The following is a 115,343-nucleotide window of genomic DNA, read 5'->3' as shown; positions in this document are numbered from 1 at the left end:
TTTCAAAACCCAGAACAGAAACTCCCACCGTAGCCTTTTTTCCTGACGTAATAGAACTGATTTTCTGTTCCAGCGATGACTTCTGGGCTACCGCCAGGGATGAGATCAGAAGAAAGAAAAGTGCTGCTTTTTTCATAATATGATACTTAAAAAGAAATCCCTTTCAGTTACTAAAAGGGATTTGCAATTTAAGATATTTATCAGTGTATTTCAAAATAATTCAGGTTTGGACTGCCATTTTCAAAGTAAAGCCTGATGGCATTGGTCCCTTTTTGTAACGGAATATTTTTAACAGTAGCTGTTTTCCAGTTTTCATCCCCTCCGGTGGAAGGAAGTGAAACCACGGAAAGCTGTTTTCCTGAGGCATCCGTCAGCCTGATGGAAGAATCACTCTGGCCTGCATATCGTATGCTGAATGTGTAATTTTTAGCGGATTTTGCATCAATGGTGTACTGAAGCCATTCTCCTGCCTCCGTTTTTCCTACATAATATTGATTGGTGATCTTATCATGGCACCGGTAAATGTCCACACCGTCGTTTCTCATCTGTTGTCCGGAATTCCATTCAGATCTTTTTTGAGGATCACTTACCCAGAGATTAATAAAATCTTTATCCAGATAAGCGGAACCCATTCTCCCCAGATCATATTCAGATGCAAATACTCTTCCCGGAGCCTGATGTTTTTTGAAAGGCTTTGCCGAACCGTCATTCACCTGCCTGAACATGGCATCAATCACATCATTTTTAATTTCAACATTATTGAATTTATAATTCTCCGCAATCTGCATCAGTGCTTTTGTCGCAAAATCCTTAGAAGGTTTCTCGCCTCCGTTTTTCCAGTATTGAAGGAGCTTTTCATATTCAGGGGTAATTTTCACATTGGTAATGCCTGCAATATTGTCGATCTTTTTCATTGGCCAGAACGCGTATCCGATATTGTGTTTATCAAGAAGCTGGATCAGTTCTGTAAACCAGACATTAGAATTTTCCCCGGTTTCCCCAAGCCAGATCGGAATATTATGTTTTTTTCTGAGATCAAGAATAGACTGGATAGTTTCATCATTATTATAATTCCAGTATTTATGGAAACTGAAAGCCAGATTATTGTCCCATAGCGGAATCAGCCCGTTGTAATTATTCCCCCAGCCGTTACCTTCAAGAAATATGATATGTTTTTTATCCGTCTCCCGGATGGCGGCAGTAATATCTTTCTGCAGCTGCCAGAGTGGAGCATTCGACATTTCATCGGTACCGTTCGGGTTCTTTCCCGTGAAATTGATATTCGGTTCATTAATCAGGTCGTAGCCACCGATCCAGGGCTCATCTTTGTAACGTTCCGCAAGCTTTTTCCATAAAGCGATGGTTTTTTTCTGGTTTTCGGTACTTTCCCAAAGAGAGGGTTTTGTTTTGTCGTTATCAGAAATATTAACGTCATTTCCCTGTCCTCCGGGAGCCGCATGAAGATCCAGGATGAGATATATTTTATTGGCTGCGCACCATTTCAGGAGATCATCGGTCATTTTAAAACCTTCTTCCAGCCAGGTATTCTGTCCTTTCACAGGCTCTTTTTCAATAGGAAGCGTGTACAGATCATAATGCATCGGCAGTCTTACGGAATTGAATCCGGCCTTTGCAAGAAAGTCGATGTCCTGCTTGGTAATACCATTCTTTAAATACGCTTTATAGAAGTTCTTCATTCCGTCTTCACCAATAAGCTCAGCTATTTTTTCTTTAATCTTGTGCTGTGGTCCTGCAAAGTCGGCGGTTTTCAGCATATAACCTTCCTGGAGCATCCATCCTCCGAGACCAAGACCCCGTAGCTGAATGTTTTCACCTTTATCATTGACGATCTTCTGACCGTCGGTTTTTAATAATTGTGATGTCCCAAATTGAGACAATAATAAAGCGGAGATTAGGATGACTCTTTTCATAATTGAATTATTTAATTAAGTTATTAGGAGAAGATGTAGAATAATTATTTTTAAGAAAGACAAATATATTTAAAAATTCCAGAATAAAAATTAAAATTTTGTAATGAAAACAGATTATTCTAAAGAATTAGAAAATATTGGGTTTTGTTTGTATTCCAATTGAAGAATTATAGGTGTAATGGCACAGTTGGGGAAAAATCTGCGTATTTCCACGTAAGTCTGATTTTGATACCGCATATGATTAAGAATGCAAAGAGAAAATTAATTTCATTGATTGGACTAAGCGAACGTTTAACAATTAAAAAATAAGATTTAAATCACTTTTTACAATGCCTCACTTTTACAATTAATGAAAGGCATAAGATAAAAACAGGCCGTCATCCTAATGACAGCCTGTTATTTTTATTTTGATCAGTCTTATTATGAAATAAGTTTTACAATTTCAAGGGCAACCTTCAAGGCTTCTGTTCCGTCTTCAAGGGAAACCTCTACATTTTTTCCGTCAGTAATAGCATCAGCAAAAGAATTCAGTTCATCCAGGATCGCATTATTTGGCTGGATATCCGGGTATTCAAACAAAATCTGATTCCTTTCTCCGTCTGCATTTTCAATGATCATATCAAATGGAGTAGGGTTTTCCGGAGCATCTTTCATTCTGATCACTTCAGCCTTTTTTTCCAGGAAATCTACTGAAATATAAGCGTCTTTCTGGAAGAAACGGCTTTTTCTCATGGCTTTCATGGAAATTCTGGAGGTGGTAAGGTTGGCCACACAGCCATTTTCAAATTCTATCCTCGCATTCGCGATATCCGGAGTCTTGCTGACCACACATACACCGCTTGCATGAATATGCTTAACCTTAGATTTCGCCATGCTGAGCAAAATATCCAGGTCGTGGATCATAAGGTCAAGGACTACCGAAACATCAGTTCCTCTCGGATTAAATTCCGCCAGTCTGTGGATTTCGATAAACATTGGATTTTTAATGTAATCCTTCGTGGCAATAAAAGCCGGATTATACCTTTCCACATGACCTACCTGTGCTTTAATTCCGTGTTCTCTGCATTTATAAAGAATTTCTTCTGCCTGTTCAAGGGTTTGGGTAACGGGCTTTTCAATGAAAAAGTGAAGTCCTTTTTCAATGGCTTTCAGTGCATAATCATAATGATAAACAGTAGGAGTTACAATATCCAGCATATCAATCTGATCAAGTAACTCATCAAAATTTTCAAAATATTTATATCCGGATTCTGCTTCTATTTTTTTTCCGTTTTCAACGTCTTTATCATGGAAACCCACCAGTTCGTACTTATCTGACTGGTTAAGAAGTCGTAAGTGGATTTTACCCAGATGTCCGGCTCCTACCAAACCTGCTTTTAACATAAATTTTTTAATTTTTGTAAAGATAAGAATTTTAGGTATCAGAATACAGGCCGCAGATTTTAGGTTGATAAATATTGAGAGTTTTTTTACTTTTGTACAAACTACTACCAGCAACCTAATACCTATTATCTTACCCATGATGCATGATTCGTTTGTACATAAAGGAAAAAGAAAGATCCTTGTTGATTATTTAAGACATAAGATCGGGATCTCAGATGAGAATGTACTTTCGGCAATGAGTGAAGTTCCGAGACACCTTTTTATTGAAAGTATTTTTGAAGATTTTGCCTACGAAGACCGGGCATTTCCCATTTTGTCTCACCAGACTATTTCCCATCCTTCTACCGTGGCCGAGCAGTCGGAGCTTTTGCAGGTGAAACAAGGGGAGAAAGTTCTAGAGATAGGAACCGGATGCGGATATCAGACCGCTGTGCTTCTGGCCATGAAAGCTGTGGTGTACACAGTAGAGAGACAGAAAGACCTTTTTGATTTTTCCAAGAAAAAATTCCGCGAGCTGCATTTAAATCCGAGGTTTCAGAGCTTTGGTGACGGTTTTGCAGGACTTCCTACCTTTGCTCCTTTTGATAAGATCATTGTAACTTGTGGCGCTTCAGTACTGCCTACTGAATTATTAAAACAGTTAAACGTGGGAGGAAAGATTGTTATCCCTATGGGACCTACGGATGAGCAGATTTTGTACAGATTTACAAAAACGTCTCCTACACAGTTTGAGAAGGAAGAATTCGGAGCTTATAAATTTGTTCCGATGCTGGGGAATACCAATCATTAGACTATCTGTAAAGAATCTCATAGCTCATTTTTATCTCCCGCAGATTGAACAGATCCCGCCGATTTATATGTCAGATAAAAAATCTCTGATTTTTTTAAGAAACTTAAGTGTCCTTTTTCGCAGCAGCAATTTCATCTTAATTAAACTAAAGTGTTAGAAGGCTTTTGTGACTTTTGTGGTTAATTTTTTATCTCCCGCAGATTGAACAGATCCTGTAGATTTATATGCCAGATAAAAAATCTCTGATTTTTTTAAGAAACTTAAGTGTCCTTTTCGCAGTAGCAATTTCATCTTAATTAAGCTAAAGTGTTAGAAGGCTTTTGTGAGTTTTGTGGTTAATTTTTTATCTCCCGCAGATTGAACAGATCCCGCAGATTTATATGCCAGTTAAAAAATCTTTGATTCTTTTAAGAAACTTAGGTGTACTTTTTCGCAGCATGCATTTCATCTTAACTAGACTTAAGTGTTAAAAAACTTTTGTGACTTTTGTGGTTAGATTTTTCAGGTTTCCGCATATGCTTACGTATAATTTTAATAAACTTTAAGACCGCTTCGGAACAGAAATTGGATTAACACAAGTACCTAATCACTTAAATTTTATTATTATGGACACGAATAGATTTAAATCCTCACACGATTTCAGTAATATTCAGAAAAATCTGCATAATAATCCAGGATACCACGCAGAAAGCTACAGCCAGCAGGTGAAGGATTATATGAATGATATGAAAAATAAGAATCAGGAAGCAACCAAACAGGGATTTATGGCACATGCACAGAAATCCGCAAAAGAAGTTTGGGAAGAGATCCAGGAAATGGCATCTGAAGCCTGGGACAAAAATCAGAATGAACCTCAATAATTTTTTTAATATTAAAGTTCAGGAACCTCACTTTTTAAACAGGAGTGAGGTTTTTATTTAAGTTGAAAACTAAATTAAAATATCTATGAAAGTATTTATCAATAAAAGAATTCCTGAAATTGGAATCCATATGCTGGAAGAAGCGGGAATGGAAGTTTTTATTCCCGACCACGAGAACCTGTCGCATGAAGAATGGCTGATCCATTGTCAGAATCATGATGCGGTCTTAAGTGTGGGAGGAGAATTCAGATATGACCGAGATTTTTTTGAACAGTGTCCTGATCTGAAAACAATTGCCCTGTATTCCGTAGGTTTTGACCATGTGGATACTAAGGAAGCAACCCGTAGAAATATCCCGGTTGGAAATACACCGGATGTGCTCAGCAAAGCTACCTCTGATGTGGCTTTCCTGCTGATGCAGTCTGTGGCCAGAAGGGCAAGCTATAATTTTCAGAAAGTGAAGGATGGCCATTGGGGAGACTTTGATCCGCTTCATGCTCTGGGACAGGAACTGTATGGAAAAACGCTGGGAATATTGGGTCTGGGAAGGATTGGTTTTGAAATGGCGAAAAAATCCCAAAAGGCTTTTGATATGAATATTATTTATCACAACCGCCATCATAATGAAGAGGCCGAAAATGAATTGGGAGCAGTTTATGTTTCTTTTGAGGAATTAATTACACAATCCGATGTTCTGAGCATCCATGCCAACTTCAGTCCTGAACAGAAAGATCTTTTCAATGCGTCTGTTTTTGAAAAAATGAAACCTGAATCTATTTTTATCAACACGGCACGGGGCGGTTTCCAGAATGAAAAAGATCTTTATGAAGCCCTTGTTTCCAAACAAATCTGGGGAGCCGGTTTAGACGTCACCCAGCCGGAACCTATGTCAAAAGAGAGCCCTCTGCTGGAGCTCTCCAATGTTTGTGTGCTTCCGCATATTGGTTCTGCAACCATTGAAGCCAGGACCGGAATGGCAAAAATTGCTGCTGAAAATATCATTGCTTTTTCCAGGGGTGAAAAAATTCCGTATTGTGTGAATCCTGAAGTATATCAATGATTTACAGATTTCTGTTGATCTTTTCAGTCCATCCGTCACTCCAGCTTATATTGACTGCCTGAAATTGATTGCCGGACTGGTTGATGAACCCTTCACTCCATATCTCATCTGGTTTAAGATTACAATAAGTCTATGAATAACAACAGCTATTTTTACAAGCCTGAGCTAAATGTAAAGAATAATTCTGTCAGGGAAAATCGGAAGGTTGGAATTATTTTTGTTCTGTATCTACAAACCCCAAATACAGAATATCATGATACCGGAAGACAATACCAATGAACAAAACAGAAAACTGGAACAGATGGATTACAATCCAAACGAAGATATTTTCAATAAGGAAGAGCATATTCCGTTGGATGGTGACGGAAATCCCATCTTTAATGAGGATGAAGACGATGACAAGATTGATAAAGGGCTTGACATACCCGGTACAGAAGAAGATGATGACATGGAAGAAATTGGCTCCGAAGATGAAGAAAATAACTACTGGAGCCTCAGTGATAATGATGATGACCATGAAGAGGAAAATGATGATGTATTAACTTAAAGATTAAATCGCCAACAAATAATAACCTTACTGATTTTCAGCGAGGTTTTTTATTTTTAGCTGTCCATTCGTTTTCCGGGAATAAATTCCCCTCCTGTGGAGGGGTGGACTCGACTGAAAGGAGAAGACAGTGTGGTTATAAATAAAAACGCAAACAATGAAATATCTGGAGTCATTGGGACTGTGTATTTTCAGAACAACTGATTTTGATATAAAAAATAATATCGCGGTGGTAATGAAAGATCTGGAAGATTTTATTATTCAGCATTTTGGAACCATCCTATCTTCCAGAATTCCCTGAATTTTGAAATCCAACCCTCCATCGGAAGGAATCCGCACTCATCATATAAATTCTGGCAACCTCTGTTTCTACTGCAGCAAATCAGCAAATCTGGCTTTTTGCTCTTTTGCCTTCCCACCCCTTGTCTATTTTTCCTAATTTGAATATCTTTAAAACTTCAAACATTCATTCTAAACATTGAATATTAAATAGCAGTATGACATTTCAAGAACAGATACAGCAGGGGATTCCCAATCAGCTGCCACAGCCTAAACCGTACGAAACCCAGATCAACCATGCACCGAAGCGTAAAGAAATATTAGGGGAAGAAGAGAAAAAGCTTGCCCTGAAAAATGCATTGCGTTATTTTGATCCTCAATTCCATGCAGAGTTGTTGCCTGAATTTAAGGGAGAGCTGGAGAAATATGGAAGGATTTATATGTACCGTTTCCGCCCGGATTATGAAATGAAGGCAAGAGGAATTGAAGAATATCCCGGAAAATCTGAGCAGGCTAAAGCAATTATGCTGATGATCCAGAATAACCTGGATTATGCGGTAGCACAGCATCCTCACGAGCTTATCACGTATGGAGGTAACGGAGCGGTTTTCTCGAACTGGGCCCAGTATCTGCTGACCATGAAATACCTGTCTGAAATGACGGACGAACAGACACTAACCATGTATTCAGGGCATCCGATGGGGTTATTTCCATCCCACAAAGATGCGCCGAGAGTGGTGGTAACTAACGGAATGATGATTCCCAATTATTCCAAACCGGATGACTGGGAAAAATTCAATGCATTAGGGGTTACCCAGTACGGGCAGATGACGGCGGGAAGTTATATGTATATAGGGCCGCAGGGAATTGTTCACGGAACAACAATCACCGTTCTGAATGCTTTCAGAAAGATCAATAAAGAACCAAAAGGCGGACTTTTTGTAACTTCAGGACTGGGTGGCATGAGCGGTGCTCAGCCAAAAGCCGGAAATATTGCAGGTTGTGTCACTGTCTGTGCAGAAGTGAACCCGAAGATCACGAAAATCCGTCATGATCAAAAGTGGGTAAATGAGATTCACGAAGATCTGGATCAATTGGTGGAAAGGGTGAAAACTGCCCAGGAAAACAAAGAAACGATTTCCTTGGCTTATTTCGGAAACATCGTTGAAGTTTGGGAAAAATTTGATCAGAGCAATTTAAAAATAGATATCGGATCAGATCAGACGTCGCTTCACAATCCGTGGGCGGGGGGATATTATCCGGCTGGACAGACTTTTGAGGAATCCAATGCCATGATGGCGGAAAACCCGGATTTATTCAAGGAAAAAGTTCAGGAAACTTTAAGAAGACACGCCGCAGCAATCAATAAACATACACAGAAAGGAACCTATTTCTTTGATTATGGGAATGCCTTTTTACTGGAAGCTTCAAGGGCGGGAGCGGATGTAATGGCAGAAAATCCAAGCTTGGGAAGAGAATTCAGGTATCCGAGCTATGTTCAGGATATTATGGGGCCTATGTGCTTCGATTATGGTTTCGGGCCGTTCCGTTGGGTATGTGCCAGCGGGAAACCGGAAGACCTGCAGAAAACGGATGATATCGCGTGTCGTGTATTAGAAGAAATGATTAAAAATTCTCCGGAAGAGATCCAGCAACAGATGAAAGACAATATCCAGTGGATCAAAGGGGCACAGGAGAACAAGCTGGTAGTAGGTTCACAGGCGAGAATCCTGTATGCAGATGCAGAAGGAAGAATGAAGATTGCAGAAGCGTTCAATAATGCCATTAAAAATGGTGAAATAGGACCTGTGGTTTTAGGAAGGGATCATCATGATGTTTCAGGAACGGATTCTCCTTACCGCGAAACTTCCAATATCTATGACGGTTCAAGATTTACGGCGGATATGGCCATCCACAACGTGATTGGCGACAGTTTCCGCGGTGCTACATGGGTTTCTATCCACAATGGCGGAGGAGTAGGCTGGGGCGAAGTAATTAACGGTGGTTTCGGAATGCTGCTTGACGGTAGCGCAGATGCCGACAGAAGATTAAAATCTATGCTGTTCTGGGATGTGAACAACGGAATTTCAAGAAGAAGCTGGGCCAGAAATGAAGGTGCTGTTTTTGCCATTAAAAGAGCCATGGAAGCAGAACCGAATCTGAAAGTGACGCTTCCGAATTTTGTGGATGAAAGTCTTTTTTAATTTGAAAATTTGAAAATGAATTAATTTGAGAATTATTCATTGTAGATATAATAAAACCTGCCGGGAGGCAGGTTTTTATTCCTTTTTCTATAAGATCCAGGGAAATTTTTAACGCTTCAATTCCGTTGGTAAGCAGGTTTTATATTTAGGATTTATTTAATTCAATATTTTTCGCTTGTAAACCTCTTGGTGAATTAAAAATATCAAAATTGATTAACGTACCAGGAATTATCTGATTTTGCGGAATATTTTTCAATTCAGTGTAATGAACAAATACATCGTCATCTGTATTATCACTTTGAATAAAGCCAAATCCTTTTGTAAAATTATAATATGTTATTTTACCACTCTTTTTCATTATGCCAATAGTTGGAATTAATTCTTCAGTAAATGCTCTAGTTAAGTGTGCCTGTCTACTTAATACTTTAGTGTTTTTTATAGAAATTTGTAATTTACTTTCAAGTTCTTTAAAAATTTTTAGCGCTTCTTCACGATTCCATAATGCTCGCATAATGATTCCACAATATTTTTCAATGTCTTTACCTCCATTAATATTTTTTGGAATTTTGGTACCAGCTATCTTTATTCTAAACATAAGTAATAAATGATATTTAAACTTTTTTGAAGTATAACTTAATTTATTTTCCCTAAAGAATTCGTCTAAAACGTTTAGAGCTAATCCACTAGTGTAATATGGATAAAGTGAATGATTTTCTTGAAATAATCTATTACTGTATGAATTAAGTAATTCCCCAAAATATCTTAAAGTACTTTGCGGCTCATTTAAAAACATAGCAATATATGAAGCTATTTGTGTAGAAAGCCCAATGATCCTTTCATTTTTAGCTTTAATTCCAAAATATTGGCGGGATCTTCTCTCATAATATAAGCGTTTATTATCTTCTTTTTCAAATGTTAAATAAAATTCTTCCAATTTTTTATGAAATGGTTTTAATATTTCGAAAGCTTCATTTTTAACTTCTGTTTGACTATTTGTTGCACGTATAATTTCATTTATAGTATCATCATGATCAGTCACAATTAGTTTTAAAGAAACATAAATATTTGAAGTAATTTTATCTTTTAAGTGATGTAATACATGTGATGTTTGGCAACCATTTACAATTTGAAACTCGGTTATTTTAAAAGCTGTTCCAACCTTATTTAAACTTCTAGCAACTATTGTAATTCCATTATTTAATAGCAAAAACTTATCGTTATCTTCTCGAATTTGAATCGTTTTTTTTATTTCACTATTAACTTTGTTAAAGCCTTGGAAATCTCTTACATTATCATAGAATATTGTTTTAATAATTTCATCATCTTCATCACAAATTATTTTGATAAGTTCTTCAATAGGTAAAATACCTAAATAAGATTCTTTTACATTTTCTATTTTAGGCAAAATAGTATGCTTTTCAAATATTATTTCTTTAGTAATTTTATTTTTTATTTCTCGATAAAGAGATTTCATTTTTTCTGCATCTACTGGTATAAATTTAATATCTGAAAATAGATCTAATTCTTTCAAATCTTTAATGCCGGAAGCTATAATTGTTTTTAAATTCTGGTCATCTAACCATTTGCCAGTTGTTGCATAATATAATTTAATAGATGGACTTTTATCCATCTTAATACTGTTTTTATAAATGTAATTTTTTAAATCTCTAAGGTTTAGTAGATCATCCTCAAAATTTAGTTCCCCATCTCTGAAAAATTCTTTTACTGATGCAATAAATGTAGCAATACCAGATAGTTCAAATGATTCTGATGTCTTTGCTTGTATGAAATTAAATTCTACTTCCAATAAATCAGCATCTTGAATGAAATAATCAACTTCTTCTTGTGATGTGACTAAATGATTATTTGTCATTATTGCTAAACCATCTATTCCTGGATTTCTTGTTCCTCCAACATTGATTTTTTCTAGTGATGATCTGTCAGGATAAATTTTCGAAATCAAAGCATAATTAACAAAATGTTCAAAAATTTTATCCTTGTGTAAAGCTTCATAGTTAAATTCTTCTTTAAAATTTTCAATGTAACTTTCAATAATTCTGTCCATGTTTATAGTTTTTATATTCTTAAATATATTAATATTATCAGAAAAATGTAATTTTATTTTAGGTCTTTAAATATAAAAAAATAAAATTACTCACACTTACGGGAATCCGTAATATAAAAACTTCTGTTTATAACCCAACCAGCTACTCTGAAGCTTTGCAGCAACATTAAAATAATCCTCTGCTGCCCTCCATTCATTTAAAACAAATCTGTTTTTAACCTCCGTACACTTCCGCAAGTCTCCCACAACTTGCAGGAGCCCTCCGTAGCCCTCCAGAGATTTATTTTAATCCTATTTGCTACATTACAACTTTTTTATATATTTAGTTTCTAAACCAAAAACACAAACAAATGAAAATTTCACTCACCAAGCTGAGTACCAGAGACCTTGCGACTCTGGCTCAGAGAACGATTTCTAATGCCCAATCGGGAAAATATCCTGTGATTTCCAACCATCCTCTTGTAGCTTCCTTGAAGGCTTCTTATACAGAGTATGATAAGGTGTATGCCAAACAGATCTATAGCGGAAAGGGAAAAGATGTGGCGGCTTTGGACCGGGAAAGGGATATTGCGTACAGCAGCCTGAAAGCTTTTCTGAACGGCTACAGGAAGCTGCCTACAGCGGCCAATTATCAGCTGGCAGTAGATCTTTACGAAATATTCAAGACTTTTGGGCTGGATCTGGACCGCTTAAGCTATTCCTCACAAACGGCACAAATGAAGAAGCTGGTAGAAACCCTGGAAATTTCGGATAACAGACAAAAAATAGCGAATCTCTCTCTGGATGTAGCCTATGAAGAAATGAAGGCAAAGCAGGAAGCTTTTGAAATGTTGTTTGCAGAGCAGGCTAAGGCCAATGGTGATCTGCGGCAGATGTCCAGCGCTTCAGCAATACGAAGGGATCTGGAAAAAGATCTTAAGTCTTACATCAATCTGGTGACGGCTATGAAGGATGTTCCGGAATGGGAGCTTTTGTATGCGGATAGCAATGAGGTAGTAAAGGCTGCCAAGAATTCTTCCATTGAAAAGAAAAATGATCAGGAAAAGATATAAGAAAGAACTCAGCAGCACGCTGAGTTTTTTTATATAGACCTGTTTTTTGTTGGTATACGCAATGGCGCAAGGTTTTTTAGGCTGTGTGAATATGTAAGGCGCAAGAAAATCGAAGATTTTCGGCAGGGGTGGGAGGTAAAGGTAGGTGATGAGATTGCTTCATCGCTTCGCTCTTCGCAATGACGGGCGATGTTTTCTGAATCTTTAAGAAAATTTAAGCTGTTAAGAATAGTAAGCATCCAGCTTTGCAAAAAACATCTTTGATGTTTCTTAACTTCCCTTAATCCCTTAAATTTCCTTAATGTTTCAAAAAAATAAAGCGTAGAAAATCTTTATTTCTTATATTTTTTGAGTTCTTCCTCCAGCCTTTGGTTTTCTTTTTTCAGAATTTCTATAAGCTCTCTTTGGCTTTCCAAAAGAAATTCAGGAACATTACAGTAATAATTACCATTGACATTCCCTACATCAATTGTATTGTTATTAAAATTATTGATGTTTTTAGCTTCCTCTTCTTCGTAAATTTCTTCCAAAGGAACTTCCAGAAAACCGGCAATTTTGTCCCATTCATCTTTGAAAATCTTTACATCCCCGGATTCTTTTCTGCTGTAGTTGGAAACATCTGTGGCAATAATATCTGCAATCTGCTGCTGCGTAATACCTTTTCTTTTTCTTACGCTGCGTAGTTTTTCTTTTTGCATAGCTGTATTTTGTACAAATATGCAAAATATAACTTTAAAAAAATAGAGGTTAGGATTTTTTATCAGCAATATTTAATCATTCTTTTTTGTTTAAATCAAAGAGTATTTTTTGATTTGTTGGAAATCGCAAAGACGCAAGGTTTTTTTATGCTGAGTGAATATTTAAGGCGCAAGAAAATCTAAGATTTTCAGCAAGGGATGGCGTGGTAATGGTGGATGAGATTGCTTCGTCGCTTCGTTCCTCGCAATGACGGTAGTGATTGTTAATTTTATCGAAGATAAAATCTTTACGCCTTAAAAGCCTGTTTGCTATATCATTTGCGTCTTTGCGATGTTCCAACATTCCAACAATATGATTATTTTAAAATGGTGATTCCAACCTTTTTAATAATTCCTTCATCTTTATAATAAAAGACCTCAATGAGAATTACCATACCCAAACCCTGTCACGAAAACTGGGAAACCATGAGCCCACAAGAAAAAGGAAGATTTTGTTCCGTCTGTTCAAAAACCGTCCGGGATTTTACCACAGCTTCTGATGATGAGATTATGAAATCCTTTTCTTATTCTTCAGAAGATATCTGTGGCAACTTTTATGAATCCCAACTGAACAGGAATCTGCAGTACTCTTACATCAATTCGGTTTTTATAAAATTTGCAGCAGGCTTTATACTTACCACCGGAGGTTTGGTTTCTGTTCACGCACAGCAGAATATACCAGCAGATACCTTACAGACAACAGAAATTAGCGAAATGGTACCGCCGGAATTAGTAGGTAAGAAAAGTCAAAAGACGATGCTTGGAAGCTATACCATAGTTCCCGGATCTTTGATGAATGCTAAAGAAAATAAGCCGGAAGCTCTCCCAAAAACTCAGGGAGTAAATGTTAGTCCTGTGCAGGCAGATAGTACTGGAAAGCCTGTAGCAGTGAGGATCGGAGGTGCAAAGGCAACTTTGAGAGAGGATCAGCAGCCTGTGGTTGTGGTGAATGGAAAGGTAAGTAGCCTGGAAGATCTGAGAAAGATTGATCCTGATATGATAGAAAGTATAAACATTGTAAAAAATGCAAATTCTACATTCAGTGGAAAAGCAAAAAATGGTGTAATTGTCGTTACAACTAAAAAGAAAATAAAAAAATAAAACCCCGGGCTCGGCGATCTTCGATCGCCCGAGCCCGGGGCCACATTATTCCAAAAGCAAAAGCTTATTTTTGCACCGCGGCAATTGCTGCTTCGTAGTTTGGTTCCTGTGAAATATCAGCGACCTGTTCTTCGTAAATGATTTTTCCGGAAGGATCAATCACCACAACAGCCCTGCTTAAAAGGCCTTTCATGGCAGAATCTGTGATTTCCACGCCATAGGTTTTTCCAAAATCAGAACGGAAATCTGAAAGCATCACTACATTTTTGATCCCTTCTGCACCGCAAAATCTTTTCTGCGCGAAAGGAAGATCTTTAGAGATGCAAAGAACTACCGTATTCGGGATATTTCCTGCATCTTCATTGAAATGATGGACGGAAGCCGAACAAACGCCGGTATCTACACTTGGGAAGATATTCAGGATCACATATTTTCCTTTGTAGGAATCAAGGGTTTGATCTTTCATGGCAACATCCGTAAGGGTAAATTTAGGTGCCGCTTTATTAACTGCCGGAAGTTTGGCGTAGGTATGTACAGGTTTTCCTCCCATCAACACGGTATTCTGGCCGAAAGCCAACACCGAGAAAAACAACATGGTACTGTAAATGATTTTTGATAGCATGAATTTTATTTTTAAACAAAATTATTCATTTTTTAAGTAGCTGAGATTAATTTTAATTAAAACACCCGTCAAATAGAACAAATCTATCAGCGACCTGTTTTTTTAACCATTCGTAAGCTCTACCTTTATTCTGTAATTGGTTAAGATTTACATTTAAATTATCAAAAAATATAAATTTATGGATTCAGTTAATAAGCCGGCAGTTCAGGATATCTTTAAAAGTGAAAATGAAATTCCCGAAGAATACAAAGTTCCGGAGATTCATCAGAAGGTTTATCTTCTCAACGGAGAGCTGGTAGAATGGGAAGGAGAGGTTCAGAATATTTATTCCCCGGTCTGCATTCCTACGGGAAACGGACTGGAAAGGAAACTATTGGGAAGCATTCCGAATATCGGCCCGGAAGAAGCGATGGAGGTTCTGGAAGCTTCCGTTAAAGCCTATGATAATGGTTTGGGCGAATGGCCCACGATGTCGGTAGAGGGCCGGATAAAGTGTATGCAAAAATTTGTATACCTCATGATCCAGGAACGTGATCTGGTAATCAGGCTGCTGATGTGGGAAATTGGAAAGACTTTAGCAGATTCTACCAAAGAATTCGACAGGACTGTAGATTATATCAACCAGACCATTGATGCCCTTAAGGATCTGGACAGGGAGTCTTCTCGTTTCCAGGAAGCTGAGGGAACCATTGCACAGATCAGAAGAGCACCGTTGGGGGTGGTTTTGAGCATGGGGCCATTCAATTACCCTTTGAATGAAATTTTCACCACTTTGATTCCTGCGCTGATTATGGGGAATACCATTTTATTTAAACTTCCAAAACATGGTGTTCTGGCACATTATCCTTTATTAAAGGCCTTTAAAGAAGCATTCCCGAAAGGAACGGTGAACACGCTATATGGTAAAGGTTCCGAGATTATTACCCCTATTATGGAAAGCGGAAAAGTAAATGTTCTGGCCTTCATCGGTTCCAGCAAAGTGGCAAACGGACTGAAGAAACTGCATCCTAAAGTGAACCGTCTCCGGGCTATTCTCAGTCTTGACGCTAAAAACGCAGCGATTGTCACTAAAAACGCCAACCTGGATGTGGCGGTCAGCGAATGTATTTTGGGAGCATTATCTTTTAACGGACAACGGTGTACAGCGTTGAAACTGATTTTTGTCCAGAAAGAGATTGCAGAAGTGTTCACCCAAAAACTAAGTGCCGCTGTTTCAGCTTTAAAACCAGGCCTTCCGTGGGAAAAAGATGTAAAAGTTACGCCGCTTCCGGAAGTGAACAAGCCGCCTTATCTTAAAGAATGTATTGATGATGCGCTTGCGAAAGGAGCTGAGGTTTTAAATCCAAACGGAGGATTTACAGAAGAGTCTTTTGTCTTTCCTGCGGTAGTTTATCCGGTAAACAGTGAGATGAAACTCTATCATGAAGAGCAGTTCGGTCCGGTAATTCCGGTGGTTCCGTTTGAAGATATAGAAGAACCGATTGATTATCAGGTGAATGCTTCGCATGGGATGCAGGTCAGTATTTTTAGTGAAGATCCGCAGGAAGTTTCCAGATTGATAGATCCTTTTGTGAATTTGGTAAGCCGGGTGAACATTAATTGCCAGGCTCAGCGCGGTCCGGATGTATTTCCGTTCACGGGCAGAAAAGACAGTGCAGAAGGTACGCTATCTGTTTTTGATGCCCTTCGCTCATTTTCTATCCGGTCCCTTGTTGCGGCCAAAATTACAGATTCTAATAAAAACCTATTAAATACCATCGTCAGAGAACATGATTCTAACTTTTTAAGTACAGATTATATTTTCTAAAGTCATTTTATTCATTTAACATAAAATATTAATCCTCAATAAATTTCTTTATTTTTTGAGGATTTTGTATTTTGTTGGCTGTGGAGTTTTTATTTTTGTGTTAAAAAAGTAGTATTTTAGCAAATTGCTGCTGTTCTAGTAGAGTTTGAAGCATGTCTTTAATGGAAAAAGAATTTTTAGAGAAAATTGAAAAACATAAAGGTGTTATTTTCAAGATCTCTAAAATGTATATGGACGATCGGGATGATCAGAATGATCTGTATCAGGAGATCATTTATCAGGCCTGGAAATCATACGGAGATTTCCAAAGAAGAAGTGACTTCTCAACATGGCTTTACCGGACTGCTCTGAATACAGCGATTGTATTTCTCCGGAGTGAAAAAAAACGTAGTTTTATACAAAATCATGGAATGGAAAATCTTGTGGTTCCCAATGAATCTTACAATGATGCAGATGACAGAAATATGAAACTGATGTATGAGGCCATTCACCAGCTCAGTCCTATAGACAAGGCACTTATTTTTTTCTTTTTGGAAGATTTTCCCGGCAGGGAAATCGCCCGGCAGCTAGGGATCACCGAGGTAAATGCCCGGGTAAAGATGAACCGGGCCAAGACAAAATTGAAGGAAATCATTGAAAAGCAAAAAAATAACAGGATTTAAAAACAAAACAAATGGAGCTAGAAAATTTTAAAGAACTTTGGGACAAGGATATCAGGCAGGACCTGCCTGAGATTTCTATAGAAAAACAGCGTGAAATTCATTCCCCGATGCAGATGCTGAAGATTAATATGCAGACCGAATTCTGGCTGATGGTTGTTACGCTGCCTACCATTATGATGGGCTTCCCTTTCGCATCAGGAAATACCAATATTGTGATTATTTCGGCATTTGTGGTCTTCCTAACGCTGTCTTTCATTGTGTATTTTTATTCCCGGTTTCTTAAGCTTTACAAAATGCTATTGAAAGGCAGTATCAATACAAATTATGATCTGTTTAACCTTAAAACACAACTGCTAATATCGAAAGAAATCTATATTTCCTATTACGTCTCCTATATTCCGCTTGCTTTTCTGCTGTCGCTCATCAAGATCAACTTTCACTTTGAGATGAAGTATAATCTGGCCATTTTTGCCATCAGTTTTTTAATTACGCTGATGCTGGTCTGGTTTGTGATAAAATATTGGATTTATTATATGTATGGACGTTACATCGAGGACGTAGTACACCTTGTTGATGAGCTGAACGGCCTTGAAGCAAAGCCGAAAAGGCGGCATAAAAATTCATGGTTTGTACGTACCCAAAAGTTTTTTATGAATAAATTCGGGCTTAAAGGGAATATCATCAATACCGTGATCTGGTTTGTTTCGGTATACATTTTTATCATTGTATTTTTAACATTGGTTCTTCTGCTTTTCATTATCATTGGAGCAAAACTCCATTTTATAGACATTCAGGTTCTTATCAAAGCATTGGACCGATTGAATTAGTTCTGATAACTGACAATTTTAAATACAACCCGGAAGAATTTTCTTCCGGGTTTTTTAATGAATTGAAATCTTGAAAAATCCTGTTGGACGGGATAAAGGAGAGAAAATATTGTTTTTATATAAATTTTTCCTTAAAAAGTGTAACATTATTGACTTTTTTTCTACTAACTGATAGAATATATTATGTTAGTGAGCGATTTGGCTTTAGACTAGTTCAAATTTTTAACTGACTGTTCATTTATCGGATAAGCTTATTTAAAAAGGTTATTCAATTAAAATTATTCGTACGAGCCTTGTTTTTTTTGAAACAAAGGTTGGGGTAGAACTTAAAAAAACACACAATGAGACCTGGCAGGAAATTATTTCTGTTGGGTTTTTTGTTTCTGCTATTTTAAAATTCACCTGATTATTCCCTCGTTTGCAGATAATTTATATTAAAAAGTAATTTTATTTAGATTTTTTGTAACATTTTCGTTTTTTTTCTACTAACGGGGAGATATAAAAAGAATTACTATGAAAAAAATTACTACTCTTGCCCGCGTTCTGACTTTTACTCTGGCTATCGGAATGGCTCCGGCCACTTTGGTACAGGCCCAAAACAAAGGAAGAACCGAAATTTCAGTGAAAGAACTTCCAAAGATTTCTATTTCATCCGTGATGGGAACTTTCAGCGCTGATTTTAGCCATGAAAATGTGTCTGCAGATGCCTTATTTAGTCATTTGGGTGAATGGCTAGGGACCGGGAATGACCATACGTACAAACTCCTTAAACAGAACAAAGATGAACTGGGGATTAAACATTTTGTCTATGAACATTATTATAAAGGGGTAAAAGTAATGGATGATATGGTGCTTGTTCATGAAAAAAACGGAAAAGTAACCTATGTAAATGGTGAGATTATTACAGATATTAATCTTTCACCGAACCAGCAGCCCACTTTAGGCAGGATAAGGTCTATTATTCTTTCTGATCTTAATGCTCAGGGAAAAGTAACGATTTCCACCGTAGAAGAAGTTATTTCAAAAGTAAATAACGGGCGGAAAGCAACAATGTACCATACTTCCAAAGTAGAAGCTTTGTCCATGAAACCTTTGAAAGCCTATACTTACTATATTGATAATATTTCAGGAAAGGTAGTAAAGAAAAATTCAAGAGTGCATGATGTGGACACCCCTTCTACAAGTGCAACCTATTATAAAGGAAACCAGTCTGTTACTGTTGATTCCTATAACGGACAGTTCCGCCTGAAAGACAATGCCAGAAATATACATACCATGAACGGGACCAATCTGGATGTAGATACCATAAATGGTGGAATTATTAATGTGGAAGAATATCTCAATCCCGTGGCTGATTATACCGCAGCAAATACAAAACCTCCGGTAGAAGTACATTGGGGAATGAAAAATGCCTATGATTATTATATAGCCCGCCATAACAGAAACAGCTATGATGGAAACGGTGCCAAGATAGACAATTATTACAATTTTAACTTTGGAGGACTTACCGGAGGAGCGAATGCTGCTGCCCTAGATACCCCCTTATATGGTGGAATCGTGTGTATGCTGTATGGTAACGGAACCATACTGGGAGGCTTGCTTACCCTTATGAATCCTGTGGTCGGCATTGATGTGGCAGGGCATGAATATTCCCACCTGATTATCGGAAGAAATGGTCTGGGCGGATTGAATTACGAAGCTGAATCCGGAGCGATTAATGAATCTATTGCAGATATGCTGGGAACGGCTATAGAATTTTATTCCGGAAGCAGTCCTAACTGGACCATTGGTGAAGGAATTCCTACCGCATCATTCCTGAACCCGAATCCATCCCCTTATATGAGAAGTATGTCTGATCCGAATAATGTAAACCCAGGGCCGCAGCCGGATACCTATAACGGAACCCACTGGGCAAGTACTGCCAATCCTACAGCTGATAATGACCACGGAGGGGTACATACCAATAGCGGGGTAGGAAACTATTGGTTTTATCTTCTGTCGCAGGGAGGCTCCGGAACCAATGACATAGGGAATCCTTATAATGTAACAGGAATTACGATTGAGAAAGCTGAGAAAATTATTTACAGAGCCTTAACCAATTATATGACTCCGAATACCACCTATATGGATGCCTACAATTTTACAATGCAGGCGGTAACCGATCTTTATGGTGCCACGAGTAATGAGCAGCTGCAGAATGTAAGAGCGTGGTATGCCGTAGGTATAGGAAACGGAGTATTGGCAACCAGTGAGGCTGTACGTGCACAGAATGAGTTCAGTGTATATCCAAACCCTGTAAAAGGCGGTATATTTACAATAGAAAATAATAAGAATGACAGCTCTGCGGAACTGTATGATATGACCGGAAGATTGGTTAAAGGTGCCCAGAAACTGAATAAAGGAACCAATAAGATCAATATCCAGGATGTTAAAAAAGGAGTATATCTTTTAAAAGTTTCCTCCGGCGGCGGTGCTGTTTCGTCTAAGAAAATTATCGTTGAGTAGATCTTTATATGTTTTAAATGCAGTCCGGCAGAAGTTTTTCTGCCGGATTTTTATTTTAAAAAACTTCTGTAACATTTTTTTACATTTAAAACTAACTCTATAGAGCCCAAAACTATGAAATCATTAGAGCAGGAATTTTTAGACAAGATTGAAAAGCATAAAGGAATCATCTTTAAGATTTCTAAAATGTACATGTCCGAGCAAGATGACCGCGATGATCTTTTTCAGGAAATAACGTACCAGATCTGGAAAGCCTATCCGGGCTTCAGAGGTCAGAGTGAGTTTTCAACCTGGCTGTATAGAATTGCCCTCAACACGGCTATTATTTTTCTGAAATCCGAGAAAAAAAGAAGTTTTATCTCTAATGAAGATTTTTCCGCTTACAAAATCATTCAGGAAGAATATGATCATGAAAAAGAAGAGAGATTAGCCCGGATGTACCATGCGGTGAACCAGCTGAATCCCATTGATAAAGCATTTATTTTTTATTATCTGGAAGATTTCTCAGGAAAAGAAATTGCAGACCAGATGGGGATCTCCGAAGGCAACGTACGGGTAAAAATGAACCGGGCCAAAAATAAACTGAAAGATATCTTAAACTCAAATAAATCATAATTTTAAAATCAAGACCAATGAATATAGATGAATTAAAAAATACGTGGAACGAAGACGTTTTCGAAGAAACACCCGGAATCAATATTGAACAGAGAAATAAAATCAGTCTTCCCCTGGAAAAAATACGCAAAAACATGCGTCTGGAATTTTGGTCTGTGATTGGAATTTTTGTCTTTGCATTTATTGTATGTGGATTCTGCCAGCCCTTTAAACTGCAGTTTTATATTACAGTTCTGATCGCATCCATGCTTTTCGTAACCATCTTCTTTTACAGCAAATTTTTCAGGCTTTACAAGGAGATCAGCAGTCCGGAGCTGAAAACCTTTGACTCGTTAAAAGATCTGGTGATGCAGTTTAACCTTAATAAGCAGTATTATCTTTCTTATTATCTGAGCTTTGTACCGTTCATCGTCTGCGAAATTATTATCGTAGTTGAATTTATTCCGTGGCCGCAGCCGTTCAGCGAAACGAAGATTGCTGTGATTCTGCTTAGTTCAGTAATACTGGGACTTTTTGCCTTGTATTTTCTTGGGAAATATTGGTTCTACAGGTATTACGGAAGATATATCGTCCATATAGAAGATCTTGTGAAAGAATTGAAAAAATGAGAATAAACTGTTTCGGCGGGCTTTCAGCCCGCCGAAACAGTTTATTCCTTTGCCTTCTCCCGCGCAATCTCCTGTTTCACCCATTCCAGCTGCGGATCTTTATGATCAATAATATCCTGCATTGTTTCTTTAATAGTGATATCCGGTGCCACTCCCTTTTTCGTATTCACAAAATCAATATTGGGCTGAACCAACAGCAGTCCTATCGGAAGGCTGATCTTCGAATGGGGAAGTTTCTGATAAGAATAGAATCCGGCCACTGTTCCGTCATTGGCACCACCGGTTTCCTCGCCTACCAGAATGGCACGTTTGTCATATTTCAGTTTGGCGGTGATAATCGAGGAGGCAGAAAAGCTTCCGCCGTTGATCAGCACGAATACTTTTCCCTGAAATGCATCCTTCTTAGGCTTTGTGGATTTATCCGCTTTCATTCTGTAATACACCTTCCCATCTTTTTTATACGTACTGAACGTTTGTGCAAAAAAATAAGTAGGATAGGCCAGGCTCTTAAAAGCATACTGGAATGCATTGCTTTTTCTGAAATAATTCGTCTTTAGCGGAGTAATTCTTGAAGTAAGCTGTGAAGGCTTGATCAGAACATAAGGTTCCGGTGCAAGATAAGAATACAGGTTATTGATCTCATGCAGGGACCCGCCGTAATTGTTCCGGACATCTATGATGAGATATTTAGCGCCGGCATTTTTTATTTTCTCAAAAGCATCTTTGTAAAACTTTTCCGAATAGTCCCTTGAAAAGCTTTTTACCTTGATATAAGCTGTGGTGCTGTCATTATCCAGGAACTTAAAATTCCGGTTATAGGAATTGCTGGAGGCTACATAGTCATTAATCTTCTTTTCTGCAGTGCGTTTTTCCTGTGCTTTATCTTTTTCAAGGTCATTTTTAGACTTATGCTCTCTATGTAAAGTATAAGATTTTTTTTCACCGTTATAAAGGGTTTCTATGTACGCAGTATCCTTAAATCCGTTTTCGGCAGTATAAAAATTAAAAAAAACATCCTTCAGGAAATAAGGTTGGAAAGTTGTATTATACCCGTCGCTGCTGATGAGTGCACGGTATCTTCGGATGTATCCGGAGACCGGAATATGGTTGATAGACAAAATCTCAGTTCCCGGTTTTATATGTTCTATAGAATCCTTGTTTTCAATAATGAATAACTGATCTTTTTTGATATAATACTCAAAACGGCTGAACATTCCTTTTTTGTGCTCAAGCGCTTTAATTTCCTTCTTTGTAAATTTTTTCCTTGGAATTCTGAGTGAAAGATGTCCTTCCCGGATGTCTGCTATAACAGGTTGTAATTTAAAATAAAACTGAAGCGGGGTTAACGGTTGGTCAAATGTTTTCTTAAGACTGTCAAATTTATGATCAAGCTCCTGTTTGGAAATATACCAGTAAAGTTTGGGATGCATCTGCTGAAGCTTTTGATAGGTATAATCTACATCTTCTCTAAGCTCATCCGGACCGATGCATGCAAATCTTTGCTCATTTTGTCTTTTAATAGACATGCATGAGGAAAGGGCTGCTGCCAGCAGTATGATCGAGTAATTTTTCAACGGATTTGAATTTTTTTTCAATCGGCTAAGTTAAAAAGTTTGAGAGAATTATAATTTAAATAACTGATAAATTATTCAGAAAGGTTTATAAATTAAGTTAAAAAACAGCCTTATTTTTCTGGTCACATTAAAAGTCAATACCTTTGCAGCTTATTTGTAATGCAGATGATCTATTTGGTTTTAACAGTCCTTTTTTTAGTTGCAGTGTATCTTTTTGTCATGAATCTTCCCGCTTTCGGAGCAGATCCCAAAGGAAAGAGGCTGGAGCGGATTAAACAGTCGAAACTGTATAAAAACAACAGATTTCAGAATATCAGCCACACGCCGCCTATTGCTGAAGGGTATAATACCTTTAAGGTCACTTACGATTTCATTTTAGGAAAGAAAGATCCGCTTCTCCGGCCATTGAAGGAGATTCCGGCCATTCATACGGATTTAAAAAGTATCCGGAGGGATAAAGACATTTTCATTTGGCTGGGTCACTCGTCGTACTATCTGCAGACGGATGGAGTTTCCTTTCTGGTAGATCCTGTTTTGAGCCTGTACGGTTCACCCTTTAAGTATTTTAACAGAGCATTTAAAGGTTCAGATCTGTTTAAGCCTGAAGATATTCCCGGGCTGGATTATCTGGTGATCACCCACGATCATTTTGACCATTTGGATTATCCTACCGTAAAGTCAATCAGAGACAGAACAGGAATGGCCATTGTACCGTTGGGAACAGGAGGGCACCTTGAAAGATGGGGATATGCAGAAGAACAACTGATTGAAGAAGAGTGGGGAACAGAAGTCCTTTTAAAAAATAACCTCAAAATTACCTTTACACCGGCAAGGCATTTTTCCGGGAGGAAAATCAGACAGAATAATACCCTTTGGACTTCCTATGTATTGGAAACGCCCACGAAAAAAATATTTTTAGGCGGTGACAGCGGTTATGATTTACATTTTAAAACAATCGGAGAACAATTTGGTCCTTTTGATTATGCTGTTCTTGAAAACGGACAATATGATGAGGCATGGCGCTATATTCATGCACTTCCTGAGGGTGTGATTAAAGCGGCAACGGACCTTGGAGCGAAAAAAATTATTCCCGTTCACTCTTCAAAATTTGCATTAGCCCTTCATCCATGGAATGAACCGCTTCAGAAAGTGACAGAATTAGGAAAAGAGGAAGGACTTTGCATCCTTACTCCGATGATAGGGGAAGAAGTGGATCTGAACAGCTCTGATCATCAGTTCAAAACCTGGTGGCAGGATTGATCAGGCATGCCATATATCTTTATATCTTGCCGGGTGATTTTCAAACTGCTGGCGTACAAAATCACATTCAGGCTCTACCAGAAGGTCTTTTTCTTCAGAATAACGAACCAGTTCGTCAAGCAGCATTTTTGCATAGCCATGGCCTTCACGTTCCTCAATAATTTTCGTATAATAAACGGTGAGCAGCCTGCCGTCAATTTTTATCGACATATAACCTGCCTTCTGGCCGTCAATTAATAACTGAAGCTCATCCTGATAAGGAGATATTTCAAACTTTATATTTTCCATAATATTTAAAATTGATCGGTTAAAAATCATTTGCTTCATTCAATAGATAAAGCAGTTTTAATGGTCTGGCAACATCACAATCCTTCAGGATTTACACTTATCACTCTTAAAATTACAAATTTATCCCATATAAAACATGTCTTTTCCGGAAACTTAACAAAATTTATAAATGCTTCAGGAGGAGTAGAGTGTTAGAGTAGTAGAGTTTTGGAGTTATAGCGTTTGAGAGTTATAGCGCGTGAGAGTACGTGTATTTTTATATCAATTATCACTCATCACTTATAACTCCTCACCATTCCTCGTCACCATAATCTTATCAATCCTGTTTCCGTCTTTGTCTACAATTTCCAAGGTCAGGTTTCCAAGGGATATCTGATCTCCGGTTTGGGGAACTGTATCTTTTCCGAAAATAAAAAGTCCCGAAATACTGACGAAATTCTTCTCAAGTTCCTCATCCAGATCGATCTGAAAATATTTTTTAAAATGATGAAGCGGACATTTTCCGTCAATCAGCCATGAGTTTTCGTTTCTTCTGATGATATCTTTTTCCTCGCCGCTGCCGTCAGGAATATTGCCCAAAAGGTCATCCAGAATATCATTCACGGTAATCACTCCTTTTGTACTTCCGTATTCATCGATCACGATGGCCAGATGTGACCTGTTGGCCTGAAAAGTTTCCATTAACGGGTAAATAAAAGAGTTTTCCGTCACAAAAACAGCCTTTCGCAGATGCTCGCGGAGGTTAAAGTTTTCATGGTCAAGGTCAAAAAGATCCCTCATTTTTACGATTCCCACAATGCGATCCGGATTATTGCTGTCCGTAACAGGGTAAGTGGAAAATGAATTATTCTTAGCTTTTTCTTTACCATTTCATAATTGTCATCCGCATCCAGGGTAATGATTTTAGAACGGTGTGTGGCCAGGGAACTTACCCTGCGGTCTCCAAGCTCAAAGGCATTTTTTAACACATCATGCTCTTTTTCTTCAATAATTCCCCCTTCCTTTCCTTCTTTGATAATAGATTTAATCTCCTCTTCAGTGATCACCTCTTTTTCATCATCCCTGATCCCGAAAAGTTTCAGAATCCCTTCATTGGTAACGGTAAGCAGCCACACAAACGGGGAAGCAAGAACCGACAGCCAGTACATGGGCTTTGCGATGATGATAGCGGTCTTTTCAGGATATTTTAATCCCAGTTTTTTAGGAATCAGTTCTCCAAAAACAATAGAAAGAAAGGTGATGACCGCCACAATGATAAACGCAGAAATTCCTCGTGCATACTCAGCAAAAATGTCAAATTTTGAAATATACCCGGTAAGGTCTGAGGTGAGTTTGTCTCCTGAAAAGATCCCCAAAAGGATACCTGTTAAAGTGATGCCTATCTGGACAGTTGAAAGGAACCTGCTGGGATTTTCTGCCAGTTTAAGAGCGGTTTTGGCCCGTGAACTGCCTTTTTTCTTCTCACTTTTAAGCCTGAAAATTTTGGAAGATACCAAAGCCATTTCCGACATTGAAAATATTCCATTCAGCAAAATAAGCAGTATGATAATGATGATCTCCATACAGGAACATGAATAATACCTTATAAATATAGAAAATATTTCAACGGCGGGCAGAGGTTTTAACAAAGATTGGGAACTCTTTTCCGATTTGGCATTTTAATTGACTATGCAAAAACAGTTTAACCAACCAACGGGAAAAGATGAAAAAAATAATAATAGCTTTTCTGCTTGCCGGGACTTTCAGCCTAAGCTATGCACAGTCCGATTATTATAATGATTACAGAAGAAGTATCACAGATATCAACTGGCAGAATGTAGCCGCAGACCTTATTCTTTCCGCAGCGCAGACCAATCAGCTGAATGCTTTGAATGACAGGTACCGCGATTACGATTCCTGGAACAGGGTCTATGTAAGCCATCCCGACCGCTGGAGAGAAGACCGCTACCATGAAATTGAAAGGATATTGGGAAGGGAAAAATATACTCAATTCAAAAAGAAATATTACAAAGGACAAAACCCTGTAGCTGTTTACAACCGCAACAAAAACAATTACAAAAAAGTAAAGGTTCAGAAAACCAAAGTTTACAAAATGGAGAAGAAAAACGGGCATCACCATTAATCATTTATTTCAGTTTATATATTCAGTTTTTAAGATGGATGGCAATTATGCTGTCCATTTTTTATTTTATTTGTTTGAATTTTATAACTTAGTGAAATGGAATCTAAAGAAACAATACAGGGATTTTATTTAAGAAATGGCAAAATGGAACGGCCGGATCCGGACGCCGGTTCCGGAGTAGGGCATTTTAATGTATTTTCCCGTGACAGCTGTTCACTGGTCACTCCATACAGCAGGAGGGATTACTATAAAATTTCGCTCATCATAGGAAAAGGAAAGCTTCATTATGCAGACAAATGGATCTATGTAGACCGCCCGGCGCTCTTATTTTCAAATCCGGTGGTTCCTTATTCGTGGGATGCGGAAAATGAAGATCAGACCGGATGGTTTTGCCTCTTTACCGATCAGTTTTTGCAGAATGGGACCCGCCTGGGAAATCTTTTGGACTCACAGCTTTTTAAAATTGGGGGAACTCCTGTTTTCTTTATTGATGAAATGCAGCAAAAAATAGTCTCAGACCTTTTTATTAAGATGATGAATGAGATTCAGACGGAGTATGTTCACAAATATGATATGCTTCGTGCCTGCCTTCATCTCCTGATCCACGAGACCATGAAAATGCAGCCTGCCGAAAATTTCGAACCTTACCAGAATGCCTCACACAGGGTTGCCTCACTGTTTATGGAACTGCTGGAAAGACAGTTTCCCATTGACAGTCCGGAAGCTTTTCTGAAGCTAAAAACACCGAATGACTATGCCCGTAGCCTTTCTATCCATGTGAATTCCCTGAACCGTTCCGTAAAGGAAATGACCGGAAAAACCACGAGCCAGCAGATCACCTCAAGGATCATCCAGGAAGCGAACGCTTTGCTGAAACATACTGACTGGAATATCTCTGAAATTGCGTATGGACTGGGCTTCGAAGAGCCTGCTTATTTTACCAACTTTTTCAAAAAACAGACCGGATTAGCGCCTAATGCAGTCAGAACGGCAGTTGTTTGAATTTTATAATTCTTGGTTTGAATTCTATAGAGGTTCCGCAGTTTTTCTGTTCTAATTTTGTCTTATCAATTTTAAATCACATAGCATTATGAAATTCAGAAAATTAGGAAACACAGGAGAGCAGCTGTCTGCAATAGGTCTGGGATGTATGGGAATGAGTTTTGCCTACGGTCCGGCTGATGAACAGGAAAGCATCAATACCTTACATAAAGCGCTGGATCTTGGAGTAAATTTCTGGGATACGGCAGATATGTATGCCGCAGGGGAAAATGAAAAACTGATCTCAAAAGTTCTGGTTCCCAACAGGGATAAAATCTTTATTGCCACCAAATTCGGATTCAGGTTTAAAGATGGAAAACCCAGCCACAGCGGAGCTCCGGGGACTTATTTCGATGGTTCACCGGAATGGATCAGACAGGCTGTGGATCTGAGTCTTCAGCGACTGAAAATAGACACCATTGATCTGTATTACGCCCACAGGGTAGACCCGAATATTCCGGTAGAAGAAACCGTAGGCGCTATGGCAGAACTGGTTAAAGAAGGAAAAGTAAAATACCTCGGACTGTCGGAAGCTTCTGCAGAATCTATCAGAAAAGCCAATAAAATACACCCAATTACCGCTTTACAGTCAGAATATTCTATCCTGACCAAAGATGTGGAAAAAGAGATTCTTCCCACCATCAGGGAGCTTGGAATTACATTGGTTCCTTATTCTCCGCTGGCAAGAGGGCTTTTTGCGAACATTAATGAAGTTCAGAATTTCGGGGATGAAGACTTCAGGAAATCACTACCTCGCTATCAGGCAGAATACCTGGAAAACAATAAGAATCTTGCCCGGGAAATCAATGAATTTGCAGAGTCAAAAGGAGTAAAAGGAACGCAGCTGGCTCTGGCATGGGTCCTGAATCAGGGCGGAGACATTATCCCGATTCCGGGAACCAAACGTATTAAATATCTTCAGGAGAATATTGAGGCAATAAATATAGACCTGTCGCCATCTGATATGGAAACTATCGACAATCTTCTGAAAAAATATCCTAACGTGGGTGAAAGGTACACGGAAGGATCAATGAAGCTGGTCAACAACTAAAATAATTATAATTCCGGTTTCGTGGAACACGAAACCGGAATATTTAAAAGCATCCTGATCATGAACAGAAGAGAACTCTTAAAAAACGGACTGATGGCCGGCGCACTGAGCTTCGTTCCGCTTTCCGGTGTTTTGGCATCTACGAAAGCACTTCCAAAATATTCTGAAGAAGATCTTTCAACATTTAAAAAAATAAAACTCGGCGGGCTGGATCTGTTTATCCTGACTGACGGATATATTCATGAAACCAATGTCAATACATTTTCTCCAAGAGCAGATGTGCCTCAGTTGAAAGCGTTGCTGAGGGATAATTTCCGTCCGGATACCTATGTGGATATGGCGATGAACCTGATGCTGGTCAGAACGAAAGACCGGTTGATTTTACTGGATTCCGGGATGGGGATATTTGCTGATGAAAGAACAGGTTTTTTACTCAAAAGTTTACAGAAAGCAGGATTTTCACCGAAAGATATTACTGATGTTTTTATTTCACACGCCCATCCGGATCATATTGGTGGAGTGGTGGACAAACAAAACAAATTGGTTTTCCCCAATGCGGATCTTTATATTTCAAAAATTGAACATGACTTCTGGCTTAAGGCTTCTATCAAAGATTTTAAAAACAGTTTCCTCAAAGAAGAGCCGGAATTTCTGAACCAGGTGATTCCGCCTATTCAGAATATCCTGAAAACCATCCGTCCGAAGCTTAAATTTTATGATTTTAATAAGCCTCTGTTTGAACATTTCAGTTTTCAGCTGGCTCCGGGACATACACCGGGACTGACCATGGTGACCATTTCGTCAGGCAATGAAAATCTGATATATATCGCTGATCTGATCCATTCCGATGTCATCCTTTTTCCACATCCGGAATGGGGATTCTCCGGAGATACGGATCTGGATATTGCTACAGAATCCCGTAAAAAGCTTGTCCGCCAACTGGCCGAAACTAAAACGAGGGCTTTTGCTTATCATCTTCCATGGCCGGGCTTGGGCTTTGCCAAAAAGAAAGATGCTGCTTATGAATGGATTCCGGAAAGCTTTATGAATTAACAGGAAAAATCAGATTCAACTTATATTTTCTACGACATATTTTAATAATAAATCCTCCCATTTCCGGAGGATTTATTTGTTAAAATATAGCTATTAATTAAACGCTTAAGAATAGATTTCAGTTATGCCTCTCCATAGATCAGCTCGGGAGCATATAGTTTCCTGAACATTACATACGTTACGGAAAGGACGGTAAATGCAATGATCGCATCAATCGTCGCAGCAGAGCCCAGTACTGCAATTTTTGAGAAGAAAGCGAAGATGATATCGAAAAACATTCCCGCAAACACCCATTCTTTCAATCTTAATAAACGGTTGGGAAGAAGAAGAACCGGAATGCCTGAAAGTTTAAAAACCCCGAGGATATATATAAAATGAGGCGGATATCCCAACTGTCGGGTTATATCCCAGACTACAGGATTTTTTGTGAGTTCAAAGAAGCCGCTTGCCCCGAACCATAATGACATAAAAATTACGCCTGACCAATAGATGATTTTTGTTGTTTTTGTTTTCATTGTTTTATTATTTTAAATTGTATGATGTTGAATAATATGTTGAAGTAATGAAATGACGCAAAGTTTTGTAATGCTTCTCTTGCGACTTTGCGTTTTCCAATAAACCTTATTGAATTAAAGTTTTAGAAGCTCCTGAAATCTTTCCGGTTTTAAGATTCTGGATAAACCCGACGATTTCCCATTTTTCAGCAGAGAAATTCTCAGGGATTTTGAAGTGGATGCTTCCTTCGGAAAGATCTTTCAGTGAGATCTGTTTCTGCTCATGAACGATCTGCCAGTGCTGCAGATGGTGTCCTTCATTTTCACCTCCGCCCACATGGGTGGAAGATTTCTTTTCAACCAAGCTGATCAGCAATGTGCTTTTAGGATCAGATTCAGAGGTTTTATACCCGACGGTAACTGTTTTCTGATCAATATTCGCAGAAAGATGTACGGAAGAATTTTTAGCATTAAATAATGCATTTTGAAGAGCGTTTTCTATGGAATTCCTGTCAGAGCCGACAAACTCCTGCTTTCCATTGATCACCAGTTGTGGTGTATACGTCTGGGATTGAAGAAGACGACTGTAGAATTGCTGGCGTTGCGAATTGGCCGCACTGCTGAACCGGTCTTTCCATCCCAGACGGTTCCAGTAGTCTACATGATAGGAAAGGATATAGACGGGGCGGTTCCGGTATTCTTTTTCGATCTGTCCCATCAGTTCATCGGCAGGAGGACAGCTTGAACAGCCTTCGGAAGTAAAAAGTTCCAGAACGGCAAGACCGTTATTTTCAGATGGAAAACCAGGGTCAGGTTTTTTTATTTCTTCTTTCAGAACAAATGCGGAAGCCGCGAACATTAAACTGGTAAAAGTTCCTACGGCTAACAAATTTTTTAGAATCATATCTTTTAATTTTGATCAAAAGTAGATTCCTTTTAAGTGCAAAAGAATATAAAAAAGGGTCAGCCGGACAAAATGGAAGGCGAACCCGGAAATATTCAGTGCTAAAAAATGGAGCTGTTAACGGTCTTCCAGCCAGGTAAAGAAACTATGTGTTTTCTCTTTGTTGATCAGGAGATTTTCAGGAGTTTCAATGACCAGTTTAACCAGGATTTTGCGCTGGAAATAATGTTCCATTTCTTTGATGGCCTTGAAATTGACCAGATACTGCCGGTTGATCCTGAAAAACTGTTTTCCGGAAACCTGCTCGGCAACCTGCCCAAGCGGCTGGGACAGCTGAAACTGTTCTTTGTCAAAAGTCACCAGATGAGTAATTTCATTATGGATATAAAAATAGGCAATATTTTCTGTAAGGATCGTAGTATATTTTTGATTCTTAAAAACAAGAAAACTGCTTTTCCCTGCCGGCTGATTGATTTTTTGTAAAAGAAATTCAATATCGGGAAGTTCATTTTTACTGAAGAATTTTTTCAGATCATCTACTTTTCTGAGGGCTTCGGCAATATCTTCCCGGGAGAAAGGCTTCAGGATGTAATCTACGCCTTTACTTTTAAAGGCATCAAGCATATACTGATCAAAAGCAGTACAGAAAATGACAGGACAGGTGATCTCCGCTGTTTTGAAGATTTCAAACGAAAGCCCGTCCGAAAGCTGGATATCCATAAAAATAAGGTCCGGCTTGATGGGGTTTGATAAAGCTTCAACACTGGTTTCGATACTGTCATAAACTCCCAGGATGTTAGACTCTGGTTTTAGGTCCAGAATAAGGTTCTGAAGGGATTTTGCAGCTCTGAATTCGTCTTCAATGATGATAATATTCATGGATCAAAGGTAGTTTTATTTGAAAGATTTTTTCGTCTGAATAAATTTCAATTTCCTGTTCCAGCAGATGGCTGAAACGCATTTTAATATTATCAAGGCCAACACCTAAAGATTCTTCAGTCGTTATTTTTCGCTGAATGGGGTTTTCAATAATGATCTTATCTTCAGAACTGTAAATTTTTATGTGAAGTGGCTTACTTTGCGATACAATATTGTGTTTGATACAGTTTTCCACCAGAAGCTGCAGCGTGAAAGGAGGAATAAGGGTTTTCAGATCTTCAGTTCTAAGTCCGTTTGTAAATGAAATTCCTTCTCCGAAACGCGCTTTTTGTAGAAAAAGATATGCTTCTATGATCTTCATTTCTTCCTGTACAGTGATGAGGTCCAGTTTTCGGCTTTCAAGGGTAAATCTGTAAAAATCGGAAAGTTTAATGATGAAATCCACCGTTTCTGAATCATTGGTTTCTGCCATTGATTTTAAGGTATTCAGGCTGTTGAACAGGAAATGGGGATTTACCTGCTGTTTCAGCAGTTCATACTGAGCACCCAGATTATCACTTTTCACCTTTTCCAGCTCCAGCTGTACCTGTTGGCCTGCGTAATTATTCTGAAGCAGAGTAAGGAACATATAGCAGACAAGATTGATCAGGATTCCCCTTACTTCTACCATCAGCATCACAGGACCAAAATTGATATGTGATAAAATAAGCTGCTGAATCCATGCCAGCCCGAACATAATGACCATTCCGAACGCCAAGATCATCAATAACCTCGAATAGGAAATATCCTGCTTCCTTTTCCCTGCATTGCGGTTAAACAGATAAATATTAAGATACCACATGATAATCGAAAACGCTGCGGTAATGGCTGAATTAACGGCTGCTTCCTTCCAGTTGAATTCATGGGAAGCCAGTTGGGGAACAGAGGATAAAATTCCCAGGAAAAGGGAACTGATCCAGATAACGGCCGGTGAAATGTTTATTTTTTGCTGCTGCATGGAAACCGTGGATTTTAAATGGTGAAATTAATGTTTTTTTGGATGAAAAGGATGATATGAATTGTCAATTGTGAATGCGCTTCGCTTGTAAACTTTATTTCGGGGGTAAAATTGACTATTGACTTTGCATTAGCAAAAATTGACCATTAATGGTGAATTGTCAATTGTGCATGCGCTTCGCTTGTGAACTTTATTTCGGTGATAAAATTGACTATTGACTTTGCATTAGCAAAAATTGACCATTGATGGTGAATTGTCAATGGTGAATGCGCTTCGCTTGTGAATTTTATTTCGGTGATAAAATTGACGATTGACTTTGCGTTAGCAAAAATTGACCATTGATGGTGAATTGTCAATGGTGAATCTGCTTCGCTTGTGAATTTTATTTCGGTGATAAAATTGACGATTGACTTTGCATTAGCAAAAATTGACCATTGATGGTGAATTGTCAATTGTGAATGCGCTTCGCTTGTGAATTTTATTTCGGTGGTAAAATTGACTATTGACTTTGCATTAGCAAAAATTGACCATTGATGGTGAATTGTCAATGGTGAATGCGCTTCGCTTGTGAATTTTATTTCGGTGATAAAATTGACTATTGACTTTGCATTAGCAAAAATTGACCATTGATGGTGAATTGTCAATGGTGAATGCGCTTCGCTTGTGAACTTTATTTCGGTGATAAAATTGACTATTGACTTTGCGTCAGCAAAAATTGACCATTCATCATTATCCTTTTCACAAAACCTCCTGAAACTGAAAATTCAGCTTCAGGAGATCTTTATGGCCTCATGACGGGTTTATAACTCATGATATACTGTATCCTTTCTTCTTGATTGGGCGGTAAGGGTTTCGTTGATGATGTACTCTGGACCTGATAAGAGATTTTTCCGGTATTATCTGCCTGAAGTGTTTCTATACTTAATAATTCCCCGGTGATGGTTCCTCCTATGTATTGAGGGTTGTCATGGTATTTCCAGGTGACCAGTTTGATCATACTGCCTTTTTTTAAGGAAGAGTGGGCAGCATACAGCGATTCAAGCGCTTCCTGGTTACCATACAATGCGGAGGATGTTTCCTTTTTTGTATTCAATGAAGTGGAGATAAATTTTAAATCTCCGGGATCGAAAACAATACGTTTTAAATCTTTATCCGGCTCATCTATTTTACAGGCGGTAAATAAACTGCAGATCGACAGGATGATGAATAGTACTTTTCTCATTATTTCTCAAGGTTTTTAATTAATCTTTCGGTGTTTACTTTCATAGGGACATCAAATAAGTAACCTGTTTTTTCGGCTAACTGACGGTGGCAGGCTATACAGGATTCTTTGGCAAATGAGGCTGTTTTTCCGGTAGGATGAAGATCGTTTCCTGAAAATTTTGCAAACCCCCAACCTTCGGTATCGGTATATTTCTTAGCATCTTTAACCATAAACTGGGCATTCACAAATGCTCCGGCCCGTACTTCTCCATCAGCAAGCTCTTCCTGTTTCCAGACTGATTTTACAATGATACTGCCATCCGGCCATGGGTGGAAATTTTCCGTTTCAACAGCTTTCACAGCAATGTCATTTCCGTAAATAACCCTGATGGAATGATCGAAGAGTGTGCTCATGCTGATCACTTTCCAGTTTTTAAAATCGTCCGTATATTTCACTCCATTAGACGAAACCGGAAATTGAACTGGAACAGGATTTTGAACAGTTTGACTATTCTGGTGAGTATCTTTTTCTTTTTTGGAGGCATTAAGGCTGGCCAAGGAAAGCGTATACTTCCTGATCGTTTCAATATCTTTCTGCGTGATTTTTGCTGACGGATGAAGTAAAGTATATTCATGGAGCGGCATTTTACCACTCTGCATCATATTCAGGATGGCGTACATTTTTCCCTGATGTTCTCCTGCAGAATAATTCCATTCTGAAAAATTCAAAACCTCTTTAGCTCTTTTCACATCCTTGTTTACAGCCCATGATATGGGAGCTATTTTGTCATACCAGCTCAGGTTCTGCTCATTGGAATGGCAGTTAAAACATGAGTTTTCCAGAATGGCAAGAACCTCTCGCGGAGCTTCTATTTTTTTTGCTACCGGTTTTCCTTCCAGAGAAGGATTGAAAAACTGTAAGGTAACCAGTACAGCCATTACTACCAAAAATATGATAGCTATTGGTTTTGCTGTTCTTTTTTTCTTTGATGAATCCATAACACTATTATTTTTTATGGTTCAAAAGTAGTTTGGTGAATGTCGTTTTGAAATGGAAAAGAAGGTGAAGCGGACAAAGTGAGGGGGGAAGAAGGAAAAAGGAAGGGGGAGGTTGCAGGTGTTAGGTAGCAGGGATTAGGGATTAGGGATTAGGGATTAGGGATTAGGGTGTGGTAGACGAAAGTAGAGGTGGAGGAGGTGTTCAATGGGTTTCTTCTCCACCTGCTGGGTTTTCATTTTTCTTCTAGATCTTATAAGCCGATTCCGCCGTCAATAATAATTTCAGTTCCGGTGATAAAACCTGAAGCAGCATCATCAGAAAGGTGAACCACCAGTTGGGCTACTTCTTCTGCAGTACCCATTTTCTTTAAAGGAATCTGGCTGATCAGATAATCATCAAGACCTTTTAAGGTTTCTTCATCAAGTCCGGCTTTACTCATGATGTTTGTTTTTATCGGACCCGGGCTTATCATATTGACCCTGATTTTCCGTGGTGCCAATTCTGCGGCTGCAGTTTTGGCAATAGAATTCAATGCTGCTTTGCTGGCCTGATATACTGAACTATTCGGTTTGTAAGTGGAAGCCACAATTGATGAAAGGAATACTACGGATGCACCGTCACTCAGGATCGGAATAAACTTATTCAGAGTAAAATAAGCGCCGCGGAAATTGATATTCATAACTTCATCAAAATTCTGGACACTCATATTTTCAATAGAGGTGAGACCGCCAGTAATACCGGCATTGATGAAAAGGATATCCACCTTTCCAAACTGCTTCTCCACTTCGTTTTTAAGAAGGTCAATATCATCAAGAACAGACTGATCCGCAATAAAAGGGATAGCTCTCAATTCTTCGGCGGCTTTTTCTACCGCTTCTTTTCTTCTTCCTGTAATAATAACCCTGGCTCCTTCTGCTATAAGTTTCTTTGCGGCTGCATATCCTATTCCGCTGTTTCCACCCGTTACGACGGCTAATTTGTTATTCAATTTATTCATTGCTTTAAATTTTTTGACAAAGTTATTTCAAAATGGTATACTTTTGTAATCAGTATAACAGAGTATACCAGTATCATCCATGATATCATTTAACTTTGCAGCTATGGAAAGAGATCAGACAGAAGAACTGAGAGCCTTGCAGGATACCCTCTATTTTATTGGAGGGAAATGGAGAATTCCTGTAATCAATTCAATCTGTAACGGACACAGACGATTCCGTGAAATTGAAAGGAGTATCCCTGGAATCACCACGAGAATGCTTTCAAAAGAACTGAAAGATATGGAACTGAATAAACTGGTGAAAAGAACCGTATACCCGGATACCCCGGTTTTAATAGAATATGAACCTACGGAATACTGCCGGACCTTTGGAAAAATCATTACGGAAATGATCAACTGGGGACGGGAGCACAGGAGAGTGATTGTAGAGGGGTAGGTGCAGGGATTAGGGATTAGGGATTAGGGATTAGGGATTAGGGATTAGGGCGTGCCGCTTTATATTTGATAAATCAATAGGGACGGGCTTTAGCCCGTCCGCATAAAAGAAATCATTCCATTGGCTTTAGCCGAAACCTAATACGATTAAATTTAGAAACAAAAAAGCCCCTTTTAAAAAGGAGCTTTTCATTTATATCATTCAGGAAAATTAAATTCCGTCAATAATTTCATTCAACACCGTGCTTGGTCTCATGGCTGCATACGTCTTATATGTATCCGTTTTGTAGTAACCGTCAATATCCTGAGGTTTTCCCTGAGCACTTATTAATTCCTGATTGATTACCGCTTCATTTTCCTGCATTGCAGCTGCTACCGGAGCAAATTGAGCTGCCAGTTCTGCATCAGCCGTCTGGTTCGCTAAAGCTTCTGCCCAGTACATGGCTAAATAGAAGTGAGAACCTCTGTTATCAATCTGGCCTACCTTTCTTGCCGGAGATTTGTCAGTAGCTAAGAATTTAGCATTAGCCTCATCTAAAGCATCTGCTAACACCTGAGATTTTGTATTCCCCTGCGTTTGAGCCAAGTGCTCTAAAGAAGCCTGAAGGGCCAGGAATTCACCTAAAGAATCCCATCTCAGATAACCTTCTTCAATGAATTGCTCCACGTGTTTCGGCGCAGAACCTCCGGCACCTGTTTCAAATAAACCACCACCATTCATTAATGGAACAATGGAAAGCATTTTAGCAGAAGTACCAAGCTCAAGAATTGGGAAAAGGTCAGTTAAATAATCTCTCAATACATTTCCTGAAACAGAAATAGTGTCTTTTCCTTCTCTTGCTCTTTTTAAAGTTTCAGTCATCGCATCTTTTACATCAAGAATTCTGATGTCAAGACCGTTGGTATCATGGTCAGCAAGATATTTTTCAACTTTTTTAATGATTTCTCTGTCGTGAGCTCTTCCTTTATCTAACCAGAAAATGGCAGGCGTATCAGATAATCTGGATCTGTTGACAGCCAGCTTTACCCAGTCCTGGATAGGCGCATCTTTCGTCTGGCACATTCTGAAGATGTCACCTTTTTCTACTTTTTGCGTAAGAAGAATATTTCCTGCTTCATCCTGAACTTCAATAGTTCCGTCTGCTGCTGCCTGGAAGGTTTTGTCATGAGAACCGTATTCTTCAGCTTTCTGAGCCATAAGACCCACGTTCGGAACAGAACCCATGGTCGTAGGATCAAGTTTTCCGTGTGCTTTCATATCATCGATTACAGACTGATAGAATCCTGCATAAGAACGGTCAGGAATAATACATACCGTATCTTCTTCGTTTCCGTCTTTGTTCCACATTTTACCGCCGCCTCTTACCAGGGCAGCCATAGAGGCATCAACAATGATATCTGAAGGAACGTGGAAATTCGTAATTCCTTTGTCTGAATTTACCATAGCCACTCTTGGTCCGTTCCCTAAAGCAGCTTCAATATCAGCTTTGATTTCAGCTTCCTGCGCATTTCCTTTGATTTTTTCAAAAAGATCGGCAAGACCGTTGTTTGGATTGATATCTAAAGACTTGAATGTTTCAGCATATTTTGTAAATACCTCCTTAAAGAAAGTTTCTACGATAGCCCCGAAAATAATAGGATCGGAGATTTTCATCATCGTAGCTTTAAGGTGGGCAGAAAGAAGTACGTTTCTGTTTTTAGCCTCATCAATAGCCTTCTGAACGAATACTTTCAATGAGTTCAAATTCATCACGGATGAATCAATTACTTCTCCGGCCTGAAGACCAGCGAAATCTTTCAGTAGAGTTTCAGCACCATCATTTCCTTTAAATGTAATTTTGAATTTCGTAGCATTTTCTACAGTGGTTGAAGTTTCAGTTCCGTAGAAATCTCCACCGTCCATATGAGCCACGTCTGTTTTGCTGTCAGAAGCCCAGTCACCCATTCTGTGAGGGTTTGCTTTTGCGTAGTTTTTAACAGCTTTCGGAGCACGTCTGTCAGAATTTCCTTCTCTTAATACAGGGTTTACAGCACTTCCCAAAACTTTGGCATATTTGGCTTTGATGGCTTTTTCCTCATCATTCTTTGGTTCTGCAGGATAATTAGGAACTGCGAAACCTTTAGACTGAAGTTCAGCGATCGCTTCATCCAGTTGGGGAGCAGATGCAGAAATATTCGGTAATTTAATAATGTTTGCGTCAGGTTGAGTGGCCAATTGACCCAATTCTGCCAATGCATCACCAATCTTCTGGTCATCTTTCAAAAACTCAGGAAAGTTGGCTAAAATTCTTCCCGCCAAAGAAATATCCGGAACCGCAATTTCAATGTTTGCTGATTTTGTAAAAGCTTTTACAATCGGTAAAAACGAGTGTGTTGCCAACATTGGAGCTTCATCCGTAAGGGTGTAATAGATTTTTGATTTGTCTGACATTATACTGTTATTTATTATTTGATTTTTTAAGACTCACAAATTTACTAAATATGATTGTTTTATGGAGGTATTTTGCATAAAAAAAGAGGCCTTTGCCTCTTTAATCTATATTTGTGTAATGGTGTAAGTTCCGGTAGCGTCAAAATTGATGTTAAACTCAATTTTAAAATTCTTGGGTGTAGTGGTGAGATTTGGAATCATAATGGCCGTACCGTCGATGTCAAAATTTCCATCACTCAGGTTGTCTCCTAAAACCTCATCCCCTGTAGCTCCTCCCGGAGAAAGGAGGATGGTGAATCCTGAAAAATTTGAGGAAGTGACACCGTTAAGGTTAAAAGAAAACTTGGCGGTTGCAGGATTGTAGCTTAACGAGGAAACTGCCGGAGCACCGGGATTTGTTGTATTTAAACTAACCTCAGGGCTGAAATTAATTGTTCTTACAGGGTTTCCGATAAAGTTCGTGATTTCGATCTTATAAAATCCATTCGAAGAAATATTGTAAGTACTTCCGTTAATGACAAGGTTTGTTTGGCCGTCAGAACCATAATTTTGAGCACTTGCATTCTGTGCCGTGATAAATTTGAGCTGTGAATTGGCCGGCAAATATTTGTATCCTATCCTGCTTCCGCTATTTCGCATTAAATCTGCAGAAGTGGCCGTGAAATTATTATAGGTTCCGTACATGTATAAGTTGGCTGGTAACTGGTTACCGGAACCTGATGCGGTTGGTAGATTCAACGTTCCTGAATCATTGACGCTTAATGTATAATTGGTTCCATTCGGAGAAACCAGCGTAATGCCCTGGCCTGCACCTGTGACAACTGTTTTACTCACCTGTGCATAAGGAACGCTCATCAGCTGGTTTACGCCAACATTTGTATAATTGGAACCGCCCTGAGGATCCATTTCCACTTTCACGAACTTCGTATTCGCTCCCCAGTTGATACCTCCAAAACTTCCGGAGGAAGGAGTTCCCTGGCCGATATTAAGATTTACCAATCCTTTGGCATTGGTTGTCTTTTGATGGGTTTCTGTATATAAAACAGGACCTGTAGCTGTATTTTCCAGAATACTGATCTTTAAAGATACGTTTCCGTTGGCAATAGGAGCTCCGGAAGCATTAAATGCAATAGTCTGATAAGTGAAAGCCTGTGGAACCTGAGCGCTTAAAAGTGTAGCCAGGAACAGGCCGATCGTTGTGTAAAGTTTTTTCATGATTCAATGTTTTTAAGGTTTTTTAATAATTTTAATAGGTTTAATGTCCGGATTTTTGAAAGAGATCATGTAAATTCCGGTGTTCAGGCTGCGCAGATCAAGCTTTCCACTCTCCAATTTAGTCTTTAAAACAAGTCTCCCGGCCTGGTCATACACTTCAGCCTCTTCAATTTTAGAATGAGAACTGATGGTGATTTGAACAAAATCGGTTGTGGGATTGGGATAAACCTTGATATGGTCTTTTTCAAGTTCTTGAACGCCTAAAACCTGTAGAACAGTTTGGAACAGCATTCCCACCGTTCCTGAATTGGCCTGATCAGGATCCGAAGGAATTACATAAATTTCGGCTACAGAGTGTACAAAATTGGTGTCAGAAACTGCTCCGGAATTGATATTTCCAATTACAGACTGGGCGAAACCCCAAAAAGGCACTCCAAAAAGCAGGAGGGTAATTTTTTTTCGCATAAGTTGTTTTTTTAGGATAGCGAATATAAATAATATTTCGTTAGAAAGATCATTGGGATGAATAAGTTTTTTTATGTCTGTTTTAAGAATTATTTAACCTTTATTTGTCTCCGGAAATTTTCTATTTTGAGTAAATTTGAAAAACTAAAAAAATAAAATATGTCGAATATTACACTAAAAGGAAACGCTGTAAATACAATAGGAACTTTACCGTCAGTAGGAACTACCGTAAGGGATTTTGCTTTGGTAGATTCAGGATTGAACGTAAAAACGCTTCAGAGTTTTGAAGGCAAGAAAAAAGTATTCAATATTTTCCCAAGTATTGATACCCCTACCTGTGCTTCTTCAGCAAGAAAATTCAATGAAGAGGCTTCAGCGCTGGATAACACCGTGGTAATTAATGTTTCTAAAGATTTACCTTTTGCGCTGGGAAGATTTTGCGCTGCCGAAGGACTGAATAATGTAGAAACACTTTCAGATTTCAGAAGCAGTTTCGGGGATGACTACGAAGTTGCTATTACAGATTCTCCAATGAAGGGACTGTTAAGCCGTGCTGTAATTGTAACGGATGCTGATAACAAAGTAGTATACACAGAGCAGGTGGCTGAAATTGCAGACGAACCCAATTATGAAGCCGCTCTTGCTGCATTAAAGTAAGATCTGAAAATAAAATTTTATAAAAAGCCTTGTGAAAATTTTGTTTTACAGGGCTTTTTTGACCCGTAATAATTTCTAAATCCCGTTAAAGATGATCAAAAGAATTGTAGCTAATATAAAGACAGAAGATCTGTCAAAAGCAGACCTTTTTTATCAGGATATTCTGGGGCTTGATATCCTGATGGATCACGGATGGATCAAAACGTTTGGAAATGACCAACAGGCAAAAGTCCAGGTCAGTTTTGCCACTCAGGGAGGAAATGACACGGAAGTTCCTCTATTGTCCATTGAAGTAAATAATGTGGATGAACTCTATGAAAAAATACAGCAGGCCGGCTTTGAGATCACTTACGGAATAACAGATGAAGACTGGGGAGTGCGGAGGTTTTTTGTAAAGGATCCGTTTGGAAATCTGGTTAATATACTTGAACATCGTTAATTTGTAAATAGGCGAAAGGGCAAAAGGGCAAATTTGCAAAAGAGCGAAAAGGCAGATTTGCCTTTTTATTTCAAATCAGAGTATTTTTAGAATTTTTTGGATTGATAAAATCTGAATTCTAGACTGATCATTTCTTTGCCTCTTTGCAAATTTGCCCTTTAGCTTTTTAACAAAAAAATATTATGAAAGCAGAAAAAATTATTCCTGTACTAAGGATTTTTGATTACAAGAAAACAGTTGAGTTTTATATTGACTGGCTGGGGTTTGAAATTGTCTGGGAACATCATTCCGATTATAACAACCCCGTGTATATGGAAATAAAGAAGAATAATATTGTTCTTCACCTGAGTGAGCATCATGGAGACGGAAGTCCGGGGAGCAGAGTCTTTATTCTGGGCGATGGTGTTGCAGAATACCATAAAGAACTCATCGGAAAAAGATATAAATACAATATCCCGGGTCTTGAAAAAACATTTTACGGCACCATAGCGGTTACCGTAGACGATCCTTTTGGGAATAAAATCATTTTCAATGAAGAATTTGATGAAGAAAAACATAAGGACCTGGAATTCTGTTCAATCCATTGACTCTTCAGCCCGTTCTCATAAAAAATCAATCCTCCTTTGGCTTTAGCCGAAACCTAAATGCCAAAACAGATGATCCCAATCATCAAAAAATAATCATACGATAACTACCTTTGCATAATGAAACGTTCAGGAACTGCAGATTTACCATTACACTACGGAAAAGTACCGCCCTGGCTGTATGAACGTATGTCTGCGCTCGGGCTTTCCATTATTGAAGTGATCCTGATGGATTACGGGAAAGATGAGGTGCTCCGCAGATTGGCAGATCCGTTCTGGTTCCAGAGTTTTGGAGCGGTAATGGGTATGGACTGGCATTCTTCCGGCATTACAACATCCGTAATGGGAGCTTTGAAACGTTCCATCAATCCCAATTCCCAGACATTAGGACTTTATATATGTGGTGGAAAAGGAAAGTTTTCGAGAGAAACGCCTGCAGAACTTATTCAGATTGCTGATAAAACCGGTCTGAACGGGCATGAACTGGTAAGAGCCAGTAAACTTTCTGCAAAAGTGGATAATACGGCTATTCAGGATGGTTACCAGCTGTATCTGCATAATTTTATTCTGTCAGACAATGGAAGCTGGAGCGTTGTACAGCAGGGAATGCATGAATCGGACGGAACGGCGAGGCGTTATCACTGGCATTCCGGAAATATCACATCATTTGTAGAAGAGCCACATACAGGAATTAACGGGATCTCCCGCGGAAGAATCGTTAACTTGACAGATGCAGATGCTTCAGAAAACAGAAAAGGGATTCTGGATATTTCGCACACAGATTCCATTAATGTGATGAAGGATTTTTCAAGATTAATTCTTCCTGCACACCATGATGTTCAGGCCTCGGATGTTGATCTGAAAAGGCTTGGAGCTTTGCTGTATGTCACACGCGAGCAGCAGCCTCAGAATTTTGAAGACCTTTTAATGCTTGAAGGGGTGGGGCCAAGGACCATGCAGTCGCTGGCGCTGGTGAGTGAGGTGATTCACGGAGCTCCATCAAGGTTTGCAGATCCGGCAAGATTTTCATTTGCACACGGCGGAAAAGACGGACATCCTTTTCCCGTTCCTACCAAAACTTTTGATGAAAGCATCAGTATCCTCAGAAAAGGAATTGAAAAATCCAAATTGGGAAATTCCGATAAACTGAATACTTTAAATAAACTGCACCAGATTGTAGCTGACACTGAAAAAGACTTCACTCCGGATTTCGATATCCAGCAGGTGATAGAGGAGGAACGCCAGAATTCATGGCGTTTCGGAGGAAAAACCGTTTTCGGGGATGCACAACCTCCCAAGAATCCAAAACCGATCCAGCTTTCTTTATTCTGACCATATACTGACCCGGTTCTTACGTTTGATTTTTAATCTTCATTCGTTTATATCATTTCAGATCATCTTCTTTAACATCCTGAATATTGTTAACGGGTTAAATTCAAAATCTGCTTAATCGGCCAGATCTGCGGGAATTTATTTGAGATGAACTTTATTTCTTAATGAAACTTAATTCCTCAATATCTTTAATCGTTCAAATTAAGATGTATTAATCCTGATCGTTTTCTCAATTTAAAGAGTTTAAAATAATGCCAGTGTTTAATTATTTAGAAAGAATAAAAACAATCATTAACCATACGTAAAATACTGCTTTTTAACGAGATTGAATAATTTGTTTAATTTTATTTATCTCAGATTCAATTAAAAATGATATTTTTAAAGCCTTAAAAAAACACCGACACAATGACTAGTAAAGCTTTAGAGATTTGTTATGATTTCCCGTTTTTCCTTGATGAAGAGCTTGCAGAAATATTCCATGCCCATGAAAAAGTATCGTTCCAGAAAGGAGATATCATTCTTGGGGAAGGAAAGACAGCCAATGAATACTACATTCTCGAAAAAGGACTTGCACGGTCATTTGTCAATGATTTTAACGGCAATGAGGTAACCACCCATTTTTTTGCCGATAACGAGATCATTATTGAAGTTTTGTCCCTTTTCCAGAGGATTCCTTCCCAGGAAAATATTGTCTGCATCACAGACTGTGAATGCTGGAGATTCGATTATGAAACGTTCCAGGAATTGTTCCATAAAATACCTAATCTCAGAGAATGGGGTAGGTCATGGATGTCCCGCGAGCTTTTTGCGTACAAGCAGCGTTCCGTAGAAATGTTTACACTTTCAGCAACCAGACGGTACCTTAATCTTTTAGAACAGAAATCGCAGGTGGTGCAGTTTGCCCCGCTTAAGCAGATCGCATCCTACTTAGGCGTTACAGACACATCCTTAAGCCGTATCCGTAAAGAACTCGTTTCTCATTCAAAGAAAAATTAAATCTTGCCTTATGACAAGTTGATTTTCACACAGGCTTGGTAATTTTGGTTAAAAGTTTAACACCCTAAATATTACCATTATGAAAGCCAACCAAATTTACGTGAACCTTCCCGTAAAAGATGTACAGAGAACAAAAGAATTCTGGACCAAACTGGGATTCCCGATTAATGAACAATTTTCAGACGACAAAGCAGCCTGCGTTGTTCTTAAGGAAGATCATATCTATGCGATGTTCCTGACAGATGAATATTTCCAGACTTTTTCAAACAAGCCTGTTCCTAAAGGTGATACCTCAGAAGTTCTTGTGGCCATCAGCCTGAACAGCCGTGAAGAAGTGGATCAGGTAGTGAATACAGCCCTGGAAAATGGATGCACCCAACATGAGGAGCCTCAGGATTACGGATGGATGTACCAGAATTCCTTCTGGGATCTTGACGGGCACGGCTGGAATATGACTTTTGCAGATATGTCCCAGATGCCCACCGAATTTTAGACACCTGTAAAAAATCTGCAGTATCCGCAAAATCAGTGCGATAAACAAGCGAATTTATGCACCATTCATGATAACAATGTAAAAAAATCTGTGAAAATTTCTGCGATTTGCGGGAAAAAAATATTAACCACAAAAGTCACAAAAGTTTTAGAACACTTTAGTAATTGAAGTTTAATATTAGAATGCATAGAAGTTCACATAAGTATTTGAAAAATCAGAGATTTTATCCAAATTCTTGATACACTTATCTTTGAAAATCTGTGCTTTCTGTGGTTAGAATAAAAAATCCGGAACAATAAAAACCTACTCTAATGGAAACAAAATCAAACGATATTGAAATCGTAAAAGTACAGGTATTTAGCAATTACAAAGTTATTTCATTGAATATCGAAAGCATTACCCACGAAGAATCAATGATCTTTCCTAATGGCGATGTCAATAACATGAACTGGGTTCTTGGACATCTGATTTACATAAGAAATGCTTTCCTGCAAACCATTGGTGAAGAACCGGTCTGGGATGGAGAACAGTTTTCCTGTTACCAGAGAGGAGCAATTCCACTGGAAAGAAAAGATGAACTGGTCTCTTTTGAAGAATTAAAATCATATCTGCAAAAATTCCAGGACAAACTGGAATCAAAACTCAATACCATTGAAAAATTCAGTCCTGAAACTATTAATGATATTGCTATATTCTGTCTCCATGAGGTTTATCACAGCGGACAACTGGGAATCCTCAGACGGATCTTGGGAAAACCGGGCGCGATAAAATAGCAGACTAAAAAAATTAAAAACAACTAAAAAAACAAAAAAATGGACACACCAAAATCAAAAAAAATAGAGCTCATTATTCCGGCTTACAGGATGCATACCCAAAGTTTTCTGAATGTTTTGGATGGAATCTCGGAAGAAGACGCATTGAAAAGAATTGAAGGAAAAACCAATCATATTGTCTGGATGGCAGGAAACTTTCTGAATATGCGTTACGGTCTCGGTATGGTTTTAGGGCTCAAAGACGAAGACCCATACAATGATCTCTTTTTTCAGGGAAAAGCACTGGATGAAAGCTATAATTATCCGAGTTTAGATGAATTGGAAAAGAATTTTCATGATATTTCTCCAAAAGTTTTCCAAAAGCTGCTTGAAGTGACGGATGAAGAACTGGATGAAATTTTCGAGATCGGAATGGGCGTTCCTTTTATCCGTGAAACAAAACTCAACTTTGCAGGAATGTGCATTGGCCGTGAGGATTATTTATGCGGACAGATAGGTCTGATGAGAAGGATTCTGGACTATCCGGGAATGAAATATGATGTGGATGAAACTATAAAATATTAATAATGGTTCCCAAAGAAAAAGGATATAAGTCGGTTAACGGAATCCGGATGTATTATGAAATCTATGGGTTCGGAAAACCTTTGGTACTGATCCATGGCGGTGGCTCATCAATCTTATTTGATTTTAAGGAAATCATTGCCAGGCTTGAAGATCAGTTTCAACTGATTGGTATAGACCTGCAAAACCACGGAATGACTGAACACCGTGATATTCCTGAAACTTTTGAACAGGACGCTCATGATGTGGTCGCCCTTCTCAAAGAACTGGATGTTGAAAAAGCTTCCTTCTGGGGTTTCAGTAACGGAGGGAATACCGTGATGCAGATTGCCCATCTTTATCCCGAAATGACCGAAAAGCTCATTATCGCCTCGTCATTTTATAAAAGAAACGGAATGATGGAAGGTTTTTTCGAAAGTATGGCAGAAGCCACCTTGGAGTCGATGCCGGAGCCGCTTAAAATCAATTTTCTTAATCTGAACCCCGATTTTTCACTGCTTGAAAATATGTTTGAAAAAGACAGCCGGAGAATGCAGACTTTTGAAGACTGGGATGAAAAGATTCTGACCTCCATACAAGTTCCTGCATTATTTATCAGCGGTGATCAGGATGTAATGAAGCCGGAACATGTCATAGAAATGTGGCGTTTGGTCCAGGGATCCAGACTCATGATTCTTCCCGCTACCCACGGTTCTTATATGATGGCTGACTTTGAAGGAAACATAGATTCTGATCTGATCAACCTGACAGCCAATGAGGCGACTAAATTTTTAAACGATTAGTCTTCGTTACGATAACAATTGATGGATAAACGCAAAGATGCAAAAAATCAAAGATTTCCAGCAAAGATTATGATTAAATAAATCTTGTTGTTATCTCAATAATATGGGGACACAATTTTATCGGAGATAAAATCCTCGCGTCTTAAAACGGTTGGTTATTGATAAAATTTGCGCCTCAGCGTTTGAAACAATTGGATAAAATAATTTAAAACAAAGTAAACATTAATTAACAACAATTTTAAAAACAAGAAATCATGGCAAAATTAAATCCGTACCTGAATTTTGACGGGAAAGCAGAAGAAGCTTTCAATTTTTACAAATCTGTTTTCGGTGGAGAATTCCACGGGGAAATCCACAAAATGGGCAATGCTCCGGGGACCGAAAGTCTTTCGGAAGAAGAGAAAAACAGGGTAATGCACATTGCGCTACCTATTGGGAACGATCTTTTAATGGCTTCGGATATTGTTCCGGGCTTCGGACAGACGCTTACCGTAGGAAATAATAATTATGTTTCCATATTTCCTGAATCTAAAGATGAAGCAGACAGGCTGTTCAAAGGGCTTTCCGAAGGTGGAAATGTAGAAATGCCAATCGAAGACCAGTTTTGGGGAGATTATTTCGGAAGTTTTCAGGATAAATATGGTGTTCATTGGATGGTGAACTATAATGAAGAATATTCAAAATAATCTTATCTTTAACTAAATTATCAGGGCAGTTCTACCTGAGCTGCCCTTTGTTTTTCAATATTAAAAAAATAAAACTATGGATCCGATTACAATAGATATCACAATTTTAGCTCCGGTGGAGAAAGTTTGGAATTATTTTAACGAGCCCAAACATATCACAAAATGGAATTTTGCCCATGAAAGCTGGGAATGTCCAAGCGCAGAAAATGATTTGAGAACAGGAGGGAAATTCAAAACAAGAATGGAAGCAAAAGATAAAAGCTTCGGTTTTGATTTTGAAGGATTTTACGATGAAGTGATTCCTTATGCGCTGATCAAATATCATATGGAAGACGGACGCAAGGTAGAAGTTATTTTTGATAAAATAGACGAAAATACCACGAAGGTTACCGAAGTTTTTGACCCTGAAAAACAAAATTCTGTGGAAATGCAGAGAGACGGCTGGTATGCTATTCTCAACAATTTCCACAAATACGTTGAAACCCACTAAAAAACGCATTATCAGTCATGATAAATCTGGTTATAATGGCAAAATGTTTAAGTTCCATTTGTGCTGTTAATCATGTTGTTAAAAAAAATAATAATTTCCTGTCCGGCGTTATTGCAATACCGGCAAGAAGATCCTTGGAAAGAGAAAAAATAGATTCTCTGGAAAAACTTTCGGACTATTCTGAAGAAGAGATCATGAAGCTCCATGGTTTCGGAAAGAACGCGATGGAAAAACTCAAAATTTATATGAAGGAACATGAGATTTCCTTCAAAAACTAATAACAAAAATTACCGGATATTGAAGTCATTGCTGATCATGCAATGATCTATAAAACTATATTGTAACTCCAAAATCTGATTATATGAATAACGATATTTTCCCATGTCTCTGGTTTGATGAAGAATCAAAACAGGCTGCAGAATTCTATTGCGGGGTATTTGACGGAAAAATCACTGCAGATACTCCTGTGGTGATGAACATTGAGCTGTTCGGCCAAAAACTGATGCTGCTGAACGGCGGTCCTCATTTCAAAACCAATCCCTCTGTTTCTTTTATGATCATCTGCAGTACGGAAGACGAAGTTCAGAAATATTGGGACAGCCTTATAGAAGGAGGAATGGCACTTATGGCTCTGGACTCTTATTCCTGGAGCAAAAAGTACGGCTGGGTACAGGACAAATATGGGGTTACCTGGCAGCTGTTTCTGGGTGAGAAACCTGAATCGCAGAAAATAATTCCTACCCTGATGTTTATCCATCAGAATAATGGAAAAGCGATGGAAGCCATGGAATTCTACACAGGAACGTTCCCTAACTCAGGTATTGGAAATGTCCTGAGGTATGGTGATGGCGGAGAAGGCCATCCTATCACTGAACCTGCCCAAAACGTACAGCATGCCCAATTTACCATTGACGGCTACAGTTTCTTCTGTATGGATAATTCTTACGATCATCAGTTTGATTTTAATGAAGGCATTTCCATTGTGATTATGACTGATGACCAGCAAGAAACGGATCATCTCTGGAATACCCTTATTTCAGATGGCGGCAGAGAAAGCATGTGCGGCTGGCTTAAAGATAAATACGGGCTGAGCTGGCAGATTGTACCCAAAAGACTGATTGAACTGATGAATGATCCAGACCGTTCAAAAGCACAGCAGGCAGTTCAGGCGATGATGAAAATGCAGAAAATTGTCATCAAAGAGCTTGAAGAAGCGTTTAATTCTTAGAAGCAAAAAAGCTAAAAGGTAAAACGGCTAAAAACCAAATTTGCGAATTCGCCTCTTCACCTTCTTCGCTCACTTTGCCACTTAGCCCTTTCGCAATTTCGCCTTTTGCCGTTCGGCAATTTTGCCTGTTTACGAATCCGCTCTCTTCGCTTCTTAGCCTTTTCGCGATTTCGCCCTTTTGCCCTTTCACCCTTAATAATAAAATCCTAAATTATGAATAACCATATCTTTCCATGTATTTTATTCGATGGAAATGCCAGAAAATCAGCAGATTTTTATTGTGAGATATTCAACGGAAAAATAACCGTAGACACGCAGGTTGTTGTCAATATTGAAATTTTCGGACAGAAGATCATGCTTCTTAATGGCCCGCCTATGGATAAAAATCCTTCTGTTTCCTTCATGGTCATCTGTGATACGGAAGATGAAGTTCAGACGTATTGGAATAAATTATCTGACGGAGGAACAGCTTTAATGGACCTGGGTTCCTATCCATGGAGTGAAAAATATGGTTGGATAAAAGACCGGTACGGAGTAACATGGCAGTTGTTTTTAGGTGAAAAAGCAAGTGATCAGAAATTGGTTCCTACCCTGATGTTTATTCATCAGAATAATGGAAAAGCGGTGGAAGCCATGGAGTTTTATACCAAAGTTTTTCCAAATTCAGCGGTTGGAGATATTTCCAGGTATAAAGATGGGGGAGAGTCCGGTGAAGACCCGGAGCATGTGATGCATGCCCATTTTACAATTGATGACTACAGCCTGTTCTGTATGGATAATTCCCATGATCATGCATTTGATTTTAACGAAGGAATTTCAATGGTGGTGATGACAGACGGTCAGGAGGAGACAGATTATTTCTGGAACGGCCTTTCCTCGGAAGGAGGAACTGAGCAGGTTTGCGGCTGGGTAAAGGATAAATACGGATCAAGCTGGCAGATCTTTCCCAAACAATCTCTGCAGCTGCTCACCGATCCTGACAAAGGAAAAGTAGAAAAAGTGCTTCAGGCAATTATGAAAATGAAAAATATTATCATCCGGGACCTGGAGGACGCGTTTAATTCTTAGAGGCAAAAGGGCAAAACGGTTAAAAAGCAAATTTGCTTATTTACAAATTCGCTCCTTTACCCTCTTCACTTTCTTTGCCTTTTCGCAGTTTCGCCTTTTTACCTTTTCGCCTTTCCCAACCATTCCGGCTTGCTGTTTGATGCATTTTACATAAAAGATTTGCTTATGAAAACACAGAACAAGTCACAATCCAGATCAAAAGTCCCTAAAGAAGGGGTATTTCCGGAAATTATCAGGAAAGATTATGAGGGAAGCCGGAAGCTTTTAGGAAAAAAAGCTGTTATTTCCGGCGGTGATAGTGGAATAGGCCAGGCCGTAGCTGTTCATTTTGCCAGAGAAGGCGCCGATATTGCCATTATTTACAAAGAAAGTGACAACGATGCAAAAGAAACCCAACGGCTGGTGGAAAAAGAAGGCCGGGAATGTATTCTTATCAAGGGTGATCTGACTAAAAAAGCATTCAGGACAAAATGTTTGGACAAAGTACAGAAAGCATGGAAAAAGCTGGATATCCTGGTGAATAATGCAGGAATCCATACCTCAAAAAACAGTCTTGAAAAGATCTCAGACGATCAGATTCAGGAAACTTTCGATACCAATATTATTTCTATGATTTCTTTTACGAGAGATTTTTTACCGTTGATCAAACCAGGAGGCCGTATCATCTGTACAACGTCTGTTACCGCATACCGCGGAAGTGACCATCTGATTGATTATGCAGCTACCAAAGGTGCTATTTTGGCTTTCATCCGATCTTTATCAACCAATCTTGCTGATAAGAAAATATTGGTTAATGGAATTGCCCCCGGCCCGATCTGGACGCCATTAGTGAAGGAAGCCTTCAGTGATCTTTCAACATTTGGAAAAGATACGCCTCTGAAAAGAGCTGGTCAGCCATCGGAAGTGGCACCGGCTTATGTTTTCCTTGCTTCCAGAGATGCAGATTATATCACCGGCGAAGTGATTCATATTAATGGCGGAGATTTTGTAGGAGGATGAAAATGAGTGATGAGTTATGAGTTATGAGTTATGAGTTGGAAGGACTATTAGTCATATTTTGAAATCTATAGTCTGACATCTGATATCTGACATCTGATATCTGCCATCTGAAATCTAACCTAACATCTAAATAAAAAGAAATGCAAAAACTATTTTTTGAAATCCAGATTGATACACCGCCTGAAAAGGTTTGGGACGTACTCTGGAGCGATATGACGTACAGGCAGTGGACGACCGCATTTACCGAAGGTTCGTTTTACCAGGGAACTTTCGAAGAAGGAAATATAGTAAAATTCCTTGACCCCAATAACGACGGGATGTTCAGCCGTGTTGAAAAAAGTATTCCCAATAAGGAAATTAAATTTCTACACCTTGGGGAAATTTATGGCGGTGTAGAGAAAGAACAGAACTGGGGCGATGCTACGGAAGCCTATTTTTTACAGGAAACAGAAACCGGAACACTACTTAAAATTGAAATCAATACTCCTGATGAGTTTAAGAGTTTTTTTGAAGAAAAATTTCCGAATGCTTTGGGAATCGTAAAAAACCTTTCAGAAAATCAGTTATAAATTATGCTAACCACCAAAATTTAAAATATGGAAACCTTATCTTACGAAATTGAGATCAATGCATCTCCACAGAAAGTATGGAATGTCCTTTGGGATTCAGATTCCTACACTGAATGGACCCAATTTTTCGGTTCCGGCAGTAAAATGAAATCCGACTGGAAAGTCGGCGGAAAAACATACTTCCTTAATGGGGAAGGAGAAGGAATGGTATCAACCATTGACAGCATTGACGAGCCCAACCAGATTATTTTCAAACATCTTGGCATGGTAGATAAAGAAGGCAATGAAGATACGCAGAGCAAGGAAGTCATGGAGTGGAGCGGCTCTTTCGAAAAGTATATCCTGATTGATCTGGATGGAAAGACAAAGCTGCACGCTGAGGTGCAAACTGAAAAAGATTGGGAAGATCATATGAATACCGGATTTTCCAAAGGACTGGAAGTTGTGAAAAATCTGGCGGAAAGTAAATAACTTTTTATGTTTAAAGAAGATGAACCTTATAGATTTCCGGATTTATAAGGTTTATTGTTTTATCTCCCCCTGATTTCGCAGATTTGACAGATGTATGTGAGGATTTCTCACCTTAACATCCTTGATTGGAATAAACTTATGTAAACTTATATGCATTCCCACGTTAAACTTTAAAAATAACTTTAAGTCTTAAAAAACTTTTGCGTCTTTTGTATAGATTTTAAAACAACTAAAGCATGAAATTACTCACCATCCTTTTCGCCACCTTCATTCTGGCTCTTCTGGGCACTTACATAGCTGAGGGAAAACCTGATTTTTTATTTTCAGGAAATCTGGGAATGGCTGTGTTTATTATATTCACCGGATTGTCACACTTTAAATTTCAGAAAGGAATGGCCATGATGATTCCTGATTTTGTGCCGGGCAAAATGTTCTGGGTATATTTCACCGGAGTTCTTGAAATTGCAGCGGGAATTGGACTGATGATTCCAGAAATAAGGAAACTTACCGCAGTTCTGCTGATTATTTTTTATGTTTTGGTATTTATAGCCAATATCAATTCTTCACAGAAAAAAATCAATATTTTTAAAGCAGATTATACCGGTCCGGGTATGCGTTATCTTTACCGGGAGAGAATTCCCATGCAGCTTATTTTAATTGCTTGGACGTACTACTTCGGTATTTACTTAAACTGATGATCTGTAGTAAATAAAATTTTAATAATTTACTATTTGTTATTTTTTTTATATAAATAAATTTTTTTGATGAATTTTTTGTATATCATGTAACATATTTGTATTAAAACTGTCTTATTTGATATAAGATTAGTTTTTAAAATCCAGATGTACAATTAACCAAAAAATAAGTTATGAATCTAAATGCAAAAATTTTTGGTGCGGCCCAGGTCGTACTGTCAGCAATTATGATTAATGCACAAACTTCAACGGCTAAACTGCCGGGCGACCCTACACTTCCTTCTTCCAAAGAAAGCCTTGAAAAAATGGTCTCTTTTGATAAAGGGAATTTTAAGTATAAAGTAGAAGACTATTTTGCAAGACCCAATGCATCACAGTTCAAAATTTCACCGGACGGCCAGTATCTTTCCTATAAAGAAAAAGATAAGGACAAGAAAAACCATGTCTACATAAAAGAGCTGAAAACCGGAAAAATTACAAAAGCAATTGTAGAAAAAGATGATCTTATCGGAAGCTACGGCTGGTTAGACAAAAAAAGACTGTTCTACACCCAGGACAAGGGCGGTAATGAAAATACGCATATGTATGCCGTAGATATTGATGGCAAAAACCTGAAAGATTTAACCCCATTTGAAGGGGTAACCCTGAACTACGCAGATATTATTAAGGATACTGAATTTGTAATTGTGGCCCTTAACAAGAACAATAAGCAGATCTTTGAACCTTATAAAATAAACTTCAATACCGGGGAAATGACCCAGCTTTATGAAAATAAAGACGTTAATAACCCTATTGACGGCTATCTTTTTGACAAAGATGGAAATATGAGAGGCTATACCGTCCTGGAAAACGGTCTGACTACGAAAACCTATTATAAAGACCTCGCAACAGGTAAATTTAACCTGATCAAATCAACGGACTGGAAAAATACATTCAGTATTATCGGCTTGAATGATAATTCCAAAAATAAGGACGAGGCTTATGTAGTAACCAATCTGGACAGTGATAAAACGAGAATAGTGCTGTATGATCTGAAGAAAAATGCGATCATCAAAGAGGTATATTCCAATCCTGTATATGACGTAAGTTCTATAAGCACTGCGCGTAAAAACAGAAATTATGAACTGGATTATATCAGCTATACTGGTATTAAGGGAGAAATAATCCCTGTCAGCAAATTTTATAAGGAAGTTCATGATAAATTAAAATCTGAATTCAAAGACAAGGAATTCTCAGTGGTATCTTCCGATGATAACGAAAACAAACTTTTAGTAGTGGTAGGCAGTGATAAACTCTACGGAACTTACTATGAATACGATACAAAATCCAAACAGCTAAAACTTCTGTATAACCTGATGCCACAGCTGAAAGAAGAAGATATGGCAGAAATGAAGCCTATTGAATTTAAAAGCAGGGACGGTCTTACCATCAGAGGATATATTACCTTACCGAAAGCAGCAGCAGATGGTAAAAAAGTTCCGTTAATCGTTAATCCTCACGGAGGTCCGCAGGGAATCAGGGATGAATGGGGATTCAATCCTGAAGATCAACTTTTTGCGAGCAGAGGGTATGCAACGCTACATGTGAATTTCAGAATTTCCGGTGGGTATGGAAAAGAATTCCAGCACATTGGTTATAAGCAGATCGGAAGAAAAGCAATGGATGACGTGGAAGACGGAGTAAAATATGTGATAGAACAAGGTTGGGTGGATAAAGATAAAATTGCTATCTACGGAGGAAGCCACGGCGGCTATGCTACACTGATGGGACTCATCAAAACTCCGGATCTTTACGCCTGCGGAGTGGATTATGTAGGAGTTTCCAATATCTTCACCTTCTTTGAGTCCTTCCCGGAATACTGGAAACCTTACAAAGAAATGGTAAAACAGATCTGGTATGACCTTGACAATCCTGAAGAAGCAAAAATTGCGAAAGAAGTTTCTCCTGTATTCCATATCGATAAAATCAAAAAACCGTTATTTGTGGTTCAGGGAGCCAATGACCCTAGGGTAAATATCAATGAATCTGATCAGATTGTAAAAGCGATCCGTTCAAAAGGAGTTGAGGTTCCTTATATGGTAAAATACGATGAAGGGCACGGATTTAAAAAAGAACCAAGCAGAATAGAGCTGTACAGATATATGCTGGGCTTCTTTGCGGAGAACTTCAATAAAAAATAAATAAATAAAATCAAATCAATATAATCGGGGAGTGTAATGCTTCCCGTTTTTTATTGAGAAGTTAGAGGTTAGAAATTAGATTTTAGACATCAGACATCGGACATCGGACATCAGATTTCAGATTGAGGCTGAGGATAAGACTAAGGCTAAGACTAAAATTGAGAGATACTTTTTGAATATAGAAAAATCACCTTCTGTTTGCTTTTCCGGCACAAGTACTCTCTGACCCTCAAACCCTCTGCTCTCAAACTTGCATCCAGCAGGGAAAATTCAACAATCAATAATTTTTTTTAAATTTATTAAAGTAAAACCAAAAGACAGATCGTCATAGCAGTATGGAGGTTGTCGAAGAAATAACAATGCCACAGGAGGAGAAAGCAAGTATCATCTCACAAACCGTTTCAAAGTACGGAGGAAAGCTGATGTCCTATATTCGTCCGAAAGTGAAAAACACTGAAGATGCGGAAGATATTCTGCAGGAAGTGTGGTTTCAGTTCAGCAGTCTGACCAATCTTTCTGAGATTGTGAATGTGGGCGGCTGGCTGTACAGGGTAACAGCAAATAAAATTACGGACCGTTACCGCAAAAAGAAAACAGAAAATCTGGAAGATTTCGTGTATGAAGATGAGGATGGGAGCTTTTCCATCAAGGATATCCTGTTGCTGGATGAAAGCGCCGGTCCTGAAGTCAAGATGTTTCAGGATGAAATCTGGAAAAAACTGTTTGAGGCATTGGATGAACTTCCCGAAAAGCAAAGACTGGTTTACGTAGAAAATGAACTGAACGATAAAACCCTGCAGCAGATTGCAGATGAACAGGGAGAAAATATCAAGACCATTATCAGCAGGAAAAATTATGCTGTGAAGCATTTGAGAAACAGACTCCAGAAATTATACGAAGATTTAAATAGTTAGTAAAGAAGAAAGTTATGAATCATAAACACAAAAAAGGCTGGATATTTTTATTGTTATGTCCGCCGCTTATTCTCGCCGCCGTTACCTTTATTGTGATGTGGCTTTGGAATTGCCTTCTTCCCGATATCCTGGGGGTGAAAACCATTACATTCTGGCAGGCAATGGGAATACTGATCTTAAGCAAGATCCTTTTTGGAGGCTTCCATTTCGGAAAAGGAATGAGAGACTTTAAAGAAAGAAAGATGAGAGAAAAAATGGCCGGGCTGTCTCCCGAAGAACGGGAAAAATTCAAGGAAATATGGAAAGACAGATGCTCAGGCGGATTCTTCAACAGAAACAACAGATAATTAAAAATTTTAAGAAGTAGTAAAGTAAAATTGAAATTCATCCGTCTCTATAAGAAACAAGAAGTAGTAAAATTTAAAATTTTGAAAAAATGAAAAATTCAGCGTTAAAAGGAGCTCTAGGAGCATTAGCTGTGGTAGGTGTAGCATTGGCTGCCAAAAAAATAGCCCAGAGAAAAAGATTTATGAAAGGTATTTTTAATGAATATGGAATCAAGGAAAAGTCGCCTTTCGGTCTTGCCGATAAAATCAGAGAAATGAATGATGAGCAGTATCAGGAACTGAAAGGGAAATTCAAAAAAGAATTCTCTTCAAGATGCTGCAAAATGAACGATACTGCAGAAGCATAAGCAGTAAAACTAAATGGAAATTGTTAAATTCCGGCGCGGGAAGCTTCGCTTCCCGCGCCGGAATCTTTTTTTAGGAAATGGTGGCTTCGAGGCCCTCAGCCACCCATCAATCGGGAAACTAACAGAGATTACAACGTACACAATTGAACATAACATATTATAGATTAGGTTACGGGTTGTAGATCATAGGTGGCTTAGGCTCTCGAAGCCACCCGGCAATTAATAATTCAGGAAAACAAATAAATCCTTATTTTTGCATAGCTCAATGAAAGATTACTACTATTTTCTCGGGATTTCTCAGGATGCTTCAGAAGAAGACATCAAAAAAGCCTATAGAAAATTATCTTTAAAATACCATCCTGATAAAAATGATAATGATGATTTCTTTGCCGGACGTTTCCGTGAAATCCAGGAGGCGTATGAAATATTGAGTGATAGTGGAAGGAGACGTACCTATGATCAGAATCTGGAAAACCATCAGAAAAGTTTCAGATATCATGTTCCGCCTTCTATTAAAACATTTACGGCGAATAAAGTTCATGCAAAAAAAGGGGAGGAGATCATCATTAACTGGCAGACGAGCAATGCCGATGTGGTGAAAATACTGCCTTTTGGCCTTGAAAAGCCTTTCGGAGAAAGAATTTTTAAGATCACGGAATTTAAGGATGGAAAATTCCAGCTTCTGCTTCATGCGACCAATTCATTGCTGCACAAAACTGCCGTGCAGGGAATTACCATTACAGAGGTATTTGAGAGTGATGGTGCACAATTCAAGAACAGTGTGGAAGAAATGTTTAAGCCTCAACCTCGAACGCGAATCAATACATCAGGTCAGCCAAAGATCATGATGCTGATCTGGGGTGTTCTTATTCTGGCTGCAGCCATTTATTTTTTAGTGAAAAACTTCGGATAGTTTAGGCCATCTTTTTTCTTCCAGGGCACTTCTTGCATCTTTTTCCTTTCTTGAACTTCTTGCAGCAGGATTTCTTTTCACAGAACATATCTTCATTATTGAATGCATATACTGGAGTCAATGGTGGTACTTTAAAAGGGACAATCATATTCATGCTGCAAATATATTAATTTAGAATAAATATAATTAATAAAATTTCATAAAAAAACAGGCCTGAAAAACAGACCTGCTGTATACTGCATTAATTAAAAGAAAATGAAACGGAAAACTGAATTCTGAAAGCTTCCGCCTGACCGTCTCTCACATTTTCTGCTTTGCCGTAGTTCCCCTCAGCACCTAACCTTAAGTTTTTATCCAGCTGGTAAACAAGATTGATCGATGCATTTTGAAAACACCTCATAATCTTCCTGTTCGTCATGTGTTTTTCTCCCTATTTGAGAATAGCTGTAGTATGCAGTCGAGCTCCACTTAGGAGCCCACAAATGCTCATAAATACCTATGATATTGAAAAGAGCCAGAGTTTCCAGTTTATTGGTTTCCGGGTTAAAAACGGCATCATAACCTGATCCGCTTAAAGCCTGGTTATTTCTCGAAAATCCGGTTCCATACGAGGTCTGAAACCTGATGTTATCGGAATTAATTGATTTTCTGAACGAGATCAGCCCTCCGAAGCCTGTAGCTGTATATGTTTTACCGTTTTCAAAATTAACAGGCAAAACGATGCCTCCGGCTTTGATATAATCTCTGCTGTTTCCATACCGGTATAAAGCTGTTAAGACGGGGATTAAGTTTTTCTTCTTCCATTTATGGTGGGCTTCAGGTGTTGTAATGCTGATTTCACCTGGGTCTTCCAGAGAAAATGATACCTGCCCTTTTTCAGAAAGCTTTTTTGAGTAGCGGATCTGGAAGGATCTTGAAAGCATTACACCATTAGGACCAACGAAATCAAATATGTTGGGAAAAATATCAACATCCGCAAAATTGCTCCAGGTCTGGCCAGCCAGCCAGTTTTTCCATTGTATATAACCTTGCCTGAACCTGGGAGAAGTCGTTCCGTTGGGAGCCATAAAATCAATTTCTAAATAAGCGGAAAGACCTGAATCTCCGGATGAATGGGATTGTCTTATTCCTATTCCGATCTGTGATTGCTTTACACTGTAGTGGCTGCTTATGGAATGATGCTGGGGAATAGCAATCGTAGGGCTGATAAAACCGTCTTTAAATCCTACGTCCTGAAAATCGAGCATAGCATCTGCCTGTATAAATCCTTTTAAATAAGCAGACCATTTTTTTCCGGATGTGCTGGGTGGGGTATTGGCGATTGTTATCTGTGCATGAGTTTTTGTCTGAATTGAGATAAGGGCCATCGTGGCGAATGCCGGGATCATAGCTCCGTTCCGTTTTCTTTTCGTCATTTTTGTGTGTTAAGTGGCTTTATTTTCTCATCTGCACTAGAATTTTTTGAGTATTAGTTTTGAAATGATTCAGAACCGGATGACAGATAGAATCTGTTCAACTTCTTTATCGGTGGTAAATGTACAAATCACGTTGAGAACGGTATAAGTTGATTATTTTATGTTTTTGTATAAAAGGAAGTGAATGAAAATGGATTAAATTAAAGAAGGAAAGATTAAATATTCCGAAAAGATATTTTTTTCTGAAATAAAATTCATTTATCGGTGAAATGTGCAATTTTGATTTTTTAACATTCAAAAAAGCTTTGTTCAAAAATTTTAAACATTTTTAAGAAAAATACCAGGGATTTTGACTCTTGTACAGTCTTTTAAAAAATCGTAATTTTACGAATCTTTTTTACGAACAAAATCTAATAAATAAAAATGAATACAGAACAGTTTGTGAGCCGTCACATTTCCCTTAATGAAGCCGATAAACAGGCAATGTTGGAAAGATTGGGCGTTTCAGGTATTGAAGAACTAATTTCTCAGACTATTCCTTCCTCTATCCGTTTGGAGAAGGATCTTGAGATCTCCGCACCGCTTTCAGAATACGAAATGCTGAACCATTCAAAGGACCTGGCATCGAAGAATACGGATTATACGAGCTATATTGGTTTTGGATACCATAATACACTTTTGCCGTCCGCTATTCAGAGAAACATCTTTGAAAATCCAAGCTGGTATACGGCGTATACTCCTTATCAGGCGGAAATTGCACAGGGAAGACTGGAAGCGCTTTTGAATTTCCAGACGGTAGTATGTGACCTTACAGGTTTCGAGCTGGCTAATGCTTCTCTTCTGGATGAATCTACAGCGGCTGCCGAAGCTATGCACATGTTCTTTAATAACAGAACGAAGGATCAGAAAAAAGCAAATGCCAACAAATTCTTTGTTTCCGATCTTGTTTTACCTCAAACCGTTGCCGTTTTGAAGACAAAAGCAGAAGGTTTGGAAATCGAAATTGTGGAAGGCGATCACAAAACCCACCAGTTTGACGGGACCTATTACGGGGTCTTATTACAGTATCCTGGTAAAAACGGGATCGTTCTGGATTACACTGAAGATATTGTAGAATATAAAAAATTAGATTTACAGGTGGTAGTGGCTTGTGATCCGATGGCTTTGGTTAAACTGAAATCACCGGCTTCCATGGGTGCTGACTGTGCGGTAGGAACTTCACAGAGATTTGGTATTCCATTGGGTTATGGAGGTCCTCACGCTGCATTTTTCTCTTGCAGGGAAGATTACAAAAGAGATATTCCGGGAAGAATCATCGGGGTTTCTCAGGATATGTACGGAAAACGTGCATTGAGAATGGCGCTTCAGACCAGAGAGCAGCATATTAAAAGAGAAAGAGCAACTTCCAATATTTGTACTGCGCAGGTACTTCTTGCAGTAATGGCAGGAATGTATGCTGTTTACCACGGTCCGAAAGGGTTGAACTATATCGCAGACCAGATCCACTTTAAAGCCAATGCTTTGAAAAGCGGACTGAAAGCATTAGGATACCAGGTAGTTGAAGAACCAATCTTCGATACGGTAAAAATCACGATGAGTGAGGATGAGAAAGGAAGACTGACGAGAATGATGCTTGACCACAGACTGAACCTGAATTATTTCACGGAAGGAGTGGTAAGTATTGCGATCAACGAAAGTACAACATTGGAGAAATTAAATTATCTGATGGCTTCTTTTGCTCAGTTTAAAGATAAGCAGACTTTCAAATTAGAAATTAAAGAAGGATACAGCATTCCTGAAGAATTGTTAAGAAAAGACGAAATTCTTACGGAGCAGGTATTCAACAAATACCATACAGAAACAGAACTGATGCGTTACATCAAACGTCTTGAAAGAAAAGACCTTTCGTTAACGCATTCCATGATCTCCCTTGGATCTTGTACAATGAAACTGAATGCAGCAACTCAGATGCTTCCGCTTTCATGGGCAGACTGGGGAAGTGTACACCCGTTTGTACCGGTAGATCAGGCCGGAGGTTACCAGGAAATGATCAAAGAACTTGAAAAAGATCTTGCCGAGATCACAGGTTTTGCAGGAACTTCATTGCAGCCGAATTCAGGAGCTCAGGGAGAATATGCAGGATTAATGGTCATCAGAGAATACCACATTTCAAGAGGTGAAGGCCACAGAAATGTAGTACTGATTCCTCAGTCTGCACACGGAACCAACCCTGCATCTGCAGCAATGGCCGGAATGAAGATTGTGGTGGTTAAAAACCTTGAAAACGGAGAAATTGATTTCGAAGATTTAAAAGCTAAAACAGAACAGCATTCTGAGAATTTGTCTTGTGTGATGATCACGTATCCGTCAACGTACGGATTCTTCGATGCCAACATTAAAGAAATTACCAGCCTGATCCACGAGCACGGCGGACAGGTTTATATGGATGGAGCCAATATGAACGCTCAGGTAGGATTCACAATCCCTGGAAACATTGGAGCAGACGTTTGTCACCTGAACTTACACAAAACCTTTGCAATTCCTCACGGAGGAGGAGGCCCTGGAGTTGGACCGATCTGTGTTGCCAAGCACCTCGTTCCTTTCCTTCCTTCCAATGCGAATATCAAAATCGGTTCTAAAGAGGCGATCGACGGTATTTCTGCAGCACCTTACGGTTCCGGATTAATCCTTAATATTTCTTATTCTTATATTAAAATGTTAGGAACAGACGGATTGAAAAAAGCAACCGGACATGCTATCTTGAACGCGAATTATCTTAAAGAAATATTGGCTGAGCATTTCCCGATCTTGTATTCAAACGAAAATGGAAGAGTAGCCCACGAATGTATTGTAGATTTCCGTCAGTTCAAATCCCTTGGAATTGAAGTAGCAGATGTTGCGAAGAGATTAATGGACTATGGTTTCCATGCACCTACCGTTTCTTTCCCTGTAGCCGGAACACTGATGATTGAGCCTACAGAATCTGAAAGCAAATCTGAAATCGACCGTTTTGCAGAAGCATTAATCTCCATCAAAAAAGAAATTGATGAGATTGGTAACGGAGAGGCAGATCCTGCGAACAACGTCCTTAAAAATGCGCCGCACACTGAGCAGCTGGTGATCTCAGATTCATGGGATAAACCATACAGCAGAGAAAAGGCAGCGTATCCGTTAGAGTGGGTGAGAGATCACAAATTCTTCGCTTCCGTATCCAGAGTGGATGAAGCATATGGAGACAGAAATCTGGTATGTACCTGTGAGCCGATTGAAGCTTATATGTAATCATTTACCATAAATATAATGCAGCCGTTCAGAATTCTGAACGGCTGCTTTTTTTTAGTTATTGTATCTCTTCTTACCTTCTCCGATAGCTGTATGCTACCAGAAGTGCAACAGCCATGGCACCAAAAGTGACCATTGAGACTGTTTTAATTGATATTTCACTGTCTTTTGCGGATGATGTATTTTGATCTTTACTGCATGAAGACAAGAAAACTGCTGTCATCAACAGACAGCTCAGGAGTAATTTTTTTATCATAAATGTATTTATTTGGTTATTAATAATTTATGAGCAAAAAAGATGCCGGATGCTCTGTTTGAATAAGCTTTCTGTATGCGGTAAATAGGAAATTGATAATATTTGTTGGTTTTAGATTGAAATCGTTTATTAAATGTCCTGATTTTTTGATATTTTATTAATAATGATTGATAGACAAACCCTTCTCAACAGAAAAGGGTTTTAAATTTATACAGGATTTAGTTTCACTTCCCATTCAGTACAGCATTCACATACTCCGTCCACTCATGCACCGGAATGCTTCTGTCCAGATAAAAATCCGGCTGTAATCCTTTTCCATCTATTGTAAAATCCGGGATACGCATACTTCTTGAAAGTGAATAGCCTAATTCAAATTCTTTACAGGGAGAAGGAACGTAATACATATTCGAAACATCCAGAACACCATAAGTAGTGGTTCCAAATAATTTTACTTTTCTGCTTTGTTTGGCTGCCAGTAAAAACTGCTCGTCCGTGCTTCCGTTGGCCTGATTAATAATAATTCCAACGTTCTTTGGATGCGGATAAACCTTGTCATACTTCGTGATGCTCACTATATTTTCATTGAGATTCACAAATTTTCCATGTTCTTTTTCCAGTGTATCAAAAGCGTTTTTGGCCCATTTTTTATTCTCCTCACTAAATCCGTATTCCGGTTTGTTGATGAAATCCATCATTCGCTGATTGTTTAGTTTTGTAGATAAATATTCTACACCAACGGTTCTGATCGGATTTGTATAAATCAACGGAAGAATGCTGCTGTAATTGGCATCACTGCCGCCGGTTCCGTTTCTGATATCAATGATCAGATTTTCAGTCGCAATAATTTTATCTTTGTTGGCAGCAATCACACTGTCAATTTTTTGTTTTTGTGACGCCTGAAAAGATGGAATTCTCAGGTATAGAGTGGTTTCGTTTAATTTCTCTATATAGGGCTGACCAGCGCTTACCGATTTAAAATATTGGGTATGTTTAGGATCATTCTGAATCCTGGGATAAACTCTTGAAAGGCTGAAGTCCCCGATCTGCAGGTGATTTTTCCCGGTTAAGGTGATCTCTTTGGATTCCACCTTAGAGCGGTCACGCATATAATAAACAGAACTCATTTTACCATCCGCCATATTGATTTTTAGCTTTACCTGTCCTTTTGTCCAGTTTTCTGCCCCGGATTCTATGATAAAGCCTACATACTGATCTCCCTGTTTTTTTATTCCGATGGTATAAGGTTCAGTTACCCAGATCCCTTCATAATCAGATGCTTTCTTTTTATCCAGATATGTTTTGAAATCCTGTGTATTTGTCGGCAGGCTTTCCCAGTCTGGAAATTGTTTTTCTGTTTTTTCGTTTGCAGACGGTTGGGATGATTCCTTTTTGATCGGACGTATCGCAATATGTCCCGAACGGAAAAAGCTAAGCCATTCATAGAGAAGAGGACCGCATTCACTAAATGTTTTCGCAGACTTTACTTTTTCTGAGGTGGCTTTATTATGTGCTTCGTAAGCCTGGCTGTCTTTCTGCTTTAATGCGTATTCAAAACCGGCATCGTTTTCTTCAAACGTTTTTTTTACCCAATTGTAGTTTTTGGTGCAATCACAGCTTTGGGCATAAGCTGATTGGGTAATTAAGGCAAATAAAGAAGTAATTATTACGGCTTTTACATGTTTCATGGACATAATTTATTAGGATAGGACATCTCATATGCTTGAAATATTACATTTCACGTGTTTTTCCTGCTGTGGCCGGTACTTCGGGTAACATATCAATCGAAAATTAGATGGTCTAAAAATAAATAAATATCCACTGAAAAGCAATTTTAATTTAGCTTTACACTACAAATGGTGTTTTATTTTAATTTTTCCCCTTCATCTTTTTTGAGATATAGAAAATAATGAAAATGGTAGTGATGGTGATGCAGGTCACCAGAAAAGTCATTTTTATGGCTTCACTTTCATTACTCGCTGAAGTAAAGGAATAGCTGATTAATAAAAGTAAGAATAGAAAGAAGATTTTCTGAACAGAACTAAAATTATTGTGTTTCATCATAGATTTTTTGTGTCGTGTAAATCTATAAATAAAACCGGCCTAAAATGCTATCAATGAAAAGATTAACTTTTTTAACGTAAGATTTTTATAATTATATGGACAAATCAATAAATTAGAATAAAAATTGCTCTGTCAGGAAATTAAAATACACTCGAAGAGATTTGCAGCCATACAAAGTCTCCTGACTTTGAGTAACCTTTTAATCTCGTAAGAAGAATTCACGAAACAAAATAAATTAATTTTAAAAATTGAATCTTAAGCGGTTTCACTCACGCGCTCACACCCTCAAACACAGACACTCTCAAACACTCACTCCCCTTTCCCTTCATTCCAGTAAAAGCTATCCGGATAAATTCTCGCCCCAAACACCGCAGTTCCCACTCTCACAATAGTAGCACCCTCCTCAATAGCGGTTTCCAGATCACCGCTCATGCCCATGGAAAGCTCTTTCATTTCTACGTTGGGGATATTCTGGAGGATAATTTCCTGCTGAAGGTTTTTTAGGATTTTAAAGCAAGTTCTTACTTTTTCTGTTTCCGCACTGAAAAGACCGATGGTCATCAGGCCTTTGATCTTCAGTGTGCTGAATTCAGACACTTTTCGGGTAAGTTCAACAGCCTCATCAGGATGTGCCCCGAATTTGCTTTCTTCCTGGGAAGTATTCACCTGAATCAGAACTTCTATGGTTTTTCCTTCAGATAAAAGTCTTTGGTGAAGCTTTTCTGCCAGATCCAGGCGATCCAGGGACTGTACACAAACCACATCATATTTCAGAATGTCCTTAATTTTATTCGTCTGTAAATGCCCAATGAAATGATTTTCATGCGGAGTATCTTTCAGGTCGTCATATTTTTCCTTCAGCTCCTGAACTTTATTTTCGGCAATTAAAGTTGTTCCGTTCTCTAATGCTGTTTTAATATGTTCTGCAGAAACAGTCTTCGTAGCGAGCAGGAGTTTTACGTCGTCAGGATGTCTGCCGGTCTTTTCACACGCTTTTTGTATTCTTTGGCAGATAGTCTCAAGGTTCAGGAGGATATTTTCTTTCATGGCTGTGTAATTTCCCGGGATTCCAGTTTTCTGATCAGAGCCGATTTTACGGCAGTAAACGTATGGTCTTTCGCTTCGGCAAACGAAACGTTGTACTTGCGCTCAATATTTCTGAGATCTTCCGGGAACTTAGAAAGAAGTTCATCATAAAAAGTATCCAGGAACTCTGCGGAAGGCATTTCATAATTGATTTTTAGCTGAAAGCGTCTTAACAGGGCTGTGTCAATGATTTCTGCATGATTGGTTGCACAGAGCAGCAGGGCATTTTCCGGATAATAATCAATCAGCTGGATCAGCGTATTCACCAGTCTTCTCATCTCGCCTACATCTTTGTCATCACTGCCTCTTGCTTTTCCGATCTGGTCCAGTTCATCCAGAAATAAAACCGACCTTTCCCTTGCGGCTTTGTCAAAAATCATTTTAATATTCTGGGAAGTCTCTCCAATACGGGAAGAAACAATATTGCTCAGGTTAAGAATCAGGATATTTTTACCCAATGCATTGGCCACCGCCTTCGCTGTCATGGTTTTTCCGCATCCTGAATTTCCCTGCAGCAGGATCTTGTTATTCACCGGAAGTCCGTATTCCTGTAATTCTTTAACGTAAGTGTGTTCCTTGATAAGCTGCACCAGTTGGTCTCTGTTGCTGTTGCCGAGAAATACATCGTTGAGGGTAACTTCCTCTTTATCCTGAATGATGAGATTATACAGATTCATGCTCAATTAAAAAATAATTTATCACACAAAGATAAAGCTTTATTGGATGATGGGGAGAGCCTGAAAGTGAATTAAATGGTAGTCCAGACTGATGAGGCCAAAGATATGAAGGCGGTGGTAATATACTTTAAAATGAGTGGGGAAGGGCTTTAACCGGATAAATGACGAGGTTATTGTTATAAAGATCATCAGTAAATATTTTACTTTTGCATCAGCAGATTTTTGCTTAATCTGAATATAAGTTACTTATGAATATTATAAAAGAATACACCGGAAAACAGAGCCTGATACAGTTTGGATTGATATTCTCCATTGTGATTGCTGTATTTTTTCTCGGGCTTATTGAGTGGACCGATATGCTGGCGGTTGTAATACTGGCAGGTATGGCTCAGATTTATTCTTCATTAGAAAGAAATACAAAGTATCCCCGTTTTCTTTACCATGGCCTTGCAGTGTTGATTCTTGGGGTTTGTTTTGCCGTGTATCAGCATATCATTCCTGGATTTAACAATGTCTTGTATTTTGATAAGATCAAAGTTTCCGAAGATGCGGTTCCTTTTACCATGTACTTTAATGTGGATAAGCTGTTGGCCGGACTGATCCTTCTGCTATTTATTATTCCTTTAAAAACAAATTTCCGGGAAGGGGTGAAGAAAATCTGGCCGCTTTTTCTGATGACCATTGTTCTTCTTCTCAGCCTGGCAACACTGTTTCATTTTGTAAGATTTGATTTTAAGCTTCGTTCCTATTTTCTTATTTGGGGAATCAATAATCTTTTCATTGTATGTATGGCGGAGGAGGTTCTGTTCAGGGGATTTCTGCAAAGACATCTGTCAGTACTGAAGATCAGATATTCAGGTGTTATAGCTATTGTGGTGGCTGGTTTAGGCTTTGGTCTTCTGCACTGGCAGGGGGGAGCTGCTTATGTATCTTATGCTGCAGTAGCAGGGATCATGTATGGGTGGATGTACCATCGGTCGCAAAACATCTTCCTGAACATCCTGGCTCATTTTCTGTTTAATCTCATCCATATTATCTTTTTTACGTATCCGTTTCTGCAATAAAACAAGATCCGTTTAACATCATACAAAGTTTTTATCAGCTTTGAGACTCCTTTAAATACAAGAAAAGCCGTGCAAAAGCACGACTTGACTATTTGGATATATAAAATTTGCTATGAAGTCCAATTTGAGGTTATGTTTTTGGGCCCTTTTACTCCATTGAGTAAAAGAGCAGAATCTGAGTATTCAGATTAAAAACATAAACAATACAATTAATATAGATGTTCTATAGGCTCGTCTGCTTTATAGAACTTAGTTTCTTTCTTCTCTTTTTACAGTTGCAAAGTAAGATGAAAACACTACTAAACATGTTGCGATACCAATGTAAGTTACCATTTTGTTTTATTTTTAATTATTTGACTTTATTTTATCAATTTTCTAATTGCAATATTACAGCTTTCAAATCACATGCCAAATTAAATTATTATGATGTTTATCAGTGTGTTATGTGGTTTATCTTTAGGTTTTTATTAACTTAATGTTTACAAAAAATTAATGTATTTTTATGAAATTATTAATACATTTATTGTGTTATCAGTAAAAAATTATTAAATCAACAAACGTTTTACTGCTTCTATATTGGACTTGATAAAACAAAAAAGAAGAAATGCGATGCATAATACCGGCTTTTGAGACCGTTTTAAAACATCAGATTTTATGAAATGAAAGAAATATTATGTTAAGAAAACTTATTTTTCGGATAGAAATTTTTTCACATGCTCTGGAATAATGTTATGTATTTTGACATCAATTTGAAAATTTTGTCACATGTCATGGAAATACTGACACATATGAAACATCTGCTGTCAGACTTTTTTATTAAAATTTTTTTACAGTCCTTATATATATTGAAATAGTATGACAAAAAAATAAAGCTTATGTTATTGTTTTTTCAGGAGTAAATACCATAATAAGGATGCTCAGGTAGGATTCAGAAAAGTTCAGAGATTTGATTAAGATCAGGGATTGAAAAATCAGGAGGTTTTTCAGAAAATCAGGATCAGAAAGAAGAAGCTTTTCAGTATTTTTGTGAAAAACAATCCAAATGGGACGCAGTTATATATTTCTGGCCTTAGCCATCATCTTTGAGATCATCGCCACCACTTTCCTGAAAAAATCCGAAGAATTTTCAAAGCTGTTGCCTTCTGTAATAACAGTTGTGGGCTATGCTGCTGCGTTTTATTGTCTCAGCCTTACCCTTCGGCAGATCCCTGTGGGAATTACGTATGCCATATGGTCGGGAGTCGGGATTATTTTTATCACACTTATCGGGGTAGTGGCATTTAAGCAGGTTCCGGACCTTCCGGCATTAATAGGCATTGCGCTTATTGTGATCGGGGTGGTGGTTATTAATGTGTTTTCAAAGATGGGAACGCATTGAATTTTGATTGAAAGATTGAAAGATTGAAAAATTTAAAATTAAAAGATTAAAGGATTAAAAAATTAAGGAATTTTAGCCTTTAAATTTTATTTCTTCATGTTTTTAAGACGCAAGGATTATTTTTGAATACAATTGTACAGCACGATCATGAAGAATAATAAGCAAATCTCTTACTCATCATCATAAGCCTTGCTGAAAATCTTTGATTTTCTCGCGCCTTTAAAACATTCACTTATTTAAAACCCTTGCGCCATTGCGTTTTTCCAACAAAGTAAAGACAAAAATTATGCTCATAAATAGCCCCCGAATTGATTTCCAGTTGCCGGAACTCATACGTTCTGCTGCTTCTGTAGATATAAAAAGAAGTATTGTCCATTTCACTCCCTAAGGAAAGCCTGCCATTGGAAGAAATATTCTTTCGGATCAGTACTTTTTGAGGAAGCAGGACATTAAGCAGCAAGCCATCCGACAATCATAATATCTATATTGAGGAAGCTGAAATTCCCATCGGGGAAGTATACAGAGCCGATTTTTTCACAAAATATACCGGTGGGTTTCTGAATCAGGACTAAACTTACAGCTTTTGTCCAGTGAAGCGAATCACAGAGCCGGTACCATTGTGAAATAATCCTTCATTAAGCTGTATTTCCATCTCTTCAAGCTGTATCACTTTATAATCCGGAAAATCAGCTTTGATCTCATCCACTGAAAACAAGGAACCTATATCTTTTGGTCCGCCTACTTTTTCATTTTTGGTCACATACTCCAGATGACTTTTACTGAAGGCTTCAAAAATAATAAAACCTCCCTTGCGGAGATACCGGTCCAGCATCTGATGAATAGAAGATTTGATATCCGCCGGAAAATGAGCGTAAATCAGTGCAATTGCATCAAACTGCTCTGTCTGGAAATCAAGGGTCTGCAATTCTCCTACCTGATAATCTATGGTGACCTGATGCTGCTCAGCCAGCTGTAAAGCTTTGTTTTTTCCTTCGCTGCTGATGTCAAAGGCAGATACATTCCATCCTTTTGTAGCTGCAAAAACAGCGTTTCGTCCTTCTCCTTCTGCGGGAAAAAGAATAGAGCCCGGCTCCAGTTTTTCAAGCTGTTCTTTTAAGTAGTTGTTGGGTTCAGTTCCGTAAGCGAATTCCTGGCTGCTGTAGCGGTCGTTCCATCTGTCGAGCCAATTGTGGTCTGTCATTTTCTGAAAAATTAAATTGGGTTGGGTAGCATCATCCGGTAGGGATGTACTTTAGTTTTAAACACCAAATATAAAGACTTTCCACCTGCTTCACCGAATGGAAAAAACACTGGTCAAAATAGATTTTGTAAATAAGAATAATGAGTATGAATTTAAATGGACACTCCGAGGTCAGGAAGCTTGAGGATGGAAGAGGGGAGTTATCGACTACGAAAAAACTTCCATCTTCCAATCTCCGGTCTAAATTTCTACTTTTGAGTTCGTCCGTTTAATACAGCTTCTGATCTTTTTCGCAGTAAAAACTCCTTCTTTTTCCTCGTCCTGTCTGTTTTTTAATGAGTTTCTGTCCGCATTTCGGACATATGGTTTTTGTGTGGGCCAGCCAATGTTTCTTCAGGACAAATTCCCGTTTCCATTCCAGGAAATCAAAACTGTAATTTCTGGCTTCAGCTATCAGTTCTTTGAGCTTTTTCGGAGGCAGATGCCCGATTAAACTTTCAGGCTGTACCCCAATCCGGAACAGGACTTCATTCTTAATAATATTTCCCACACCCGAAAAAATATCCTGATCCATCAAGGCATCGCAGACCATCATTTCCGGTCTGGCTTTCAGTTTCTTTTCCGCTTTTCCGGGATTCCATGCATCACTCATAATATCAGCTTCCCAATCTATGGTGGAAAGGAACTCCAGATCCACAGATTTTACCGAGCAGGTGTAAAAATACATGCTGCCGGATTTGAAATGGAGTGACAGACGCAGGCGTTTGTCCGGCTTGGTCTGTTCATCAATACCGTACGAGCCAAACATTAAAAGATGAATCCGGACAGCCATACTGTCAAAAACCAGATACGTCTGTTTTCCGAAAGTACGGATCTCCTGTAAAGTCTGGCCAATTAATGGCTCTTTGTCGAATTGGGCATTACCTAATGCTTCTGTCACTGTTTTTCCGACAAACGGCAGCAGGCTTTCTTTCATTAAAAGTATGGACGGTCCTTCAGGCATGGCTTTGCTTTTCAATAAAAGTTCAAATACTATTCCGTAAAAATAAAATTTGGAGTAATTTTGAAAAATGATGAATTTAAACCAGATTTTCACGAATCAGCGTACAGGAAACAATCCGCACACCAAAGCTTCAAGAACTGATTTTCAGAGAGATTTCGACCGGATTATCTTCTCTTCTGCATTCAGAAGACTTCAGAATAAAACCCAGGTTTTTCCGCTTCCGGGAAGTGTTTTTGTCCACAACAGGCTGACCCACTCACTGGAAGTTTCATCAGTAGGCCGGAGTTTGGGAAGTATCATCGGGGAATTCATCTTTGATGCTTATAAGAGTGACCTTACGGAAGATTCTAAGAATTTCTATCTGCATAATTTAGGAAACGTTATTGCGGCAGCCTGTTTATGCCATGATGTGGGGAATCCGGCTTTCGGACATTCAGGAGAAGATGCCATTGCGAGTTATTTTGAAAGAAATGAAAAAGACCTGAAGCTGAAATTCAATGAAAAAGAATGGGCAGATCTGGTAAATTTTGAAGGAAATGCCAATGCCATAAGAGTTCTGGCTCAGCAACAGCAGGGAAAAGATGACGGCGGAATCCAGCTTACTTTTTCTACGCTGGCCAGTATTGCAAAATATCCGTGTGAAGCGGTGGCGAAGAAAAAAGGAATTATCCACAGAAAGAAATTCGGGTTTTTCCAGAATGAAAAAGATATTTTCCTTGATATTGCAAGAGAGACCAATCTTATCCTTGAAAACGAAGAACCTTACATATTCAAGAGACATCCGTTCGTATGGCTTGTAGAGGCTGCGGATGATATCTGTTATAATATTATAGACATGGAAGATGCGCACAGGCTGGGCATTGTATCCACGTCAGATTGTGAAAACCTGTTTTTTGAGCTGATCAGATCCGAAAGCGGCGATACGGACCGCGTGAAAAATAAACTGGCCTCTATTTCCAATGAAAATGAGAAAATCTCTTATCTGCGGGCAAAAGCGATCAATGCTTTGATCAATAAATCTTTAGAAATTTATAAGCATAATTTTGAAAATATTCTCCGGGGTAATCTGGATAACGGGCTGCTGGATATTTATAAATCCGAAAACCGTGCACTTCAGGATATTGAAGCTTTCTCCATTGAAAAAATCTACAACCATAAAGCGGTCGTGGAAATTGAAAATGCAGGCTACAACGTAATGTACGAGCTTCTGGATCATTTTATTCCCTCCATTCTTAAACCTGAAGATGAAAGGAAATCTTACGACAAAAAAGCCCTGAAGCTGCTTCCGAGACAGTTTGTCTACGAAGAAGGAACAGACTATCAGAAAGTCCTTGGGGTTATAGATTTTGTCTCAGGGATGACGGATAATTTTGCAACGGATCTTTACAGGAAGATTAAAGGAATTGATATCGGAATGACTGTATAATTCATAGCATCAGCTCTATTTTATCGCAACACTTATTTGGATTAAACCATTAAGATCATTGAAGAAGTGAAGGTAAGTTAAGAAAAATCATAAAGATTTTTAATAAAGCAAAGCTCATCTTAATATTCTTAATTTCTTCAATGATCTTAATGGTTAAAAACTTAGATTTCGTATAAAATCCTTTTTACTGGCAGTTAGGGCAGATTCCGGAAACCGTCAGGTTAATCTTATGAACCTTATAGTTTACCGGTAATTTAATTTTAGGTTCCACATCCTCCACACAGGTCACCGTCTTGCATTGCTCACAGCTGAAATGCAGATGATCATGATGGTGAATTTCTGTGGTACAGGTATGACATTCGGCATACTTAAGGGTTCCGTCTATATCCACTACTTTATGGATAACCCCTTCATCCATTAATCTCTCCAGCACCCTGTAGGTGGTAACACGGTCGCAGAGCCCATCCAATAGAACCTGCAACTCCGCATGAGACAATGCTATCCCGGATTCGTGGATGAGCCTTGTGATCTCTTTTCTAGCTATTGTATTTCTCGACTGTTTCATGTTTTCTGAATAAATTTCAATATAATTAATGCCATATTGTTGCAGTAACAAATATAATCTTTATTTTTGAAACAATATTGCATTAACGGAATTATTAAACTATGATTAAAATAGATAATACAAGCAAATCCTATAATGGTAAAAGGGCTGTAACAGAGCTCTCCCTGGCTGTGAAAGAAGGAGAAATCTACGGACTTCTTGGCCCGAACGGAGCCGGTAAATCCACCACACTGAATATGCTGCTGGGCTTCTTAAAGCCGGATACCGGGACCATTACGATCAATTATGTCAATACAAGCACCGATGCCGGAAAAGCGAGGGAAATGATCGGATATATTCCTGAAAATGTAAACCTCTACCCCTATTTAACAGGAATCGAAAACCTTTACTATTTCTGTAAGCTGGCAGGCAGGGACTATACGACAGAAGAACTTTCCGGTATTCTTTCGGATTGCGGGCTCCAAAAGGATGCTCATCATAAAAAGACAGGTGCCTATTCTAAAGGAATGAGACAGAAGGTTGGTATTGCCATTGCCTATGCAAAAAAAGCTAAAGTATACCTGTTGGATGAACCTGCAAGCGGCCTGGATCCTATGGCAAGCAATGAACTTTCTGCTTTGCTTAAAAAATTGGCCGATGAAGGAGCTGCTATTTTAATGGCATCCCATGATATTTTCAGGGTCAGGGAAACCTGCAGCCGTATCGGAATTCTCAAAAACGGGATTTTGGTTAAAGAAATGAATACAGAAGGCGTAACAGCCGGCGAGCTTGAAAAAATATACCTGGATTATATGCATGGCTGATTCAGCTTCCATTGGGCATTACCAGAAGTACTGATACAATATAGACAGAGGAAAATTACAATTATTTATTGCAATAATGTTGCGTTATTTAAAATAATGTTTATTTTTGCTACAATGTTGCAATAGTAATTGACTTACTCAGCATTTTTGAATATAATAAATGACGAACCTAAAAATTATAACTTTCGTAGCTCAGCAGGAATTCAGGGCATTTCGTGAAAACGGACTGAAAATATTCGTCGTGTTTTATATTCTGATTTTGCTGGGAGTCTGGGGAAGCAATTATGCACAGCTGCGGACCGCTTCGTTCAAAAATAACCAGGCAAAAGAGGCTATCGATAAAGAATGGAAAGAACAGAACCGGGAAAATCACAGCGCAGCACACTGGGGAACTTTCCTTTTTAAACCGGTGAATTATCTCTCCCTTCTGGAATCGGGAACAGGCATTTATTCAGAAAATTATTACAGAGTGGAAGCCCACAAGCGTCCGCAATTACATTCATACAGACTGCCGGATCTTCAGGCTTTTATGAGGAGGCCGGACCTTAATACTGCATTTTTTTTTCAGTGGCTGATGCCGTTATTCATCATTGGTTTGGGATTTTCGTCTATCTCGTCCGAACGTGAAAAAGGTTTCTTAAAGCTTTTATCCGTTCAGGGCGCATCACTGGGACATCTGGTTACCGGAAAATTCATAGCGCTTTATCTGGCAGTTCTTTTATTCACGATTCCTCCTTTTTTAATAATGATCGGAGGCTTGATTTATGAAAATGAACCTTTAAATCATCTGGTCAGGGCTTTGTGCTGGATCAGCTTATATGCGGTTTATTTCTTTCTTATTTCCGGGGTGGTGCTTTTGATTTCAGCATTCAGCCGTTCCTCATGGTCTTCACTGATGGCCTGTATTACCGTGTGGATCTTATGTGTTCTTCTGATTCCAAAGTTCAGCAGCTCTGCGGCTGATGGAAAATATCCGCTGCCGTCCTACCATGAATTTGAACATCAGATTAAAACCGGTTTCGATAAAGGACTTGGAAATGATGGTGAATACACAACACGGTCTGAGACCTATCTCAAAAAACACCTGAAACAGTTTCATGCAGACAGCATCAGCCAATTGCCCGAGAAGATCAGATTTGCCCTGGACCTTATCCAGGCAGAAGCCTATGAAAACAGAGTGAACCGATACTATTCCAAAAAGGTGGAAGCGAAATTTGAGCAGCAGCAGACGTTTATAGATGCTATGGGAATTCTGAATCCGTTTATTGCCGTGCAGCAGCTTTCTATGGCTTTTGCAGGAACTGACGTTTCCCATCATATTGATTTTTTCAATAAGGCCGAATTATACAGAAATGCAACCATGGACCGGCTTAATCAGCGGGAACTGGAACTTGCCATATCTGAAAAAGGCCGGTTGAGCAATAAAGATTTTTACAGCAGCCTTCCTGAATTCAGGTACGAATTTCCTTCTGTGGGAGCTGTTATTAAAGATCATACAGCAGCAGTTTTTTCATTGTTGCTTTGGATGGGAGCATTAATCTTTTCATTCATGATCATTATCAAACGAAATTATGTAAGCTATGAAGGATAAGATGGTGCTTTTCTTATACGAGTGGAAGCATATTTTCCGGCAGCCGGCAGTGTGGACCCTGTTTTTTTTCTTCTTTGTGATTGGAGGATATGCTGTGTATTCAGGGAATGTACTTACTCAAAAGAAACTGAATGCCATCCAGGAGGCTAAAAAAGAATCGCTCAAGGACTACCGCAATACACTGCTTGCTTTTACAGATACGGCAAGTGTTGAGAAAAAACAGCAGGCAGAGAATGCAGGAAATCCATACGTCATAGATTACAGATTTCCCCGCATTGCTTATGACAATCCCTATCCTCTTACCGGTCTTGCCACCGGAATAAAAGACATTACCCCGGTTTCGGAAAAAGTAAATTATTATACGGATTATGCTTCTGTAGATAGGGAAATGACTAACCCAGCCATACTTTTTGAAGGACGGCTGGATCTGGTGTATGTTAACCTTTATCTGATTCCGTTATTGATTATTGTACTGGTATACAATGTGATTTCTTCCGAAAAAGAAAAAGGGATCAGCAGTCTGCTGATTGTTCAGGGCGGCACCCTGAAACGGGTTCTGTTTGGGAAATTACTGTCCCGGCTGATTATTGTTTTTTCAGCCGCCTTGCTGATTAATATTTCAGGGATGCTCTTGTCTCCGTCAGGTGCTCCCTCATTCCAGGATGCCTTTATGTGGTGCTTTTTGGTTTTTTCATATACTGTGTTATGGTTTGCACTGTGTTTTCTTATTATTTCAATGGATAGGAACAGTGTATTCAATTTATTCTCATGTATGGCATTCTGGATTTTCTTTTTGTTCCTGCTTCCTTTGCTCATCAACAAAACTGCACAGATGAAGTATCCGTCGGATCTTAAACTTCTGGACCTTGAGGAAAAGGACAGGCAGATCAGTGATGAGGTCTGGGCGATGAAACCTAAAATGGTTGTGGACAGTTTTTACAGGAACTTCCCGGAGTATGCTTCCGTGTATACTCCTTCAGACACAATTGATAATCAGAACGATGCTTTTTTTGCAGGCTATTATTACATCAAGCAGAAACGGATGAAAGCCGTCATTGATTCTCTGTGGAAAGGTGATAACAATGCCAATCAGATGGCACTCAGGCTTATAAAATACAATCCCGTTCAGAGTACGGAACATCTTTTTACCCTTTTGGCGCGTACAAGCAGAGCTGATTATTCCAGGTACAAACAGGATGTAAAAGATTTTCAGAAGGTATGGCAGACCCGTTTTTTTGATAAGGTCTTTTCCGTAAAGAATGGTAAAAGAACCCTTTCCGGATTCTCGCCGGATGAACTTAAAACACTTCCTTCGTTCACCTTGAAGTATCACAGCATCAGCATCTCAGATTTCGTATACGGGATTTTGGCTGTATGGATCGTTAGTGTGATATGCTTCACCGGAGGATTGGTATTCATCAGAAAATTTAAACAATAAATATTGAAAAAATGAAGAAGAACTACGTCCTGGTGGCGGCTGTCCTTTTGGGAATGTTTTCTTTAACGGATGCTCAGGAGAAAAAAGACTCTGTTGCTGCGGAGAAAATAGATGAGGTCATCCTCACGGCTATGAAGCAGATCAAAACAGACAGCCTTTCCGAAAACCTGAAACGGAATGATAAGCTGCTGGAAATTCCCCAGAATATTGTCAGCATCAAAAGCAATCTGCTTAATCTTCAGGGAGCTTTCGATGCTCAGGACGCGTTACGGAATGTCAGCGGAATTTACATCAGCGATGCTACAGGTGCAGGAAATGTTTTTGCAGGCACTTTCAATGCCCAGTTGCGGGGATTCAGTCCGGTGAGTACATTCAGGAATGGGCTTCCTTCATTTGCAGGAGGTCTTTCACAGGAGGATGTTTCGCTGATAGAGCAGGTGGATGTCATCAAGGGTCCAGCAGGTTTCGTTAATTCCATGGGAACAGGAGGAGGATCTTTAAATATCAATACCAAGGCACCCCGGAATCACAGAATCGGAGAAGCTACTATTACTGCGGGAAGTTTTGGATTTTACAGGGCTGCTGTAGACCTTGGAAGTGCAGTGAAGGAGAAAGGGTTTTCTTTCCGGTTCAATGCTGCTTATGAATCCCAGGGCTATCATGCTGAATATGCCAAACGCAGGAAGTTCGTGGTAGCACCCGTTGTTCAGTATAATATCAGTAAAAACACATTCCTGCTTGCAGAATGGAACATGATTTTAGGCAGAGCCATGGAATCAAGTAATTTTATCCAGTATGAAACTGAAAACAGGGTTCAGAAGCATCCCTGGAATGCCAATTACCAGGGGGATCCCAATTTGCCCACTTCAAAACTTGACGAACATTACGGAAGATTGGTGTTCCAGCATCAGCTGAATGATCAATGGAAAATAATTTCCCAGTCTTCCATTAAAAGTACACCATTGGACCAGTGGAGTATTCTCGGGGAAACGGGCTACACTCCGCCTATATTTGATGATGCAGGGAATGCACTCCGTTCAAGCCTCAGAAATAAGCAGAAATACCTTACATACAATACCCAGCTGTTTGTCAGTGGAAAATATAGTATAAGTCCGAAGATTGTGCATACCGTGCTGGCCGGAATAGATTTTAACAGCAGTAAAAGCGATACGGAACATATCCAGGGGATTAACAAGTTTGTTTTTAACCGAAATGAACTGAATTATGGAATTGACCGTGACCTTCTGACCCAGCCTGAAGCTGATGACCAGATTGATTATACGACTTCACAGGACAAAACAATAGGCGGCTATGTTTATAATACATTCAGATTCTGGAACCGTTTAATTGTTGATGCGGGGTTCCGTTACAGTGAAAACAGGCGGGAACGTTATCTTAAAGGTCCTTATTCTCCCGACGGAGATAGCAAAATATACAGACACCATGCCTTTAATCCAAGGGTTGGGGTCACTTATCTGATCCAAAAAGATTTTGCAGCTTACTTTTCCTACGACCAAAGTTTTGATCCTATGGCTGGAACGGATCCGCAGGGAAAAGAATGGAAACCGCTGGAAAGCTACAATACGGAATTCGGATTGAAAAAGGACTGGTTTGATGGTATTTTGTCAACTTCGGTAAGTGCGTACAGGATTATCAGGAATAACTCGTTCTCACAAAATCCGGCAACAGGTCTGATGACCCAGCTCAATCAGGTGAGAAATCAAGGGATAGAAATTGATGTGATCGGTTCTATTTATCCGAATATTACTTTAACGGCAAACTATTCCTACATCAATTCTGTATACTCCAAAGATCCTTATGCGTCTGAACTTGTAGGGCAAAGGTTTTCAAGTGTTCCAAGACATCAGCTTAATGCCTGGGTAATGTACAAATTCCAGAAAGGAAAACTGAACGGACTTTCCCTGGCTTTAGGAGAGGCCGCTGCAATGGTTCGTGAAACCGATGTTCCCGGGGTTCGTATCCCGGATTTTATAAAGCTGGATGCCAGCATTATGTATCAGTACAAAAAATGGTTTGTCCGCGGAATCTTTGATAACCTGACCAATAAACGTTATATCACAGACGGAAATGTACAGGCGAGATACAATGCCGATTGGTCTGCTGTGGTAGGAGAATCCTGGATGTATAAGGAAAGTAACCCTTTCAATTTTAAATTTCAAATAGGAGTGAAATTTTAACATTTAAATGCAACTTTGTTGCAATAAAATACGTATCTTTACAACAAGGGAAAGCCGAAAACCTTATAGAGTAGGCCCAATTAAAAAATGTTTTATTATGGAAAACAACAAAAAAATGAAGCTAAACATCGAGGATCTTAAAATCGAAAGCTTCGTAACAGCACTGGACAAAGATCTGTCCAAAAAATTACAAGGTGGTTTGGGAATTTCTCCTGCAGGAGACCATGATCACCCGACTCACACTATAAAAACTCAGGACAGACTTCACGTTTGCGGAACTGTTCAGTGCTAATTATAGGAAGAGACTCATTAGGGGCTGCTTTATTCGTAAAGCGGCCTTTTTTATGTGATGAACAGGAGAGTTAAAAATGTTTAGTAAAATATACTTTTTTTGAAACATTAAGATCAATGAAGGAGATAAGATTAGTTAAGTTAAATCTAAAAGATTTTTAAGTGATACTCCTTAAAGCGAAGCTTAAACTTAATATTCTTAAAACCTTAATGTCATCTTAATGGTTCAATTTTTTATATCTCGCGGATCAGGGAGATTCAGCAGATTTTTTAGGATAATGAATAAAAATCTTTGATTTTTTCTAAAGCTTCTGTTAACTTTTATGCATTCTAAAATTAAACTTCAAATTACTAAAGTGTTTAAACTTTTGTCCCTTTTGTGGTTAATATTTAATTTCCCTCGGGTTTCACAGATTTCTACAAATGATTGCGGATATTTTTGAAACATTAAGATCAATGAAGGGGATAAGATTAGTTAAGGGAAATCTAAAAGATTTTTTAAGTGATACTCCTTAAAGCGAAGCCTAAACTTAATATTCTTAAAACCTTAATTTCATCTTAATTGTTCAATTTTTTATCTCTCGCGGATCAAGGAGATTCAGCAGATTTTGTAGAATGCTGAATAAAAATCTTTGATTTTTTCTAAAGCTTCTGTTAACTTTTATGCATTCTAATATTAAACTTCAATTATTAAAGTGATTAAAAACTTTTGTCCCTTTTGTGGTTAATATTTTATTTCCCTCGGATTTCACAGGTTCCACAAATGATTGCGGATATTTTTGAAACATTAAGATCAATGAAGGAGATAAGATTAGTTAAGGGAAATCTAAAGATTTTTTAAATGATACTCCTTAAAGCGAAGCTTAAACTTAATATTCTTAAAACCTTAATTTCATCTTAATGGTTCAAATTTTTTATCTCTCGCAGATTAAACAGATAGAGCAGATTTTTTAGGATAATGAATAAAAATCTTTGATTTTTTCTAAAGCTTCTGTGTACTTTTATGCATTCTAATATTAAACTTCAAATTACTAAAGTGTTTAAAAACTTTTGTCCCTTTTGTGGTTAATATTTAATTTCCGTCGGGTTTCACAGATTTCTACAAATGATTGCGGATATTTTTGAAACATTAAGATCAATGAAGGAGATAAGATTAGTTAAGTTAAATCTAAAAGATTTTTAAGTGATACTCCTTAAAGCGAAGCTTAAACTTAATATTCTTAAAACCTTAATTTCATCTTAATGGTTCAATTTTTTATCTCTCGCGGATCAAACAGATTCAGCAGATTTTGTAGAATGATAAATAAAAAGCTTATGTGAACTTTTATGCATTCTAAAATTAAACGTCAAATTACTGAAGTGTTTAAAAACTTTTGTCCCTTTTGTGTTTCATATTTTGTCTCCCTCAGATTTCTCAGATTTTCAAGGATTATTGCGGGTAGATAATTAAAAAAGGCTTCGACTCCGCTCAGCCTGACAGCGTTCCTACTATGTGTGAGGCTATTTCATTGTCAGGCTGAGCGGAGTCGAAGCCTCTCTGATTCTTCATAACAGTTTTATTTTATAATTCTTACAAAATAATTCGTGAGTAACTCCTCGATCTGTTCCAGTAATTTCTCTTGAATATATTCCTTTTCAATTTCATAATACTGAAAATGTTCTGTCATTTCTTCAATGCTTAAAGGTGTTTCCAACAGCTGAAGAACTGCCGATGGAAAAGGATTCAGCATAAGATGGAAAACATCCTGATCCGTGCTGTAAAAAATATTCATATATTTTCCGGGACCAGATTCTTTGCTGTTTTCTGCCTTCCAGTTCCATTTGGATTCGTACAGGCTAATAAACGGGGTACGGATAAAACGTTTTTTTTTATCATTTGAATGGTCAGCCAGTTCCTTTTTTAGGATAGCTAACCGGGTTTGAAAGCATAGAGAACCTTTATGTTTCATTTGGATACCGATTTTAAACTTTTCAAGCTGATGGAGATCTGATAAATAATCTGCTTCATTTTCGGGTAAACACATAATGTTTTCCAGCAAAGCACAGCCAAATTCTTCAATAGTATCGGAATGATACGAGGAATCCTTCACCGGGGTAAATGTTTTCAGAAGTTTCAGGGTTTCGGGATAATGCCGGTCAAAAAACTGTTTTTTGAACCGGAAGCCTTTAAATAAAGTGCTACGTTTTGTTTCGGGAAGTTCAGGATGAAGAATAGAGTTAAAAGATTTACTCTTTATCATCTGTAATATCGAAAATCCTATACCTGCAGTCCCCGTCATAAGACCGAGGTCTTCAGAATTTTGAACGCCCCATCCCGAATGTTGATGCGATTTGCTTTTTTTTAAGCCTTCCAGAGTAATTTCAGCAGCAAGTTGTAAAGCCTCCTGGTCATCAAAAGCCTGGTGATACTGCAGCATAAAATCAGACAGGCCGCCATAACCGCTAAACAGAATATGATTCCGTTTAGATCTTGTCAGGATATCATTTTTGCACCGCTCAAATATTTTTTCACAGTCTTTTTTATAGGATGGATCAGCTGTCATCCGGAATGCGGAAATCCTTGCATTTCCTATACCACAGGCACCGTGTGCCCATGCATTCAGATCGAAATCTTCCGGAAGAAAAGTGTTTTTGTTCCAGTCAAATAAATCGGGTAGATCGTTTTTGGAGGCTTCCCACCTTAGATCCATCCAGTTATTCTTGAAAGGATCATAATAAAGGTCTTCGTAACGGAATGCCTGTTCAGCAAACCAGATCAATTCGGGATGGTCAAAATATTTTCCCAATTGCAACAGGCAGAAGCCAATTCCTGCATTGCCATGCGAAAATCCGCAGAGGGAATCCATGGATAGATGGTTTTTTCCCCATTTAATTCCCGATTCTGCTACCTGGGATTTTTCTAAAAGGCTAGTGGTTAAAGTCACAATATCCTCACCAGTTTCCCGGTCTTCTGTATAATGATAGAGCATACAAACGGACATCAGAATTCCTGAAATTCCAATCAGCAGATCTTCGGTTTGTTCTGCAAGTATTCTTTCCCGGTACTTCCGGTAAAGGTTCAAAGCTTGGTCAAGATATAAATTTTTTCCTGTGACGCGGAATAGCTTCAACCCCAGATAAACGACACCGGTTATCCCATCATAAAGGCTTGGATTGGATATCGTATCTTCTATCGAATGCTGATAGATTTTTGCAAATGATCTTTCTGCGGTTGTAAGGTCGTTTTCGTTCCCATAGTTTTCGTAAAGGATCAGAAAAAACCAGGCAATTCCTCCCGTACCATTCCATAAAGAGGGATTGAAATGATACGAAAAATCTCCGTTATCATCAAGAGAAATGGTATCCCAATAGAATCCGTAATCATCTTTTTTCATTCTGGAAAGAAGGAATTCACTGATTTCATTCAGCCCGGATTGCAGCTCGTGAAGTTCAGGATTTGTCGCCATAGTTTTTGATTAAAGGAATGATACGCATGATGAGAAAAAGGATATAGGATTCTTCGGCATTCACTATTCCCAAACGGTTATTCGCCATATGGATACAACTGAGTAAAGCTTCGTCTAAGGCTTCAGGAGGCAGCCGGGATTGAGAATAGTTTGCAAAAACATTCCTGTTTGAAGTGAGAAATTGCTGCAAATAGAAATCTTCACTCATCTCTGTTGAATTCCAGAATTCTGTAAGATTTTCAGCCAATAAGGTCTGATAGGCATTAAACTGATTTTGAAAAGCATCCAATACATCTTTCCTGTTTTGTTCCTGTTCATCGGGATTCTCTGAAAACGGTACCGGAAGCCAGCTTTGCACGAACTGGTCGCACAGCTGCAGAATATGGTTTTGAGACAATTCCATGCCTTTAAAAAAAGCAAGATGCGTTTTCAAAGCAAAAAGATACCGTTCAGAAGCTGATAACGGGCTGTTTTCAACCAGATGATGCAGAATAAAACGGGATGATGCATAAAACTGGTCTTCGGCATAAGTAATCGTTTCCGTATTACCGTAACGGTCTGTTTCCGGGATGTATTGAGCTTCCTTTAATACCAAACTGCTTTTGCTGAGCTCCTCATAAACTGAGATTTGCTCTTTCAGCAAAGAAAGGAAAATAATACATTCCTCAGCATTCAGAAGCAGCCGCAGCCGGATGTGATAACCGCCTTCAAAATAACGGATAAAGAAGAATTTGACTTCTCTTTCCAGCTTTTTCTCAATATTTTGGATCAATGGATGTACAACTCCAGTCAGTACAGGGTCTGCATGATTTTCGTGAAACAGATAGTAAGTTTTCCAGATTTTTTCCATAAGGTTAGAAATTATACCATTGGATCAGGTGTTCTGCCACTCTTTCTTGATCATGATCAACGGAAGGTAAAGCTTCTTCTGTATAAATAAAGGATCCGGCCCGGTTCAGCAGCTTAATGAAAAGGTTAAATAACAAAGGCTGCTTAAAATCAATATACTGAGGCTTATAATCGTCACGGGTTCCGGCAGTTTTATCCGCGGAAGAATCTTCAGGAATATAAGACGATTGCAGATAAAGAAAGACTGAAGTAGATAAATCAATTTTTGCCAGCCACTGATGGAAACGAAGAAAATAAATACTGCTGTTTTCCTCTTTAGATTGGCGGGGAATGGCCTGGAGATCAATCAGCCAGCCTTTTCGGCGGAGGATCAGCTTTTCTTCAAAAATAATTCTTGGGAACATCCGGATGGCTTCATGGCTTAATTCTTTAGCGTAATTACGGTCGATAACCTGTATCAAAGGGTGATAACTGACATACGTGCAGGGGTTGAACAGGGACATCAGCTGATAAAGATTTGATCTGTTGGTAATGGTTTCCAGGCAGAGGTCAAAAGCATAGATTTCTTTTTTCAGGACAGTATCTATCAAATAAACCTTATCCTGATCAGCGTTATAAGCAACGGATATCCGTTCCAAAGGGATCTGCTGGGATCTTTTCATTTGGGTATTGGATGCCGGCATTTTCACTTCATAATCCAGTAAAGGCGGATGAATATTGGCATTAAAGCTGGAATCATCATTCAATTCCAGAAGCAGATGGTCAGGAAACAAGCGTTTATTATATTCCCGGTGTATTTCAGAGATTTCAGGATCAAACAGGTGAAGAAACCTGCCGCTCATCTTGCCCATTCCCTGCATCAGTCCATTCACGACGGCTTTTGTTCCGGTAACAGATGACTGGTCAAAAAGCTGGAGAAAAGCAGAACATGCCGGACATGATTGATTTGAAGAGGGAAGACCATTTAAATGCTTCATTCGAATCCTTATCTCACCAAGCGGATGTTCTTCCTGTTGAAGGTCTTTCCAGAACAGATCTGACCATACATTTTCCTGAATCTGCTCATTTTCCAGATCGGATTTATTTTTATAACGGTAATATTCATGGTAGAAAGTGATAAGAGGAACCAGCTGATCCTTGCTGTATGTAGTGGTAAAAAAGTTTTTGACGCTGTTTTTTCCCCCGGCACGTATATCAAAAGCAGATAAACGGTTGCAGAGATCTGATAATAGTTGTCCTAATCCGTTCACTGTGTTCTCATCGATGGTACTGATCTGGTTGGTGTAGGTATCTTCGTAGATAAATCCTTCCTGGCGGTAATCAACGGGAATGTAAGGCAGTTTTTCAAAACCTTCTCCGTTTCTGTATTTATTGAGGATGTAGTCCAGTACATTCTGGATTTCATCTTTGGGAAGCTTAATGATTCCGGCCTGATTTTCAAGGTCTGAAATAGTCCGGTCAAACAGGGATGAGCTTTCCTTTAAAAGAATTTCCCGTTGGGCTATTCCTGCCGTTCCAAATGCATTTTTAGCTTCCCGGAGATTCGAAACAAGCTGCCAGAGCTGTTCTGCAGCTTTATTGCCGTTTTTGTGTCCGGCCAGGAAAGATAAAAGATGACGGTCCCAATCCGGATCGATCTCGGAACATTCTAATGTCAGTTCCAGAAATCCTGAATCCACCAGTTTTAAAACATAATGTTTCAGTTCCGAAAAATCCGCTTCAATTTGTGTTGAAAGCTGCTCAATAAGTGATATCAGCGAAATATTCTCCTGAGCATCATGGATAAGCTCTTTGATATACCGGTTCACACCTCCTGCCTGAATTTCCTGGAAGACCTCAATATTGGCACAGTTCATGAGAAAACTAAAACGGTTATCTGTTTCCAGGATGCTGCTGTTGGTGTTCACAAACAATAAGCCCTGCAGATCCGGATGTCTTTCCATGAGTTTTTTTATGCGTTTCAGAAGCTTATTATTCAGTCGTATGTTGCAGTTTGGAGTGTCAGGATCATGAACCTTTGGGCTCGTTTCAGAGGTTATTTCGGTAAGCCCTAAATAGGTGAAACTGCTGAAAGGAGAGGTTTTATAAGCCATCCGGGTAAGATAGCGCAGGACACTGAATTCCATGCGTTCCTGGTCTTTGCTCAACGACTGTACATCAGCATCCCTGAAATTTTCAAGCTGTTCATAGAGATCTTTGCTGGACAAAAGAACTCCGTTTTTAAAAGGATACTCTCCGGCCAGCTCCTGAATATTTTTTCTGTGCGACCATAACCGGTTATGGAAATCCTTTTCCCAAAGCTGCTCAAACTCTTTATATTTTTGGTCTGCATTCAGCCATTCGTTCCATGAATTTTTAATGGAATCAAACGTCTCAGAAGGAATCTTTTCCGCTAAGTCCCTTGCATTCTGCCGTTTGTTAAATACCGACCGCTTCAGATTCAGCAGAAGTTTTCTTTCCTGATCATCGGAAGATTGCTGTATCAAAGTGTACAATTGATCACACAGCTTTTCATTGCAGGATTGAACATATTCCGTCATAGTTTCCCATTGATTTAATTGATCTTCAATGTTTGAATAAGATAATTTTTGTAAGCTCTTTACGGGTAAAGCTGCATACCGGGTGAAAATATAGGGTAAGATATTCAGGTTCATTGTTCCAAAGTTTATTTTCCAAGTTCAAGTTGATTTTTAACTAAATGATAATAGGCTCCTTTTGATTTTGTCAGAGATTCATGATTACCCTGTTCAACAATATTTCCTTTGTCCAGGACTATAATGTTGTCAGCATGCACTACGGTACTCAGACGGTGCGCCACGATAACGACCGTTCTGCCCAGGAAAAAACGGTTCAGGTTTTCTACGATCAGTTTTTCATTATGAGCATCCAGGGAATTGGTGGCTTCATCCAGAAATATGTAATCAGGTTCACGGTAGATGAGCCTTGCAATGAGAAGACGCTGTTTCTGGCCTTCGCTGAGGCCGGTTCCTTCACTGCCAATCTGGGTATCATAGGAAAAGGGGAGGCTTTCAATAAAATCCTGCATATTGACCATTTTACAGGCATTTCTTACCCTGTTAAGATCTTTTTCCAGGCTTCCTACCCAGATATTTCCGGCTATGGTATCGGTAAATAGGAAAGAATCCTGCATGACCGCTCCACATTGTCTGCGAAGGCTTTTGGCATTGATCAGCTTCAGATCCTGTCCGCAGAACGTGATGGTTCCCTGTGTGGGATGGAAGAATTTAAGCAGCAGTTTCAAAAGGGTGGTTTTTCCGCTTCCGCTCATACCTACAATAGCCGTCACTTTTCCGGCGGGAATGGTCAGTGATATGTGCTTTAGAACATCAGATGATAATTTTCCATAGCGGAAACTCACATCTGCCAGTTCGATGGAACCGGAGTTTCCTTTTGGTAATGCCAGCGTTGCGTGTGCATCTTCTGTTTCTTCCACTTCCACTTCGGAGATGCGCTGCAGGCTGAATTTTGCGGTCTGCATGGAACGGATGAAGTCTGATAACTGGTTGACTGTTCCGTTCAGAGCACCATACATATACGTGATGGCAAGCATTGCGCCAAGGGTCAGGTTTCCGTTGATCACGAGAGATGCGGTTAGAAAAGTCGTTAATACCCCTGTGGTTTCGTTGATAAAAAGAGCAACGCCCTGTATCCGCTGATCCAGTTTCAGGTTTTCCATTTTCACCTGGTAGGTTTCCTCCTGCATGGTTTTCCACAGCTGGTTTTTTTCCTGTTCAGCACCGGTCAGCCTTATTTCGGTCATGGCTTCGAATGTTTCTATCTGATGGCGTTGGGCATTGGCCAGCAGGCTGAAGGTACGCTGGTCGAGGCGTCTTCTTTTTTCCTCAAAAAGATTGGTCCAGAGTACACTGATGGTACTGGCGGCCAGAAACAGGATAAAAAGCTTCCAGTTATAATAACACAGCAATCCGCCGTTGACCATAAGAATAATAACGGAAAGTCCGGCGCTTACACAGTTTTTCGTAAGAAATTCCTCTACCCGTTGGTTGTCGTAGATTCTTTGAAGATTGTCTCCGCTGCTCCTGTAATCAAAGAAGGAAAGTTTCAGCTGCATAAGCTTGTCTACAAATTCATAGATCAGTTTTATACTGATATTCATTCCCAGTTTAAAAAGAATCCGGCTGCGAAAAAAATCAGTTAAAATTCTTCCGCTAAAGAGCACAAGCTGTCCTGCACAGATAATGGAAAGAAGTCCGATGTCTTTTCTGGAAACCGCCTGATCAACAACTGCCTGTGTTAACAGGGGAATGGCCAATGTGAGAAGGGTAGCGGCCAGAAGCGCTGCAATGACAAGCGTAATATTCCTGCGGTCGTCTATCCGTTTTAGCAAAGAAATTAGACTGACAGGTGGATCCGGCTGATCCTGAATATGGTTAAAAGCCTCCGTAGGCTCCACAAAGAGGGCTATACCTTTACCTTCCTGCCCGGGTACATTCCAGTGTTCCTTAAAATCCTGAATCGTATACCGCATATTCTTTCCCAGCGCAGGATTTCCGACATAAGCATGTGTCCCGCTTAGATTCCATAATACAACAAAGTGATTGTGATCCCAGTGAAGGATACACGGTAGCGGGGCTTTTTCTAATAATACCTCAAGGCTTAATTCTGCAGCCAGGGTTTTAAAACCAAGATTTTCAGAAGCATGGGTTAAACCCGATACAGAAGTTCCCTGACTGTGCACATCACAGAGTTCACGCAGATGATTCAGGGATAATTGCCTTCCGTAGAATGCTGCGAGCATCTTCAGACAGGTGGGCCCGCAATCCATGGTATCCAGCTGGCGGAAAAAAGGATATTGTTTTCTTGTGAAGAAACGGCTAATTTTTCTCAGTATTTTATTCTCCATGGGCAATCACGCAACGTAGATTTCGATGTTAACCATAAATTTTAAAAATGCAACTTTGTTACTAATGCAATTTAGTTGCAATTTAAAAAAATAATATGATTTTATGAATGCTTGAGGAATTAATTCTGAAGATTGTGAGTAAAAAGTTTTTTTTAAGTTGTTAAAAGAAGTTTCTGTAAAGCTGTACAGCCCGGAATAGGGTATAAAAAAGCTCCCGGAAATTCAGGAGCTTGGTTTTTATTTTTTGGTTTTGGAAACCTCTTTAATCAGGGTGTATTTGATGGAAGACCCGTCAGCCGGAGGATTGGCAATTTTTTCTGTTTTTACTTTCAGAACATATTCATATCCCGGTTCATAGGTAAATCCTTCAATGTTTGTGTAGAAGTTTGTCCAGTTTTCTGAAGCTTTTTCTTTTACCTGCAGACATTTCATAGGGGCTACGCCGGTACAGTCTGCAGTTTCAGGTCCTACGATGAACGTTTTTTCATCCGCTCCGGCAGTATTGGCCGTTGTGGTACATTGGGTCATTGCAAATAGTGCTACTGCAGGAACAGCTCCTTTTAGAATTGTTGCTATAATTTTCATAAACTTTATTTTAAAGCTTAGTTCGCAATTACTGTGCCGAAGTTTTTACCGTAATTCTTCTATTGTTTTTTAGTTTTTAATTATTTAATTTGAGCGCCTGTAAAAATATAATCAAAGAGCACAAACACCCAAATATCATATGGAAAATTCAATTCAATTTGAAAATTACAAAATTCAAAAACCTGAAATCTGGGCAGGAAATATTAGTGATCAGGAGCTGATTGATAAAATTAAGGATTCTGAATTCTCAAGAAGACAGATTGACGAAGGAAAGGATTACTGCTATTTCCTGGATAAAAAATATTATACAAGCAACAGAGAGAACAGCGAATATGTCTGTATGGCTTATACGCTGAATGAGCCGGGAAACCTTGAACGGGCTTCCGTTTCAGATGTTATTGTGGAAGAAAATGAAGTGTACAGTATTCACAGGATCAGTGTTCTGAGAGACGGGGTCCTGATTGATAAGATTCCGGATACGAAAATTAAAGTACTGGACAGTGAAAGCCAAAGCAGTGGTGGTATACTGAGCAGTAATAAAAAGATTAATATTACCATTAAAGACCTCAGGCTGTATGATGTACTGATTCTGGAGGATTCAAGGTTTAAAGCGTTTACCGACCGGGATTTCCTGAGAAAGGAATTTTCAAAATACGTTTGGGTGAGTCCGGATAATTACTGGGCCTACGGAAGTTTTAAATTTACATTTATCAATGAGCGTGACCAGACTATTGCCTACAAAAAAACATTCTTCAGAGATGAACAGGGTAATGTTCTGCAACCGAGTACCCACAGTTTAAAAAAGGGAGAAAGATTTGTGATAGAAGAAGAAAATTATATCAATCCGGTAGATGCTGGTCGTGAAATTTTCCCTTTTATAGATTTTGCAACGGAAGCAGAATGGAAAGACCTTTCAAATTATATTGCCCCGATCTATGATGATATTTTCAGCCGGTATACGCTGAAAGATTTTGCTCCTGATCTCGCTGAAAAGTTAGATGCTGTGAACGGGCAGGAGGAAAAGCTCCAGTTTGCTATTGAATATGTACAGAACCATATCTACTATATTTTTAATGCAGATGAAATGAATGGTCACAAGCCGCAGGAACCCTCTGTTACTTATGAGAATAAACAGGGTGACTGTAAAGCAAAATGCGTTCTGCTGAAAGTGATTTTAGATTATATCGGGGTAGATTCCACCGTGGTTCTGGTTAATTTCCATACGGATTATTACATCAAATATTATCTTCCGTCATTGCTGAGTTTTAATCATGTGGTGGTAAAAATCAGTTATAAAGGAGAGGAATATTTCATAGATGCCACTATCCGAGATGAGTTCGGACTGATAGAAAACCGCGGATTTATCTATTTTATGCATTATCTGGAAGTAAAACCAGATCAGGTGCTGCAGGAAAGAAAATCACACAAATTCCCGTATTACTGTATCGATGAAAAAGTGGAATTCAACGCTCAAAATACCACCGGAAGACTGAAGCTGACCACAATATATAAAGGCAACCGTGCCAATTCCATGAGACGGTATTTTAAAAATACCAACAAACGTGAGATTATAGATAGCTGGAACAGTTTCCTTTTTTACGGTCTGAATTATTCCAATGACAGGAACGGAACAGATGTCAGGAATATTTTCAAAGATGCTTCGATTGACATTATAAGCGATGATAAAAAACTGAATGAATTTAAAATCCAATATTCCTCTACCGTAGAAAATCCATATTATACTGATCCACAAAACAACCGTTTCCTGATGTATTTTGACAGGAATGTGATCAAGGCAAGCGCCCGGGATTTTATGCATAAAGATCTTCCTTTCTGGCATAATTTCGACAGTGAAAAGTATGAAATCAGCCTGAATACAGACCAGAAGATCGATACTGAAGAAAAATATACCGTTCAGGAAAGTACCATCAGCAATCCTTATTTTGATTATAAAAGCCGTAAAAAGATTAATAAGAACGGTGCTACGGTCACCATAGAATACAATCCGTTAGTCAATCTGGAAGTTCCCCAGGATCAGTTTGAAGCGTTCAGGGAAGATCATCATAAGGTGGCAGACAGCAATTTCGGGCTGGGAATTGATATTATCGAGCCGGGACTGATGAATAGGCTGAAATTTAATTTTAAGAAGCGGTTTAAATAGTTTAGGGTTTAAAGTTCCTGGTTTTGAGCTTAAAGTTTATTATATTAGGTTTCGGCGGCCGGAGGCCGCCGAAACCTAATATAATCATATAACAGCAAATAAAAATCTTTGATTTTTCAAAAACTTAAGTGAACTTTTTTACGTCAAATTTTAAACTTAAAATAACTTAAGTGTTAAAAAAACTTTTGTAATAAATTAATGTAAATCCTTAGAATCCTCAGTCTCCTGTGGTTTCACAGCTATCCCTCTGAATTTCTGCTTTCCAATCAGCAGCTCAAAGAACAGTCTGAAATCTGAAATCAGTGACCACAGCGGATATTTGAAGGTAGCCGGCTTATTTTTTTCAATCACAGCATGGCTGAACCAGGCAAAGCCGTAACCAAAAATCGGAATATACCACAGAAACCTTTCCTTTCCTGAACTGATCACGTACCAGATCACTACAAAAACCAGCAGGGTTCCTATAAAATGAAAGATCCTGGTTCCTGTTTTGCTGTGTTCGGTAAGATAGAACTGATAAAATTCCCCGTAAGTTTTTATTCTTTCTGACATGGCGGTATTAGTTGATAGTTTCTGTTGAGACCTATGCAATAATTCGGCCGATTTATAAGATGCAAAAAGGCTAAAAAGCAAAAAGGCAAATTTGCTGATCTGCGAATTTGCCTTTTACTGTAAATATATTTTATGCAGGTAACTGATTAACCTTGTTCATTAGCCCTTTTGCCCTTTCGCGATTTCGCTGTTTTACCTTTTCGCCTTTAACCTTTCCTCAGCTTACTATTCCTATACCCATAACAGAAGTAGATTACCAGCCCCAGGGCAAACCAAAGCCCGAACCAGAACCAGTTTTCATGGCTCATTCCTGTAAGAAGATACAAACAGGAGCTTAAACCTATTAAAGGAATTAAAGAGAAATTTTTAATAAATGCGAAAATACACAGGATAAGATTGATCACGATAAAAACAAATATCGAGGCTCTGAATTCACCTTCCTTAGGATCATTCCAGTCCATGATCGTGGTGAAAAATTCCGGCTGCCAAAGGTAAAAACCGATCAGTCCGCCGATAAAAATAACAGGAAATATGATCTTTCCGTTGATATAGGGAAGATGGAACCTGCCTTTGATCTTTTCTTTGGCGGGAAGCATTAAAACTCCTGCACAGACCAGTACGAAAGCGAAAATGGTTCCGATACTTGTAAAATCAAGGATAAAAGTTTTATCCGTAAACAGAATAGGAACACCTACGGCGATTCCTGTAATAATGGTAGCATAAGAAGGTGTTTTGTATTTTGGGTGAACCTTTTGAAACCTTTGAGGCATCAGCCCGTCGCGGCTCATGGCGTACCAGATTCTTGGCTGTCCCATCTGGAAAACCAGCAATACTGTGGTGATAGCCACAATGGCTACAAACGAAACCACAAGCTCCATCCAGGCTACATTGGCGTTGGTTTTTTCGAATATAAATGAAAGCGGGTCGCCCACACCGTCAAATTTTCTGTAATCTACCATTCCTGTAAGAACAAGGGTGAGTGCAATATAGATAAATGTACACAGTACAAGGGATATGATCATTCCTTTCGGAAGTGTTTTCTGAGGGTCTTTAGTTTCCTCTGAAAGCACACTCAGGGCGTCAAACCCGATGTATGCAAAGAAAACTCCGGACACGGCACTCATTACGCCTGCAAACCCGTTAGGCATGAAAGAAGCCACCTGGGTCTCAGGATTCACAGGGGTCCAGTTGTCTGTGTTGATGTATGCAAAGCCTACAAGAATAACCAGGACAATCACCGCTAATTTTAAAATTACTAAAGAATTATTGAAGTTTTTACTTTCCTTAACGCCTACATAACAAAGCCACGTAATAAGACCGTTGATCACCAGCGCAGGAACATCCACAATGAACTTTAAACTTCCAATCAAAGGTGCCGTTTTCCAGGCATTTAACAGTTCTTTGTTCTCTGAACCATACTGGAAAGCTTTTCTGGCTTCTGTATAACTGCAGGTGAGATAATCCGGAATATGCATGCCCAGCCGCCCTAAAAAGCTGGTGAAATAATCGGACCACGAAAAGGCTACATAAATATTCCCGAAAGAATATTCCATAATCAACGCCCATCCTATTACCCAGGCAATTAATTCCCCAAAACTGGCATAAGCATACGTGTAGGCAGAACCGGCGGTAGGAATCCTGCTGGCGAATTCAGCGTAGCATAATGCTGTGAAACCGCATGCAAAACCGCAAATCAAATACAGAAGAATCACTCCCGGGCCGCCTCTGAAAACTGCTTCGCCTAAACTGCTGAAACTTCCTGCTCCAATAATGGCCGCAATACCAAAAAAAACGATATCCCAAACACCTAAAACCCGTAAAAGACTAGTAGATGTATCTGTTTCTGAATAGTTTTTCCTTCTGAAAAGTTGATTCATTCAATATTTTATTTGAGTTTGAAAAAAAACAAATGTAATGATTTTTTATTTTGATGCTGTCCGTCATCGTAATTTTAGTTAAAAATACTGAACCCAGACAGGTTAATTGCCTTTATTCTTGATAAATAGGTATTTCCACATAACTGTCATTGTACCACTTGATTTCCAGCGGCTCGCCGGAATCTTTTATCGTCTCGTCACTCACATCCTTTCCTGAACCGTAATTGATCTGCCAGTTCGGGTTTTTATTAACGCCGACAAGCAGAACAAGCTTGCTTCCCTTGACGATTTTTTTGCTCATAAACATTGAATTTATAATAGGAATCTGCTCAGTTTTTCCCGGGGTAAGAAGCTGCCGCACTTCATTGTTTTTTGCATAACTGGCTCTAACCATGTGGGTAGACAGTAAAAAAGTTTTGCCGTCCGGCTGTATCTGATACAAAGACATATCCGTATCAAAATCCTTTTTATTGATGGAAACATTGAAGAATCCACCCGGATTTCCGCTGATGATCATGTCTTTGTCCAGTACCTCACTCTCAAAATAAACCGAGTTGGTGGTTTTTACGCTGTCTGTTTTGCTTACTTTATGATAGGTTTCTTTCTCATCACGTTTTTTAAAGTCAACAATTTGTGTAGTAAAGCTTTTCCCGGCAGGCTGTTTAAAAACTGATGTCTTATTTTTATGATCCTGCAGATAAAAATTGATAGATGAAGTATGCATTTTTTCAAGGGTAGGAGCATGTTTCCATGTATTCGTACTCATCACCTGGAAATTAATCCTGTCTCTTAAAAGAGCAGGCTTTTTACCATTTTTCAGAATATAATCGAACCAGGAAAAAGCAAGGTCATCAATACTTATTCTCGCTACCGGATCTATGGTAGTACCATTTACAGAAGTAAAGCCGTAGCTTTGGGCGCCTCCATGATTGTACGGGCCGATAACCAGATAGTGATTGGCATTTTTGTTATACTGATGATGCGCTTTAAAATACGATAAGGCCCCGATTTGGTCGTCATCATAATATCCGGTAGTCGTCAGGATCGGAATATTGATATTGGCGAAATCTTCTTTATACGGAACCATTTTGTGCCAGTAGTCATCGTATGCAGGGTGATCCAGCCATCTCTGGAATATTTTGCTGGGCTTGCCGCTGATGGTATCCAGAGCTCTGAATGATTTTCCGCTTTTGTACCATTCGGAGAATACAGATTCCCATTTGGTGAAATTATTGAAATCTGCCTCATCAGTAAGTTTGTTGTTCGTTACATATTGAATCCACTGCAGCATATAGCTCATAAAGATATTATTCTGGGCAGGGTAGTCTATACCGATTCCTACGGCTACCTGCGGAACAATGGTCTTAAGGGCCGGATGTAATTTTTTCACCGCTGCCCACTGGCTGAACCCAAGGTAGCTTCCGCCGATCATCCCGACAGATCCGTTACTCCATGGCTGCTTGCTCACCCAGTCGATGACTTCATAAATATCCTGGGATTCATGTTCAAAAGGGTTGTTCTCATCATTGCTGTTCCGTTTCCCGCGGGTATTTACTACAGCGCCTACATAATTGTAAACCGCAGCTCTTTTCCCGAAAAAAGGATCGAATGCACCGGCGTAGATATTATTGGTAAGAATCACCGGAAGCGGGGACATATTTTCTTTTTTTCGGACTATGGTGATTGTCAGTGTATTTCCGGCTTTTGTTTTGAGATCTTTAGTCTCAATAATGAACTTTTCCCGGTCCTTAGCCGCAATTAACTCCATAATCTGAGGTTTGAGGCTGGAATACGTCTTATAGTTCAGATAGCTTTTACATAAAGCCAGGGCAGAAGCGTAATCTATACTGTCCTTATCTTTCTGCTTGTTGAGCGCTTCGGTCATGATCCTTTTTGAATCCCGGACATCCCCATCCACACCAATACCTACTTTGGTAATCAGCTTATCCGAAAGACTTCCGTATTTTTTATTAAATGCTTTTTCAAGGGCATCGTGAAATGAGGTTTTATCTTTTTGTTCATTCAGTTTGGCCAGGCTGTAAAATTCGTGGACAATGAGTTTATTACCGGCCATATTGTGATCTGCAAATGCCTTCCGGTGATCGGCAAGCGTGGCGACAGATTTTTTATAGTCTCCGGCAACAATCTGCAGGCGGTATAAATTGTCTGTAAAGACGGTGCGGTTTATTTTTTTCAGTTTCAGCATCTGGGGCTGGGTCATCAGTTTAGAAGCAAGCAGCGGCATCTGTTTTTCCAGCACGGCAGAATCCGTAACGGCTGTTTTAGGAAAGTAAAACTTCTGCGCATGCATCAGATTGACAAATATTAATGCTAAAAGTATCTTAATTTTCATGATATGGTATGTTTTTAGCTGTGTAGAATGAGGATTAATTCAAAATATTTTATGATAATTCGAGATTGATGCGATTTCAATTTTTAATATGCTAAAGTAATCAATTTTTATCATGAAATAGTGAAATGTCTTAAATGGGTATTTTAGATGAATAAACCTTTTAAAACTTGCTTAAACAATAAGTTTTTAATATTTTCGTTAACTTATATAGACTAATTTTTTTATTCAAAAAAGAATGAATTCAAAAAAAATCCTTCTCTCAGCTGCCGTGCTTTATTTCGGAGTTTCCGAAGCGCAACAGTCGCAGTACTTTACACAAAAAGAAAATTACAGGTTCAATCTCGCAGAAAATCTTTATCAGACCAAAATATACAACGCTTCCCAGTTCGAATATGCCAGACAGTATTTCTATAACCAGAATTTGTCTAAATCGAGAAAGGAAGCGGCACAATTTTTTGATAATGTGATCGGGGTCATTCTGCAGAAGAACCATGCGGAGGAAGGACTGACAGCCTTCATGAAAGAATATCCTAATTCGGCCTATTTTGCCCAGGCTAATCTTCCGTTGGCGGACTATTATTTAGCGAAAAAAGATTTTGAAAAAGCTCTGGAGACTTTGAAAAAAGTAAATCAGTATCAGCTTTCGAAAGAAGAAAATACACAGTATATTCTGAAGCTAGGGTACGCCAAATTCATGATGGGGGATACCAAAGGTGCAACCGATGCCCTGGAAGAAGCCTATAAAACAGCAGACGAATCTCAGAAAGGAGATATTGCCTATATGCTGGGCCACCTGTATTACTCGAACAGACAGAGTGATAAGGCTTTCCAGTACTTTGATTCTGTGAAAGACCAGCCGAAATTCTCCAAACTGGTACGTCCGTATTATGTACAGATGTATTACAACGACAAGAACTACGACCAGGCGATTACGGAAGGAACCGCTCTTCTGAACGAAGATATTTCCGATGCCTATAAAGCGGAAGTCCACAAGATCATCGGGGAGAGTTATTTCATGAAGAATGATTATAATTCGGCTTATCCGCATTTAAAAGATTATCTGAATGTACAGCAGAATCCTTCTGAGAATGATTTGTATGAAATGGGATTTGTGGCTGCACAGCTTAAAAAATATGATGAAGCGGTTTCTTATTACAACCAGCTTATCAACAGCAATTCCGCGCTGGCTCAGAATGCTTACTACCAATTAGGAAATGCTTATCTGGCGGTAGATAAAAAGCAGGAAGCCCTTTCGGCATTCCGTTCTTCTTACCAGATGGATTATGATGCGAAGGTTAAAAAACTGGCCCACGAGCAGTATGCAAAACTGGGGTATGATATTGGGAATCCGTTTGAAAACCCGTCTGCGGTGATCCAGAGTTATATCAATGACAATCAGAATGATGCCAATGCTCCGGAAATGAGATCACTTCTTGTGAAATCCTATCTGTATTCCGGAAACTATAAGGAAACCCTGAACGCAATCGACAGGCTGCAGAATTCAACACCTGAGATCAATAAAGTAGATCAGGAGGTTTCTTACTTATTAGGAACAGAGGAATTCAATAAAGGAAATTATGATGAAGCGGAAACCTACTTCCTCAGAAGTTTAGGATTTAATATCAACAAAGAATTTTATAACAGGGCTTTATACTGGTTAGGACAGGTATATTACCAGAAAGGAAATTATCCTTCCGCGATTGCCCGTTATGAGAAACTTCTCAACGAAACCTTCCCTGAGAAACAGCAGCTGCCTTACGATTTAGGGTATGCTTATTTCAAAGCCAAAAAATTCGATCAGGCACAGACCTATTTCAAACAGTACCTGACCAATCCGAAACCTGAATTCAAAAATGATGCGGAGCTTCGTCTGGCAGATATTCATTATGCCAACAATGACCTGAATGAAGCAATTGCCATTTATGATAAGAATGAAGATGCTACGGATTATACTTTATACCAGAAAGCAATGGCTTTAGGATTTAAAGGTGATACTCAGGCCAAAATCAACAATTTAAAAAATCTTTTATCCAAATATCCTTCCTCCGAGTACTATGACGATGCCCAGTATGAAATGGGTACGGCTTATGCGGCTCAGGATGATTTTGCCAACTCCAATGATGCTTTTGCAAAAGTGATTAAAACATCTTCTGATAAAGATCTTATCGCAAATGCTTCCATTTACAGGGCACAGAATTATATTGACCAGAACCAGAGTGATAAAGCACTTTCTGAGCTTAAATCTTTAGGTGAGCAGTATAAAAATACCGCATACGCAGAAAAGATCGTTCAGGCGGCAAAACCTATTTTCACGAAAAACGGCGATGTATCCGGGTATGAAAGCTTCGCAAAAAATATCGGGGTGAATGTGGATGCAGCGGAGATAGATGAAATCAACCTTTCCACCGGAAAACAATATTTCACGAAGAAAGATTACAAAAATGCCATTTCTTACTACGAGAAATATTTAACACAGAATCCTACCGGAGAAGGCCTTTACCAGGCTAAATACGAGTTGGGGGAAAGTTACTACCAGACCAATAATGCTACAAAAGCACTTCTTGTACTTCAGGAGGTAGCCGCTGTACAGAATGATTATCAGGATGATGCCCAGACCCGTCTGGCTCAAATCTTTACAACACAGGGGAATACAGCGGAAGCGAAAAAGTATCTTGAGAACATCAGAAACTCTTCGGATATCAACATCAGAAACTACGCGAATGTAGAGTTGATGAAGCTATATGCGAACGAGAAAAACTTCTCGCAGGCAGAAAAGCTGGCTGATGCAGTGATCGCCAATACGAAAAACTCTTCAGCTGTTATTGAAACGGCGAAAGTGATCAAAGCAAGAAGCCTGATGAATTCCGGGAAGGATAAAGATGCACAGTCTGCCTATACTTCTCTGGAGAAATCGTCCAATACCGCTGTAGCGGCGGAAGCTCTTTATGCCAAAGCCTATTATCAGAATAAAGGAAAGGCCTTCAAGTCTTCCAATGAAACGATCTTTAAACTGGCCAACAATTATGCCTCCGAAGATTACTGGGGTGCAAAAGCGCTGGTGCTGATGGCGAAAAACTATGTAGGGCTAAAAGATAATTACCAGGCGAGTTATACCTGCGATCAGATCATCGAGAACTACAAAGACTTCCCGGAGATCGTAGCAGAAGCAAAAGAGGTTAAAAAGCAGATTAAAAAGTAAAGTGTATAAAGTATAATGTAAAATGTACCATGTAAAATCTACAACGTTCAGTAAATACATTATACATCCGACATTATACATTAATACAAATATTGAACAATGAACAGAAAAATTCAATTATTATCCATATTATTTTTAGGGTTTTCGCAGTTTGCGTTTTCCCAGATCAAGGAGGAAAAGCTGATTCTTAACAAGAAGCGGGAGCCTGAAGTGAGGAAGATTGAGAAGAAGAAGACTTCTGTGGAAACCATTAAGAATTATCCGCCGGAAGAGAAATCCCAGAATCCTGTAAAGTATACCATTACGGATGTGCCTGCGGTTTCGGATTTTAAAACGTCTACCATTCAGGGGCAGGATGTAACTCCGAAATTTGACGGAACGGCTCAGAATAATTATCTGCAGTTCGGAATGGGTAATTTCGGCAAGATCCTTGCGGATGCCAATATTTCTAAAACGCTTGAGAACAAGCTGGAAGTAGGGGCAGATTTCCATTTCCTTTCTACATTAGGTCTGAAAAAAGAGTATGCATGGGATTCCAAGCAGAGTTCTACGGCCATCGGAGCCTACTTGAATTCATACGGTGAAAAAGGAAAATTTAACCTGAATGCGCAGTACGGACTGGATAATAACAGATATTACGGGATTTATGCGCTGGAGCCATCTGCAGATGTTGATCTGAAGCAGCGGGTGAATCAGTTCAAGGTAAACGGGTACTATGATTTCTATTCCAATGAGATTTTAAATGATGTGAGGGTAAAATCATCGTTCCTGAAAGATCATTTTGATGCACAGGAAAACCAGGTGTCCATTTTGGCGAATCTTTCCAAGCATGCGGTAGAGATCGGAAAATCGGGGATCAATTTAAATGCAGACTTAGGCGTTGGATTGGAAGCTGTGAAATCAGAATTTGCGATCAGGGATAAAAATTCATCCAACTTTTTTAATACCACTCTTGACCCTAAAGTAACGTTCAGAAAAGGGGATTCATACTTAATGCTGGGATCTACATTTTCTTTCCTGAATGCTAAAAATTCAAGCGATGTGATAGGCGGGGAGGTGAAAAACAATAAGACTTACTGGTTCCCGCAGGCGGAATTCCAGTTTGCTGCCGCTAAGGAATTTAAGTTCTACGGTGGGGTAGACGGAGGTCTGAAGCTGAATACATACGGTGATCTTCTGCAGGCCAATCCATTCATCCTGTCTGACCAGTTTTTAAAGCCTACCGAAACCAAATATCACTTTTATATAGGTTTGAGAGGTGACATTGATGAAACCTTCAAATACGATTTCTCTGCCGGTTACGGAAAGGTGAACAATATTATGTTCTTCCAGGGAAACAACCTGTTTGATAATACCTACACCCTGAACCGTTCTGCCTATAACTTTGCCAATACATTCTCAGCAGTATATGATGACGGAAATGTAAGTGATATCAAAGGGAGCGTACAGTATTTCCCGCTTGAAAATTTAGTTTTAGACGGAGAGGTAAGGTTTACAAAATACGATCTTAAAAATTACGAGGATATTTACAACGTTCCTTTGGTGAACGCCAGTATCGGCGCAAAATATACCATGCTTGACAAAAAGCTATTGTTAGGTTTCAAAGGAATTTTTGCCAGCGACAGAACCACGAATTCTTTTGCCCTCGAAGGGGTAGCAAATCCGGATCTGGTGTACCAGTCTACAGAAAACAGGAATGATAAAGTAGGAGGCTATGCAGATCTAAATCTTTCTGCGGAATACAAATTCCATAAGAACTTCAGTGTGTTTGCCATCGGAAACAATCTTCTGAACTCCAATTATCAGACCTACAAAGGCTATAAAGTCCTGGGAGCGCAGGTTCTGGGAGGTGTGAAGATTACGTTCTAGGTAAAAATCTATAAAAAATATAAACCTTACATTCCGGTGTGAGGTTTTTTTATTTTATGCAGTGAATTAATGACCTGAAAAATACTTATATTAAAACCTTGATCTTTAATTATTTGTATTAAGCAAAATCATTAAATAAGCTTTTCTTTGCAGATATTTTTAGAATTAAGCTTTTATAGACTCGATAAATTGTAAAAAAATCAGTATTTTCGCAGTCTTAAATGCGTTTTAGAGCTTAAGTATATCGTTTTTATAACTCATATACTCTCTAACTCTAAAACCCAAAAAGCCGGCTGCATAGTTTAATGGATAGAACTTCGGATTTCGGCTCCGACAGTGAGGGTTCGAATCCTTCTGCGGTCACAATGCTTAATGGACAACCTGCTGTTTTCAGTGGGTTGTTTTGTTTTTCCAAACTTATAGTAAATAAACAACGGCTAGAACCTCGCCTCGGAAGCTTCTTAGAATTTTTTTAGTTCTGGAAAATTTAATTAATGGATTTACAATAACAGAGAAATGCTGGAGAGAAGAAAAAGTAAACCTTATTTCTTTGAAGAAAACAAAAATTTTGTGTAATAGTTTTAATATTTTAATTTTGTGAATACCATAAACTAATAAACACATGAAAAAATTTTTAGATGAGGTTTTTAAGCCTTATTTTTTTGCGACATTTCTTATAATACTTGCAGCATATTTAAAGATAGATGAGAACATTAAATCATTGACAAACTGGTTTTCTGACAATACGAACAGCTTTATCAATTTTTTCAGTAGACAACTATCTTTGTGGCAAATTATAATATGTTTTGGAATAGCATATTTGATATCCAGAATCTATAAGTCATTTGCATCTAAAAATTCAAAGCAAGAAAGAAAAATGCTCAAAGCGATCAAAGTTTTTCCAAAATATCATGAAGCCAACTTTGATACGGGAGATAGATTTTTGATTAAGTTCAAATTGTCGGTTTTAGATGAAGAGTACATTTTTGATAAGTTAACACCGTACTGTTCTAACTGTAATCCATCGCCTATTATGATGTCTAAATATGGATACGGGGACTTCATCTGTAGCTGTGGTAGGAATTTAAACTATGAGCATCTCAAACATATAAAAAGTAGAATTTTAACAGAAGTTGAAAAGCGTGAAAATTAATTTTGCATGACTGCCTCTGAGTATATCGAAATACGATCCTCTTACCCATGAAATGGAGCTACACTTTATAGCTCTAACACCCTTGTTTATGGGTTACTGTGAAGATGTAATATTTGGTGAAGAAATTGAGGATCTCCGGCATTACTGCTATCACTTCTACAATGACAACTACACTTCACATCTATACCAAAAACTATCCTTCCGTATTGAAAGACTGTACAAAGAAATAGACAGCATAGAATATCCGGGTTTATCTGATGGCTTTGCCAATCTCCTTATTTACCTAAAGAACCTATAGTCCGGGAAAACGATGAGCAATATCAAAAAGAAAATTACGATTTCTGGAGAGAGAAAGTCTGCCTGGATCCGGAGCTTACAAAGTGGGGAAGTTTCCTTAAATATGTTAGTCTAAGTTGATAGACAGTGAAGAAAGCTTGGATCAAGGACGTGGATAAGGTGCAAGAGGAAGTCAATTTTGAAATTAAGAAAGATGCAAGTGTAGATTTGAAAAAGTAAGTCTTATTTCTTGGAAGAAATTAATTATCAATCATCATACTTAGAAGTCGTACTTTTCCTATATTTGAAAAAAAACTTATATTATGAATAATGAACCTATTTTGATTTTCCAAGAGTTAACATTAAAAGGGTATTTAGAAACACAAGAATACATCAAAAGAGTAAATCTTAACATTAAAATTGGAACAGATAAAGATAAAATTAAAGAAATGTCTAAATCATTCCGCAAAATGCTTAATTCTGATTTAGAGAAGATTTTTTTAACACTTCAAGATGGAACCTACGATGAAACAATAGAAGGTTTTTTTTCAAATATAGATTTTCAAGAAATATACGATAACTTTTTAATGTATTACGATAAAGAAGTAGAGGGTTTATTGTACTAAACAATTAAAGTACTGATATTTTGGAGCACTAAGTGGTGTTGTGGTTTTTAAGAATGCTTTATGTTATATATGTGAGAATCAAAAATTAATAATTATGTATATAGAATTTACTATTATCAACCCAAAGCCATATGAAAATGATTTTGAAAAAGCAGCTTGGGAAAGAGCAGAAGGAGAAATAAAGCAAAGAATATGGAAAATCTTAGATATCGAAGATTTAAAAGGTCTGCATTTACATGTAGAAATAGATATGCAAAACAATAATGCAAAATTGAAAAGCACTGGAATCCCAGAAGATAAAATTAATATTGCGCAGAATATTTTTAAAAAACTATCATAATAAAGCCCCTTAATTGGGGCTTTATTATTTCTTAAGTGCTAACTCTTTTCCTTCAACTAGGAAATAGTTTAATATATTTGCCAAAACGTAATAATTATGAATCACGGTCAGGAAGACAAAGAATTAGATTTAATAAAATTGGCAAAAAATGTCGGGATTATAATCATTGTTATATGGATAATTTCTTTGCTTGTTTTAGGCTTTATAGTAGAAAACGGCAATCTAATAGGTGATTCTTTTGGGGCAGTGAACGCTTTGTTTTCGGGTTTTGCATTAGCCGGAATTATCCTAACTATTTTAATGCAAAGGGAAGAGCTTAAAATGCAACGAAACGAGCTAAAACTTACACGTGAAGAAATGCAGCTAACTAGAGAAGAGTTTATTACTCAAAATAGTACTTTGAGTAAACAGCAATTTGAAAATACATACTTTCAAATGATAACATTATTCCAAAATATAACGAACCAAACAAAAATTAATGAAAGTGGCTTAATATATGAAGGGCGAGAGGCCATAGATTTTGTGCTTAGACAATTTCATGCATATTGCTCTAACAAGGCCCATTCGGATAGCTTAAAAGAAAGAAGGGAGCTATTAGACCGACATAGATATAAGGATGTACTTCAATTTGAAGAAATTATGCATGAATTTAACAGAATAGATTTTAGATACAAAAATTATATCTATCATTATTTTAATTCCTTTTTCCACATACTAAAGTTAATTCATTCTACAGATAATATTGACAAAAGATTTTACGTTTCCATAATCAGTTCAATGCTTTCAAAATCTGAAAAGGTCATTTTTCTTTATAAGTCATTTCAGACAAAGGAAGTTGACGATTTCTTGACCTTAGCAATTCAATACGATTTGTTTGTTGATATTGATGATAGCCTAATCATAAACGATTCAATTTCGCACCAATTAGCAAATGAGACCACAAATCTGTATTCACGATAATTGTAACGTTGATTAAAAATATTACGTTATTTCAATTCTACAAAGAATGACCTCTGCGTCCTGTTTTGTAGAAGGCTGAACAATCTGTTTAAATATTATTCCAGTCTTGGGTGATGCACCCGTTATTGTTTTGTCCTTGTGGACCGTCAGAGAGTTCCAAATATTCTCCGTAAGTTCTTTCTGGTAGTTGGTGCAGAAAGTTTTTCCAGATGCATCACGGATTGTATCTTTTTCGTAACCTTTTTCAGTAAGGAAGTTGTAAAAATTAAAGTTTTCCATGTGTTAGGCTTTTAAATTATTTTTTTGAAGAAGCAGATGAGCCGCTCCCGAAAATCATTCCGCATCCTAAGATGTAACCTAAATTATACCATCCACCATTATTATTAGCCTCGTATATTCCTACATAATCACTGAACAGGCTAATAATAAATGTGATTGGGGAAATAATGCCATGCCATGACTGATAGAGCGATCATTTTGATTTAAATGACCTTCAAAGGGTCATCGCTATTGTACATGTAAGCTGCTCAGAATTTTGTTAATTCAGTTCCGAAAAATTTTTATTAATTAAAATTTACAATAACGAATAAATGCCCAATAGAAGGAAAATTATGCTTTAAAATAAAATCAAACATTTGTGAATTATAAAGTGCACAATTTATTTTTCACACAATGAAGAATTTATGTATATTTAGACTTGAAAAAATTAAAATTTAAGCATGAAAAATTTCAAAAAAATTTCAAGAGAGAATTTAAAAACAATTAAAGGATCTGGTACTCCAATGGTGTGCCCGGCAAAACACTATCTGAAATGCGAGTCTATATACGTTTGTGATCCGGACCAGGGCATTTACGACTGTGTATGTTCTTGCATACCATTTGGATCATAAAAATAAACACCCTGACTAAAGGGTGTTTTTTTAGATATTAATACCATTTCATTTCAAAGCACTGCAATCACTGTTTAAAAATATGGCCGGATTATCTGTTGAGTAGGGTTGAATTAAAAGTTACTATGTATTCGGAATTTCCCTCATTGCTGATATGAAGTTTAAAAGTCACTATGAAATTAGTTTTAAAAATATTTAAGTTTGTTGGTAAACTTATAGCAGCAGTTCTGATATTAATACTGTTCTTAGGCTTAGGATACCGGCTGTTTAGTCCAAAACCGTTTCCTCCCGGTAAATTAGTCAACGTTAATGGCACCGATATTCATGTAAGGGTAGAGGGTGAAAAGAAATCTTTACCTACAATTATTATTGAAGCCGGTGCGCAGAGTAATACAGATATGTTACATTGGATAGCGGAAGGTTTAAAAAATAATACCAGGGTTATACGGTATGACAGGCAAGGAAAATGGTTCAGCGAATCGGGTAATAATGATAATTTATCCCCTGAATTTTATGCTCATCAGCTGCATGAATTATTAGAAAAAATTGGCGAAAAACCACCTTACATTTTGGTAGGGCATTCTATGGGAGGGCCTTATAGTAGGATATTTATGGATCTTTATCCAAACGAAGTTGAAGGAATCGTTTTTATAGATTCCAGCCATCCTGAACAGTGGAAGCGGTTAGCTCAAAAAGAACTGGTCCCTGACGGGCAGGCAAAATTATTAAAAGTAGGATCTCTGCTTGCAGATCTTGGTATTTTGGGCATTTATGATAAAACACTTGGTAAGCCGGTATATCAGGGTGACGGTTTACCCAAAGAACTGTATAGCCGTTCACGAGCTTTGACTTTTAATTCCGGAGATGTGTACCGGATGTTTTTAAGAGAGAATGAATTAACGAATAAAGTCCTGATGCGGGCTGGTAAAGCAAAGAACTTAGATTCATTGCCGGTCCTGGTATTTACTGCTACCGAACAGTATAATCAATTCCAAAAAGAAAAATACCGAAAACAAGGAATTGATCCTGAGAAACAGGTTCACTTATGGTTTGATATGCAAAAAGAACTGAAAGAGCTGTCTTCTAATGGAAAACAAATTATTATGGATGCAAATCATGGTAGTATCATTACGGAAAAAAAGAACGCTGATATTATAAATAAAGAGATTAATTTACTGGCTGAAAAGGTTGGAAAGAAAAAATAGATCCTTATCTGTAAGTATGAAAAAATCCTCACTTGAGGATCTTTTTTTATACAAAATATTTTGAGTATGACCATCTGTCGGTATTGCTCTTTGGCCATTCTATTTTAAATATGTCCCAAATTCGGGACGATATTTATTTCAACATCACATATTTTTTTACGATATTCAATTAAATTCCCTAAATTTAAGAAAACTTATATCATGAAAACTGGAATCATTACTATAGATCCGGGGTATGGTGGTATGCAATATGTGGGCGGCTCCGATGTACATCAGAGGGCTTCTGCCTTGGGAGATCTTCAAAACAGCTTCACTCCTGAAATCAGTATTTTTCTTGCTGATCAACTGAAACTATTAATACATCACGAAATTTTTATAGGGGATACTTACAATGTATTATTTACCAGTAAAGTCAGGTACAATAACGATCCGTTGGGTTGACGATCACAAATTGCAATATCTTAACTGATTAAAAAATCATAATAACGGCTGTGGCCTTAAATCATCTGAAAGACTGAAGTTTTTCGGGCTGTAATGTATGCCCAACATTAATATTACCCAAACGGGTAATTGACAGGACCGCATATAATTCCAAAATTTGTGATGATATAATCCCTGAGAATGAATATCTGCAGAAACACGTGGGAAGATGAAAGAAGTTGAAATGTAAGAATTCTTTATTCTCAATCATAGAAAAAAACTAATTAAACTTAAAATTCTAACCATGAAAACGTTTATTACCCTATTGCTGTTGAGCTTTTTAAGCTTTTCAAATGATTTGTATGCAGCTATTCCTCCTGTTATTGATTCTGTGGATCAGCAAACGAATCAGACTACTGCAAAGCCTCAGGATGCACCTCCTAAAAAAGAGGTACAGAAACCTCAGCCTGACCCCACCTTGATGACCGCTTATGAATACCAGAAGAAAAATCCGAAAATTCTTTATGAGAAGAAAGGTAAGAGCTTTGAGGCTTCATTCTGGATCTCATTTTTATTGATCTGGATTGCAGGAATTGCCCTTCTGATGAAAACAGCATTATGCCGGGATTTGAGTTATTCACCTGAAGGAAACGGTTTAAAACCGGTAACAGAAAGACCCTACAGTTTTGCGAGAATGCAGGTGTTTTGGTGGACTATGATTATTTTATCCTGTTACCTGTCATTCTATATTTACACCGGGTTTTTGGTAGCACTTACTCCAAGCGCCGTTATTTTATTGGCAGGAGGCCTTGGGGTTTCTGTTCTCGGAGATACCATGAATAAGGCACAGATGAAAGACAACACTAATCCTGTTCGTCTTCGGCATCAGGACATAAAAGATACGGAAGGATGGCTTACGGATATACTTTCCGATGAAGGAGGCGTCAGTATTCACAGGTTTCAGTGCCTGGTTTTCAACCTTGTTTTCGGGATTGCTTTTGTGTTTACATTCAGAGATAATGTGATCGCAGAAATATTTCCGTTTCTTGAGTTTGAAACCTGGCAGCTTACCTTATTGGGGGCAAGTGCAGCAGGATATTTAGGCTTTAAGTTAGGTGAGAATGGTAAGGAAACAAAAGATGAGCGTGAAGTGGAAGCGGTAAGGGAAGTGCTTAAAAAGCATAACATAAATCCTAATGCACTTAGAGCAACGAATGGTATAAATAGCTTACAGAATTCTTCAGAAGAGTTCAAAGGTCTGTCTGACAATTTTTTAAAGCTGGCAACAAAGCTGGTAGATGAGAGAAAAATTCTTTCGGAACAATAGAGCCGATCGGCTGCAGAGCTGATTGATTTTCAATTTTTACGCATTATTTCTAATGTTCAGGTGATGTTGCTTTAGACGGTATTCAGTGTGATTCCATTTATGCTTTACCCCTGATTAACGAAAGAGTAGCAGTTAATGTAACGTTTAAACCTCAATAAAAGGGACAGACAACTTACAGAGGTTATTAATGTAAAACCTTGCAGGTGATATTTGAAAGAAAAAATAGGCCGGGATAATCGGTTTTTATTCCTGCAAAATTATAGTACCATTACTTTGTAATATTAATTTTTTTTATAAAACAACCATGAATACCGGAAAACAACTATTAGAAACAGCCGGGAAACATATTGGAGAAAAATATGTTTTCGGCGCCATTGTACCTTTTGAAAATGCAGGTTACAAAGGTCCCTGGGATTGTGCGGAATTTATTTCCTGGATTGTATACCAGGTGACAGGAATTAAAATAGGAATAAGAGGACTGGAAGCCTATACAGGATACTGGGCTAAAGATGCAGCAGCTTTCTGCAGAAAAATAACAGTTAACGAAGCTTCTCAAACTTATGGTGCTATTGTATTCCGGTCACCCGGCTACAAAGGAATAAAAATAGGGCATATTGCATTCAGTGACGGCAAAGGCGGGACGGTAGAAGCTAAAAGCGCAAGGGAAGGAGTATGCGAAAGTACCATTGATGGCAGGGCATGGGAATATGGTCTTTTGATTAATGGAGTGGATTATGAAACCAATTCAAAACTGGTTGCTGATTATCATATTCCGCCATTGAATTTTTATGTCAAATCACCACTCATGAAGCATGCTATTGTTGAGGATACCAAAAAAAGACTTTCCAGACTTAATTTATATCATGGGGTTATCAATGATATATATGATGAGGAAACCGCCAAAGCCGTAGCCAATTATCAGAATATAAAAGGGCTTGTGGTAGATGGTGTATTGGGCAAAGATACTCTGAAGTCCCTTCAGGTGCGGCAGTATACGTCCATTGAAAAAAACATGCTCTGGTTCAAACAAAATTTTGAAGCCAAAATAAAAGCAAAACTGGCAGGAACTCCTTTCGATCTCTATCTCATGATGGCCATTGCCTATCAGGAAACCGGCTATGTCTGGAGTAAGATGATAGGCAAAACTACAGTAGACGATTTACTGATGTGCTGTACCGGAGACACCCTTGATGCACCCAACAGAAGCGCTTTTCCCACGGATAAAGCTGCTTTGATAGCCCATCAGGACGGGGATAAAATGTTCCTGATTGCCCGGGAAGCTCTGAAAAATGTAGGACGCTGGGAAGCTGCCTACAAAAAGCTTTACGATACCAAACCTGATAAATTTTGCCATGGCTATGGTATTTTTCAGTACGACCTGCAGTTCTTTAAAACGAACCCCGGTTTTTTCCTCAATAAAGAATGGGGAAACATTGATAAAGTCATTGAAATGGCCGTGAATGAATTAAAAGCGGCACAAAACAGGATTCCTTCCTACCGGGGCAAAACCACACTTACCATTACAGAACAGATCTATGTGGCCATTGCGTACAATAAAGGTACGGCCGATATCACCAAAGGCTTTAAGCAGGGATACCGGAATGATGCCGGAAAATATTACGGCGAACTGGTTTACGAATACTACCTGCTTGCTTCGGCCTTGTAATGGATGAATCTGAGTGGCTGCAATCCGGCCGGCCGGATGTTACTAAATAGCCCTGTCAAGGTTTTAAACCTTGACAGGGCTATTTTTTTCCGTTAAATACTCAGTTTTTGGCGCTATTGGCTTATAAATTGATGTCAGAAGATGTATCATATTTCTCAACCATCCATGACCAGACTGCTTGTAATTTTAATGTTGTTTTTAAATGGCTTATTCCTCATAAAAGCACAGGAAAGAAAAGACTCACTGTATTATAAAATTGAAAATTTTTCAGATAAAAGGAAAGTGACCAAATTCATCCACCGCTTCATATTCCGGCGGGAGGCGGATTCTGCGTCTGTCAGGACAACAACGGAGAAGCTTTCGCAGGAAACTCATCATGGGAAACACATCAGAAATATCAGGATAGAAACCATTGACCCGTTTGGATACGGTTCGGAAGAGAAAAAAGAAAAATCCAACTGGTATGACTGGTTCACCAATCATCTTCATGCCAATACAAGAAATTCAACCGTTAATAATTATCTGCTTTTTAAGAAAGGGGAAGAATATAATGCCCAGAAGCTTTACGAATCCGAACGTTTGCTGAGGGCGATGCCTTTTATCAATAGGGTGAATATCAGCGTTTCGGACAGTACTTCCGGCAAGGATTCCATTGACGTGGTGGTCAAGGTGCTCGATTCCTGGAGCCTGAAGCCGAGACTAAGTTATTCCGGAAGCAAGATTGGCCTTGGAGTTACCGAAGAAAATGTATTGGGATTGGGGCATGAACTGAATCTGTTGTACAGAAACGATTCCAAAGAAAAGCAGGATTATCTTTTGGGAAGTTATACAGCCTACAACCTTTGGGGAACTTATATCAATGCCCAGCTTTTGGGAGAACGTGATTTTCTGAAAAATGAAAGGATCAATTTCAATGTCAAAAGAGATTTTTTCTCGCCGCTGACCAAATGGGCGGGAGGTTTTACTTTTGAATATTTTATGCGGAATGTATTTCTTCCTGTTGAAACAGACACAGGTACAGAAAACCGCTTTCCGGAAGTTCAGATTAAAGTCTACAGCCAGGATTTATGGGGAGGTTACCAGATTCCCATTTCATCAGGTGCCTCTGAAAAAGTGAATACCAATATTGCATTAATAGGAAGGTTTCAGAACTATCAGTATAAAGACAGCCCCGGAATAGATCAATATCAGTACTTCAGCTCTTACAGCAGTTTTCTGATGTCTGTAGGCTATATTCAACGGAATTTCTCCGTTCAGAAGAATATTTTTCAATATGATCTGCCGGAGGATATTGCTTACGGTAATTCGGCGAGCATTACGGCCGGAGCTTTATCAAGAAGTAATGACGTGATGCCCTATCTGGGCCTTTCCGCCTCGTACGGTAAATTTATAAAGGGAGGGTATTTCAATCTGAAAGCCCAGTTCGGAAGGTTTTTTAATGAAGACAGCCGTAACCGGGAATCTTTCCGCCTGGAAGGAACCTATTTTACAGACCTGATGGATTGGAAATTTGCAAAAGCAAGACATTTCTTTTCTCCTACGCTGGCTTTAGGAAACCCACAGCACAACTATTCTTACAAAGACAGGATCAATCTTACTTCTACAGACGAGTTTCCCGTATACGATGCAGATTATATAGGAACCAAAAAACTGGTTCTGAGGTATCAGCTTCAGCTATTTATCAATAAAACCTGGAAGAATTTCCACTTCAGCCCCTATTTAACTGCGGCAGTCGGTTGGCTGGGTATGCCTGATGACAAGCTTTTTAAGACGAACACAAACACAAAAATCGGGATCGGGGTGTTAATTAATAATCCGTTTCTGGTTTTCAACAGGATTCAGATTTCTTTCACTTATTATCCACGGGTGCCTTTCGACAATAATTCGGTTTTTGATTTTAACAGCAACCGCAATAATCTTCTGCCAATGAATAGCTTTGGTACCGATATCCCTCACTTTGTGAATTTTGGAAACTGATGGGGGAAATTGGAGAGAATGAGGCTTGGAGTTTGAAGCTGGAAGAGGGAAGTTAATGAAACCCGTAAGCAGAACTATGGTTGGGTTTGTTAATTTTTAAGATAACCTTCATCAGATTCGTGAGAATTGTTGAAAATTATAACCGGGATAACTTCCCTCTTCTGGCTTCCATCTTCCAGCTCAAAAGCAACTAAAACCCAGACGGCTTACTCAATGCCTTGTTAGACCCATTGGTTCCTCCAAGATTTTGGATATTATCCTCTATATTTTGTTTGGTGATCAGGTATTTATAAGCCATTAAATACAAATCCACTTTAAAATTATTGTACGTACCATCCGGATTGCTGTATCGCTGTAAGGTGCTGTTGGTAAAATTAGCCCGGATATGCCAGGTCCCGTTGCTTCTGAAGGTATTCACATTGGGAGATCCCTGCTTATTATCATTGATGCCGTTAGCGCCGTAGTCAAGGGCAACCTGCGTGGAACCATTGTTGAGCTTGAAGGAATAATTATGCACCACCACTAAAAACCTTGTCGCATCTATTTTGGTATCATAATCAATAATGCCTGTGGAAGGAACACCTGAAATGGTAAGCTTGATATAATTGAATAATCCGCTGCTTTCCAATGCAGGATCATAGAGATCCAGTTTATTTTTGGAAGTGGCAAGAAAGTGGCCGCCTGTTTTATTCGGTTCACCGGGATTTCTGAGGTATAACGAGTTGGTGTAGCTCGGGCCGTTTACATCCAGTGTTTCTGTAGGATTGGCAGTCTTGATACCTACTTTTGCATTTTGGGCATGAATGAAGAGTCCTGTACATACAATAAGTACAGCATATATTTTTATTCTCATAATGGTTTATTGAAGTCCTATCGGGGTATTGGTTGAAACTCCGGTAAATGAATTATTGATGGTTCCGGTATAGGTTCCCCAGTCCTTCACCAGTGCTCTTTCATAAACACACAGGGTGAGTGACCAGGTTCCGTTTTGGGCGGATGCTGTACCGGCTCCCTGAAAGCTTAAATTCACAGCATTATAGGTTTTGCCGCCGTTGGTTACGAAAGTTACTTCCGTGGAGTACGCACCAAATGATTTAATTTGCGTCGTTGTGTTCACACCCGGGGTTGCATCTGTAAAAACAGCTCCGGTGATGGCCACGATATATTTAGCGGTTTCCAGCCCCGTATTAAGGCTTACCACATCATCCTGACTAACATTTTTGAGCGTAATATTGTAGGTGTTGACAGGGGCTACATTCCGCAGGGCAATATCGAGCAGCTTTACTTTCCCTACCGGTGTGCTATCCTTTGAGCGCGTAAGAAGATAATAATTTCCCGTTGCATAGGAATTCACGGTATCAATCACGTAGGATTCTATTAAAGATCCTCCCGAAACATCCAGGGTTCCCTGCGGGTTTTTTGTATTGATCCCGACCTGTGAGCTCATATTCAGATAAGCACCTGCAATAAATAAGAGCGTGGTTATTTTTTTCATATTATTTTTTTGTTATTGGATTAATGGGGCAGAAGCGGCTCCTGTTCCGGCGGTGTTTACGGTCTGTGCTATATTGAATTCCTTGGCGTATGTTCTGTCAAAAACTAATAGGTTGAGTGTCCATATCCCATTCGGAAGCGCATCATCTGTTGAAAATCCTACATAATCTGCTCTGAGTTTCCATGTACCGTTTGAGCTGTATGCGTAGATTTCATGCATAGGGGTAATCCAGTTTGAATTAACCGTATATACCGGCTGTGTAAACCCATGGGAAGCAATGATGACCAGGAATTTATCTGAATTGATCTTGGTGTCATACTCATCTATCCAGTCTTTATCATCGTTGTTGCAGGTGATTTTATACTGGATCATATTAATAGGGGCCAACCAGATTCCCATCAGGATCCCTGAATAATAAAGACTTATTTCCCCATGGCATGGTAGTCGGTTCCTGAACAATATAAGTAGCCAGGAAATCCTTTAGCCTTGCAAATTCTTTCTCTACGTCATCAACCCTGAATTCTATAATTGCAGAACGGTTTTCAGCAGGTTGTGCCACCGCTTCGCCCCCGAAAAACTGTAAAGTCCTGGTGCTTCCGATAGCAAGGGTTGCTGCAGGCGTTTTCAGTTCGGCAAAATCAGGAGTATACTGTATGGCCTGAAGGCCTGTAATCTGTTCATAAAACGGGATCAGGGTCTCAATATGGGCCGTAATAATACGGATGGATACTAAATTCATTGTTGAATATTTTAAATTACTCAGCAAAAATAGGAGAGAGGTGTGACATGAGGGTGTCAGCAGGTGAATTTTAAATTTTCAGGAATTAGTATAAGATTTAATTGAAATATCGCGTAATTCATTAATTATTTTACATCAGAAAAAACGTTACTTATTATTCAGATAGGAAA

General features: G+C 38.7%; 108 protein-coding genes, 1 tRNA gene and 1 pseudogene (1 of these 110 only partly in view). 67 read left to right on the top strand and 43 right to left on the bottom strand.

Annotated elements, in window-relative coordinates; genetic code table 11:
* From bla-A to B7E04_RS16745, 3 genes are all read right to left on the bottom strand, one after another.
* Positions 1–136, bottom strand: partial view of a CGA/CIA family class A beta-lactamase gene (gene bla-A, locus B7E04_RS16755; RefSeq protein WP_080779641.1) — the start only. The gene continues 743 nt to the left of window position 1, outside the view; the window shows 136 of its 879 coding nt (coding positions 1–136); the start codon lies at positions 134–136; its stop codon lies off the left edge, out of view.
* A 64-nt stretch (positions 137–200) separates the two neighbouring features.
* On the bottom strand, positions 201–1,931 hold the full coding sequence (locus B7E04_RS16750; protein ID WP_080779640.1) for a cellulase family glycosylhydrolase: 1,731 nt from the start codon (positions 1,929–1,931) through the stop codon (positions 201–203).
* Positions 1,932–2,351: 420 nt separating this feature from the next.
* Complete coding sequence (locus tag B7E04_RS16745) at positions 2,352–3,314, bottom strand: Gfo/Idh/MocA family protein (RefSeq protein WP_080780729.1); 963 nt, start codon at positions 3,312–3,314, stop codon at positions 2,352–2,354.
* A gap of 139 nt (positions 3,315–3,453) precedes the next feature.
* Between B7E04_RS16745 and B7E04_RS16740 the strand changes: the two genes are divergently transcribed.
* The 6 genes from B7E04_RS16740 (at position 3,454) to B7E04_RS16715 (ending at position 9,054) form a co-directional block, all read left to right on the top strand.
* Positions 3,454–4,104 carry a protein-L-isoaspartate(D-aspartate) O-methyltransferase gene (locus B7E04_RS16740; RefSeq protein WP_080780728.1) on the top strand — a complete coding sequence of 217 codons (651 nt, stop codon included), beginning with the start codon at positions 3,454–3,456 and terminating at the stop codon, positions 4,102–4,104.
* Between the two features lie 605 nt (positions 4,105–4,709).
* A complete protein-coding gene (locus B7E04_RS16735; RefSeq protein WP_062647935.1) occupies positions 4,710–4,964 on the top strand; it encodes a hypothetical protein in 255 nt (84 codons plus the stop codon).
* A gap of 85 nt (positions 4,965–5,049) precedes the next feature.
* Entirely contained in the window at positions 5,050–6,024 is a 975-nt protein-coding gene (locus tag B7E04_RS16730) for a 2-hydroxyacid dehydrogenase (protein WP_080779639.1), read from the top strand.
* Positions 6,025–6,277: 253 nt separating this feature from the next.
* Entirely contained in the window at positions 6,278–6,571 is a 294-nt protein-coding gene (locus tag B7E04_RS16725; RefSeq protein ID WP_080779638.1) for a hypothetical protein, read from the top strand.
* A 157-nt stretch (positions 6,572–6,728) separates the two neighbouring features.
* Positions 6,729–6,872, top strand: a complete 144-nt coding sequence (locus B7E04_RS16720) for a hypothetical protein (RefSeq protein ID WP_185117083.1) — start codon at positions 6,729–6,731, stop codon at positions 6,870–6,872.
* A gap of 196 nt (positions 6,873–7,068) precedes the next feature.
* Positions 7,069–9,054, top strand: a complete 1,986-nt coding sequence (locus B7E04_RS16715; protein ID WP_080779637.1) for a urocanate hydratase — start codon at positions 7,069–7,071, stop codon at positions 9,052–9,054.
* Between the two features lie 145 nt (positions 9,055–9,199).
* Here the strand turns inward: B7E04_RS16715 and B7E04_RS16710 are convergent, their stop codons facing one another.
* Complete coding sequence (locus tag B7E04_RS16710) at positions 9,200–11,119, bottom strand: AIPR family protein (RefSeq protein WP_080779636.1); 1,920 nt, start codon at positions 11,117–11,119, stop codon at positions 9,200–9,202.
* A 350-nt stretch (positions 11,120–11,469) separates the two neighbouring features.
* On the opposite strand from B7E04_RS16710, the gene B7E04_RS16705 reads away from it, so the two are divergent.
* Positions 11,470–12,171, top strand: a complete 702-nt coding sequence (locus B7E04_RS16705; protein WP_080779635.1) for a DUF6261 family protein — start codon at positions 11,470–11,472, stop codon at positions 12,169–12,171.
* 332 nt (positions 12,172–12,503) lie between these two features.
* On the opposite strand, the gene B7E04_RS16700 is transcribed toward B7E04_RS16705, so the two are convergent.
* A complete protein-coding gene (locus B7E04_RS16700; RefSeq protein WP_080779634.1) occupies positions 12,504–12,869 on the bottom strand; it encodes a helix-turn-helix domain-containing protein in 366 nt (121 codons plus the stop codon).
* Positions 12,870–13,289: 420 nt separating this feature from the next.
* On the opposite strand from B7E04_RS16700, the gene B7E04_RS16695 reads away from it, so the two are divergent.
* A complete protein-coding gene (locus tag B7E04_RS16695) occupies positions 13,290–14,009 on the top strand; it encodes a TonB-dependent receptor plug domain-containing protein (RefSeq protein WP_080779633.1) in 720 nt (239 codons plus the stop codon).
* 64 nt (positions 14,010–14,073) lie between these two features.
* Here the strand turns inward: B7E04_RS16695 and tpx (B7E04_RS16690) are convergent, their stop codons facing one another.
* Positions 14,074–14,604 (bottom strand): thiol peroxidase, encoded by a 531-nt coding sequence (gene tpx / locus B7E04_RS16690; protein WP_394334777.1) that lies wholly within the window; start codon positions 14,602–14,604, stop codon positions 14,074–14,076.
* 205 nt (positions 14,605–14,809) lie between these two features.
* Between tpx (B7E04_RS16690) and B7E04_RS16685 the strand changes: the two genes are divergently transcribed.
* The 6 genes from B7E04_RS16685 (at position 14,810) to B7E04_RS16660 (ending at position 21,655) form a co-directional block, all read left to right on the top strand.
* The gene (locus B7E04_RS16685) at positions 14,810–16,438 is read left to right on the top strand and encodes an NADP-dependent glyceraldehyde-3-phosphate dehydrogenase (RefSeq protein WP_080779631.1); all 1,629 of its coding nucleotides are present in this window, start codon (positions 14,810–14,812) and stop codon (positions 16,436–16,438) included.
* A 152-nt stretch (positions 16,439–16,590) separates the two neighbouring features.
* A complete protein-coding gene (locus tag B7E04_RS16680; RefSeq protein WP_080779630.1) occupies positions 16,591–17,100 on the top strand; it encodes an RNA polymerase sigma factor in 510 nt (169 codons plus the stop codon).
* An 11-nt stretch (positions 17,101–17,111) separates the two neighbouring features.
* Complete coding sequence (locus B7E04_RS16675; RefSeq protein ID WP_080779629.1) at positions 17,112–17,927, top strand: hypothetical protein; 816 nt, start codon at positions 17,112–17,114, stop codon at positions 17,925–17,927.
* Between the two features lie 513 nt (positions 17,928–18,440).
* Positions 18,441–20,432: a M4 family metallopeptidase gene (locus tag B7E04_RS16670; RefSeq protein WP_080779628.1), complete on the top strand. Its 1,992-nt coding sequence runs from the start codon at positions 18,441–18,443 to the stop codon at positions 20,430–20,432.
* Positions 20,433–20,546: 114 nt separating this feature from the next.
* Positions 20,547–21,047 (top strand): RNA polymerase sigma factor, encoded by a 501-nt coding sequence (locus tag B7E04_RS16665; protein WP_080779627.1) that lies wholly within the window; start codon positions 20,547–20,549, stop codon positions 21,045–21,047.
* A 17-nt stretch (positions 21,048–21,064) separates the two neighbouring features.
* Entirely contained in the window at positions 21,065–21,655 is a 591-nt protein-coding gene (locus tag B7E04_RS16660; RefSeq protein WP_080779626.1) for a hypothetical protein, read from the top strand.
* Positions 21,656–21,696: 41 nt separating this feature from the next.
* On the opposite strand, the gene B7E04_RS16655 is transcribed toward B7E04_RS16660, so the two are convergent.
* Positions 21,697–23,250, bottom strand: coding sequence for a S41 family peptidase (locus B7E04_RS16655; protein ID WP_228439974.1), 1,554 nt, complete (start codon positions 23,248–23,250; stop codon positions 21,697–21,699).
* Positions 23,251–23,394: 144 nt separating this feature from the next.
* Here B7E04_RS16655 and B7E04_RS16650 point away from each other — a divergent pair, with 144 nt between their 5' ends.
* Positions 23,395–24,489 carry an MBL fold metallo-hydrolase gene (locus tag B7E04_RS16650; RefSeq protein ID WP_080780726.1) on the top strand — a complete coding sequence of 365 codons (1,095 nt, stop codon included), beginning with the start codon at positions 23,395–23,397 and terminating at the stop codon, positions 24,487–24,489.
* Here B7E04_RS16650 and B7E04_RS16645 read toward each other — a convergent pair whose 3' ends face one another.
* From B7E04_RS16645 to B7E04_RS22550, 3 genes and pseudogenes are all read right to left on the bottom strand, one after another.
* A complete protein-coding gene (locus B7E04_RS16645; RefSeq protein WP_062647897.1) occupies positions 24,490–24,777 on the bottom strand; it encodes a GNAT family N-acetyltransferase in 288 nt (95 codons plus the stop codon).
* A 279-nt stretch (positions 24,778–25,056) separates the two neighbouring features.
* Positions 25,057–25,572 (bottom strand): transporter associated domain-containing protein, encoded by a 516-nt coding sequence (locus B7E04_RS22555; protein ID WP_262484663.1) that lies wholly within the window; start codon positions 25,570–25,572, stop codon positions 25,057–25,059.
* Positions 25,573–25,811: 239 nt separating this feature from the next.
* A pseudogene (locus B7E04_RS22550) lies at positions 25,812–26,279 on the bottom strand (CNNM domain-containing protein); the annotation flags it as partial.
* 200 nt (positions 26,280–26,479) lie between these two features.
* On the opposite strand from B7E04_RS22550, the gene B7E04_RS16635 reads away from it, so the two are divergent.
* The 4 genes from B7E04_RS16635 (at position 26,480) to B7E04_RS16620 (ending at position 30,044) form a co-directional block, all read left to right on the top strand.
* On the top strand, positions 26,480–26,899 hold the full coding sequence (locus tag B7E04_RS16635; protein ID WP_080779625.1) for a hypothetical protein: 420 nt from the start codon (positions 26,480–26,482) through the stop codon (positions 26,897–26,899).
* A 96-nt stretch (positions 26,900–26,995) separates the two neighbouring features.
* Entirely contained in the window at positions 26,996–27,901 is a 906-nt protein-coding gene (locus B7E04_RS16630) for a helix-turn-helix domain-containing protein (RefSeq protein WP_080779624.1), read from the top strand.
* An 88-nt stretch (positions 27,902–27,989) separates the two neighbouring features.
* A complete protein-coding gene (locus B7E04_RS16625) occupies positions 27,990–28,991 on the top strand; it encodes an aldo/keto reductase (RefSeq protein ID WP_080779623.1) in 1,002 nt (333 codons plus the stop codon).
* A 21-nt stretch (positions 28,992–29,012) separates the two neighbouring features.
* Entirely contained in the window at positions 29,013–30,044 is a 1,032-nt protein-coding gene (locus tag B7E04_RS16620) for an MBL fold metallo-hydrolase (RefSeq protein ID WP_228439970.1), read from the top strand.
* A 122-nt stretch (positions 30,045–30,166) separates the two neighbouring features.
* On the opposite strand, the gene B7E04_RS16615 is transcribed toward B7E04_RS16620, so the two are convergent.
* The 7 genes from B7E04_RS16615 to B7E04_RS16580 all read right to left on the bottom strand — a co-directional run bounded on the left by B7E04_RS16615 (position 30,167) and on the right by B7E04_RS16580 (position 36,518).
* Positions 30,167–30,559: a DoxX family protein gene (locus tag B7E04_RS16615; protein ID WP_080779622.1), complete on the bottom strand. Its 393-nt coding sequence runs from the start codon at positions 30,557–30,559 to the stop codon at positions 30,167–30,169.
* Between the two features lie 106 nt (positions 30,560–30,665).
* Positions 30,666–31,442: a DUF1223 domain-containing protein gene (locus B7E04_RS16610; RefSeq protein ID WP_080779621.1), complete on the bottom strand. Its 777-nt coding sequence runs from the start codon at positions 31,440–31,442 to the stop codon at positions 30,666–30,668.
* A gap of 117 nt (positions 31,443–31,559) precedes the next feature.
* Complete coding sequence (locus B7E04_RS16605) at positions 31,560–32,321, bottom strand: LytR/AlgR family response regulator transcription factor (protein ID WP_080779620.1); 762 nt, start codon at positions 32,319–32,321, stop codon at positions 31,560–31,562.
* Complete coding sequence (locus B7E04_RS16600) at positions 32,302–33,318, bottom strand: sensor histidine kinase (protein WP_080779619.1); 1,017 nt, start codon at positions 33,316–33,318, stop codon at positions 32,302–32,304. The genes B7E04_RS16605 and B7E04_RS16600 overlap by 20 nt, the downstream gene beginning before the upstream one ends.
* Before the next feature lie 781 nt (positions 33,319–34,099).
* The gene (locus B7E04_RS16590; protein WP_080779617.1) at positions 34,100–34,540 is read right to left on the bottom strand and encodes a hypothetical protein; all 441 of its coding nucleotides are present in this window, start codon (positions 34,538–34,540) and stop codon (positions 34,100–34,102) included.
* Positions 34,540–35,520: a heme-binding domain-containing protein gene (locus B7E04_RS16585; protein WP_080779616.1), complete on the bottom strand. Its 981-nt coding sequence runs from the start codon at positions 35,518–35,520 to the stop codon at positions 34,540–34,542. The genes B7E04_RS16590 and B7E04_RS16585 overlap by 1 nt, the downstream gene beginning before the upstream one ends.
* A gap of 251 nt (positions 35,521–35,771) precedes the next feature.
* Entirely contained in the window at positions 35,772–36,518 is a 747-nt protein-coding gene (locus B7E04_RS16580; RefSeq protein ID WP_165439461.1) for an SDR family oxidoreductase, read from the bottom strand.
* A gap of 103 nt (positions 36,519–36,621) precedes the next feature.
* On the opposite strand from B7E04_RS16580, the gene B7E04_RS16575 reads away from it, so the two are divergent.
* The gene (locus B7E04_RS16575) at positions 36,622–36,954 is read left to right on the top strand and encodes a winged helix-turn-helix transcriptional regulator (RefSeq protein WP_062650363.1); all 333 of its coding nucleotides are present in this window, start codon (positions 36,622–36,624) and stop codon (positions 36,952–36,954) included.
* Between the two features lie 210 nt (positions 36,955–37,164).
* Here the strand turns inward: B7E04_RS16575 and B7E04_RS16570 are convergent, their stop codons facing one another.
* The 3 genes from B7E04_RS16570 to B7E04_RS16560 form a co-directional block, all read right to left on the bottom strand.
* Complete coding sequence (locus B7E04_RS16570; RefSeq protein WP_080779615.1) at positions 37,165–39,384, bottom strand: NADP-dependent isocitrate dehydrogenase; 2,220 nt, start codon at positions 39,382–39,384, stop codon at positions 37,165–37,167.
* A 105-nt stretch (positions 39,385–39,489) separates the two neighbouring features.
* Complete coding sequence (locus tag B7E04_RS16565) at positions 39,490–40,599, bottom strand: cadherin repeat domain-containing protein (RefSeq protein WP_080779614.1); 1,110 nt, start codon at positions 40,597–40,599, stop codon at positions 39,490–39,492.
* A gap of 12 nt (positions 40,600–40,611) precedes the next feature.
* Positions 40,612–41,064 carry a T9SS type A sorting domain-containing protein gene (locus tag B7E04_RS16560; RefSeq protein ID WP_080779613.1) on the bottom strand — a complete coding sequence of 151 codons (453 nt, stop codon included), beginning with the start codon at positions 41,062–41,064 and terminating at the stop codon, positions 40,612–40,614.
* A gap of 159 nt (positions 41,065–41,223) precedes the next feature.
* Between B7E04_RS16560 and tpx (B7E04_RS16555) the strand changes: the two genes are divergently transcribed.
* The 23 genes from tpx (B7E04_RS16555) to B7E04_RS16440 all read left to right on the top strand — a co-directional run bounded on the left by tpx (B7E04_RS16555) (position 41,224) and on the right by B7E04_RS16440 (position 58,588).
* The gene (gene tpx, locus B7E04_RS16555) at positions 41,224–41,721 is read left to right on the top strand and encodes a thiol peroxidase (RefSeq protein ID WP_080779612.1); all 498 of its coding nucleotides are present in this window, start codon (positions 41,224–41,226) and stop codon (positions 41,719–41,721) included.
* Between the two features lie 91 nt (positions 41,722–41,812).
* Positions 41,813–42,160, top strand: a complete 348-nt coding sequence (locus B7E04_RS16550; protein ID WP_080779611.1) for a glyoxalase superfamily protein — start codon at positions 41,813–41,815, stop codon at positions 42,158–42,160.
* A 182-nt stretch (positions 42,161–42,342) separates the two neighbouring features.
* Positions 42,343–42,747, top strand: a complete 405-nt coding sequence (locus B7E04_RS16545) for a glyoxalase superfamily protein (RefSeq protein ID WP_080779610.1) — start codon at positions 42,343–42,345, stop codon at positions 42,745–42,747.
* A gap of 117 nt (positions 42,748–42,864) precedes the next feature.
* Entirely contained in the window at positions 42,865–44,076 is a 1,212-nt protein-coding gene (locus tag B7E04_RS16540; RefSeq protein ID WP_080779609.1) for a DUF763 domain-containing protein, read from the top strand.
* A 405-nt stretch (positions 44,077–44,481) separates the two neighbouring features.
* Positions 44,482–45,072 carry a Crp/Fnr family transcriptional regulator gene (locus B7E04_RS16535; protein WP_080779608.1) on the top strand — a complete coding sequence of 197 codons (591 nt, stop codon included), beginning with the start codon at positions 44,482–44,484 and terminating at the stop codon, positions 45,070–45,072.
* Between the two features lie 79 nt (positions 45,073–45,151).
* Positions 45,152–45,565, top strand: a complete 414-nt coding sequence (locus B7E04_RS16530) for a VOC family protein (protein WP_080779607.1) — start codon at positions 45,152–45,154, stop codon at positions 45,563–45,565.
* A 311-nt stretch (positions 45,566–45,876) separates the two neighbouring features.
* A complete protein-coding gene (locus tag B7E04_RS16525) occupies positions 45,877–46,338 on the top strand; it encodes a DinB family protein (RefSeq protein WP_080779606.1) in 462 nt (153 codons plus the stop codon).
* A 39-nt stretch (positions 46,339–46,377) separates the two neighbouring features.
* Positions 46,378–46,902: a hypothetical protein gene (locus B7E04_RS16520; protein ID WP_080779605.1), complete on the top strand. Its 525-nt coding sequence runs from the start codon at positions 46,378–46,380 to the stop codon at positions 46,900–46,902.
* A 2-nt stretch (positions 46,903–46,904) separates the two neighbouring features.
* On the top strand, positions 46,905–47,681 hold the full coding sequence (locus tag B7E04_RS16515; RefSeq protein ID WP_080779604.1) for an alpha/beta fold hydrolase: 777 nt from the start codon (positions 46,905–46,907) through the stop codon (positions 47,679–47,681).
* Positions 47,682–47,935: 254 nt separating this feature from the next.
* On the top strand, positions 47,936–48,367 hold the full coding sequence (locus B7E04_RS16510; protein ID WP_080779603.1) for a VOC family protein: 432 nt from the start codon (positions 47,936–47,938) through the stop codon (positions 48,365–48,367).
* Positions 48,368–48,443: 76 nt separating this feature from the next.
* On the top strand, positions 48,444–48,857 hold the full coding sequence (locus B7E04_RS16505; protein ID WP_080779602.1) for an SRPBCC family protein: 414 nt from the start codon (positions 48,444–48,446) through the stop codon (positions 48,855–48,857).
* A 35-nt stretch (positions 48,858–48,892) separates the two neighbouring features.
* Complete coding sequence (locus B7E04_RS16500) at positions 48,893–49,135, top strand: helix-hairpin-helix domain-containing protein (protein ID WP_228439968.1); 243 nt, start codon at positions 48,893–48,895, stop codon at positions 49,133–49,135.
* A gap of 83 nt (positions 49,136–49,218) precedes the next feature.
* Positions 49,219–50,085 (top strand): VOC family protein, encoded by an 867-nt coding sequence (locus tag B7E04_RS16495; RefSeq protein WP_080779600.1) that lies wholly within the window; start codon positions 49,219–49,221, stop codon positions 50,083–50,085.
* Positions 50,086–50,298: 213 nt separating this feature from the next.
* Positions 50,299–51,153 (top strand): VOC family protein, encoded by an 855-nt coding sequence (locus B7E04_RS16485; protein WP_080779598.1) that lies wholly within the window; start codon positions 50,299–50,301, stop codon positions 51,151–51,153.
* A gap of 165 nt (positions 51,154–51,318) precedes the next feature.
* Positions 51,319–52,152 (top strand): SDR family oxidoreductase, encoded by an 834-nt coding sequence (locus tag B7E04_RS16480; protein WP_080779597.1) that lies wholly within the window; start codon positions 51,319–51,321, stop codon positions 52,150–52,152.
* Positions 52,153–52,292: 140 nt separating this feature from the next.
* A complete protein-coding gene (locus B7E04_RS16475) occupies positions 52,293–52,721 on the top strand; it encodes an SRPBCC family protein (protein ID WP_080779596.1) in 429 nt (142 codons plus the stop codon).
* Between the two features lie 27 nt (positions 52,722–52,748).
* A complete protein-coding gene (locus B7E04_RS16470) occupies positions 52,749–53,192 on the top strand; it encodes an SRPBCC family protein (RefSeq protein WP_080779595.1) in 444 nt (147 codons plus the stop codon).
* Between the two features lie 236 nt (positions 53,193–53,428).
* Positions 53,429–53,887 (top strand): DoxX family protein, encoded by a 459-nt coding sequence (locus B7E04_RS16465; protein WP_080779594.1) that lies wholly within the window; start codon positions 53,429–53,431, stop codon positions 53,885–53,887.
* A gap of 173 nt (positions 53,888–54,060) precedes the next feature.
* Positions 54,061–56,067 (top strand): S9 family peptidase, encoded by a 2,007-nt coding sequence (locus tag B7E04_RS16460; RefSeq protein ID WP_080779593.1) that lies wholly within the window; start codon positions 54,061–54,063, stop codon positions 56,065–56,067.
* A 335-nt stretch (positions 56,068–56,402) separates the two neighbouring features.
* Positions 56,403–56,981: an RNA polymerase sigma factor gene (locus B7E04_RS16455; protein WP_062647821.1), complete on the top strand. Its 579-nt coding sequence runs from the start codon at positions 56,403–56,405 to the stop codon at positions 56,979–56,981.
* Positions 56,982–56,995: 14 nt separating this feature from the next.
* A complete protein-coding gene (locus B7E04_RS16450; RefSeq protein WP_080779592.1) occupies positions 56,996–57,328 on the top strand; it encodes a hypothetical protein in 333 nt (110 codons plus the stop codon).
* Between the two features lie 89 nt (positions 57,329–57,417).
* Positions 57,418–57,675: a hypothetical protein gene (locus B7E04_RS16445; RefSeq protein ID WP_080779591.1), complete on the top strand. Its 258-nt coding sequence runs from the start codon at positions 57,418–57,420 to the stop codon at positions 57,673–57,675.
* A gap of 265 nt (positions 57,676–57,940) precedes the next feature.
* Entirely contained in the window at positions 57,941–58,588 is a 648-nt protein-coding gene (locus B7E04_RS16440; protein WP_080779590.1) for a J domain-containing protein, read from the top strand.
* A gap of 350 nt (positions 58,589–58,938) precedes the next feature.
* Here the strand turns inward: B7E04_RS16440 and B7E04_RS16435 are convergent, their stop codons facing one another.
* Positions 58,939–60,003: a DcaP family trimeric outer membrane transporter gene (locus B7E04_RS16435; RefSeq protein ID WP_080779589.1), complete on the bottom strand. Its 1,065-nt coding sequence runs from the start codon at positions 60,001–60,003 to the stop codon at positions 58,939–58,941.
* A 423-nt stretch (positions 60,004–60,426) separates the two neighbouring features.
* On the opposite strand from B7E04_RS16435, the gene gcvP reads away from it, so the two are divergent.
* Positions 60,427–63,285, top strand: coding sequence for an aminomethyl-transferring glycine dehydrogenase (gene gcvP, locus B7E04_RS16430; RefSeq protein WP_080779588.1), 2,859 nt, complete (start codon positions 60,427–60,429; stop codon positions 63,283–63,285).
* Positions 63,286–63,358: 73 nt separating this feature from the next.
* Here gcvP and B7E04_RS21995 read toward each other — a convergent pair whose 3' ends face one another.
* The 5 genes from B7E04_RS21995 to B7E04_RS16410 all read right to left on the bottom strand — a co-directional run bounded on the left by B7E04_RS21995 (position 63,359) and on the right by B7E04_RS16410 (position 67,365).
* Complete coding sequence (locus B7E04_RS21995) at positions 63,359–63,541, bottom strand: hypothetical protein (protein WP_139785423.1); 183 nt, start codon at positions 63,539–63,541, stop codon at positions 63,359–63,361.
* Between the two features lie 224 nt (positions 63,542–63,765).
* A complete protein-coding gene (locus B7E04_RS16425; RefSeq protein WP_080780724.1) occupies positions 63,766–65,226 on the bottom strand; it encodes a S41 family peptidase in 1,461 nt (486 codons plus the stop codon).
* Positions 65,227–65,407: 181 nt separating this feature from the next.
* Positions 65,408–65,602, bottom strand: coding sequence for a hypothetical protein (locus B7E04_RS16420; RefSeq protein WP_080779587.1), 195 nt, complete (start codon positions 65,600–65,602; stop codon positions 65,408–65,410).
* Between the two features lie 309 nt (positions 65,603–65,911).
* Complete coding sequence (locus B7E04_RS16415; RefSeq protein WP_080779586.1) at positions 65,912–66,649, bottom strand: YggS family pyridoxal phosphate-dependent enzyme; 738 nt, start codon at positions 66,647–66,649, stop codon at positions 65,912–65,914.
* On the bottom strand, positions 66,646–67,365 hold the full coding sequence (locus B7E04_RS16410; protein WP_080779585.1) for an AAA family ATPase: 720 nt from the start codon (positions 67,363–67,365) through the stop codon (positions 66,646–66,648). The genes B7E04_RS16415 and B7E04_RS16410 overlap by 4 nt, the downstream gene beginning before the upstream one ends.
* Positions 67,366–67,613: 248 nt before the next feature.
* Between B7E04_RS16410 and B7E04_RS16405 the strand changes: the two genes are divergently transcribed.
* Both B7E04_RS16405 and B7E04_RS16400 read left to right on the top strand, forming a co-directional pair.
* Positions 67,614–68,429, top strand: a complete 816-nt coding sequence (locus tag B7E04_RS16405; RefSeq protein ID WP_080779584.1) for a CPBP family intramembrane glutamic endopeptidase — start codon at positions 67,614–67,616, stop codon at positions 68,427–68,429.
* Between the two features lie 1,042 nt (positions 68,430–69,471).
* Positions 69,472–69,807, top strand: coding sequence for a DMT family transporter (locus B7E04_RS16400; RefSeq protein WP_080779583.1), 336 nt, complete (start codon positions 69,472–69,474; stop codon positions 69,805–69,807).
* Positions 69,808–70,039: 232 nt separating this feature from the next.
* Here the strand turns inward: B7E04_RS16400 and B7E04_RS16395 are convergent, their stop codons facing one another.
* The 3 genes from B7E04_RS16395 to B7E04_RS16380 form a co-directional block, all read right to left on the bottom strand.
* Positions 70,040–70,279, bottom strand: coding sequence for a hypothetical protein (locus B7E04_RS16395; RefSeq protein WP_080779582.1), 240 nt, complete (start codon positions 70,277–70,279; stop codon positions 70,040–70,042).
* A 102-nt stretch (positions 70,280–70,381) separates the two neighbouring features.
* Positions 70,382–71,008, bottom strand: a complete 627-nt coding sequence (locus B7E04_RS16385; RefSeq protein ID WP_080779581.1) for a class I SAM-dependent methyltransferase — start codon at positions 71,006–71,008, stop codon at positions 70,382–70,384.
* Positions 71,009–71,276: 268 nt separating this feature from the next.
* Positions 71,277–72,011 carry a DNA-formamidopyrimidine glycosylase family protein gene (locus B7E04_RS16380; protein WP_080780723.1) on the bottom strand — a complete coding sequence of 245 codons (735 nt, stop codon included), beginning with the start codon at positions 72,009–72,011 and terminating at the stop codon, positions 71,277–71,279.
* A 70-nt stretch (positions 72,012–72,081) separates the two neighbouring features.
* On the opposite strand from B7E04_RS16380, the gene B7E04_RS16375 reads away from it, so the two are divergent.
* Complete coding sequence (locus tag B7E04_RS16375; RefSeq protein ID WP_080779580.1) at positions 72,082–73,437, top strand: deoxyguanosinetriphosphate triphosphohydrolase; 1,356 nt, start codon at positions 72,082–72,084, stop codon at positions 73,435–73,437.
* Positions 73,438–73,621: 184 nt separating this feature from the next.
* Here B7E04_RS16375 and B7E04_RS16370 read toward each other — a convergent pair whose 3' ends face one another.
* Positions 73,622–74,002 carry a Fur family transcriptional regulator gene (locus tag B7E04_RS16370; RefSeq protein WP_062647792.1) on the bottom strand — a complete coding sequence of 127 codons (381 nt, stop codon included), beginning with the start codon at positions 74,000–74,002 and terminating at the stop codon, positions 73,622–73,624.
* A 101-nt stretch (positions 74,003–74,103) separates the two neighbouring features.
* On the opposite strand from B7E04_RS16370, the gene B7E04_RS16365 reads away from it, so the two are divergent.
* The 5 genes from B7E04_RS16365 to B7E04_RS16345 all read left to right on the top strand — a co-directional run bounded on the left by B7E04_RS16365 (position 74,104) and on the right by B7E04_RS16345 (position 80,324).
* Complete coding sequence (locus tag B7E04_RS16365; protein ID WP_080779579.1) at positions 74,104–74,805, top strand: ABC transporter ATP-binding protein; 702 nt, start codon at positions 74,104–74,106, stop codon at positions 74,803–74,805.
* Positions 74,806–74,965: 160 nt separating this feature from the next.
* Entirely contained in the window at positions 74,966–76,396 is a 1,431-nt protein-coding gene (locus tag B7E04_RS16360) for a DUF3526 domain-containing protein (protein ID WP_080779578.1), read from the top strand.
* Entirely contained in the window at positions 76,386–77,834 is a 1,449-nt protein-coding gene (locus B7E04_RS16355) for an ABC transporter permease (RefSeq protein WP_080779577.1), read from the top strand. The genes B7E04_RS16360 and B7E04_RS16355 overlap by 11 nt, the downstream gene beginning before the upstream one ends.
* 11 nt (positions 77,835–77,845) lie before the next feature.
* Complete coding sequence (locus B7E04_RS16350; protein WP_080779576.1) at positions 77,846–80,032, top strand: TonB-dependent siderophore receptor; 2,187 nt, start codon at positions 77,846–77,848, stop codon at positions 80,030–80,032.
* Positions 80,033–80,129: 97 nt separating this feature from the next.
* A complete protein-coding gene (locus tag B7E04_RS16345; RefSeq protein WP_062647783.1) occupies positions 80,130–80,324 on the top strand; it encodes a pinensin family lanthipeptide in 195 nt (64 codons plus the stop codon).
* A gap of 1,555 nt (positions 80,325–81,879) precedes the next feature.
* Here B7E04_RS16345 and B7E04_RS16340 read toward each other — a convergent pair.
* The 5 genes from B7E04_RS16340 to B7E04_RS16320 all read right to left on the bottom strand — a co-directional run bounded on the left by B7E04_RS16340 (position 81,880) and on the right by B7E04_RS16320 (position 90,088).
* On the bottom strand, positions 81,880–83,769 hold the full coding sequence (locus B7E04_RS16340) for a lanthionine synthetase LanC family protein (RefSeq protein ID WP_080779575.1): 1,890 nt from the start codon (positions 83,767–83,769) through the stop codon (positions 81,880–81,882).
* Positions 83,753–84,619, bottom strand: a complete 867-nt coding sequence (locus tag B7E04_RS16335; RefSeq protein ID WP_080779574.1) for a thiopeptide-type bacteriocin biosynthesis protein — start codon at positions 84,617–84,619, stop codon at positions 83,753–83,755. The genes B7E04_RS16340 and B7E04_RS16335 overlap by 17 nt, the downstream gene beginning before the upstream one ends.
* 4 nt (positions 84,620–84,623) lie before the next feature.
* Entirely contained in the window at positions 84,624–87,272 is a 2,649-nt protein-coding gene (locus B7E04_RS16330; RefSeq protein ID WP_080779573.1) for a lantibiotic dehydratase, read from the bottom strand.
* A gap of 11 nt (positions 87,273–87,283) precedes the next feature.
* Entirely contained in the window at positions 87,284–89,503 is a 2,220-nt protein-coding gene (locus B7E04_RS16325; RefSeq protein WP_080779572.1) for a peptidase domain-containing ABC transporter, read from the bottom strand.
* Positions 89,504–89,740: 237 nt separating this feature from the next.
* Positions 89,741–90,088, bottom strand: a complete 348-nt coding sequence (locus tag B7E04_RS16320) for a DUF4377 domain-containing protein (protein ID WP_062647772.1) — start codon at positions 90,086–90,088, stop codon at positions 89,741–89,743.
* A 139-nt stretch (positions 90,089–90,227) separates the two neighbouring features.
* Between B7E04_RS16320 and B7E04_RS16315 the strand changes: the two genes are divergently transcribed.
* Positions 90,228–92,249 (top strand): DUF3857 domain-containing protein, encoded by a 2,022-nt coding sequence (locus B7E04_RS16315; protein WP_080779571.1) that lies wholly within the window; start codon positions 90,228–90,230, stop codon positions 92,247–92,249.
* A 195-nt stretch (positions 92,250–92,444) separates the two neighbouring features.
* Here the strand turns inward: B7E04_RS16315 and B7E04_RS16310 are convergent, their stop codons facing one another.
* The 3 genes from B7E04_RS16310 to B7E04_RS16300 all read right to left on the bottom strand — a co-directional run bounded on the left by B7E04_RS16310 (position 92,445) and on the right by B7E04_RS16300 (position 97,031).
* Positions 92,445–92,801 (bottom strand): Mpo1-like protein, encoded by a 357-nt coding sequence (locus B7E04_RS16310; RefSeq protein ID WP_080779570.1) that lies wholly within the window; start codon positions 92,799–92,801, stop codon positions 92,445–92,447.
* 206 nt (positions 92,802–93,007) lie between these two features.
* Positions 93,008–94,678 (bottom strand): APC family permease, encoded by a 1,671-nt coding sequence (locus B7E04_RS16305; protein ID WP_080779569.1) that lies wholly within the window; start codon positions 94,676–94,678, stop codon positions 93,008–93,010.
* A 112-nt stretch (positions 94,679–94,790) separates the two neighbouring features.
* A complete protein-coding gene (locus tag B7E04_RS16300) occupies positions 94,791–97,031 on the bottom strand; it encodes a CocE/NonD family hydrolase (protein WP_080779568.1) in 2,241 nt (746 codons plus the stop codon).
* Between the two features lie 235 nt (positions 97,032–97,266).
* Here B7E04_RS16300 and B7E04_RS16295 point away from each other — a divergent pair, with 235 nt between their 5' ends.
* The 8 genes from B7E04_RS16295 to B7E04_RS16265 all read left to right on the top strand — a co-directional run bounded on the left by B7E04_RS16295 (position 97,267) and on the right by B7E04_RS16265 (position 105,454).
* Positions 97,267–100,230, top strand: coding sequence for a tetratricopeptide repeat protein (locus B7E04_RS16295; RefSeq protein WP_080779567.1), 2,964 nt, complete (start codon positions 97,267–97,269; stop codon positions 100,228–100,230).
* A 99-nt stretch (positions 100,231–100,329) separates the two neighbouring features.
* Positions 100,330–102,099: a TonB-dependent receptor gene (locus B7E04_RS16290; RefSeq protein WP_080779566.1), complete on the top strand. Its 1,770-nt coding sequence runs from the start codon at positions 100,330–100,332 to the stop codon at positions 102,097–102,099.
* A 291-nt stretch (positions 102,100–102,390) separates the two neighbouring features.
* Positions 102,391–102,462, top strand: a tRNA-Arg gene (locus B7E04_RS16285).
* Positions 102,463–102,721: 259 nt separating this feature from the next.
* On the top strand, positions 102,722–103,252 hold the full coding sequence (locus tag B7E04_RS16280; protein ID WP_080779565.1) for a hypothetical protein: 531 nt from the start codon (positions 102,722–102,724) through the stop codon (positions 103,250–103,252).
* Positions 103,253–103,340: 88 nt separating this feature from the next.
* Entirely contained in the window at positions 103,341–103,550 is a 210-nt protein-coding gene (locus B7E04_RS21990) for a hypothetical protein (protein ID WP_139785422.1), read from the top strand.
* A gap of 301 nt (positions 103,551–103,851) precedes the next feature.
* Positions 103,852–104,154 carry a hypothetical protein gene (locus B7E04_RS16275; protein ID WP_080779564.1) on the top strand — a complete coding sequence of 101 codons (303 nt, stop codon included), beginning with the start codon at positions 103,852–103,854 and terminating at the stop codon, positions 104,152–104,154.
* Positions 104,155–104,248: 94 nt separating this feature from the next.
* Positions 104,249–104,494 carry a hypothetical protein gene (locus B7E04_RS16270; RefSeq protein ID WP_080779563.1) on the top strand — a complete coding sequence of 82 codons (246 nt, stop codon included), beginning with the start codon at positions 104,249–104,251 and terminating at the stop codon, positions 104,492–104,494.
* A 96-nt stretch (positions 104,495–104,590) separates the two neighbouring features.
* Positions 104,591–105,454, top strand: a complete 864-nt coding sequence (locus B7E04_RS16265; RefSeq protein WP_080779562.1) for a putative phage abortive infection protein — start codon at positions 104,591–104,593, stop codon at positions 105,452–105,454.
* A 21-nt stretch (positions 105,455–105,475) separates the two neighbouring features.
* Here the strand turns inward: B7E04_RS16265 and B7E04_RS16260 are convergent, their stop codons facing one another.
* Positions 105,476–105,733, bottom strand: a complete 258-nt coding sequence (locus B7E04_RS16260; protein ID WP_080779561.1) for a hypothetical protein — start codon at positions 105,731–105,733, stop codon at positions 105,476–105,478.
* Between the two features lie 440 nt (positions 105,734–106,173).
* Between B7E04_RS16260 and B7E04_RS22745 the strand changes: the two genes are divergently transcribed.
* The 6 genes from B7E04_RS22745 (at position 106,174) to B7E04_RS16235 (ending at position 112,939) form a co-directional block, all read left to right on the top strand.
* Positions 106,174–106,344, top strand: coding sequence for a bacteriocin-like protein (locus tag B7E04_RS22745; RefSeq protein WP_449384831.1), 171 nt, complete (start codon positions 106,174–106,176; stop codon positions 106,342–106,344).
* 173 nt (positions 106,345–106,517) lie between these two features.
* Positions 106,518–107,549, top strand: coding sequence for an alpha/beta fold hydrolase (locus B7E04_RS16255; protein ID WP_080779560.1), 1,032 nt, complete (start codon positions 106,518–106,520; stop codon positions 107,547–107,549).
* 201 nt (positions 107,550–107,750) lie between these two features.
* Positions 107,751–107,990, top strand: a complete 240-nt coding sequence (locus tag B7E04_RS16250) for a hypothetical protein (RefSeq protein WP_080779559.1) — start codon at positions 107,751–107,753, stop codon at positions 107,988–107,990.
* A gap of 283 nt (positions 107,991–108,273) precedes the next feature.
* Positions 108,274–109,296, top strand: coding sequence for a hypothetical protein (locus B7E04_RS16245; protein WP_080779558.1), 1,023 nt, complete (start codon positions 108,274–108,276; stop codon positions 109,294–109,296).
* A 304-nt stretch (positions 109,297–109,600) separates the two neighbouring features.
* Entirely contained in the window at positions 109,601–110,962 is a 1,362-nt protein-coding gene (locus B7E04_RS16240) for a peptidoglycan-binding protein (RefSeq protein WP_080779557.1), read from the top strand.
* Positions 110,963–111,103: 141 nt separating this feature from the next.
* Positions 111,104–112,939, top strand: coding sequence for a POTRA domain-containing protein (locus B7E04_RS16235; protein WP_228439966.1), 1,836 nt, complete (start codon positions 111,104–111,106; stop codon positions 112,937–112,939).
* Positions 112,940–113,129: 190 nt separating this feature from the next.
* Here B7E04_RS16235 and B7E04_RS16230 read toward each other — a convergent pair whose 3' ends face one another.
* From B7E04_RS16230 to B7E04_RS16215, 4 genes are read right to left on the bottom strand one after another with little or no spacing between them, the layout of a single operon-like run.
* Complete coding sequence (locus tag B7E04_RS16230; RefSeq protein ID WP_080779555.1) at positions 113,130–113,792, bottom strand: hypothetical protein; 663 nt, start codon at positions 113,790–113,792, stop codon at positions 113,130–113,132.
* 6 nt (positions 113,793–113,798) lie between these two features.
* A complete protein-coding gene (locus B7E04_RS16225; RefSeq protein ID WP_080779554.1) occupies positions 113,799–114,434 on the bottom strand; it encodes a hypothetical protein in 636 nt (211 codons plus the stop codon).
* Positions 114,435–114,446: 12 nt separating this feature from the next.
* Entirely contained in the window at positions 114,447–114,833 is a 387-nt protein-coding gene (locus B7E04_RS16220; RefSeq protein WP_080779553.1) for a hypothetical protein, read from the bottom strand.
* The gene (locus B7E04_RS16215; RefSeq protein WP_080779552.1) at positions 114,808–115,173 is read right to left on the bottom strand and encodes a VOC family protein; all 366 of its coding nucleotides are present in this window, start codon (positions 115,171–115,173) and stop codon (positions 114,808–114,810) included. The genes B7E04_RS16220 and B7E04_RS16215 overlap by 26 nt, the downstream gene beginning before the upstream one ends.
* Positions 115,174–115,343: the final 170 nt, after the last annotated feature.

The sequence above is a fragment of the Chryseobacterium phocaeense genome, assembly GCF_900169075.1.
GTDB classification, from domain to species: Bacteria; Bacteroidota; Bacteroidia; order Flavobacteriales; family Weeksellaceae; genus Chryseobacterium; species Chryseobacterium phocaeense.
This window is presented reverse-complemented; position numbering and strand designations above follow the sequence as displayed.

Excerpts from the sequence above, each read along its gene's own strand:
- B7E04_RS16750 (WP_080779640.1), bottom strand. The coding sequence starts at position 1,931 with ATGAAAAGAGTCATCCTAATCTCCGCTTTATTATTGTCTCAATTTGGG.
- B7E04_RS16745 (WP_080780729.1), bottom strand. The coding sequence starts at position 3,314 with ATGTTAAAAGCAGGTTTGGTAGGAGCCGGACATCTGGGTAAAATCCAC.
- B7E04_RS16740 (WP_080780728.1), top strand. The coding sequence starts at position 3,454 with ATGCATGATTCGTTTGTACATAAAGGAAAAAGAAAGATCCTTGTTGAT.
- B7E04_RS16735 (WP_062647935.1), top strand. The coding sequence starts at position 4,710 with ATGGACACGAATAGATTTAAATCCTCACACGATTTCAGTAATATTCAG.
- B7E04_RS16730 (WP_080779639.1), top strand. The coding sequence starts at position 5,050 with ATGAAAGTATTTATCAATAAAAGAATTCCTGAAATTGGAATCCATATG.
- B7E04_RS16725 (WP_080779638.1), top strand. The coding sequence starts at position 6,278 with ATGATACCGGAAGACAATACCAATGAACAAAACAGAAAACTGGAACAG.
- B7E04_RS16720 (WP_185117083.1), top strand. The coding sequence starts at position 6,729 with ATGAAATATCTGGAGTCATTGGGACTGTGTATTTTCAGAACAACTGAT.
- B7E04_RS16715 (WP_080779637.1), top strand. The coding sequence starts at position 7,069 with ATGACATTTCAAGAACAGATACAGCAGGGGATTCCCAATCAGCTGCCA.
- B7E04_RS16710 (WP_080779636.1), bottom strand. The coding sequence starts at position 11,119 with ATGGACAGAATTATTGAAAGTTACATTGAAAATTTTAAAGAAGAATTT.
- B7E04_RS16705 (WP_080779635.1), top strand. The coding sequence starts at position 11,470 with ATGAAAATTTCACTCACCAAGCTGAGTACCAGAGACCTTGCGACTCTG.
- B7E04_RS16700 (WP_080779634.1), bottom strand. The coding sequence starts at position 12,869 with ATGCAAAAAGAAAAACTACGCAGCGTAAGAAAAAGAAAAGGTATTACG.
- B7E04_RS16695 (WP_080779633.1), top strand. The coding sequence starts at position 13,290 with ATGAGAATTACCATACCCAAACCCTGTCACGAAAACTGGGAAACCATG.
- tpx (WP_394334777.1), bottom strand. The coding sequence starts at position 14,604 with ATGTTGTTTTTCTCGGTGTTGGCTTTCGGCCAGAATACCGTGTTGATG.
- B7E04_RS16685 (WP_080779631.1), top strand. The coding sequence starts at position 14,810 with ATGGATTCAGTTAATAAGCCGGCAGTTCAGGATATCTTTAAAAGTGAA.
- B7E04_RS16680 (WP_080779630.1), top strand. The coding sequence starts at position 16,591 with ATGTCTTTAATGGAAAAAGAATTTTTAGAGAAAATTGAAAAACATAAA.
- B7E04_RS16675 (WP_080779629.1), top strand. The coding sequence starts at position 17,112 with ATGGAGCTAGAAAATTTTAAAGAACTTTGGGACAAGGATATCAGGCAG.
- B7E04_RS16670 (WP_080779628.1), top strand. The coding sequence starts at position 18,441 with ATGAAAAAAATTACTACTCTTGCCCGCGTTCTGACTTTTACTCTGGCT.
- B7E04_RS16665 (WP_080779627.1), top strand. The coding sequence starts at position 20,547 with ATGAAATCATTAGAGCAGGAATTTTTAGACAAGATTGAAAAGCATAAA.
- B7E04_RS16660 (WP_080779626.1), top strand. The coding sequence starts at position 21,065 with ATGAATATAGATGAATTAAAAAATACGTGGAACGAAGACGTTTTCGAA.
- B7E04_RS16650 (WP_080780726.1), top strand. The coding sequence starts at position 23,395 with ATGATCTATTTGGTTTTAACAGTCCTTTTTTTAGTTGCAGTGTATCTT.
- B7E04_RS16645 (WP_062647897.1), bottom strand. The coding sequence starts at position 24,777 with ATGGAAAATATAAAGTTTGAAATATCTCCTTATCAGGATGAGCTTCAG.
- B7E04_RS16635 (WP_080779625.1), top strand. The coding sequence starts at position 26,480 with ATGAAAAAAATAATAATAGCTTTTCTGCTTGCCGGGACTTTCAGCCTA.
- B7E04_RS16630 (WP_080779624.1), top strand. The coding sequence starts at position 26,996 with ATGGAATCTAAAGAAACAATACAGGGATTTTATTTAAGAAATGGCAAA.
- B7E04_RS16625 (WP_080779623.1), top strand. The coding sequence starts at position 27,990 with ATGAAATTCAGAAAATTAGGAAACACAGGAGAGCAGCTGTCTGCAATA.
- B7E04_RS16615 (WP_080779622.1), bottom strand. The coding sequence starts at position 30,559 with ATGAAAACAAAAACAACAAAAATCATCTATTGGTCAGGCGTAATTTTT.
- B7E04_RS16610 (WP_080779621.1), bottom strand. The coding sequence starts at position 31,442 with ATGATTCTAAAAAATTTGTTAGCCGTAGGAACTTTTACCAGTTTAATG.
- B7E04_RS16605 (WP_080779620.1), bottom strand. The coding sequence starts at position 32,321 with ATGAATATTATCATCATTGAAGACGAATTCAGAGCTGCAAAATCCCTT.
- B7E04_RS16600 (WP_080779619.1), bottom strand. The coding sequence starts at position 33,318 with ATGCAGCAGCAAAAAATAAACATTTCACCGGCCGTTATCTGGATCAGT.
- B7E04_RS16590 (WP_080779617.1), bottom strand. The coding sequence starts at position 34,540 with ATGAGAAAAGTACTATTCATCATCCTGTCGATCTGCAGTTTATTTACC.
- B7E04_RS16585 (WP_080779616.1), bottom strand. The coding sequence starts at position 35,520 with ATGGATTCATCAAAGAAAAAAAGAACAGCAAAACCAATAGCTATCATA.
- B7E04_RS16580 (WP_165439461.1), bottom strand. The coding sequence starts at position 36,518 with ATGAATAAATTGAATAACAAATTAGCCGTCGTAACGGGTGGAAACAGC.
- B7E04_RS16575 (WP_062650363.1), top strand. The coding sequence starts at position 36,622 with ATGGAAAGAGATCAGACAGAAGAACTGAGAGCCTTGCAGGATACCCTC.
- B7E04_RS16570 (WP_080779615.1), bottom strand. The coding sequence starts at position 39,384 with ATGTCAGACAAATCAAAAATCTATTACACCCTTACGGATGAAGCTCCA.
- B7E04_RS16565 (WP_080779614.1), bottom strand. The coding sequence starts at position 40,599 with ATGAAAAAACTTTACACAACGATCGGCCTGTTCCTGGCTACACTTTTA.
- B7E04_RS16560 (WP_080779613.1), bottom strand. The coding sequence starts at position 41,064 with ATGCGAAAAAAAATTACCCTCCTGCTTTTTGGAGTGCCTTTTTGGGGT.
- tpx (WP_080779612.1), top strand. The coding sequence starts at position 41,224 with ATGTCGAATATTACACTAAAAGGAAACGCTGTAAATACAATAGGAACT.
- B7E04_RS16550 (WP_080779611.1), top strand. The coding sequence starts at position 41,813 with ATGATCAAAAGAATTGTAGCTAATATAAAGACAGAAGATCTGTCAAAA.
- B7E04_RS16545 (WP_080779610.1), top strand. The coding sequence starts at position 42,343 with ATGAAAGCAGAAAAAATTATTCCTGTACTAAGGATTTTTGATTACAAG.
- B7E04_RS16540 (WP_080779609.1), top strand. The coding sequence starts at position 42,865 with ATGAAACGTTCAGGAACTGCAGATTTACCATTACACTACGGAAAAGTA.
- B7E04_RS16535 (WP_080779608.1), top strand. The coding sequence starts at position 44,482 with ATGACTAGTAAAGCTTTAGAGATTTGTTATGATTTCCCGTTTTTCCTT.
- B7E04_RS16530 (WP_080779607.1), top strand. The coding sequence starts at position 45,152 with ATGAAAGCCAACCAAATTTACGTGAACCTTCCCGTAAAAGATGTACAG.
- B7E04_RS16525 (WP_080779606.1), top strand. The coding sequence starts at position 45,877 with ATGGAAACAAAATCAAACGATATTGAAATCGTAAAAGTACAGGTATTT.
- B7E04_RS16520 (WP_080779605.1), top strand. The coding sequence starts at position 46,378 with ATGGACACACCAAAATCAAAAAAAATAGAGCTCATTATTCCGGCTTAC.
- B7E04_RS16515 (WP_080779604.1), top strand. The coding sequence starts at position 46,905 with ATGGTTCCCAAAGAAAAAGGATATAAGTCGGTTAACGGAATCCGGATG.
- B7E04_RS16510 (WP_080779603.1), top strand. The coding sequence starts at position 47,936 with ATGGCAAAATTAAATCCGTACCTGAATTTTGACGGGAAAGCAGAAGAA.
- B7E04_RS16505 (WP_080779602.1), top strand. The coding sequence starts at position 48,444 with ATGGATCCGATTACAATAGATATCACAATTTTAGCTCCGGTGGAGAAA.
- B7E04_RS16500 (WP_228439968.1), top strand. The coding sequence starts at position 48,893 with ATGGCAAAATGTTTAAGTTCCATTTGTGCTGTTAATCATGTTGTTAAA.
- B7E04_RS16495 (WP_080779600.1), top strand. The coding sequence starts at position 49,219 with ATGAATAACGATATTTTCCCATGTCTCTGGTTTGATGAAGAATCAAAA.
- B7E04_RS16485 (WP_080779598.1), top strand. The coding sequence starts at position 50,299 with ATGAATAACCATATCTTTCCATGTATTTTATTCGATGGAAATGCCAGA.
- B7E04_RS16480 (WP_080779597.1), top strand. The coding sequence starts at position 51,319 with ATGAAAACACAGAACAAGTCACAATCCAGATCAAAAGTCCCTAAAGAA.
- B7E04_RS16475 (WP_080779596.1), top strand. The coding sequence starts at position 52,293 with ATGCAAAAACTATTTTTTGAAATCCAGATTGATACACCGCCTGAAAAG.
- B7E04_RS16470 (WP_080779595.1), top strand. The coding sequence starts at position 52,749 with ATGGAAACCTTATCTTACGAAATTGAGATCAATGCATCTCCACAGAAA.
- B7E04_RS16465 (WP_080779594.1), top strand. The coding sequence starts at position 53,429 with ATGAAATTACTCACCATCCTTTTCGCCACCTTCATTCTGGCTCTTCTG.
- B7E04_RS16460 (WP_080779593.1), top strand. The coding sequence starts at position 54,061 with ATGAATCTAAATGCAAAAATTTTTGGTGCGGCCCAGGTCGTACTGTCA.
- B7E04_RS16455 (WP_062647821.1), top strand. The coding sequence starts at position 56,403 with ATGGAGGTTGTCGAAGAAATAACAATGCCACAGGAGGAGAAAGCAAGT.
- B7E04_RS16450 (WP_080779592.1), top strand. The coding sequence starts at position 56,996 with ATGAATCATAAACACAAAAAAGGCTGGATATTTTTATTGTTATGTCCG.
- B7E04_RS16445 (WP_080779591.1), top strand. The coding sequence starts at position 57,418 with ATGAAAAATTCAGCGTTAAAAGGAGCTCTAGGAGCATTAGCTGTGGTA.
- B7E04_RS16440 (WP_080779590.1), top strand. The coding sequence starts at position 57,941 with ATGAAAGATTACTACTATTTTCTCGGGATTTCTCAGGATGCTTCAGAA.
- B7E04_RS16435 (WP_080779589.1), bottom strand. The coding sequence starts at position 60,003 with ATGACGAAAAGAAAACGGAACGGAGCTATGATCCCGGCATTCGCCACG.
- gcvP (WP_080779588.1), top strand. The coding sequence starts at position 60,427 with ATGAATACAGAACAGTTTGTGAGCCGTCACATTTCCCTTAATGAAGCC.
- B7E04_RS21995 (WP_139785423.1), bottom strand. The coding sequence starts at position 63,541 with ATGATAAAAAAATTACTCCTGAGCTGTCTGTTGATGACAGCAGTTTTC.
- B7E04_RS16425 (WP_080780724.1), bottom strand. The coding sequence starts at position 65,226 with ATGAAACATGTAAAAGCCGTAATAATTACTTCTTTATTTGCCTTAATT.
- B7E04_RS16420 (WP_080779587.1), bottom strand. The coding sequence starts at position 65,602 with ATGATGAAACACAATAATTTTAGTTCTGTTCAGAAAATCTTCTTTCTA.
- B7E04_RS16415 (WP_080779586.1), bottom strand. The coding sequence starts at position 66,649 with ATGAAAGAAAATATCCTCCTGAACCTTGAGACTATCTGCCAAAGAATA.
- B7E04_RS16410 (WP_080779585.1), bottom strand. The coding sequence starts at position 67,365 with ATGAATCTGTATAATCTCATCATTCAGGATAAAGAGGAAGTTACCCTC.
- B7E04_RS16405 (WP_080779584.1), top strand. The coding sequence starts at position 67,614 with ATGAATATTATAAAAGAATACACCGGAAAACAGAGCCTGATACAGTTT.
- B7E04_RS16400 (WP_080779583.1), top strand. The coding sequence starts at position 69,472 with ATGGGACGCAGTTATATATTTCTGGCCTTAGCCATCATCTTTGAGATC.
- B7E04_RS16385 (WP_080779581.1), bottom strand. The coding sequence starts at position 71,008 with ATGACAGACCACAATTGGCTCGACAGATGGAACGACCGCTACAGCAGC.
- B7E04_RS16380 (WP_080780723.1), bottom strand. The coding sequence starts at position 72,011 with ATGCCTGAAGGACCGTCCATACTTTTAATGAAAGAAAGCCTGCTGCCG.
- B7E04_RS16375 (WP_080779580.1), top strand. The coding sequence starts at position 72,082 with ATGAATTTAAACCAGATTTTCACGAATCAGCGTACAGGAAACAATCCG.
- B7E04_RS16370 (WP_062647792.1), bottom strand. The coding sequence starts at position 74,002 with ATGAAACAGTCGAGAAATACAATAGCTAGAAAAGAGATCACAAGGCTC.
- B7E04_RS16365 (WP_080779579.1), top strand. The coding sequence starts at position 74,104 with ATGATTAAAATAGATAATACAAGCAAATCCTATAATGGTAAAAGGGCT.
- B7E04_RS16360 (WP_080779578.1), top strand. The coding sequence starts at position 74,966 with ATGACGAACCTAAAAATTATAACTTTCGTAGCTCAGCAGGAATTCAGG.
- B7E04_RS16355 (WP_080779577.1), top strand. The coding sequence starts at position 76,386 with ATGAAGGATAAGATGGTGCTTTTCTTATACGAGTGGAAGCATATTTTC.
- B7E04_RS16350 (WP_080779576.1), top strand. The coding sequence starts at position 77,846 with ATGAAGAAGAACTACGTCCTGGTGGCGGCTGTCCTTTTGGGAATGTTT.
- B7E04_RS16345 (WP_062647783.1), top strand. The coding sequence starts at position 80,130 with ATGGAAAACAACAAAAAAATGAAGCTAAACATCGAGGATCTTAAAATC.
- B7E04_RS16340 (WP_080779575.1), bottom strand. The coding sequence starts at position 83,769 with ATGGCGACAAATCCTGAACTTCACGAGCTGCAATCCGGGCTGAATGAA.
- B7E04_RS16335 (WP_080779574.1), bottom strand. The coding sequence starts at position 84,619 with ATGGAAAAAATCTGGAAAACTTACTATCTGTTTCACGAAAATCATGCA.
- B7E04_RS16330 (WP_080779573.1), bottom strand. The coding sequence starts at position 87,272 with ATGAACCTGAATATCTTACCCTATATTTTCACCCGGTATGCAGCTTTA.
- B7E04_RS16325 (WP_080779572.1), bottom strand. The coding sequence starts at position 89,503 with ATGGAGAATAAAATACTGAGAAAAATTAGCCGTTTCTTCACAAGAAAA.
- B7E04_RS16320 (WP_062647772.1), bottom strand. The coding sequence starts at position 90,088 with ATGAAAATTATAGCAACAATTCTAAAAGGAGCTGTTCCTGCAGTAGCA.
- B7E04_RS16315 (WP_080779571.1), top strand. The coding sequence starts at position 90,228 with ATGGAAAATTCAATTCAATTTGAAAATTACAAAATTCAAAAACCTGAA.
- B7E04_RS16310 (WP_080779570.1), bottom strand. The coding sequence starts at position 92,801 with ATGTCAGAAAGAATAAAAACTTACGGGGAATTTTATCAGTTCTATCTT.
- B7E04_RS16305 (WP_080779569.1), bottom strand. The coding sequence starts at position 94,678 with ATGAATCAACTTTTCAGAAGGAAAAACTATTCAGAAACAGATACATCT.
- B7E04_RS16300 (WP_080779568.1), bottom strand. The coding sequence starts at position 97,031 with ATGAAAATTAAGATACTTTTAGCATTAATATTTGTCAATCTGATGCAT.
- B7E04_RS16295 (WP_080779567.1), top strand. The coding sequence starts at position 97,267 with ATGAATTCAAAAAAAATCCTTCTCTCAGCTGCCGTGCTTTATTTCGGA.
- B7E04_RS16290 (WP_080779566.1), top strand. The coding sequence starts at position 100,330 with ATGAACAGAAAAATTCAATTATTATCCATATTATTTTTAGGGTTTTCG.
- B7E04_RS16280 (WP_080779565.1), top strand. The coding sequence starts at position 102,722 with ATGAAAAAATTTTTAGATGAGGTTTTTAAGCCTTATTTTTTTGCGACA.
- B7E04_RS21990 (WP_139785422.1), top strand. The coding sequence starts at position 103,341 with ATGGGTTACTGTGAAGATGTAATATTTGGTGAAGAAATTGAGGATCTC.
- B7E04_RS16275 (WP_080779564.1), top strand. The coding sequence starts at position 103,852 with ATGAATAATGAACCTATTTTGATTTTCCAAGAGTTAACATTAAAAGGG.
- B7E04_RS16270 (WP_080779563.1), top strand. The coding sequence starts at position 104,249 with ATGTATATAGAATTTACTATTATCAACCCAAAGCCATATGAAAATGAT.
- B7E04_RS16265 (WP_080779562.1), top strand. The coding sequence starts at position 104,591 with ATGAATCACGGTCAGGAAGACAAAGAATTAGATTTAATAAAATTGGCA.
- B7E04_RS16260 (WP_080779561.1), bottom strand. The coding sequence starts at position 105,733 with ATGGAAAACTTTAATTTTTACAACTTCCTTACTGAAAAAGGTTACGAA.
- B7E04_RS22745 (WP_449384831.1), top strand. The coding sequence starts at position 106,174 with ATGAAAAATTTCAAAAAAATTTCAAGAGAGAATTTAAAAACAATTAAA.
- B7E04_RS16255 (WP_080779560.1), top strand. The coding sequence starts at position 106,518 with ATGAAATTAGTTTTAAAAATATTTAAGTTTGTTGGTAAACTTATAGCA.
- B7E04_RS16250 (WP_080779559.1), top strand. The coding sequence starts at position 107,751 with ATGAAAACTGGAATCATTACTATAGATCCGGGGTATGGTGGTATGCAA.
- B7E04_RS16245 (WP_080779558.1), top strand. The coding sequence starts at position 108,274 with ATGAAAACGTTTATTACCCTATTGCTGTTGAGCTTTTTAAGCTTTTCA.
- B7E04_RS16240 (WP_080779557.1), top strand. The coding sequence starts at position 109,601 with ATGAATACCGGAAAACAACTATTAGAAACAGCCGGGAAACATATTGGA.
- B7E04_RS16235 (WP_228439966.1), top strand. The coding sequence starts at position 111,104 with ATGTATCATATTTCTCAACCATCCATGACCAGACTGCTTGTAATTTTA.
- B7E04_RS16230 (WP_080779555.1), bottom strand. The coding sequence starts at position 113,792 with ATGAGAATAAAAATATATGCTGTACTTATTGTATGTACAGGACTCTTC.
- B7E04_RS16225 (WP_080779554.1), bottom strand. The coding sequence starts at position 114,434 with ATGAAAAAAATAACCACGCTCTTATTTATTGCAGGTGCTTATCTGAAT.
- B7E04_RS16220 (WP_080779553.1), bottom strand. The coding sequence starts at position 114,833 with ATGGGAATCTGGTTGGCCCCTATTAATATGATCCAGTATAAAATCACC.
- B7E04_RS16215 (WP_080779552.1), bottom strand. The coding sequence starts at position 115,173 with ATGAATTTAGTATCCATCCGTATTATTACGGCCCATATTGAGACCCTG.